Origin of the sequence: Archangium violaceum (genome assembly GCF_016887565.1) — a bacterium.
GTDB lineage: Bacteria > Myxococcota > Myxococcia > Myxococcales > Myxococcaceae > Archangium > Archangium violaceum_B.
On sequence record NZ_CP069396.1, the window covers coordinates 982,549 to 1,094,900 of the forward strand.

Here is a 112,352-nt window from a genome sequence, read left to right on the forward strand (position 1 = left end):
GCGCCAGGCCACGCGCGAGGCGGCCACCATCGCCGGGCTGGACGCCATCCGCCTCATCAACGAGCCCACCGCCGCGGCACTGGCCTACGGGCTGTCGCGCGGGTTCCAGGGCCACGCGCTCGTGTTCGACCTGGGCGGCGGCACGTTCGATGTCACCGTGTTGGAGATCACCGACGGCGTCTATGAGGTGAAGGCCACCGGAGGAGATCCGGCGCTGGGTGGCGAGGACTTCGACCTCAAAATCGTGGAGTGGCTGCTGGCGCAGGTGGAGGACAGCCACCGGGAGCTGGTGCACCGCGACGCGGTGTCCATGCGCAAGCTGAAGGTGGCCGCGGAGCAGGCCAAGCGCGAGCTGACGGAGTACGAGGAGACGCTCATCTCCCTGGCGGGCCTGGGGGACCACACCCAGGGCGGGTGGAAGCTGACGGGCCTGGAGACGGCGCTCACGCGCGACTTCTTCGAGCAGCTCATCGCGCCGCTGTCCAAGCGCTGCCTGGACGTGTGCGCGTCGGTGATGCAGGAGGCGCGGATGGATCCGCGCTCGGTGGACACGGTGCTGCTGGTGGGCGGCATGACGCGCGTGCCGCTGATTCGCCGGCTGGTGGCGGACTTCTTCGGCAAGGCGCCGTCCACGGACGTGAACCCGGACGAGGCGGTGGCGCTGGGGGCGGCCATCCACGCGGACGAGCTGGCGCGTCAGTCGGGCGCGGCGCTGCTGCTGGACGTGGTGGGCAACTCGCTGAGCGTGGGCGTGCTGGGCGGGAGGGTGCGGCGCCTCATCAACAAGAACAGCTCGGTGCCGGTGGTGGCCAAGGAGCTCTTCTACCCGGGCAGCCATGGACAGACGGAGGCGCGCATCTCCATCTACCAGGGCGAGAGTGACCTGCAAGACGAGAACCGCAAGCTGGGCGAGGTGGTGCTGCGCAACCTGCAGGGGACCTCGCGCACGGACACGCCGCTGGAGGTGACGTTCGAGCTGTCCAACGAGGGCATCCTCTCGGTGCGGGCCGCGGACCTGAAGACGGGCCTGTCCGAGGCGGTGCGGTTGGAGGCGCGTCCCCACCTGCCGGGACAGGAGGCGGAGCGGCTGGTGAAGGAGCAGGCCGCCTACGCGCAGAAGCAGGCGAGGGAGGATGCGCAGAAGACCGAGGACAAGTTCCGCAAGCTGCTGGAGCGCGGGGACAAGCTGGCGAAGCTGCTGCAGCAGAGCGCGAAGGAGAACCCCGGCGAGCAGGCGGAGGCCGCGGTGACCAACGTGCAGTCGCTGCTGGACTCGGGCCGCGCGGCCCTGGAGTCCGGGGACGCTGAGCAGTGCGCCCAGGTGGCGCGTCAGCTCAACCAGCTCCTGTCGGGACGCTGAGGCGGGCCGCTGGCGCGGCTCACGGTGTCGTGGTGATGCGCACCATGCGGCCGATGGAGGGCACTCCCGCGTCGTTCACCAGGAAGAGCTGGTAGTAGCCCGGCGGGGCCACGTTGTTGTTCGCCGGAGCGCTGAGGGTGAGGACGCCGCTGCCACGCGTGAAGCCCAGGGTGACGAGCCGCTGGTTCTGGTCGAAGGCATGTGTCACCGAGCCGAGGGCGATCAACGTCACCTTCGTCACCCGGGCCGCGTCCGGAGTGGAGAGGGTGAAGGTCGTCCCGGGTGTCACCACGTCCGGCGCCGAGCTCACCGTGGGGCGAGCGCCCTTGAAGAGATAGGGGGGCGAGAAGACCTCGGCGCTCCTCACGTTGCGGCCGCCCGCGCTCAGCACGCGCCCGTCCGGCAGCAGCAGCGAGGTGGAGTGGTAGCCACGGTAGACGCGGTTGCTGGAGAGCCTCGTCCAGACGTTGGTGGTGGGGTTCCACACCTCGGCCAGGAAGACGGGCGCGTTCTTGTTGTCGAAGCCGCTGCCCTTGCTGCCGCCCATGACGAGCACCGTGCCATCGGGGAGGAGCGTCGCGTTGTGCTGGCGCCGGGGCGTGCTCATGGGCGCCATGTACCGCCAGACGGGAGTGGTCGCGGTGAGATCGATCTGCTCGACGGTGGCGGTGGGAGGATCCCCCCCGCCGATGATGACCACCTTGCCATCGAGGATGACCGCGGGCCCGTAGCTCCGGGAGCCGAAGTTGCTCGAGGGCGCCGAGCTCCAGGCGCCCGTGCCGTTCGGGTCCATGAAGCGGCAGGTCCGTGATGGCCCGGCCAGGAACAGTCTGCCATTGGGCGCCAGGAACAACCGCGGGTAGTACGGCAGCTTGAGCCGCGCGGTCGTCATGTCCCGCCAGGTCCCCGTGGCGGCCAGGTAGCGCTGGGGCAGCTCGTTCATGATGCCGGTGCCCACGGTTTCGCCCGAGGTCACCATCACGTCTCCATTGGAGAGCGTGGTGTTGGTGGGGTACCAGCGCCCGTCGTTCATGTCCGGCAGGCGCGTCCACCCCGAGGTGAAGGGGTCGAAGAGGCTCGCGTCCTCCAGGCCCACGTGGCTCTCGATGTGCCCACCGGTCACGAGCAGCCGGCCATCCGCGAGGTACGAGTGGCCGGCGCAGAAGCTGTTGTAGCCCGGCCAGGGCAGCGAGCTGATGCCGTTGGTCGCCGGGTCCCAGAGCCGCGGGGGTGTATCGCCCTCGCCGAACTCACCGATGAACATCACCTTGCCGGTGGGCAGCAGGTGGGTGTGGGTGGCGGAGATGGGCCAGGACATGATGCCCGACCACTGCCCCACCTCCGCCGGGGTCTGGGCCCTCGCGGGCCATGCCAGTGTCGCGCAGCCGACGAGCCAGAGTGCGCACACGCGCGCCCGGGTGGAGAAGGATCTCATCGACATCTCAGCCTCCGGAGGGGGTTGCTGCCAGTCCAGATGCAGAACCTAAGTGAGCGGGCTCGCGTGCCAATCGGTCCCGGGGTCCGAGGGAGTGATGGTTTTCCGGCTGCCCTGCACCGCCGGGCCTCGATTTTTCGAGACTCCTCGCCGCGTCACGCACCCGCAACTCCTTGGAATCCCGAGTGCCCGGGCACGCGTCCGGCCCCTGGCACAGGGGTGGCAGAGCCCCCCGCGGCCGGAAGACGACTCGAGGAGTGGCGACATGCATGGGAAGAACCGTGGTTGGCTGGGATTCGCGCTGTTGGGTCTCGTGGGGTGCTCAGACAGGGGAGACATCCCCGACAACCAACCCGTACAGATGAAGGCGAAGCTGGAGTCCTTCCAGAGCTGCGAGGCGCTCGAGTCCTATATCGAGGACGCCGCGGTCCTCGACATGCGCGCCTCGCTGGAGCAGTCCAAGCCGTCCTATTGGAAGACGCGGGGCGGTTGGTTCGGCTCGACCGATGATTTGGAGAACTCCGGGGGCGTTCCGGCTCCCTCCACGGGCTCTCCGACGGGCACCCCGTCCGCTCCGACCAACCACACCGGCACCAACAACCAGGTGGCCGGGGTGGACGAGGCGGACTTCGTGAAGAACGACGGCACGCGCATCTTCGTCCTCTCTGGGCAGAAGCTGTATGCGCACCGCTCCTGGCCGGCCGAGTCGCTGCACGCGGCGTCCTCGCTGAAGCTCGAGGGCTGGCCCCGGGAGATGTTCCTGCGCGGAGACAAGGTGGTCGTCTTCTCCGAGGTCCACGAGCCGCGTCCGGACATGAGTGGAGGCAAGGGCGGTGGCTACTCGTGCGCGCCCATGAGCCCCTGCGTTGCTTCCGGGGCGACGAACACCAAGGTGACGACGGTGGACGTGTCCAACCTGGATGCGCCCCAGGTGACGGGGCAGCTGTACCTGCCGGGCGGCTACCACAACGCGCGGATGGCGGGCAGCTCGGTGCGGCTGGTGATGCGCGACGAGTTCCGCTGGCCCACCGGCGTGCGCTGGTGGCCCGACTACTCGCAAGAGCTCTGGGAGGATCAGGACCGGCTGGAGAAGGAGCTCGACAAGCTGAAGGTGCAGAACGAGCAGCTCATCCGCGAGCGCACGCTGTCCGACTGGCTGCCCGAGGGCCGGCGCAAGCGGCCGGACGGCTCGGTGGAGACGGTGGGCTACGACTGCCAGGACTTCCACAAGACGAACGCGCCCACCCGGTTGGGCATCGTCACCGTGGCGTCGATCGACCTGGACGGGGAGGCGGCGCAGGCCCCGGGCCGCACCTCGCTGGTGGCCCAGCCGGGTGAGGTGTACGCCACCGACAGCGCGCTCTACATGGCCACGCCGCACTGGTGGTGGTGGCCGGAGGCGGGACAGAAGGACCACACCTACGTGCACAAGCTCGACCTGAGCCAGCCGCACAGCGCGCGGTACGTGGCCAGCGGCACGGTGGAGGGGCACCTGCTGGACCAGTTCAGCATGGACGAGCACGAGGGCGTGTTGCGCGTGGCCACCACCATCTCCTCGCGGGAGTCGGAGCTCGGCAACTCCTGGGGCCGCATCGAGACGACCAACCGCGTCGCCACCTATACGGAGGAGGGGGGCCAGCTGCGGCTCCTGGGCCGGAGCGAGGAGCTGGCCAAGGGCGAGCGCATCTTCAGCGCGCGCTTCCTGGGCGACAAGGGTTACGTGGTGACGTTCCGGCAGGTGGATCCGCTCTTCACCTTCGACCTGTCCGACCCGGCGCACCCGCGCAAGGTGGGCGAGCTGAAGGTGCCGGGCTTCTCCACGTACATCCATCCGCTGGGCACCACGCACCTGCTGACGGTGGGCATGAACGTGCCGGAGAACGGTGACTGGAGCACGCGCGCCGTGAAGCTGTCCCTCTTCGACGTGTCGGACCCGGCACACCCGCGCGAGGCCTTCACGCAACTGGTGGGCACGGCCTACGGCTGGAGCGAGTCGCTCTACCAGCACAAGGCCTTCAACTACTTCCCGGCCAAGGGGCTGCTGGCCATCCCCTTCACGGATTGGGTGCGGCCCTACTACGGCGGCGACTACTGGGGCGGCTTCGTGAGTGATCTGCGCGTCTTCCGCGTGGACCCGGCCACCGGCTTCACCCCGGTGGGTGCGGTCTCCATGAAGGACGTGTACCAGACGATCAACTCCTACCAGTGGAGCTGGACGTACTCGCCGGCCGTGCGGCGCAGCGTGATGGCGGACGATTACGTGTACGCCATCTCCGACGCTGGCGTGCGCGTGTCCCATGTGAGCAACCTGGCCACGCCGCTGGCCACCGTGCGCTTCGATCCCATCTCCTATACCTCTCCGTGAGGCCAGGCCCTCGCACCATGAGTGTTCTCACCGTGAAGACGCAACCGGCTCCCTCTCACCGCACCGCTCGCCGGGCCACCGTGCTCGCCGCCTCGCTGGGCCTGCTCCTGGCGGGCGGCGGGTGCGGGAAGGCGGAGGACGGGTACCTCAACCTGCTCGCCCTGCCGGAGGACTGCGAGGTCGACAAGACGTGCGCGGGCCTCGTCGGGGTGAACTGCAGGTCCGAGGTGGACGGCCCCTACTACTACGTGGAGGGACTCTCCGGCCGGATCGTCGCCACGTGCGGCGGGGCGTGCATGCTCGGGCCCCAACCCGAGCAGGGACTCTGCGTGGAGTGCCCTCCCAAGGAGTGGACGTGTAAGTAGGGGAGGCAGGTTGCCTGGGGAGCATGCGTCGGGCTCATGGGTCAGGCGAGCGGGGCGGGAGACGTCCAGGAAAGGACACCGCGCATCCGCCGCGGAAACCCGCTATAGGCCAGCCCGCCCATGTCCGCCGCACTCCCCAGTCGCCGTGAAGAGCTCAAGGAGCTCTGGAAGCTCGCCCTGCCCATCGCCATCGCCCAGGCGGGCCAGTCCCTCATGAGTTTCGTGGACACGGCGGTGGTGAGCCGTGCGGGCACGCAGGCGCTGGCCGCGGTGGGCCTGTCCACCGCGGTCTTCTTCGCCGTCAGCAGCTTCGCCATGGGGCTGATGATGGGGGTGGACCCGCTGGTGTCGCAGGCCTTCGGCGCCGGTAACGCACGCCGCGCACGGGGACTCCTCTGGCAGGGCAGCTACCTGGCCGTCATCGTGGGCCTCGCCCTGGCGGTGCCGCTGATGGTGGTGCCTCGGATGCTGCCACTGTTCGGGGTGGACTTCGCGGAGCTGCCCGAGGTGCGGGACTACCTCGACTGGCGGGCGCCCAGCCTGCCGCTGCTGCTGCTCTTCATGACCTCGCGCTCCTACCTCCAGGCGACGGCGTTCACCCGCCCGCTGGTGGTGGCCACCGTGGTGGCCAACCTCTTCAATCTGGGCGCGGACATCGTGTTCGTCTTCGGCGGCGAGGTGCTGCCGGCCTGGTGCGGACCGCTGCGCCTGATTCCCGCCATGGGGGTGAAGGGCTCGGCCATCGCCACGTTGCTGTGCTGCGTGCTGCAGTGGGGCCTCGTCGCGTGGGCGGTGCGCAAGGTGAAGGTGCCCGGGGGCGTGCCCTCGGTGCGGCCGGTGCGCGCCGACATCCTCCAGGGGCTGCGGGTGGGTCTGCCCATCGGCCTGCACATCGCGGCGGAGGTGGGCGTCTTCTCGTTGGCGGGCGTGCTGGCGCGGTGGTTGGGCCCGGAGAGCATGAGCGCGCATCAGATCGCCATCTCCTACGGCAGCCTCTCCTTCACGGTGGCCGTGGGCATCGGCAACGCGGGCGGCGTGAGGGTGGGCTGGGCCGTGGGGGCTCGCAACACGCCCCAGGCGCGGCTGAGCGGGTTGATGGCCTTCGCCTCGGGAGCCGTCTTCATGTCGATGAGCGGGCTGCTGTTCGCGCTCTTCCCCCGGCCGCTGGCGCACCTGATGGGCACGCCGCCCGAGGTGATGTCCCTGGTGGTGCCGATGCTGATGGTGTGCGCCGTGTTCCAGATTTCCGACGGCGTGCAGGGCGTGGGCGCGGGCGTGCTGCGCGGAGCGGGGGAGACCCGCTTCACGTTCGTCGCGAACATGGTGGGGCACTACCTGGTGGGCCTGCCGGTGGCACTGATGCTGGGCTTCGGGCTGAAGCTCGGCGTGGTGGGCATCTGGTGGGGCCTGTGCGCGGGACTCACCTCCGTGGCGCTCGCGCTCTTCTGGCGCTTCAAGCGCCAGAGCTCCGGGACGTTCCAGCCGCTGGAGGCGTGAGGGGCGGGGCGGCTGAGTCTCACCACGGCAGGTAGTGTTGGATCATCTGCCGCCACACCGGCCAGTCGTGCGTGCCTCCGTTCCAGATGGCCAGGTGGTTGGGGATGTCCTTCGACCACAGCAGCTTCGACATGCTCTCGTTCGACGGCCGGCAGAAGTCGTGCTCGCCCACCGCCAGCACCATCTCCACCCGGCGCAGCGCCGCCAGCTGGGCCGCATCTCCCAGCCCCGGCAGCCACTGCATGCTCGAATGGAAGTACACGCTCTCGTCGTGGTGGCCGTCGAGGAAGTCCTCCGTCTCGAACTTGCCCCCCATCGACACCAGCCGCCGGAACACGTTCGGGTTCCTCAGCCCGATGTTGTACGTGTGGAAGCCTCCGAAGCTGCATCCTCCCAGCGTCAGCCGCCCTCCCGTGCTGCGCGACATCAGCAGCGGCACCACCTCGTGCAGCAGGTACTGCTCGTATGCCGCGTGCCTCGCCACCCGGTCATGCGGGTGGATGGACGTGTTGAACCAGCTCTCCTCGTCCACCGAGTCCGCGCACACCACGACGTACCGCCCCGATTGGATGCGGTCCGCGATCGCCCCGATGAGGCCGAAGTCCTCCGCCTGGTAGAAGCGCCCCTTGCTCGTGGGGAGCAGCAGCACCGGCTCCCCGGAGTGTCCGAACAGCAGCACCTCCATGTCACGGCCCAGTCGCTCGCTGAACCAGCGATGGTATTCGCGATTCATAGGGCCTCTCCTTTACCCCTCGTTCACGTGCCTCGGGCGGACTCCCGTCCCGAGGGACGGTGTTGCCGCGCGGCAGTGAACAGTTGGGCACGGGGCTGGAGCCCGGGGGACGGAGACCCTCACCCCGGCCCTCTCCCGGCGGGAGAGGGAGCTCTAGAAGCGCAGCGTGGGGCCCAGCAGGATGGTGTGCAGCGGTTTGGCGCACTCCGTGGGCGAGGTGATGTCCATGGTGCCGTCCACTCGCACGTCGCACCACTGCCACGCCGTGGACGCCGTGATGCCCAGGTGCTCGCCCAGCCACGTGTCCATGCCGACTCGCAGCGCCGTGCTCAGTCCGTCGTGCAGCATCCGCCTCGGCGTCCCCAGGTCGTCCAGCGTCAGGGGCGTCGAGCGGCTCTGCGCCACGCGCAGCCCCACCCACGGGTTCACCCCTCCATCCCGCAGGAAGCGCAGCCGCAGCTCCACCCCCAACGACCGGTAGTCCAGTTGCAATTGTTGCCCCTGGATGCGAGCGCCCCACGTCTCGGCACCCTCTCCCACCACTCCCAGTGACAGCCCGAAGGGCGCCTCCACTCCCACGTAGGCCTGGAGCGCGCCTCCCCTGGCCCGCACTCCGGAGGTGTGGTCGATGACGAAGCCGGTTGTCGCCGCGGCGTAGCCCCTCCACTCCCTCGCTGCCGATGTCCCCGACCACAACAACGCCGCCACCAGGGTTCCGAGACTCGCAACGTGTCGCATGTGGCCGCGGAGCTTAGCGCAGACCCTCCCCGTCAGGTCCACCCACACCGTGCGTACGTTCCCCGGCGGGCATTCGGCGTGGTGCCGGAGCCGGGTAGAGTCCCACCCATGTCTCTCTCCTTCGAAGCGGCTGCTTCCTCCGTGCGCGACGCCCTCACCGATGCGGGGCGGGGCCTGGTGGAGCGCGAGGCCATGGTCGAGCTGGTGGCGCTGTGCGCCGTGGCCGGCGAGCACCTGCTCGTCATCGGCCCTCCCGGCACCGCCAAGAGCGAGGCCGTTCGACGCACCGCGCGAGCGCTCGGCGGCGGCTACTTCGAGTACCTCCTGGGTCGCTTCACCGAGCCCTCCGAAATCTTCGGCCCCGTGGACCTGCGCAAGCTGCGCGAGGGCGTGGTGGAGACGGAGACGGCCGGCATGCTGCCCGAGGCCGAGGTGGCCTTCCTCGACGAGGTGTTCCTCGGCTCCACCGCCATCCTCAACACGCTGCTCGGTCTGCTCAACGAGCGCGTCTTCCGCCGCGGCCACACCCGCATGCACTGCCCCCTGCGCGTGTGCGTGGGCGCCTCCAATGCCCTGCCCGAGGACGAGGCCCTCGCCGCCTTCGCCGACCGCTTCCTCGCGCGCACCTTCGTGGAGCCCGTGCCCGACACGCGCCTGGAGGACCTGCTGGCCGGGGGGGCCTCGCTGGGGCGCCTCGAGGAGGCACGCACCGCGTCATTGGAGGCCGTGGACGTGCTGGCCCGCGCGGCGCGCGAGGCGGACCTCGGACCGGTGAGACCGCACCTGGCCCATGCGCTGCGCACCCTGCGCGCCGCCGGCATCGGCCTGAGCGACCGGCGCATGGTGAAGGCCCAGCGGCTGGTGTCCGCCGCCGCCGCGCTCGCCGGGCGCACCACCCCCAGCGTGGCCGACCTGTGGCCCCTCGTCTACGCGGTGCCTTCCAAGGAGGGACAGGCGCTCGCCCGCGATGTGCTGCGCGAGCTGCTGGCCCGCTCGGAGAACCCCGCCCTCGCCGCCGCCGCCCTCGAGGCCAGCGCCGGGCCCCTCGCGCGGGCGCAGCGCATCGCCCAGGCCGGACGGACCGCGCTCGCCCAGCGGCCCCCGGACGCGGACTTCGAGGCCCTCGCCTCCTGGCGGCTGAAGTTGGAAGGCGTGGCGCGCGAGATGGACGCGGGCTTCGCACCCGAGTCCCTGCCCGAGGACCTCCAGACCGTGCGGGAGGAGCTCCGCGCCGCGCTCTCCCAGGTGGCCCCGGCCCAGGCGGCCTGATACGTGCCCGGCTGGCTGCCTCAGGGCAGCTCGCTCCTTCTCGCGAAGGCCCTCATCCACGCGTGCTCGTCACGGGCCCTGGGATGGCAGGACTCCTCCTGCAACGCGGTCAGGGGCCAGCGGTAGTAGGCAGCCCGCTTCAGCGCCGTCTCCCACTCGCCCAGCTCCACCCACAATTCGATGCTGTCCATCCGCGTCGGGCTGTGCCCCGTCAGCTCGGAGCCGTACATCTGGATCAGCAGGCCCGTCTCCAACTCCAGGCGCGAGCGCTGCTCGCGCAGGCGGGCCCCCACTTCCCACAGCAGCCGCCCCATCCACCGCTGCTCGTCCTCGTTCAGATGCGCCTTGCTGGCCCGGGCGCGTCGCAGCAGCGCCTTGCCGAGAGAGATTCCCTGGGCCGAGCTGGCCAACAGCAAGGCATGGTGGTGGGGGATGAAGAACAGCCCCTCGAGGCGCTCGCGCATCTCCAGGTAGAACCGCTCGCTCAAGGGCTGCTTCCACTCGAGGGTGACGAGTTGCTCGAGTGCCTCCAGGTCGCGGCGCTCGAAGGGCACGTCGGGCGAGCGGCCAGCCAGGAATGCGCGGAGGGCGAGTTGGAGGGTCCGAGGGGCGGGCCCGGTGAGCTGTCCGAGCCGCTCCTCCACCGCGGGCAGCAGGATCCGTCGCTGTGGCACTTGCGTGTCGACCGGGAGGAGATGCTCGCGCAGGGCCATGAGGAGCGGGACGGAGGTGCTGGTGCGCACTTGATCGAGTCCCCAGTCCAGTCGCTCGGTCAGCTCCCCCAGGGCCATCACCGCCAGCGGGAATCGTTGGGGCTCGTCGGCCTGCTCCCAGTCCCTGTGGGTGTAGACCAGCAGGTGATCCACCTCCAGCGGCTCGGGGAGCAGGTCGCTCTTGCTGAAGTCGGGCCGGCCGAGCGCGTTCCAGGCCTCGAAGAAGGCATGCCGCCAATCAGGCGTCTTCGCGCGACGCTCGGACAGTTCCAGCAGCAGATGCGCCTCCGGGGTGTCCTTGACTCCCGGGGCCGAGAGTTCCTTCCTCATCAGGTCCACCCGGAGGTCCACCCGGCGTTCATGCTCCAGCCTCCAGCACGCGTACATCAGATGTGCCGGCGCGTAGGACCTGGCGATCTCGAGCGCCCAGAACAGCTTGGATTTCGCCTCCGGGTGGCCCGCGAAACATAACGGGGTGGCCTCCTGGGTTCGTTGTGCGGCCCAGAGCTCGGGAGCGATCTGGTTCTTCGGTCGCCCTTCCTCCACCAGCCCCGGCCGCCACCCGTCCACCAGTCGCTCGTCTTCTTCCTCGACGCGACGAGGAGGTCCGCCGAGTCGTTGAAAGGCGGCCCACCCACCGCCCGCCGCTAGAGGCGCCAGTCCCAGGGCCCATCGCAACAGACGGCGGCGCGGCCACCGCTGCTTCCTCGCTACAGCCCCTTCCGGTGGCCGCGCGCCACCCGGTTCCGTCACGCCGTCTTTCTCGTCCGCGTTCATGGTGCCGCTCTCTATAGTAGGCCCCATGCGTCGTACCGCAAAGATTGGGCTCGTGCGGTTGTTGCTGCTCCTGGCCCTGTGTCAGGTCGGGTGTCTGGCGGAGTCGGACTCCGCCGAAGTGGCGGGGAGGTGCGGGCCGCGAGACCTGACCCCCGAGTGCTGCCTCAAGCAGTTTCCCGGCCAGTGGGAGCGCTGTACCGGTTCGCCCGAGATGGCGCGGGCCGCGGAGGCGGCGGAGGCTACCGGTGCCGTGGGGAGGACTCCCTCCCTGACGCTCAAGGCCACTGCTGCCGGCCTGATCGCATCCATGGCGGGGCAGACCGTGCGCATTGGTTCCGCCGAGCAGCGGGGCACGGAACTGGCGGCGGACCTGCTCGCGAAAGTCGAGGCGGCCATCGTCCGGTGCGTCCGCCGGGCGGACCAGCAGGTCAACGACTACCATTTCCATGGAGAGAGCCCGGATTGGGACATCTGCCAGCAGGTCAATGTGGGTGAGCGGACGACGTGGGCCGCCTACCTGGGTCTCTTCAAGCACGAGCAGGCCTGGCCGTGCCTGCGCGAGGCGCTGGACAAGCTGTTACCGAGGAAGAACCACCGGCTCCGCCCGCGCTTCTACGTCGACCCGACGACGGGAAGGTGGGAGCACATGCCCGAGGAGATGATGAGCCAGATCCTGTCGCGGGAAGGCTGGTCGGGTTTGAAGGGGACCATCGAGCCGGACATCGTCATCCTGGATGAGAACGGCTTCATCGTCCACGTGTACGATCTCAAGTTCCCGTGCCCGGAGAGCAATGCGGCACTCTGGGAGCGGTACATGGATGGACGTTGGAGGGATCGGTTTCAGGGTGACGTCTATGAAGAAGCCCTCGGTGTGGAGCCCTTGCTCGTATCCCCTCGGTGGGGCGTATCAATACCGAGGGACAAGTAGAACGAGAGGACCATCATGCGCTATCCGAAGTTACGGTACTACGACAAGCGCGGCTGGTTGAGCGCAGTCGATGCTCTGCTCATGAGCTTCTACATGCCGCATCCCAACGAGCGGATCGCCCCCGCCGTCATTCGTGCCGTGGAGCTCTTCCGGGAACGAATAAAGCCCTATCGGCTCCTCTGGAACGACACGCATGATGGGCAAGGCGAGCCGCTCGATGACGCTTCCTGGGAAAGGACCCGCAGGAAAACCCTGGATGCAGGGGCTGGCGGGAGCGGGTCCTTGATGTTGTATGACAACCCCTCTGGGATGAATGAGATCCTCGTAGACTACAGGGGGTTGTCCCCTGTCCCTCTTCCCTGGCCAGAGCGGAAGGACGACGTGTGCGTCCTGTACCTGCGCCTGCCCACGGAGTATCTGGAAGAGCGGGGCCCGGAGCACGTCCGTACGCTCGCCCTCGAGCTGGCGGCGGAGCTCCCTTTCAGCTCGGGGTATGTGGACTTCGTCCTCTGTGCATCCCGGGCGGGTTCCGTCGACGCCCTCGAGCTCATCCGCCCGCGCTACCCGGGGGTGCATCTCGCCGCGAGCTCGGCCATCATGAACGTGAACACCCGGGTGGAGGGCATCCACTGGATGAACTTCCTCGGACAGCCGGTGCTCGGTCAGCTCGGCGGTGTGTCTGGTTTGCGCGAGCGCCTGATGCTTCCAGGCGTCTCCATCCAGGAGATGAGCGGAGACCGGGTGCTCATCACCCTCGGCGGGCGGCCGGAGCCAGGGGACGTAGAGGCGGGCCAGTCGCTTCCCCTGCACCGCGCGCTCGCCCGGATTCTCGAGCCCTACCTCTACCAACGAAAGCCGTTGTTCGGTCACCCGGTCCCCGAGGCGCTGCTCCGCTGGGACCGCCGCTTCCTGGAGTGACGTGCCCTCACCAGGGGGACGTGCCCGTGTCGGGCACCGGGTGATGTAGGCTTCGCCTCGTGGCGAGCCCGTCGAGTCGAGCGCATCATTTCTCCCCCTCCTGGAGCCCTCGGGCCCAGCCGCTGCGGGCGCTCGCGGTGGTGGGGGTGGGGCCGGTGGCGCTCGCGCTCGCCCGGCGGGTGCTGTCCGTGGAGGACGCGGCGCTCGCCCGGTGGAGCGGTGTGGCCGGGCCCGGCGTGCTCGTGCTGCTGGGCGACACCGAGTCCCTCCCCTGGGTGGAGGGTGTCGTCTACCTCGGACGCGACGCGGCGGCGCCCTCGCTGCTGCTGCCGTGCACGCTCGCCCCGGACGTGGCCCCCGCGCTGCTCGACCGCGCGCTCGTCGCCCGAGCCCAGGCGGGGACTCCGCTCGCCGTGCTGCCCCGCTCGGGACAGCTCGTGCCCGTGGGCGCGGCGCGTCCCGTGTCCCGCGAGGCCCTGAGCACATGGCTGGCGAAGCAGGAGGCCGCTCCATGAGCGAGCTGCCCGAGGCGCTGCGTCCCTGGGCGAGGCAGCTCTCCCTCTTTCCCGAGGATCTGGCGCTCAGTCTGGGCGCCCATGTGGCGCGGCTGGCCGCGGCGATCGGCCCCATGCGCCCGCGCACCGAGACGGAGGGCGGCGAGTTCCACGGCTATGACGGCCTCACCCGGCGCGGCTCGCCCGAGCGGTTGTTGATGAGCGAGTGGTTGATGGCCCTGGAGGCCCCGGACGAGTTCGTTCGCCGCGCGGCCTTCGGCGAGCTCGCCTACTTGCGGCCCGCCTTCCGCCAGCCCCAGGGCGGGCGTCGTCTCGTGGTCCTGCTGGACACGGGGCCGGACCAGTTCGGCCCGCCGCGCATCGCGCACCTGGCGCTGCTGGTGGTGCTCGCCCGGCGCGCCGAGACGGCGGGAGCGGGCTTCGCCTGGGGCGTGCTCCAGTCCCCCGCCAGCAACGGACCCTTCACCACCGTCGATGTCGCCAGCATCGGCCAGTGGTTGAAGGCGGGCAGTGCCGCGCCCCCCTCCGACACGCAGCTCGCCGCGTGGCGCGAGGCACTCCAGCTCGGCCGCGCTCCGGATGATGTGTGGCTGGTGGGCGGCGCGCGTCTCTCGCGGCTCCAGGGAACCGAGCGCCTGTCCCGCGTGGCGGTGGAGGAAGTCATCGCGCCCGGGGCCCGGCGGCTCGCGGTGGAGGTGCGGCCCGCGTCGCGCGCGGCGAGCCAGGTGGTGGTGGAGCTGCCGCCCGTGCCCCAGTGCGTGCGGTTGCTGAGGGATCCGTTCGTCACCTCCGTTGCCGCGCCCGTGCTGGACACCCGCGCCGGCATCGTGAGGACCATGCGCTTCTCCGCGGACGGGCTGCGGCTGCTGCTCGCGTACGCGGATGGCGGCGTCGCGGCGCAAGCCATTGGCCAGTCCCCGCGCGCCACCACGCCCAGGCCCAAGCGCTTCCAGCCCCTGCGGGACGAGTCCGTCGTGGCCATGGGCTGGCGCCACAAGGGGGGACTGCTCGCGGTGACGCTGCGCGGGCGCACCCTGCACGTGCACGGCGCGTTGAAGAACGCCGCCACCGGCCGCGCCACGGGTTACCCACTGCCCGAGGGCGACGAGTCGTTCCAACTGCCTCGCAAGGGCGAGCCCCCCCTGCTGGCCCTGACCCAGATGCACCAGGGCCGCAACATCGAGACGGCATACGTGCTGGACGCGGCGGGCGTGCTGTACCGCCTCATGCAGATGGAGCGCGGGCCCAGGGTCATCCCCGTCTCCCGGGGCGTGAGCGCGCTCGCCGAGCGCAAGGGCGCCCTCTACTTCGTGTCTCGTGGCCCGGGGGGCTCTCAGGCGGCGGCCATGTTGCAACTCGAGCGGTGGATGCCCGCGAATGCCTCCGTGCTGGAGCTCGGGCTCGTCGGGGATGGGGTGGCGTATTTCGGTCACGCGACGGAATCCGGCTTCAACGAGGCGGGCCCCCTCGTGGTGCGCCATCAGCCCGGCGGCTGGTGTGTGCTGCGGTACCTGACCTGGTTGGAGAAGCAGCCGGACAAGGTGCTGCGCACGGAGCTCTCTCCTCCCATCGGGATGCGGGTGGTGGGCGTGTGCTCCCACCCCTCGGCGGGGACACCGGCGCTGGTGGTGCTCGGGAAGGATGAGCGCACCTTCTCCCTGGTGACCGGGAACGGCGCCACCGAGACCCTGGTGGTGGCCCCATCCCCGGTCGTCAACGCGTCCGTCAGCCACGCGCTGCCCATGCTGGCCTGGCTGACGAAGAGCGGCGAGGTGGGGGTGTGGAGCTTCCCGTACAAGGCCCTCGTCTTCCGTTCCACCTCGGGAGGAACGCCATGAGCGCCGCGCGACGGTCCGGGCCTCGCGCCCATGTGCACCGGGGCACCGTGCAGGGCGTGGCGCTCTGGTTCGACCCCGCGCTCCTGGGCGAGGCGGAGGCGCGCCGGCGCGTGCTGGCCGAGTGGACTCCGGGCGTGGGCGTGTATGCGCTCGCCGGGGGCTTCCTGCTGCGGCTCCCGTCCCCGCGCTCCATGGCATGCGCCGAGGCGCCGGGCCTGCCCTTCACCCTGGAGGACGGCGTCCTCCTCTCCGCGCCCCTGTCCGCCTCCGAGCGCGAGCGTCTCGCGCCAGCTCCCGGGTCCGCCGTGCTGGTGCGCGCGGGGACGGCACGGGTGCATCCGCTCGAGCCCTCGCGGCGGGTGGACGTGTCGGAGTGGCTCGACGTGTCCGGCTGGAAGGTCGTGCACGTGGAGGGATTGGGCGCGCCACCACCTCCCGTGGCCGAGCCCACGCCTGTCGCCGCGCCCACGCGCGCCAGCTTCGGGCTCGCTCCTCCCGCGCCCGAGGCCGAGGCGATGAGGGCAAGGATGGAGGGCCGCGCCGTGCCGGAGACGAAGGCGGAGCCGGAGAGCGCCGCTCGCCGTCCGGGATTCCTCGCGCGGCTCCTCGCACGGCTCCGGGCCAGGTGGGGCGGGGAGACCCGACGGCCGGGCAAGATGACCGTGGACGGGAGCACGGCGTCCACCCAGGTGGCGAAGGTCGCCGCCAGGCCTTCGTTCCTGAGGCGCATGCTGTCGTCGCTCCTGTCGGCCCTGCGCCCCTCGCGCAGCTCCGGGACCGCGCCCTCGAACGCGTCCGCGCCCTCCGCCCCGGCACAGGCACAGCGGCCACGTCCTCCCTCGGGGCCGGGACTCTTCTCCCGGCTCGCCAAGTGGCTCGCCACCTCCACGCCGCTGGGCGCGCTGCTGGGCCAGCGCAAGGCGGAGTACGTGCGGCGTCTCTTCGACCTCTTCGACGAGGGCAACCTGGACGAGGCGCTGCGCTACGCGATTCCTCTGGGTAAGCATGGGATGTCGGAGCAGGCCCGGCTCTCGCTCGGGCTGCCGGGTCCACGCGAGCGGCTCGCCATCCAGCCGGCCCAGGGTGGAGGGACGAGCATCTTCGGCGGAGGCGAGGCGGTGTACGCGGCGCTGAAGGAGCGCTACCGCCAGGCCTTCCGGAAGCTGGAGCGCGAGGGCCGCATCGAGGAGGCGGCCTTCATCCTCGCCGAGCTGCTGCACGAGGACGAGGAGGCCGTCTCCTTCCTGGAGCGCCACGGGCGGTGGCGGCTGGCGGCGGAGCTGGCCGAGGGGCGCAACCTGGCGCCGGGGCTGGTGGTGCGGCAGTGGATGCTGGCGAAGGACGTGGCCCGGGCGGTGGAGCTCGCCCGGCGCACGGGGGCTTTCGCGGACGCGGTGGTGCGGTTGGAGCGCACGCATCCGGAGCAGGCGCGTGTCCTGCGGCTGCTCTGGGGCGAGGTGCTCGCGCAGGCGGGCGACTACGCGCGCGCGGTGGACGTGGTGTGGCCGGTGGAGGACGCGCGGCGGCTCACGCGCGCATGGCTGGAGCGCGGCGTGGAGGCCGGAGGGGTCAGTGGCGCGCGGCTGCTGGCGCGGCTGCTCCTCGCCTTCCCCGACAGCTTCGAGACGGCTCGCGCCAAGGCGCTCGTGCTGCTGGACGGGGAGGACGCGGAGGGCGCCGCGGCACGCCACACCTTCGCGCAGCTGCTGGCCAACGAGGTGGCCCAGAAGAAGGACCTGGAGGGGCCCCTCGCGCTCCTGCGGCCGGCGGTGCGCGCGGTGTTGCGGGACAGGGCGGCGGGCCACCTGCCCCTGAAGGTCCGGGACGTCGAGAACCTCGTGCGGCAGCTGGGAGATCCGGTGCTGTGGGCGGACCTGCCCCCGTTGCCGCAGCTGCCCGTCCCCGGGGGCTTCCCGTCGGAGGGCCGGCCGGTCTCGCACGCCTTCGACGCGGCGGAGGGGGGGCCCTGGCCCATCCACGACGCGGTGCCCCTGTCCGGAGGGCGGATATTGGTGGCGCTCGGCGAGGCGGGGGCGCGGCTGCTCACGCCGGAGGGCCGGTGCGTGGCGCACTTCGACGTGCCGGCCTTCTCGCTGGTGGTCTCGTCGCACGAGGATCGGGCGTTGGCGCTCGCGCCGCGCGGGTCGCTCCAGCGCCTCTCCCGGTTGGACCTGGTCCAGCGCCGGGCCGAGCCCTGGTGTGACGCGCGCGTCGACGCCTTCGCGCCGGTCTACGACGGAGCCCTGTGGTTCCTCGCCGTGGAGGACACGGTGATGGCGGTGGACGTGCTCGCCTCGGACCTGCGCGCGCTGTGGCGGGTGCCTCGGGTGGGCGGGCGCGTGATGGCGCTGGCGGTGGGGGAGTCGGAGATGAGCTTCGCCCTCGTCGCTCCAGCGGGAATCGAGCGCTGGAGCTACTCCCTGCCGGACCCCACGCTGCGCTCGCGCCAGGTGCTGCCCGGTGGGGAGGTGGAGCGGGTGCTCTCACTCTCGCTGTGGAGGGATGGGGAGCTGGTGGCGCTGACCCCGCTCGGGCCGAGGTGGCTCGGTCCGTACGGGCGGTCGGGCTCGATGCCCACGCTGCCCGAGATGGCGCTGGCGGCGCTGGTCCTGGGTGGGTCCTGGATGGCGGCGCTGGAGCGCACGCCGGTGGGCGTCGGGGTGCGGCTGCTCGAGCGGGCGGGAGGTGGGGTGCGCGCGCTGTTCCTCTTCGAGGGCAAGTCCCCGGTCTCGGTGCGCTTCCACCAGGGAGTGCTGCTGCTCTTCGACACGGCGGGCCGGCTGGCCCGGGTGGACCTGGCGCGGGGCGAGGTGCGGCGGGTGGTGCCGCTCTGAGGGTGCTTGCCCCGCACCTGCCCAGAAGCGGACAGAAGCCCCGGCTCGCGGGGCCCTCCACCCCGGTTCTCGCCTTGCGGGAGTCCGAGAGCATGGACAGCTTGCGAGCATGCTCCTCCAATTCACGCTCTCGCATCAGGTGGCGCGCCTCTTGTCGTGCTGTCCGGCGACCGTGAGGGGACACATCCTCCGGGAGTTGTCCCAGAAGCTCACGAGCGTCGCCTCCCGTATGCGGCCCACGCCCCACAATGGACTGGAGGTGGGCGTGTTGCGGCTGCCCTCCGGCTTCCAGGTGAGCTACCAGCTGGACCGCGCACGGCAACAGGTGGAGATGCTCGACCTGTCCGGCGGAGGCAGCTTCAGCGCCGCGGCCGCGCCGGGCTAACGGCCGCCCAGGGCCCGCTCGATGAGGGCCCGCAGCGCGTTGAGATCCACCGGCTTGGGCACGGCGCCCAGGACGCCCTCGGGGAGCGGCTGGGTGGCGCCCACGCCGGAGACCACCACCACGGGCAGCGAGCGCAACGCCGGGTCCTCCCGCACGTGCCGCATCAGCTCCCAGCCGCTCATCACCGGCATCATCAAATCCAGGAGCACGGCCCTCGGACGAGGCGCGCCCCGCAGCCGCTCGAGTGCCTCCAGGCCATTGGCCGCCACGTCCACCTCGTAGCCGAGCGCCTCGAGGAATTCGGCGAGCAGCTCCCGGCTGTCGGCATGGTCCTCCACGATGAGGACGCGGTGTCGGCCTTCACTCATGTCCTGCGGCCCTTCCTTCTTCTCGGGGCGCGCCATAGCACGGTGGTGCGACCGGGGTGGACGGACTCTCCGGACTCCTCGCGCCAGGGTTGGCTCGTGGACCGATGCGGGCGGTCCGGACGCACCCGTTATGGGGGGTTGGGCCTGGATCGTTCGACGTGGGACATCTGGTGGGCCGCGGGAATGTGAAAACCAGGTCCCATGCCGGTAGCAGGACGTGAATGGTCATAGCGCCACCTGTCTGCTTGGGTGCGGGGGACAACCTCGTACGTTCGGTTCACCTCTAGGGGCGGAGGCCGGGGGACGGAGGGGTGTGAACACTCCACTCTCCCTCTGGGCCGAGCACTCTTAGGGTCCCAGGTTTGACCGACTACCCATCCTGTCCTGTCGCGGGTCTCTGTCCGGCTCTAAGCAGGCGGCCTGAAGGGTCGCCTCAGCGAGGGCCAGAGAACCACCATGGGACAACCGTCGACGGGCAAGCTGGCAGCAAACGTGGGCGAGATCGCGCGTCAGGCGCGGCTGCGTGCGGGGCTGACCCAGGCGGACGTCGCGGAGCGGGTGGGACTGGCGACGGAGGTGTATGGCCGGCTGGAGCGGGGCCGGATGTTGCCCAGTGTGCCTTCGCTGCGCCGTCTGTGCATCGCGCTGCGCATGCCCTCGGATACCTTCCTGGGTCTCAACACCGGGGAGGTGCCCACGTGGGCGGCCGAGTCCGCTCCGCCCGAGGAGTTCGACGAGAGCCCCGAGCTGCGCCGGCTGATGCGCACCCTGCGCAAGCTGGAGGGCTCGCAGCTCAAGCTGATCGGCCTGGTGGCCGCTGCCTTGCAGAAGCGCTAGCGGGCAGGCGGGCCCCCCCGCGGTCGTTCGTGCTTGTCCTGGCATGGGGCGGGCTGGCGTCATGGGCTCCGTCTCCTGTACGGGAGCGGCTACACATGGCGAACGAGCGGCGTCGCATGAAGGCGTGGTGGGGGCCTCGCGGGTCCCTCGGACTGGTCTTGACGGGGCTGCTCGCGTTCACCGCCTCCGCGCAGCCGGTGACGACCGTGCCCCACCTGGACGGAGTGCCCCGGGCCGAGGTCCCCGACGCGGGCCCGGTGCAAACCGAGGTGGACGTCCAGCGCACCGACGGAGGCTTCGCCCTGGAGGGCGCGGGGGACGCTCAGGACGCGGGGTCGCGGCCCCGCTTCGAGCCGCCCGCGCTGATGGCGGACTCCCCGGCGCGCTACCCGGAGGCGCTCGCCGCGCGGCCGGTGGCGGGCACGGTGCAACTGGAACTGCTGGTGGACGAGCAGGGCGAGGTGGCCGAGGCCCGGCTCGTGCGGGGACTGAATCCGCTGCTGGATGATGCCGCGCTGCATGCCGCGCCCGGCCTGCGCTTCACCCCGGCGAAGGTGGATGGCACGCCGGTGCCGGTGCGGCTCAACTTCGAGTACCGCTTCGAGGCGCCCCAGCCGGTGGCGGCCAACGGTGCCGAGCAGCCCCAGCCGCCCGTGACGTTGCGCGGCCTGGTGCGCACCAAGGGCAACCGCCGGCCGGTGGCGGGCGCCACGCTCGTGTCGTTCGCCGCGCGGGACGTGCCCGTGGAGACGGGGCCGGACGGCCGCTTCGAGGCGCGGCTGCCTCCGGGCAAGCAGTGGGTGCGCATCACCGCTCCGGGCCACAAGCCGGACGACTTCTACGAGGACGTGCGCGCGGGCGAGACGCTCGAGGTGGTGTATGGCCTGGAGCCGCTCGTGGTGAATCCCTACGAGACGGTGGTGCGGGGAGACCGGGAGCGCACGGAGGTGTCGCGTGTCACGCTGCGCGACGCGGAGCTGCGCGAGATTCCCGGCACCATGGGCGACCCGTTCCGCGTGGTGATGCTGATGCCCGGCGTGGGCAGCATGCTCTCGGGCGTCTCGTACCCGGTGGTGCGCGGCAGTCAGCCTGCCGCCACCGGCTACTTCCTGGATGGCATCCGCGTCCCCATCCTCTTCCACCTCTTCCTCGGGCCCGCGGTCATCCACCCGGACTTCATCGACACCATCGACTTCTACGCGGGCAATCCCCCCACGCAGTACGGGCGCCTCATGGGCGGCGCGGTGGAGGGCAAGCTCACCAGCCCGCGCGATGACCGGTTCCACGGCAGCGCCTACGCGGACTTCATCAACGCGGGCCTCTTTGTCGAGTACCCCTTCCAGTCCACCGGCACGAACGTCTCGCTCGCGGGCCGCATCTCGTACACGCCGTGGCTCATCGCCCTGGGGGCCAACGCCCTGGGGGCCAGCGGCAGTGACTCGAAGCTGGTGCTGGACTTCTATGACTACCAGGCCCGCGTCGAGCAGAAGTTGGGGCAGGGCCGGTTGCGCTTCTTCGCCTTCGGCTCCTCGGACACCTTCGGCACGAGGGCGACGAGCGATGACGGCACCACCGCGCTGCAGTCCGTCCTCTTCCACCGCGTGGACCTGCGCTACCGCCACCCTCTGGGCGGCGGCGAGCTGGAGGCGGGCGTCAACGTGGGGCTGGATCGGTTCTCCATCGCGAGCGAGAGCGCCGCGAGTGGTGGAGGCACCTTCGACATCGAGCAGCGCAACGCCACCGCGCGGCTGGGCTACCAGAAGAAGCTCGGCGAGGGCCTGTCCCTGCGCTCCGGTCTGGACGTGGACCACAAGCGCGCGCTGGTGAACGTCCAGCAGCGCAGCCGCCCGTCGCCAACGGACCCGTTCGAGGAGCTGAAGATGGACCTGCCGTTGGCGCTCGCCACCTTCAGCGGGGTGTGGGCGGAGGTGCAGTGGGAGAACGGGCCCTGGTCGGTGGTGCCGGGGCTGCGCCTGGACAACTACCACCTGTCCGGAGGCCCCAACGCGTTCGTGGCGGAGCCGCGCATCGCCGTGCGCCGGAAGATGAGCGAGCAGCTCACGCTCAAGGGCGGAGTGGGCCTCTACCACCAGGCGCCCACCACGCTCATCAGCCTGCCCATCATCGACATCGCGGCGCTGGACCAGGGGCTGCAGCAGGCGCTGCAGGTGTCCGCGGGCCTGGAGTACAAGAACCTGCTGGGCTTCGACGTGAGCCTGGAGGGCTACGTCAACCCGATGCTGCGCACGGTGGAGCTCACGCCCTTCGGCCGCGAGGACGATCCCTTTGTCCCGCCGCCCCCGCCCGGCGAGGAGCCGGGAGGGGAGCGGCCGCCTCCATCGCCCGGCACGGGGGGCCGGAGCGTCGTGCGGGGGATGCAGCTGGAGGTGCCCACGGATCCCCTGGAGGGGTTCGAGCTGGGGGACCTGCGCAGCCGGGGCCTGTCGTACGGGTTGGAGCTGCTCATCCGCCGCCCGCTGGGGGGCAACTGGTTCGGCTGGCTGTCCTACTCGCTGCAGCGCAGCACGCGCCGCGTGAGCTTCATCCGCTACGACGAGCACGACCAGCCGGTGGGCCGGGACGAGGCGGACCTGCCCTACGTCTTCGACCAGACGCACGTGGCCAACCTGGTGCTCAACTACAAGTTCGCCAACAACATCACCCTGGGCGGGGTGCTGCACTTCAACTCCGGCCGTCCGGAGTCGGGCAACCTCACCAGCCGCACGCTGGTGGAGGGCACGGACCTCGATGGTCAGCCCCGGTGGGTGCGGGTGGACCAGGACAGGGTGGACCGGCTGCCGCCCTTCTTCCGCTTCGACCTGCGGGTGTCCAAGGCCTGGGTCTACGACACCTTCTCGCTCGAGGCCTACCTGGACATGCTCAACGTGACCATCAGCCAGGAGGTGGTCGCCTTCGACTACATCGGGGGCTACGGCCTGTCGCTGCAGAAGAAGCCCACGGGACTGCCCATCGTGCTGCCCATCCTCGGGCTCAAGGCGAGGTACTGAGCGGAGCGCGCCGGCGCACGTCTGGAATCCGGCACTCGTCTCGTTCCTCCGGGCATTGGCCCGTGGGTCATGGCCGATCTCTGGCGGGCCATGGCATACTCCGCGTCGCACCTGCATCCCCCGGCTTCTCGTGCCGCCCGGGGGTAGAGGTGCCCGGGGGGATGGCATGACTTCATCTTGGGTTCCAGGGCCCGAGCTCGCATGGACGCTCCATGTCGAGTCTCCCATTGCGTGTGTCCTCTTCGAATCCGTGCGGGAAGGCGCGGGAGCGCCGCGCGACTTTCAATGGAGGGCCCTCAACCCGGCGGCCGAAGCGCTCGTGAACGGGCTGGGCCTGGGCCGCGCGCTGTCCTCGTGGAGCGGTGTGGTGGAGGGCCTGCCGGGGTGGGAGGCCCTGAGCCAGGTGGTGGAGGCGGGCACACCCCTCACCTTCGAGGCGCACCTCGGCGCGGGCACGGCGGAGCGCTGGTTCCAGGCGAAGGCGGTGAAGCACGGGGATGGCTTCTCCCTGTGGCTGCTGGACATCACCGAGTCCCGGGTGGAGCGGCGCTCGCTGCGGGAGGAGCTGGAGCGGGAGCGGGCCGTGCGGGCGCGGGAGGAGCACCTGCGGCTGGCGCTGGAGACGGCGCGGATGGTGACGTGGGAGTGGTCGGCGGGGTCGCGCACCCTGACCTGGTCCCCCAACGCCTCCGCCTTCTTCGGGCAGCCGGAGGGAGTGCCGGGTCCCACGACGGAGAGCTTCCTGGGCTGCGTGCACCCGGACGAGCGGACGCGGGTGTCCGAGGCCCTCCAGCAGGGGATGCGCGCGGAGGGGCCCTACACCTTCCAGTTCCAGGGGCAGTGGGCGGACGGCACGGTGCGCTGCTACGAGGCGGTGGGGCAGACGTTCCACGAGAATGGCCGGGCCACGCGGATGCTGGGCGTGGTGCTGGACTGCACCGAGCGCGAGCGGGCGCAGGTGGCGCTGCGCGCGGCCGAGGAGCGCTACCGGCTGGCGGCCTGGGCCACCAACGACGTGCTCTGGGACTGGAACTTCGCCGACGACCACATCCACTGGGGCGAGGCGAGCCACGCCGTCCTGGGCTACCTCCCGGAGGAGATGGGCGGCCTGTCCTGGTGGACGGAGCGGATCCACCCCGATGACCGGAAGATGGTGGTGGAGGGGCTGCACCACGCGGTGGAGTCGGGCGGGGAGTCGTGGACGGGCGAGTACCGCTTCCAGCACAAGGACGGCACGTACGTGCACGTGCTGGACCGCGGGCTGGTGGCCCGTGACGGCAAGGGGCGCTCGGCGCGGATGATCGGCTCGATGATGGACATCACCGAGCGCAAGCGCACGGTGGAGCGGATGCAGGAGGAGGCGCGGTTCCGCGAGCGCTTCATCGGCATTCTCGGACATGACCTGCGCAACCCGCTCAACGCCATCTCGTTGTCGGCGCGGGCGCTGAGGCGGCGCGGTCCGCTGCCCCCGGCCCAGCAGCAACTGGCGCAGCGCATCGAGGCGAGCGCGGAGCGCATGGGGAAGATGATCGCCGACATCCTCGACCTGACGCGGGCGAGGCTGTCGGGGGGGATTCCCCTGAACCTGGCGCCGACGAACCTGCCCACGGTGTGCCAGCAGGTGATGGAGGAGCTGACGATGGCGCACCCGGGGAGGGAGCTCGTCTTCGAGGCCCGGGGAGAGGGCGAGGGGGTGTGGGATCCGGATCGGCTGGCGCAGGTGGTGAGCAACCTGGTGGGCAACGCGCTGGAGCACGGCGCGAGCGAGGGTCCCATCATCGTGCGGTGCGTGGGGGAGACGGAGAGCCAGGTGCTGGAGGTCTCCAATCCGGGGGTACCGATTCCCGGTCACCAACTGACCACGCTGTTCGACCCCTTCCGTCAGGTGGGAACGGGACGGAGGAGCAGCGGGCTGGGGCTGGGGCTGTTCATCGTGAGGGAACTGGTCGAGGCCCACGGTGGAGAGGTGAGGGTGTGCTCCACGCAGGACGAGGGGACGACATTCACGGTCCTCCTGCCGCGGGACGCACGCCAGCCGCGGAGGGACTCGGGGTCGAACCACGCGCACACGGCCTGACGCTCCCTCTCCCTCTGGGAGAGGGTCGGGGTGAGGGTCTTCCCACCCGTTCCCCCAGGAACCTCTCGGGCCCTGGCCCGGTGCGGTGCCATGGCGCATGCCTACCTTCAACGTGGGACTCCAGGCCAACGGCCCGGAGCCCGTCGCCTCCCCGGGTGCCATCATCCGCCCGGGGAAGGGAGGACGTCATGGATGCCCTGGCTCCCATCGGCCGACTGCTCTTCTCGGCCATCTTCATCTTCAGCGGCTTCAACCACCTCACCAACGCGGAGACCATGACTGGCTACGCGCGGAGCGCGGGCCTCCCGCTTCCGGCGCTGGCCATCTACGTCTCGGGCGTGGTGCTGGTCGTGGGCGGGGTGTGCATCCTGCTGGGCGCCTTCGCCCGCATCGCCGCGGCGGCCATCGCCACCTTCCTCGTGCTCGCGGCGCTCACGGTGCACCGCTTCTGGGGGCTGCCGCCCGACCAGGCCGCGATGCAGATGGTCCACTTCTGGAAGAACATCTCCATGGCCGGTGGCGCGCTGCTGCTCGCGTACTTCGGACCGGGGCCCTACAGCGTGAAGGCCCGCTCGAGGGTCCTGGAGGAGCGGCGGGCGAAGCGTCCGCCACCGGTGCTCAGGCCCCACTCCCAGCCGTGAGGGGTCCTGGAGGCGAAGACCCTCACCCCGACCCTCTCCCAGGGGGAGAGGGAGGGCGGGCGCGCGGGACTCAGTGGGTGACGGCCGACTCGACGGGACGCAGGGTGAAGAAGGCCACCTCGGGGTAGGTGCCGCGCCGCAGGTACGGCCCCCCGAAGCCGAAGCCCAGCCCCATGTTCACGTAGAGCTGGTTGCCACGCACGTGGTAGTGGCCCTGGATGTAGGGCTGCCCGGCGCGGCGGAAGATGGCCTCCGTGAGGCCGCGCACCACGAACTGGCCGCCGTGCGTGTGCCCGGAGAACTGCACCAGGTTGGCGTCCGGCGGCAGCTTCTCGACGGTGGGCGGCGCGTGCGTGAGCACCAGGCGCGTGCCCGACTCGGGGGCGCCCCGGAAGGTGGCCTCCACGTCGTCGCGGCCCGTGCGCCCATCGTCGATGCCCAGGATGGTGACCGGCGCCCCGCGCACGTGCACCACCCGGTGCTCGTTCTGCAGCACCGTGTAGCCCAGGCGCTCGAAGCCGGTGCGCAGGTAGCTGGCGTCCACCCAGTGGTCATGGTTGCCCAGCACCACGAAGACCGGGCTGTTGAAGCCGGTCAGCAGCTCGATGACGCGCGGCAGGGGCTTGGGGCTGTGGGTGACGTAGTCGCCCGTGAGGAAGACGAGGTCTGGGTTGCTCGCGTTCACCTCGGCCACCGCGCGCCGGATGCGCACCGCGGACGTGGCCTGGCCCACGTGGATGTCCGACAGGTGGGCGATGCGCAGCCCGTCGTGCTCCGGGTGCATCCCCGGCACGTGCAGCAGGTTCTCCGACAGGGTGAAGTGGTCGCGCCAGCGCAGGCGGGCCTCGGGCCGCAGCGGGTCGGGACTCACGGCCCTCAGCTCGTTGCGCCTCATGAGGTTGCGGTGCTGCCCCTGGGCGTGAACGGAGACCGCCTGGGCGGTCTGGGTGGCGGCGGAGCGGCGGGCAAGTCTCAGGCGCATGCGGTTCCTTCCGTCTGTCGGACGGCTCGAATTGTAGAGGACACCGGCCACATGAGACGAGGGTGGCTCTCACCGCCAGCCTGTCCGCTCACCAGCCGATGTCAGCGGGCGGAAGGTAAAGGCCGGAACATCTGGTAAAATTCCGCGTTTCTTCCGGGGCGCCCGGTGGCCCGGTGGCGGGACGGGCACGGCTCCGGAAAGACGAGGGCCCGCTCCCCGGTGAGGGAAACGGGCCCGCCGCGCCGCGTGTGTCGTGGACTACGGGTTGTCGGTGGGCGTGGGCGCCGGCTGCTGGGTCGTGCCCTTGTCCATCTTGGTGCCCTTCTTGACGCCCTTGGGGCTGGTGGCGTTGAGCTCCAGGGCGACCGCGTCATCGCCGTCGATCTGGAAGCGCGCGCGCACCTGGGCGCCCTCGGGGATGTCACTCACGGCGACCTTCTTGCCGTCCAGCATCACCTGGGTCTGGTCCCTCACGTCCAGGTCCACGTCCGGCAGGTTCAGGTTCTGGCGCGAGAGGGTGATCTCGTCCTTCTCCGAGTTCTTGAGGACGCCGTTGACGTTGAAGGCGTGCGCCTTGTTCATCAACGCCTTCTGTTGATCCTTGGTGAGCTCCTTGTTCTCCTTGTTGGCCTGGGCGCCGCTGGTGCCCGGGAGCACCTCGGTGGCCTCGATGCCGGTGCTGAGCTTGCGGCCCTCGTTGCTCTTCTGCTCCTGCTGGGCCTGGGTGTTCTGCTGGGTGTCCGCCTGCGCGAAGGCGGCGGTGCCCAGGGTGAAGGCCAGTGCGGCCAGTAGCTTCTTCATGACGACCCCTCCTTGTTGTCCATGTCGGATACCGCCGCAAAACGGTGGTACCCGGACGGGCTCACGCCAACTCCGCCGGGCCGGGGCACGGGGCTCCGGCCGCTGGGCAGGCGGGCGGGCGGGACGGGGGCTGGACGGGGACGAGGCGGCGCTCTAGCCGCAGCGGTCACACAGGCCGCGCAGCTGGATGTCCACCGAGCGGGCGGTCACGGCCCTGGGCGCTCCCTTGGCGCTGGTGAGGCGCACGGCCTCCGAGGGCAGGCACGTCACCGTGCCGCAGTCGGTGCAGGTGAAGTGCGGGTGCGTGCCCTGGTGCGACTTCTCCTCGCGCTTGAGCTCGAAGCGCCAGACGTGGTCACCCAGGTCCGCGCGCACCACCAGGCCCGCCTCGGTCAGGTCGGTGAGGTTGCGGTAGATGGTGACGCGGTCATAGCCCTCGTCGCCCAGGGACTCCACGAGGTCCGCGTGGCTCAGCGGCGCGGTGGCGGACTCCAACTCCCGGAGTACCGCCACCCGGGGAGAGGTGCTGCGCAGCCCCGCGGCGCGGAGGCGCTCCTGATAGTCGGCGAGCGTGGGTTGGGGGGCGTTCTTCCTGGCGGCCATCGTCTTCTCGAATAACCCAACTCCGGGAAAGTTGCACCTGACTTGCTCGATTAAAGGTGGACTGTCTGGCATCCTGAGGAGCGTCGTGGTGGCTGTGGCCACCGCGAGGGAAGACCCGGTTGAACGCAGGGTACGAAACTGGCTCAACCCGGAGTCAAATGCAACCACGTTGCAGGCGGTGGAACGGGCGTGACACGAGTCCTGCCAGCGGCAAGGGGGGGAGATGCTACGGGTGCTCGTACTCGAGGACGATGACGACCTGCGGGCCATCCTGTGCGAGCTGCTGTCGCTGTCCGGCGCGGACGCGTGCGTGGGCGTCAGGTCCTTCGAGGAGCTGAGGCACAAGAGCGCCGAGGCGCTCGGATGCGGGCTGGCCCTCCTCGACATCAACCTGGGCGCTGGAGTGCCCAGTGGGCTGGACGCGCACCGGTGGCTGAAGGACGAGGGGTTCGCCGGCAGGACGGTCTTCCTCACCGGGCATGCCCGCTCGCATCCGCTGGTGCGAGAGGCGCTGGAGCTGACACACGTCCAGGTGTTGTCCAAGCCCATCGAATCGAAGGTCCTCCTGGAGCTGGTGGGGAGTGTTTCCCATGGGACCGGAACGGCCTAGGCCGGGCGCGCTCGGGGTGGTGGAGGAGGAGCTGCATGCCCGGGCCTGGCGCGGCACCGTGCTGGGCACGGTGCTGACCGCCCTGACGGAGCTGGCGTACGCCTTCATCGACCACGAGGTGTTCCATGGCGGGCCCCTGCCGGCGCTGCGCGTGCTGCACGTGCTCTGGGCGCTGCTGTTGCTGGGGCTGTTGCTCACGCGCCGGCGGCGGTTGTCCACCGCGGGGGTCGAGGCCTGCTTCGCGGGGGGGGTGCTGCCCTTCCTCCCCCTCTTCGCCCTGGCCGAGCACGCCATGGCCCGCACGGGACTCGTCTGGGTGCCCATGACGGGCCACCGGCTGTTGATGCTGGTGCTCGGCGTGCTGGCGCCCACGAGCCTGTGGCTGGGCGGCGTATTGCTCGGCGCCTTCGCCCTGGAGGCGGTGGTGCTCTGGTACGCGCTGGGGCTCGGCACGCACCCGGGGGTGCGCTCGCCCTGGGAGCCCTGGGTCACCCTCATCTACGGAGGCGTGGCGCTGGCCGTGCTGGCCTACCGGGTGCGCAGCTTCGACATCGAGCTGAAGCTGCGCGAGGCGCGCGCCGAGGCCGAGGCGCTGGAGCGGCTGGCCCGGCTCTTCCTCGCGGTGCGCGACGCCACCAACACCCCCCTGCAGACGCTGGAGCTGAGCATCGCCCTGCTCCAGCGGCGCCACCCCGAGTGCGCGTCCACCACGGACACCATGGAGCGCGCCGTGCAGCGGCTGCGCTCCCTCGCGCAGCGCCTGGGGATCGCCGACCCCCTGGTGGTGTGGCGCGAGGGCGACGAGTCCTTCGACGCCGAGACCGTGCTCCAGCACCTGGAGGAGGATCTGGCGCGCGAGCTCGAGCGGCGGCGGCGGCGCTGAGCCGCACCCGGGCCGCTGATCGGCTTCCTTCTTTCAAGGAAAGTGTGAAATTCCGCTGTCCCTGGACGTGGGGCGGTCTCTAGAAGTTCAAAAGAAATACAGCGAAACTTCTGGAGGTCTGGTTCCGAGAATCATCACGAACTCAGTGCTCTGGGGCACCCACAGAGGGGTGGGGGTCTCCGGAGAGCGAAAGTGCGTCCCGCAAAGGGGCGTCAACCATACACAACGGAGGCAATGCCATGTCGGTCAATGGTCTGGGGGGTGCCGCGAATTTCCCCGCGTTCAAGGCGTTGGACAACCTGGGTCTGTCGAAGCCCATCGAGAAGAACGTTGCGGACATGGTCACCGCCACGGTCTCCGCGGTGGTGGGCCAGGCGGTCCTGAGCGCGTTCGAGCAGGCGTTCAATCAGATTGGCGGCCAGCTCGGCTCCATCCTCGGTGGTCAGACGCCGCACTGCCAGCCGCCCAACCCGGCGGAGTCCGGGCACGCCTCCGGTGGCCTCCAGAAGGGCTCCGACGGCACCATCACCACCCCGGGTGGCTATAAGATCCAGGCCACCAGCCAGTTCGAGTGGAAGATCACCAACCCCGACGGCAAGACGACCCGCATCTGGGGCGACCCGCACGTGGACGAGGGTGACGGTGGCAAGTGGGACTTCAAGCGCGACTCCACCTTCGTGCTGCCGGACGGCACCCGCATCAACTGTGCCACCCAGCCCTACGGCAACGGCATGACCGTGACGAGCGGCCTGGAGATCATCAACGGCAACGACCGCGTGCAGGTCTCCGACATCGCCAAGGGCAAGGGCAAGGTGGGTGACATCACCCAGGACGGCTTCGCGCACGTCAACAGCTTCGGCGGCAAGGACGCCTTCGTGATGGGCGGCGACGGCGACGACTGGACCTTCCAGGGCAAGGAGATCACCGGCAGCAACAACGGTGGCGAGTCCTTCAAGCTGGGCAGCAACATGAAGCCGCTGGTGGACACCACCAAGCCGTTCGGTGGCCCCGAGCAGTGGGCGAGCCAGATCGTCGATCAGCTCTTCAAGCAGATCGAGAACATGTTCAGCCAGCCGACGCCGCGCTCGCCGCCGTTCGTGCCGCCCTTCATGCAGAACCAGTTCCCCCAGGGCCACAACTGCTGGAACCGTCAGGACTACAACACGGGCATCGGCAACACGTTCAAGGACATCGGCAAGATGTTCAACCAGCTCGGGGACCTGTTCAACTTGACCCAGTCCCTCAACCGCCGGATGATGCCGTTCGGGATCTAACCTCCCGGGAGCCTCGATGCAGACGAGCAACAGCATCAACGGGAAGCAGGTCAACGTTCCGCCGCAGATGGCCGAGCGGCTGGTCCGTGGTGAGATGACGGTGGGTGAGTTCGTGGGACTCACCCCCAACACCCTGTACGCCATCGCCAACGTGGGCTACCAGATGTTGCAGTCTGGCAAGCTGGATGCGGCGCTGGTCATCTACAAGGGGCTCGTCGCCGCCTCGCCGTACGACAGCGTCTTCCACTGCCACCTGGCGACGGTGTACGCCGCGCAGGAGCAGTACGAGGAGGCCATCCAGTCCTACACGCAGGCCCTGACGTACAACCGGGGCAACGTGGATGCGCTGGCGGGACGCGGGGAGATGTACCTGCGGCAGAGCAAGATCCTCGAGGCGCTCAACGACCTCAAGGCCGCCGTGGAGGGCGATCCGCAGGCGAAGCGTCCCTCGGCCGTGCGCGCTCGCGCGATGCTGCTGGGGCTGAAGGAGAAGGTGGACGCGCAGCAGAAGGCCGCGCAGAAGTAGTCGCGGTGCTCCACCCTTCGTGATTCACCGGCCGGCGCTCCCTTCCTGGGGGGCGCCGGTTTCGTTTTGGTGCAGTCCTCCCCGCTCTTCATGCGACAGCCCTCCGACGCGAAGCTCTCTCCTGCGCTGGCCCGGGTGCCCGCGTGGGCGCTCGTGCTCGGCGTGGCGCTCGTCGTGCGTCTGGCGTACCTGCTCAGCGCTCATGGCCCCGCCTTCGACGCGCCGCTGATCGACGCGGACTACTACGACTACCTCGGCGAGCGGCTGGCGCGGGGCGAGGGCTTCGACGCGGGGCCCTTCTGGCAGCCACCGCTCTACCCCGTGGTGCTCGGCGGTCTCTACCGGCTGGGAGGACACAGCTTGTGGTGGCCGCGCCTGCTCCAGGCCGTGCTCGGAGCCTTCACGGCGATGCTCGCCCAGGGCGTGGCGCGGCGGGTCTCCGGCAGTCGAGCGGTGGGGGTGATCGCGGGCCTGCTGGTGGCGCTGCACGGGTCGCTCGTCTTCTATGACGGGGAGCTGCTGGCCACCTCGCTCGGCACCTTCCTGGGCACCACGGCGCTCTGGCTGGCCGTGCGCGAGTCCCGAAGCATGGGCACGGCGCTGCTGTGTGGCGTCTGCATCGGCCTGGGCGCGCTCGCGGTGGCGCCGCTGCTGCTGCTCGTCGTCCCGTTGGCGTGGGCGCTCGCGCGGGGGCGCCGTGTCCACGCCGTGCTCTGTGCCTCCGTTTGTGCCGCCGTGGTGTCGTGCGCCACCCTCTCCAATCACTCACGTTCGGGCGAATGGCTGCTCATCTCCGCCAATGGTGGCATCAACCTGTGGCTGGGAAACAACGCGGACGTGGATGGGGCCATGGCCCTCCGTCCTGGCGCGGCCTGGGAGGCGCTCGTGAACGAGCCCGTGCGCCAGGGCTTCCACACTCCGGCTACCCAGGACGCCTACTTCACCCGGAAGGCGCTGGCCTGGTGCGGCTCGCGGCCGCTCGACTGCGTGGGCAATCTGCTGTGGAAGGCCCGGCTGCTGCTGCTGGCGCGCGAGCTGCCCCGCAACGAGGACCTCTACGTCGTCCGCTCGCAGTCCCCCGTGCTGTGGGCCCTCACCGCGCGGCCCGGTGGTTTCGCGCTGCCCTATGCGCTGCTGTGGCCGCTCGCGGCGGCGGGCTGCGTGCGCGTCTGGCGCGAGTGGCGTGCGAGGGAGGACGCACGCGCGGCGCTCACCGTGATGGGGGCCGCCGTCGTGCTCGCCGCTCCGTCCATCCTCTTCTTCGTCACCGGCCGCTACCGCGCGCCGCTCGCACCGGTGCTGTGCGTGCTCGCGGCGCTGGGGCTCCACGCGCTGCTGTCGCGTGCCTCCTCGCGCGCGGTGCCCGCGGGTGTGGCCCTGGCCGTGCTCGTGGTGTCCGTATGGCCCGTGTCCCTGGCGGTGGACGCCGTCGACTTCGAGGCCGAGCTGCACTACGCCGTGGGCGGCCGGCTCGCCCGGCTCGGCGACGACGCGGGCGCCGTGGAAGCGTGGCGGCACGCCGTGCTTCGCAGGCCGGGCTACCTGGAGGCTGGCTTCAACCTCGGGCTCGCGCTGGAGCGGCTGGGCCAGCCCGAGGAGGCCGCCCGCTCCTACGAGTCGTTGTTGCGCTGGTACCCTCGCGAGCCGTTGTTGCACTCCCAGCTCGCGCGGCTCCGTGGCTCCGCGCGAGACGTCGGACCGTGAGGCGCGCCGCGCGGGCGCCTCCGCTCCCGTGCGCGGTGATGGGACCGGGCGAAGCGCGGCCCGGCTGCCCGGCTGCCCGTTGTCTCTCCGCCGTGGTGTCCGGCGGGGTACGTTCCTACCTTCCTCAGGAGGCCCGTGGGAGGGACGGACGATGGTGTGTGAGAACTGCCAGGCTCGGCCCGCGGTGGTGTTCCTCAAGCAGCGGATGGCCGATGGGCCCGAGCGGAGCCTCGGCCTGTGCAATCACTGCGCGAGCGCCATGGGCATGGACTCCAGTAAAGGGGCCTTTGGTTCCCTGGAGAGCCTGTTCGCGCAGATGATGGGCTCCCGCTCTCGGCGGGAGAACATCCTCGCGCAGCTGTCGGAGACGGCCCAGCAGGCGCTGGAGTACGCGGCGCGGCTGACGCTGGAGTGGGGCTATGACCGCATCCGCATCGAGCACCTGCTGCTGGCGCTGAGCCAGAAGGTCCCGGAGATCCGCGCGGCGCTCGAGGAAGAGGGCACGGACGTGGAGGAGTACGAGGTCCGCCTGGCGCAGGTGATGGAGCGCCGTGAGCCCCGCCGCGCCTCGGGCGTGGGACTGTCCTCGGGCATGAAGCGTGTGTTGCAGCTCGCGCGGCTCCAGGCGGCGCAACTGGGGCAGACCTTCATCGGCCCCGAGCACCTGTTGCTCGCCATCATGGCCGAGGGCGAGAGCTTCGCCGCCCAGTTCCTCTCCGACATCGATCCGGACGAGCTGCGGCAGCACCTGCCCGGAGGCGGTGCTCACGGCTCGGCGACCTCCACCCCGGGAGGCCGGGGCGCGGACCGTCTCCCTCCGCTTCTCACCCGCTATACGCGAGACCTCACCGCGCTGGCCCGGGCGGGAGAGTTGGATCCGATCATCGGCCGTGAGAAGGAGATCGACCGCGTCATCCGCATCCTCAGCCGCAAGACGAAGAACAACCCGGAGCTCATCGGCGAGCCGGGCGTGGGCAAGACGGCCATCGCCGAGGGGCTGGCCCAGCGGATCGTCTCGGGCGACGTGCCGGAGACGCTCAAGGACAAGAAGGTGCTCTCGCTGGACCTGGCGAGCGTCATCGGCGGCTCGAAGTTCCGCGGCGAGTTCGAGGAGCGCTTCAAGGGGTTGATGGAGGAGATTCGCGGCCTCGCGGGCAAGGTCATCCTCTTCATCGACGAGGTGCACACCCTCGTGGGCGCTGGCGCGGGCGAGGGCTCGATGGATGCCGCCAACATGCTCAAGCCCGCCCTGTCTCGCGGCGAGCTGCAGTGCCTCGGCGCCACGACGCTCGACGAGCACCGCAAGCACATCGAGAAGGACTCCGCCCTGGAGCGCCGCTTCCAGCCCGTGATGGTGGCCGAGCCCTCCCCCGAGCAGACCATCGAAATCCTGCGCGGGCTGCGCGACTCGTACGAGGCGCACCACCGGGTGAAGATCACCGACGCCACGCTCACCGCCGCCGTGGAGCTGTCCGACAAGTACATCAGCGACCGCTTCCTGCCGGACAAGGCCATCGACCTGCTCGACGAGGCGGCGGCCATGGTGCGGCTGGGGGCTCGCACCGAGCCGGGCCGCATGAAGGACCTGGAGGAGCGGCTGGCGCAGAAGGAGAAGGACAAGGAGGCCGCCGTGGCCGCGGAGCGCTACGAGGAGGCCTCGCGGCTCAAGGGAGAGCTCGAGGCGCTGCGCGCGGAGCTGGACGGGCTGCGCACCCAGTGGCAGCAAGCCAAGGGCGTCTCCGAGCCCATCGTCACCCCCGAGGCCATCGCCACCGTGGTGAGCGAGTGGACGGGGATTCCGGCGAAGAAGCTCCAGCAGGAGGAGTCCCAACGGCTGCTGGAGATGGAACAGTCGTTGCGCCAGCGCGTGGTGGGCCAGGAGGAGGCCCTGCGCGCCATCTCGGAGGCCGTGCGCCGCGCCCGCGCGGGATTGAAGGACCCCCACCGGCCCATCGGCTCGTTCATCTTCCTGGGGCCCACCGGCGTGGGGAAGACGGAGACGGCCCGCGCGCTCGCCGAGTACCTCTTCAACGACGAGCGCGCCATGCTCCGCTTCGACATGTCCGAGTTCATGGAGCGGCACACCGCCAGCCGGCTCATCGGTGCCCCTCCCGGCTATGTGGGCCATGAGGACGCCGGCCGCCTCACCGAGTCCGTCCGGCGCCGGCCCTACTCGGTCCTGCTCTTCGACGAGGTGGAGAAGGCCCACCCGGACGTCTTCAACCTGTTGTTGCAGATACTCGACGACGGGCGGCTCACGGACTCGCGCGGACGCACGGTGGACTTCAAGAACACCGTCATCATCATGACCTCCAACCTGGGCGCCGAGCAGCTCGGCCTCCAGAAGGGCGCTCTGGGTTTCCGGCGGTCCTCTCCGGGCGGTGGGGATGTGGACAGCGAGCGCATGGCCGAGACCGTTCTGGAGGCGCTCCGCGGCCACTTCCGGCCCGAGTTCCTCAACCGCATCGATGAGGTCATCGTCTTCCACGCGCTCGACCGCGAGCAGCTCACCCGGATCGTGGACTCGATGCTGGACTCCACCCGGCGAAAGCTGCACGGGCAGAACGTCACGCTGGAGGTCAGTGACGCGGCGAAGGATGAGCTCGCGCGGCGTGGGGTCGATCCGAAGTTCGGCGCCAGACCACTGCGCCGGGTCATCCAGCGTGAGCTGGAGACGGAGCTCAGCCGGATGCTGCTGCGCGGGACCCTGCGCGAGGGCGAGCGCATCCGGGTGGACTGCGCGGATGGGAAGTTCTCCTTCCACGTGGAGGGACGGGCCACGGGACGGGGGACCTTGATGCACTGAGGGAAGACCCTCACCCTGGCCCTCTCCCAGAGGGAGAGGGGATTCACACGGACTGGAGCACGGAGAGGCGAGACCCTCACCCTGACCCTCTCCCGGAGGGAGAGGGGATTCACACGGTGAGGAACCAGGTTGGACCCTCTCCCCCTGGGAGAGGGACGGGGTGAGGGTATGTCGTGGACTCGGGTTCGGATCCTGAGTGGAAAAGAGGTCTCACGCGTGAACCTCTCCCCCCCGTCCTCCTGGAGACCGCTTGTTCCTCATCATGGCGGCCCTGCGCGACTCCTTCTTGCGTGCGTACAGGCTCGCGCACACCGACAGACCGATGCACAGCACGATGATCCCCACCGAGAGCAATGGCGGGATCTCGAGCCACTCGGCGAGGATCATCTTCAACCCGGCGAACGCGAGCACCGCCGCGAGCCCCCAGTGCAGGTAGCGCAGCTCGTGCACCGTCTTCGCCAGCGCGATGTACAGCGCGCGCAGCCCCAGGATGGCGAACACGTTGGACGTGTAGACCACGAACAGATTGCGGCTCACCGACAGCGCCGCCGGCACCGAGTCGATGGCGAAGGCCACGTCCGACAGCTCGATGGCGATCAGCGCGATGAGCAGAGGCGTCGCCTGCCAGCTGCCGCCCACGTGCTTGAAGAAGCGCGTGCCCTCGAACTCCGTCGTCACCGGCAGGCGCTTCTCCAGCCACAGCACCAGCTTGTTGTCGGACTCCTCGCCGGGATGCTTGCGCGCCACGCGCCAGGCCGCGACGAGCAGAATGCCACCGAAGATGTAGACCACCCAGTGCCAGTGCTCGAGGGCCTCCAGCCCCAGCAGGATGAACAGCGCCCGGAACACCAGGGCTCCGAAGATTCCCCAGAAGAGCACCCCCCGCTGCTTGTCCTCGGGCACCCGCAGGCTCGCGAAGATGACGAGGAAGACGAACAGGTTGTCCAGGCTCAGGCTCTTCTCGATGAGGTAGGCGCCCAGGTACTCGTGCGCGGCGGTGACCCCGTGCCTCAGCCAGACGAACACCCCGAAGGCCAGGCCCACGCAGATCCACGCCACGCTCCAGGCATAGGCCGCCTTCTTCGACTCCCCGTGCTTCGAGTGGTGGGCCAGCTGGTCGATGACGATCATCGCCACCACGAGCACCCCGAAGAGGCCCCACTCCCATGGTGATACCGGGGTTGGATTCATGGGAGGAAGCTGACTATCCAGGGCCCAGGCAACAACCTGGGCACCCGGAGTGTCGTCGGCTCGTCCGCTCCCTCGGTGACGGGGTTGACCCGTCCCGGCCCTCAGCGGCGCGCGGGCTCGGCGGGGGCGGGCTCGAGGGCGAGCGGCTCCACCGGCTCCGCCAGGCTCAGGCCCATCACCTTCGCGTAGAAGGCCAGCTCGCCCTCCAGCGCCTTCTGGATGTCCGCGCTGGTGCGTGCACCCGGTCCCCCTCCCTCGAGGCCGAGCGTCGCCACCGGCACACCGTTGGCGCGCAGCCGCTTCGCCATCTCCTCCATCTGCCGCGCCACCGGCGACGGATCCTGCCGGCCGTGGATGAAGAGCACGGGACTGCGCTTGATGTTGTCGATGTGGAAGTAGGGCGAGCGGTCCTGCAGCAACTGCTTCGACTCCGGCAGGGGCCCGAGCACCTGGTCCAGGTAGTGGGCCTCGAACTTCTCGGCCTGCTCCACCAGCGTCTCCAGTTGGGAGATGCCCGAATCGAAGACGCCGCAGCGCAGGATGTCGCGGAACGTCAGCAGCGAGAGCGGGGTGTAGCCCGCCGCCCCAGCGCCCCGGGCCGCCAGGCGCTTCGCGTCCACCTTGCCCTCCTGCACCAGCCGCAGCGCGGCGTTGGCGCAGTCATCCACGTCCATCACGCCCCAGTTCCCATACAGCGACAGGCGGTACTCGCGGCCGTAGCCGGTGCTGCCCCGGTAGTTGACGTCCACCACCGCGAAGCCGCGGCTGGTGAAGTACTGCACCACCCAGTCCAGCCGCGTCGACGTGGCCGAGGTGGGGCCCGCGTGGTTGAAGATGAGCAGCGGTGGCTTCTCTCCCGCGGGCGCCGTGAAGTCCGGGTGGGTGGGCGGGTAGTACCAGGCGTGTGCCTCGCCCAGCTCCGTGGTGGGGTAGTGCAGCGGCTCGCAGCGCGAGATGTAGCGCGTCAGCTCCTCCGGCACCCGGGTGGACGTCTTCAACACCTGCGGCCGGCCCGACTCCATGTCCAGCCGCACCACCGCCGCCGGGTGCTCCGGCCCTCCTCCCACGAAGTACGCCGTCGCGTAGCCCGCGCGCACCTGCCGCACGTCCGTGTACGGCGTGCTCAGCTCGGCGAACTGGCCGAGCACCACGTCCAACCTTCCCATCTTCCACTGGCCCTGCTCGTTGAAGGCACACACCACGTGCCGCGGCGAGACGAAGGCGTACGTGGACCTACCCAGCCCCCACTGCGCCAGGCCGAACTCCGCCCTGCGCTCCAGCACCGGCACCACGCTGCGGCCCTGCAACCGGTAGAGGTTCCACCAGTTGTTCCGGTCGCTGACGAAGTACAGCTCGCCCTGCGGCGACCACTCGGGCTGGAAGATGGACTCCGTGGTGCCGCCGGCCACCAGCCGCGGGTTGCGCAGCCCGCCGTCCTCGTCCACGTCCGCCACCCACAGCTCGCAGCCCTCCCACGGCATGCAGGGGTAGTCCCACGCGAGCCACGCCAGCCGCCGGCCGTTGGGGCTCAGGCTGGGCGAGGAGTAGAAGTCGCGGCCCTCGGTCAGCACCGTCTGCCGCTGTCCATCCAGGTCCACCGCCACCAGCGAGATGCGTGGCTGGCCCTCCTTCAGGTTGCGCCAGTCCTCGCGCACGCACAGCACGCGGTTGCGCGTGCGGTCGATGACGAGGTCCCCGAAGCGGTGACGGCCTCCCGTGTCCGGCGTGAGGGGCACCGGCGTGCGGCCCGGGTTCACCCGGTACAGCCGCTGGTCGGGGTGGGACCCACCGAGGGCGTGGTTGACGAAGACCACCAGCCCCTCGGACACCGCGAAGGCGCCTCCTCCATGGCCGTACACCAGACTGCGCGCGCTGTAGGCCCCCTTCGTGTCTCCCGCCCCGGGCAGGATGTCCGAGAGCGCCCCGTCCGCGGTGTGCCGCACGATGGTGCGCCGTCCCCGCTCGCCCGGACGGGCTTCCAGCCAGTACACGTCGTCGCCATCGACCGCCACCTCGCTCAGCTCGAGCGACTGGGTGGCGATCAGCTCGGCGCTGATGGGGGACTTCCAGGAACCGTAGGGAGCCTCTCGACTCGCGAGCGTCATGAGCAGGCCTTTCCTTGGGTGGTGCGCGTGAAGGGAGTGGCCCGCGTGTCTAGCACGCCGGGACGACGTATCGGGGCGGGCGCGAGGGCCCCATCCCCACGGGAAGTGTTGGGTTTCACGCACCTCCGCCCGAGGCGCGCACGTTGTCCCGAATCCATTGCAGGTACGGCGCGTGCCCCGCCTCCACGCCCAGCCGCAGCACCTCCGGGCACTGGTAGGGATGCAGCGCCACCACCCGCGCCCGCAGCGCCTCGAAGAGCGGGGCGCGCGACTTGAGGATGAGCAGCGCTTCCGGCTCGTCGTGCACCTTCCCCTCCCACCGGTAGATGGAGCGCAGGCCGGGCACCACGTTGCCACATGCCGCCAGCTCCTCCTCCACCAGCGTGCGGGCGAGCTCCGCGGCCTTGTCGGCCGTGGGCGCCGTCACGAGAACGATGATGGCATCCAGGGTATCGGTCATGGGTCCACACATACCCGCCCGCGCCTGGTGGTGAAAGAGGTGGATGAACCCATACATATGTATGTCTCATGGCGTGAGAGTTTGTGTTGGGGGTAGATCATTCCCGGCGCGCGACATGGAATGTTCTGACTGGTTTAAACACGTTTTTCAAATACTGTAGACAACGGGACAACACTCTCCTGGTAGGTCAAGGTCCGACTGCATGGGGGTGAATCCAGCGTCGGGTCGTGGACGGAGCAAGTCTCTGTTCTTCCAGGGGAAAGAGTGGAGAGGACCCCAAAGTGGGGAGGGAGTGTCCGCTAGCGTCCAAGTACCGGGCTCCTAACCCCTGGGTCAGGAGGCAAGCAAGCGTGGTTTCCCGTATTCCCTTTCATGTGCTTTTCACGTGGTCGTCCTCGATTCCTTGCAGCTGATAGGGAATGGGAGGACCCGTGAGGCGGGGGGGGCCATGTTGAAGACTGTCTCGCGGTGTCATGGGGGGAAATCGAATATGCCACTCGCCTCGCACGCGCTGTCCACGCAGTCGGGAGTGTCCGCGGAGCTTTCCCGCAGGGTGTTGCTCGTGGATGGCGTCAAGGAGTTGCGGTTGTCCCTGACGCCCCTGCTGCGCACGGTGGGCTGCGAGGTGGTGTCGGTGGACAGTTTGATCGCCGCCCGCGTCGAGCTGGGCCGGTTCCGGCCGCTGATGGTGCTGGTGGACTGGCGCGCGCTGCCACAGGACGGAGGGACTGGCTGTGGGGTGCTGCGCAGCCACCCGGTCCACGGGGACGTGCCCATCCTCGTCGTCGTGGGGGAGAACACGCCCGCGGAGCTGCTGGAGGCGTGCGTGCGCAGCGGCGCGGAGGACTGCGTGCTCGGCCCCGTGCGCATCAACGAGCTGCAGGCGCGTCTGGACGTGCTGCGGGACAAGACGCCCTGGTCCGCGCCCCGGCTGGTGGAGCGGCGCACCCCGCGCACCGTGCTGCTGGTGGGCGAGACGCCGGACGCGCACGACGCCCTGGGTCCGCACCTGGAGGCGTGTGGCCACCACCTGCTCCACGCCGCCACCCGCGAGCGCGCCCTGGCCCTGGCGGCCGAGCACGCCGAGCCCATCCACCTGCTGCTCGTGCGCACCGCCGTCACCTCGGCCGAGGAGATGCTGCGCGTGGAGCACCTGCGCACGGACGCGCACCTGGGCCGCGTGCCCACCGTGGTGGTGACGGACGCCGACGTCACGGACGTGCAGTCCTTCGGGCAGGTGTGGATGAGCGCGCGCACCCTGGCGCCCCGCCACCTGCTGGCCCGCATCAACGGCCTGCTGCAGCGCAACCTGGCGGCGCTCCTGGTGGACGAGCGCGTGCCCTTCGTCTGCCCCGTGGAGTTCCGCGAGGTGGGCGGCTACTCGTGGAGCTCCTGCTACTCCAGCGCGCTCAGCCCTGGTGCCCTCTTCGTGCGCACCCTGGTGCCCGCCCGCTCCGGCTCCGCGCTGGAGCTGCGCATCCACCTGCCCACCACCCGCGAGGTGCTCGAGGGCCCCGGGCTCGTCGCCTGGTCCAACGCCTACGCGCCCCGACGCACCGCCTCCTATCCGCTCGGCATGGGCATCCAGTTCCTGGGCATGAGTCCCCGGCGGCTGATGCAGCTGCGCGAGCTCATCCGCTTCAGCAGTGGCGCCTGAGTCCCCCCTTCTCCAACCTCCCACTCCAACGCCGGAGGAATGTCATGCCCAAGAAGAAGATCCTCCTCGTCGATGACTCCCACACCGTCCTGCTGCTGCACAGGATGATGCTGTCCCATTGCGGCTACGAGCTGCTCACCGCACGGGATGGACAGGAGGCACTCGACAAGGCCTTCGTCGAACGTCCGGACCTCATCTTCCTGGATGTCCTCATGCCGCGCCTGGATGGTTTCCAGACGTGCCGGGCCCTGCGCCTGCGCTCGGAGATGAAGGACGTGCCCATCATCCTCGTCACCACCCGGGGCGAGCCGCACTACGTGCGCCAGGGCTTCGAGAGCGGTTGCACCGACTACATCACCAAGCCCTTCGATGGAGAGGAGCTGCTGGCCAAGGTCCGCAGCCACTTGGAGGAGGCACGGCCCTCATGAGGGAGCAGCTTCGCTGGGAGAACGAGGCACTGCGCGCGGAGGTGGCCACCCTGCGCGCGGAGAACGAGCAACTCAAGCGCTCGCTCGAGCGCAGGAGCGAGGACGAGCAGTGGCGCGCCCAGCGCCAGGGGCTGGTGGAGGCGGAGCTCTCCCATCTGGTGCGCCTGCGCGTGGCCTCCCAGCGCCTGCACGAGTCGCTGAATCCCGGAGAGTTGATGGACATCCTCCAGGACCTGCTCGTCAACCTGGTGGGCTCGGAGATGCTGGGCATCTTCGAGCTGGAGCCCACGGGCCAGACGCTGGTGCTGCGGGTGTCCATGGGCATCGACGCCGAGCGCTTCCGCCGGCTGCCTCTGGGGGAGGACCCCATCGGAAGGGCGGCGCGCACCGGCGCGCCCTGGCTGGCGGACCTGATGGAGGGCGTGTCCGAGCAGGCGCGGCATGAGGGGCCTCGCGCGTGCGTGCCCCTGCGCCTGGGCGGCCACGTGCTGGGAATGATGGTGCTCTTTGGTCTCTTGCCTCACAAACAGCGCCTCGTGCAGGAGGACCGCGAGCTGCTGGAGCTGCTCGCGACCGAGGGGGCGCGAGCCCTCTACTGCGCGCGAGGCATCTCCGCCGGGACACGGTCCTGAGCGGGAACCACTTCGTGGAGGGGGACACGGTGGACCTGGATCGCGAGCAACTGCTCGCCACCTTCGCCGAGGAGTCGGGAGAGCTCCTCAACGAGATGGAGCAGAAGCTCCTCGCTCTGGAGACGCATCCGGACGAGGAGGGGTTGATGTGCATCTTCCGGGGCGCGCACACGGTGAAGGGCGCCGCGGGAGCACTGGGTTTCTCCGCCATGGCGGATGTGGCGCACGTGGTGGAGGACGTGCTGGAGGTGGTGCAGGAGCGGCGGCTGCCGGTGTCGGACGAGCAGGTGTCGCTGCTGCTGGAGTCCGTGGACCGGCTGCGGGAGATGATGCAGGGCGCGCTGGTGGGGCGGGAGGGGCCGCTGGAGGGCCATGAGGCCCTGCTGGAGCGGCTGCGCGCCTGTGGCGCCGCGCTGCGCCAGCAGGCCCGGCCGATGGTGGCGCCCGCCGTGCCGGCGGAGGAGCCGGTGGTGGAGGAGGCGCCCGCGGGAGGGCGTCGGGGGCGCACGCTGCGGGTGGACCTGGAGAAGCTGGACCGCATCGCCACGCTTACGGGCGAGCTGGCCATCGCCCGCACGCGCCTGGCCCAGGTGCTGTCCACGGGCACGGCGGAGGAGGCCCTGGGGGTGCACCTCGAGGCGGACCGGCTCCACGAGGAGCTGCGCGAGGAGGTGATGCGGGTGCGGATGGTGCCGGTGGGACCGCTCTTCCGGCAGCACCTGCGCACGGTGAGGGACCTGGCGCGAGCGGAGCGGAAGTGGGCGCGGCTGGTGCTCAAGGGCGAGGACGTGGAGGTGGACACGGCGCTGGTGGACGGCCTGCGCGAGCCGCTGCTGCACCTGGTGCGCAACGCGGTGGACCATGGCCTGGAGACGCCGGACGAGCGGCGGGCCGCGGGCAAGGAGGCATGCGGCACGCTGGTGCTGAGGGCCTTCCACGAGCCGGGCTCGCTGGTGGTGGAGCTGTCCGACGATGGCCGGGGCCTGCGCTACGACAGGCTCCGGGAGAAGGCGCGAGGGCTGGGGCTGGAGCCGGAGCGGATGACGGTGGAGGAGCTGGAGGAGCTCGTCTTCATGCCGGGGCTGTCCACGGCGGACACGGTGACGGAGGTGTCCGGGCGCGGGGTGGGCATGGACGTGGTGCGCCGCAGTGTCGAGGCACTGCGGGGCATGGTGACGCTGCGCTCGGAGGAAGGGCGTGGCACCACGATGACGCTGCGGGTGCCGCTGACGCTGGCCACCATCCAGGGCTTCTCGGTGGGGGTGGGCGAGGAGACGTACGTGCTGCCGCTGGACGCGGTGCGCGAGTGCCTGGAGCTGCCGGCGGAGCGGTGCGGCCAGCCCGGCGGTGGTGTGTTGAATCTGCGGGGCCGGTCGCTGCCCTACCTGCGGCTGCGCGAGGTGTTGGGCGTGGAGGGCCCCGGGCCCGCTCGGGAGAATGTCGTCGTGCTGGGCCACGGTGGGGGCCGCGCGGGCCTGGTGGTGGACGCGCTGCACGGCGAGGGCCAGTGCGTCCTCAAGCCCCTGGGCCGGCTCTTCCGACACGTCCCCGGCGTTTCCGGCTCCACCATCCTCGGCAGCGGGCGCGTGGGACTCGTCCTGGACGTGCCCACCCTCCTGCGCATGGCCATGCGTCAGCGGGCCGCCGCGAGGTGAGTCCCCCGTTCCTCCACGCTTTTTCCAGAGAGAGAATCATGCTCGAGAACCTCACCATCTCCCGGAAGCTGCAGCTCGGATTCGGCGTGCTCGTCGCGCTGCTCGTCGCCGCCATCTGGGGTGCTTTCTCCTTCTTCATGATGCTGGTGGGCTACGACTGGTACTACCGCTCCCACGAGGTGCGGATCGAGCTGCGCTCCATGGGCATCGCCCACATCGACACGGAGCGCCGGGTGCAGGAGTACCTGCTCACGGGCAACGAATCCATCCTCGAGCCACTGGCTCAGCGGAAGAACACGTTCCTCAAGTCCCACGCCCAGGTGAAGAAGCTGGTGGGCGACAACGCCAGCGAGCAGGAGCAGCTCCAGCAGATGCTGGACCAGTACCAGCAGCAGTTCCTCCCGCATATCGAGCACCTGCAGCAGTTGCGCCGGGACGTGGATGCCGGGCGTGTCCCCATGCAGGCGATCGTCGACTACCTGAAGCAGGGCAAGGGGCAGAGGCTCCTGAACGACCTGTATGGCCTGGCGGAGAGCATCAGCCAGAGCGAGATCGCGGAGCGCCAGAGGCTCGAGGAGATATCCGACGCGCAGGTGCAATCGGTCAAGCAGATGTTGGTGACCGGGGGCGTGGTGGGTCCATTGCTGGCGGTGCTGCTGGCGTGGATGTTGTCACGCAGCATCGTGCGGCCGCTGCAAGGGGCGATGGATCTCACCGGGAAGCTGGCGTCGGGGGACCTCACCCACTCCATCGAGGTGCGGGGCAGGGACGAGACGGCGCGGATGATGGTGGGGCTGAGGGAGATGGTGCAGCGCTTCAACAGCGTGCTGGGTGAGGTGAGAGGGGCGGTGGGCTCGCTGTCAGGGGCTTCGGGACAGGTAGCGGCGGCGGCGCAAGCGCTGTCACAGGGGACGAGCACGCAGGCGGCATCGGTGGAGGAGACGACGACGAGCCTCAGCCAGCTGAGCGCCTCCATCAGCCAGAACGCGGAGACGAGCAAGCTGCTGGAGGGGATGGCGGTGCAGGGGGCGACGGACGCGGAGGAGAGCGGGCTGGCGGTGAACGAGACGGTGGAGGCGATGGCGGCCATCGCCGAGCGGATCGGAATCGTGGAGGAGATCGCGTACCAGACGAACCTGCTGGCACTCAACGCGGCGGTGGAGGCGGCGAGGGCGGGGGAGCACGGGAGGGGATTCGCGGTGGTGGCGTCGGAGGTGAGGAAGCTGGCGGAGAGGAGTCAGAAGGCGGCCAAGGAGATTGGAGGACTGGCGAGCAGCAGCGTGAAGGTGGCGGAGCGCTCGGGGATGCTGCTGAAGCAGCTGGTGCCGTCCATCCGCAAGACGGCGCAGCTGGTGCAGCAGGTGGCGGCGGTGTCGAGGGAGCAGGCCAGCGGGGTGATGCAGATGAACCGGGCGATGGTGCAGGTGGACCAGGTGACGCAGCGGAACGCGTCGGCGGCGGAGGAGCTGTCGTCGACGGCGGAGGAGCTGGCGGCGCAGGCGGAGTCGCTGCAGCAGATGATGACGTTCTTCCGGGTGGCGGGGCAGGTGGCGGCGCAGCAGGTGCGCTCGCTGAGGCCGCCACCGGTGCAGCTGCCGATACACCCGCCCGCGCAGGGGTTGAGGGCGATGGCGCAGGCGATGCCCGCGGCGCAGGCGACGCATGCCAGCTTCCCGGTGGTGACGGATCGCGCGGCGGCCGCCTCGGACCAGGACTTCAAACGCTTCTAGACGCAGACCCAACCTGAAGCAGTGCTCCAGCGGACAGCGACGTCATCCAAAGGCATACCCTCCATGTTCGACAACCTCAGCATCACCCGGAAGCTGCAGCTCGGATTCGGCGCGGTCGTCGCGTTGCTCTTCGTCGTCACCTGGGGGTCCTTCATCCTCTTCGTCGACCTGGTGAAGACCGCTGAAGAAGACTACCGCTCCTTCGAGGGCGTGCAGGAGGTCCGCTCCATGGGCATTGCCCTGCTGGACCATGAGGCCCGATTGCAGGCCTTCGCGCTCACCGGCAACGAGAACTACGCCCAGATCCTGCCCCAACGTCAATCCGAGTTCCTCCGGAGCCACGGCAAGGTGAAGGAGCTGATGCTGGACAACGCCTACGAGCAGGAACTGCTCCAGAAGATGCTGGACCAGTACCAGCAGCACTTCCTTCCCTATGCCGAGCGCCTGCTGGCGCTGCGGCGGGGTGTGGATGCCGGACGCGTGCCCATGGAGCAACTCCTGGACTACGCCAAGAACGCCCAGGGACAGACTGTCGTGGAGGCCATGCGGGGCATGGCGATCGCTCTCAGGCAGGAGGAGCAGAACCAGCGCGACCGGCGGAACGAGGCGAGCGGGGCGCATGTTGCCCTGGTGAAGCAGATGTTGGCGGCGGGAGGGGTGGTGGGTCCATTGCTGGCGGTGCTGCTGGCGTGGGCGCTGTCACGCAGCATCGTGCGGCCGCTGCACGAGGGCGCCCGGCTCACCGGGAAGCTGGCATCGGGGGACCTCACCCACTCCATCGAGGCGAATGGGCGGGATGAGACGGCGCTGATGATGAGAGGGCTGAGGGAGATGGTGCAGCGCTTCAACAGCGTGCTGGGAGAGGTGAGGGGTGCGGTGGGGTCGCTGTCAGGGGCCTCGGGACAGGTGGCGGCGGCGGCGCAGGCGCTGTCACAGGGGACGAGCACGCAAGCGGCGTCGGTGGAGGAGTCGACGACGAGTCTCAACCAGCTGAGCGTCTCCATCAGCCAGAACGCGGAGACGAGCAAGCTGCTGGAGGGGATGGCGGTGCAGGGGGCGACGGACGCGGAGGAGAGCGGGCTGGCGGTGAACGAGACGGTGGAGGCGATGGCGGCCATCGCCGAGCGGATCGGAATCGTGGAGGAGATCGCGTACCAGACGAACCTGCTGGCACTCAACGCGGCGGTGGAGGCGGCGAGGGCGGGGGAGCACGGGAGGGGATTCGCGGTGGTGGCGTCGGAGGTGAGGAAGCTGGCGGAGAGGAGTCAGAAGGCGGCCAAGGAGATTGGAGGACTGGCGAGCAGCAGCGTGAAGGTGGCGGAGCGCTCGGGGATGCTGCTGAAGCAGCTGGTGCCGTCCATCCGCAAGACGGCGCAGCTGGTGCAGCAGGTGGCGGCGGTGTCGAGGGAGCAGGCCAGCGGGGTGATGCAGATGAACCGGGCGATGGTGCAGGTGGACCAGGTGACGCAGCGGAACGCGTCGGCGGCGGAGGAGCTGTCGTCGACGGCGGAGGAGCTGGCGGCGCAGGCGGAGTCGCTGCAGCAGATGATGACGTTCTTCCGGGTGGCGGAGCATGTGCAGGGAGCGGTGCAGCAGGTGCGCTCGCTGAGGCCGCCGCCGGTGCAGCTGTCGATGCATCCGCCCGCGCAGGGGTTGAGGGCGGTGGCGCAGGCGACGCCCGCGGCGCATGCCGGCCTTCCGATGATGTCGGAGCGCGCGGCGGCTGCCTCGGAACAGGACTTCAAGCGCTTCTAGGACGGAGAGCCCCACCATGAGCATGAGCACGAATACGAGCACGGCCCCGGAGATCGCCCGTCCGGCGCAGTACCTCGGCTTCTCCCTGGCCGGTGAGACGTACGCCATCGAGCTGCTGCGCATCCGGGAGATCATCGAGCACGTTCCCATCACCCGGGTGCCGGGCATGCCTCCCGCGGTGCTGGGGGTCATCAACCTGCGGGGCCGGGTGGTGCCGGTGGTGGACCTCGCGATGACGATGGGGCTCGGCCCGCGCCCCATCACCCGGTGGACGTGCTTCGTCATCGTCGAGGTGATGCTGGACGGCGAGCGCACGGCGCTGGGGCTGCTGGCCGACTCCGTCAGCGAGGTGATCGACCTGGGCGCGGACGACATCGAGCCGCCGCCCGCCTTCGGTACTCGCGCTCCGGTGGGCTACCTGCGGGGCATGGGCCGCCAGGAGCAGCGCTTCATCCTCCTGCTGGACCTGGAACGGCTGCTGTCCGCCGAGGAGCTGTTGGGCCTCGTGGGGGGCGCGGCCAGTGGGGGCGCATGAGAGCGGTGACCCCGGTCGAAGCGCTGCTGTCCGGCGTGGGCCCGCTCCCGCTGTCCGAGCGGGAGTTCGTCCTCTTCCAGGCCCTGGTGGAGCGCGAGGTGGGCATCCACCTGGGCCCCACGAAGCAGGCGCTGCTGGTGGGGCGGCTGTCCCGGCGGGTGCGCTCGCTGGGGCTGCCGTCCTTCGCCGCCTACTACCGGTTCGTCATCACCCGGGGCAACGAGGCGGAGCGGGTGCGGATGTTGGACTGCCTCTGCACCAACGAGACGCACTTCTTCCGCGAGCCGGAGCACTTCGAGTTCCTGCGCCAGCGCGTCTTCCCGGAGTGGACGCGGCGGGCGGCCCAGGGGCTGATGGCGCGGCGGGTGCGCGTGTGGAGCGCGGCGTGCTCGACGGGCGAGGAGCCGTACTCGCTCGCCATGGAGCTGCTCTCGCACTTCCCCCCGGGCTCGGGATGGGAGGTGGAGGTGCTGGCGACGGACCTGTCCACGTGGGCCCTGGAGCGGGCCAGGCAGGGACTGTGGCCGGTGGAGAAGGCGGCGACCATCCCCGGGCCGCTGCTGAGGACCTTCATGCTGCGAGGTGTACGCAGCCAGGAGGGGTGGATGCAGGCGGGGCCGGAGCTGCGCTCGGTGCTGCGCTTCGCGCGCGTCAACTTGAACGACGAGCGCGGCTGGCCGGCGGGGCCCTTCGAGCTCGTCTTCTGCCGCAACGTCCTCATCTACTTCGGGGCCCAGGCGCGCGCGCAGGCCCTGAGCGCGCTGTTGCGGCGGCTGCCTCCCACGGGCTACCTCTTCCTCGGACACGCGGAGAGCCTCACCGGTGGCTCCGAGCCCGCCCGCTGCGTGGCTCCCAACATCTACTGCGCGAAGCCTCCGCCTCCCGCGGGCGCCAGCCCTACTTGATGCGCTCGAGCGCCAGGTCGAACAGGGAGGACTCCAGCCGCTCCAGGTCCTTGTCGGAGATGCCCAGCATGGAGAAGGAGACGCGGTGGGTGCCGATCTTCCGCTGCACCGACACCAGCTTCGCCCGGCCCGTCACCGGCTCCTGATTGCCCGGCAGGCGCAGCGTGAAGCCGGGCTCCTCCGAGTCGGAGGGCGGCTTGTGCATCATCACCGAGAAGCCCCCGCACGACACATCCAGCGTCATGGAGCGCGCCGGCCCCGTGGACAGGCTCAGGTCCACCTGCAGGCCCTGCGCGATGCGAAACGTGCGGCGGGCGGACTGGCCGGGGGGCAGCATCATTCCCTGGGCCGCCGTCAGCGCCCGCGCGAACTGCTCCCGGGCGGCGTTGTAGCGCCGCTTGTCCTCCTCCGGTAGCTGTCCCTTTCGCGCACGTTCATGGAGCGTCCGGAAGTGCTCCACCCACTGGTTCGGGCTCATCACGGCTCCTTTACGGAGGGGTGATGCCCACGCGGTCCAGCGCGAAGTCGATGAGGAAACCCTCCAGCATCTCCATCTCACGCTCGGTGAGGTCCAGGAAGGCGAACGAGGCCCGGTGCTTGTCGGCCCTCTGGAACTGCGACACCACCCGCACCCGGCCCGCCAGCGACGAGCCATCCGGCAGGTGCAGCAGCGTGCTCGGCCGCTCCGCCGTGTCCACCGCGTGCGGCAGCATCACCGAGAAGCCTCCCGCCGAGATGTCCAACGTGTTCGTCCACACGTTGCCATAGGCCATCTGGAGCTCCACCGGCAGCTGGTGCGCCACGCGGTAGTGGCGTCGCGCCTCCGCCCCGTCCAGCATCAGGCCCTGGGCATTCAACAGCGCCCGCGCGAACTGCTCGCGCGCCGCCAGGTAGGCCTGCCGCTCGGACTCCGGCAGCTGCCCCCGTCGGGCCCGCGTGTGGAGCGAACGGAAATCGTCGATGAACTGGATCACGCCCATGGTGTCACTCCTCTGGCTTCCTACTTTCCGGAAATTTCGCCCTCCCGTCCATCAGGGAGTGGGCGTCAATCCCAGGTTCCTCGCGGCTTCCCGGAACGTCTCCACCGCGGGGGTGGCCTGTCGCGTCAATTCCGCGTTTCCACGATCGACCCGGAACAGGCCGAAGCGCGGTTCATACCCCTCCGCCCACTCGAAGTTGTCGATCAGGCTCCAGTGGAAATAGCCGCGCACGTCCACCCCCTTCGCCACCGCCTGCTCCACCGCGTACAGGTGGCTGCGCAGGTAGTAGGGCCGACGCTCTCCCGTGCGATCATCCATGCCGTTCTCCGTGACGACCAGCGGCACGCCGAAGTTCGCGAAGCGCTCGAGCAACAGGTAGAGGCCCTCCGGATGCAGCTCCCAGCCCAGATCATTGGTGTCGTACCCGGCGGGTACGTACTTGTGGGAGAAGGACGGTGAGGTGTCCTGACGGATGTGATCCCTCGTGTAGTAATTGATGCCGAGATAATCGATGGATCCCTTCAGGCCGGGAATGTCCCGCTGGAGGGACACCGAGCCGGGCACGAAGAGGGAGATGCGGCCGGTGCGCAGGGCCTCGGGGACGCTCTCGTTGAAGAAGGCGTCGGTGAGGCCGGACACGGCCACGTCGGTGACGGAGCCGCTGGCGGGTTGGAAGTAGCGCACATGGTGGGCGATGCTGATGAGCGTGGCCTTGCCGTCCCCATCCGCGTCCACCGTGTCGAGGGCGCGGAGCTGGCGCGCGGCGCGGGCGTGGGCCTCCATGAGGTTGGCCAGCACCTGGGCCGCGGCCACGGTGTCCGTCTTCCCCGGCGGCCAGACGCCGTCCATGTAGCCGAACACCGCGAGCACGTTGGGCTCGTTGATGGTGCACCACCAGTCCACGTCGGCGCCGAGCAGCTCGGCCACCCGGCCGGAGAAGCGCTCGAAGGCGTCCAGCGTGGCGGGGTTCTCCCAGCCACCGGACTCGGCCACCCAGTTGGGCAGCGTGAAGTGGTGCAGCGTCACCATGGGCTCGATTCCCTGGACGCGCAGGGTGTGGGCCCACTGACGGTAGCGCTCGGCGGCCTCGGCGTTCCACGCGCCGGGCGTGGGCTCCAGGCGGCTCCACTCCACGCCGAAGCGGTAGGCGTTGGAGCCCAGCTGCTTCATCGACTTCACGTCCTCGTCGAAGCGGTTCCACGAGTCCGCGGCGGGGCCGGACACACTCCGGTCCTTGATGTGGGGCGCGCCATCCGGGAAGGAGGCGCGCTCCCAGGTGGCCCAGTCGTTCTCGTTGCCACCCTCGATTTGATGGCTGGAGGTGGAGGTGCCGAGCAGGAAGCCTCGGGGCAGGCCCTTGCCGATGGGGGCGGCGTTCACCCGGGCTGGATCGAACGAGGGCCGCTCGCTGCAGCCGGCGAGGAGGGCGAGGCCGAGAAGGAGGGCGCGGGGGCTCATGGCTGGGCGGAAGTGGAGGAGGAGGGGCGGGTGGAGAGGCCCACGGTGAGCATCGCGGACTGGGCGCTGCCGAGACGGAAGGCGAAGCCCTCCACCTGGAGGCCCAGGGAGGAGGAGAGGGGGATGTGGGCCCACGCGCGGGCTCCAAGGGGAAGGACATACGCCAGGCCCAGTCCGTTCCAGGAGGCGCCGAGGTGGGCGGGGACGAGGCCGTGCAGGTCGAGCAGCCCCGCGTGCAGGTCCACGGGGCCCACGCGGTAGAGGGCTTTCACCGAGGGTAGCACCTGGAGGGCGGGCCGCGCGGTGTAGGCGAGGTTGAGCACGGGGCCGCCGACGAGGCTCCAGCGCTCGCCGGTGTAGCCGGCGCGGGCGGTGAGGGTGAGGCTGGCGCCGGAGCCGTGGCGTTGCAGGGGCACGAGGGAGAGGACGCCGGCGTCGAGGGTGAAGCCGCCGAGGAGGAGGTGGCCCGAGGCGGCCTGGGAGGCGAAGGGGCTCATCCATGCGCCACCGCCATACGTGTAGCCGCCGGTGAGGGCGCCGAGGTCCACGCGCAGCTCCGAGTGGGGCAGGGCGCGCGGGGCGGACTGTGCTCGGGCGGCGGGCGCCACGGCGAGCGCGAGGAGGAGGAGGTGGCGGGAACGCATGGCGGCTCGCAGGATAACCGGGCGGCCATGGCCGACGGAACCCCGGGAGGCGGGGTTTTCCCCCGGTGTGTGTCTTTCTTTTTCTCAGAGAGAGCGGAGTCGAGGGCCGTCACAATCGAGGGGTCCCCACCCTGTCTCCTCACGGAGGTTCTGCGCAGGGGAGGCCCATGCGGCGACAAGCGCGAGAAGATGAGGAGGCCGTTGGCTCCACGCCATTGGAGAAACCGTCTCCAGTGCGGTGTCCATCCAGCTTTCACGCGGATGGTACGTACGGGAAGGATCTGCTCGACATCGACCAGGATGTCGCCGCGTTCGCCACGCTGATCGCCGCATGCTCCGTCACGCCCCCCCTCTCCATCGGGCTGTTCGGAGAGTGGGGCTCGGGCAAGACCTTCTTCATGCGACGCATCCGTGACGCGGTCGATGCCCTCTCCCGGGAGGCGCGAGACTCGGGGCGGATGCAGCGGGACCTGCCCTTCTACAAGCGCATCGTGCAGATCGAATTCAATGCCTGGCACTACGCCGAGGGCAACCTCTGGGCCAGCCTCGCCCAGCACATCTTCGAGAACCTGAGTGTGTCCGGAGAGGAAGATCGGACCGTCACCGAGAAGTTGCAGGAGCACCTGCTGCGGGAGCTGAGGGCCCGGGAGGGGACGCAGCGGCAGGCGAGCCAGGAGGAGCAGCGGGCCGAGAAGGCGGTCCAGGACACCGAGCGCGCGGTGAACGAGGCCCGGGAGCAGCTCGACACCCAGGCGCGGGTCGTGGCCGAGAAGTCCAAGCGCAAGGCCCTGCTCGGCTTCGCGCTACCGGAAGCGCAGACGGCGGTGAACAAGCTCCGGCGGGTGTTGGAGCTCCAGCCCGTGGAGGAGAATGCCAGGGAGGTCCAGGCCGGGTTGGCGGAGGTGAAGGGGATCGTCCAGCGTGGCGGCACGCTCCTGTCACCCCTGCTCCACGCTCCGGACAGGCGGAAGCGGTGGCTCGCGCTCGTGGGCAGCTTGTTGGTGGGACCCGTGGCCCTGCTCGTCGTGTGGACGCTCCTCGAGCTCCTGGGACAGACGCGCATCGCCTGGCTGTCCGCGCTGTCCTCCGGGGTCATGGCGTTGCTGACCTCGTTCGCGGCCTGGGCTCGCAAGCAGCTCGGCTGGTTCTCTGGCTTCCTGGACAAGGTCGAAGGGGTCCAACGCCAGTACGAAGAGGACCTGGCGGTGCAACTCGCGGATGAGACGGCCGAGCTCCAGAGGCTGGAGCAGGAGCTGCAACGGCTCCAGTCGGACTACAGCGCCGCGCGGCACCTCCACCAGGAGGCCCAGCGCCGCGTCTCCGAGTCGAAGGCGGAGCTGGAGATGTCCACCGCGAGCAAGCTGCTCGCCCAGTACGTCGAGGATCGTGCGGCGAGCACCGACTACCGCAGACATCTCGGGGTGCTCGCGCTCCTGCGAAACGACTTCGAGGTCCTGTCGGGCCTCGTCGAGGAGGAGAACTGGCGGCTGGATCCGCCCATCCCCGGAGAGCGCCCGCGCTCCGTGAAGAAGTACGAGACCCTGGAGGAGGAGGAAGAGGAGAAGACCCGGCGCATCAACCGCATCGTCCTCTATATCGACGACCTCGATCGTTGCCAGACCAGCAAGGTCGTGGAGGTGTTGGAGGCGGTGCACCTGCTGCTCTCCTTCCCCTTGTTCGTCGTGGTCGTCAGTGTGGATGGCTGGTGGCTCACCCGCTCGCTCAAGGTCCACTTCCAGGAGCTGCTCCAGGTCATCGAGGTGGAGGCGAAGTCCCGTGCGCGCACCCATGTCACCGGCAGGACGACGACCAGCGACTATCTGGAGAAGATCTTCCAGATTCCCTTCTGGCTGAAGCCGATGAGCCCCAAGTCCGGCCAACGCATGCTCGGCCATCTGCTCGCGGGCGAAGTCATGGCCGACAAGAAGGAGTCACCCCCGGTCTCCTCGGGTGCTCCCGATGGCACGAAAGAGCCTCCTCCTCCGGTCCGGATCAACCTGGAGAGCCTGAAGCTCAGCCAGGCGGAACACTCCTTCATCCGCCACGCCGCTCCGTTGCTGGGTCGCTCGCCGCGTGCGCTGAAACGCTTCGTGAACGTCTACCACTTCATCAAGGCGGGCCTGATGCCGTACGCGCAAAAGGACGCCCTCTCCGATGAGGTCCACCAGATGTTGCTCTTCCTGCTCGCGGTGGATACGGGCCTTCCGCGCGTGTCCCCGTTCTTCTTCCGCAGTTTGATGAGGGTCGCGGACGTGGACATACGCGAGACGAAAGACCCGGACCTGCCCAGGGATCTGCGCGACCTGGTGGCCAGGTGCACCCTGGAGGCGGCACCAGAGGCGCAGCCCGGGTGGACGACATTGCGGCGCTGGCTCCGGGATGTCGGGGAGCCGCTGCGCTTCAATCCCAATCTGCCCCTGCTCGCGCACTGGGCCTCGTACGTGGGGCGCTACTCAGTGCGGATGGAGTAGCCCGATGACGATGGGCGGTTCGATGAGCTCCGGAGGCGTGGCGTCCTTGTCATCCGCCACCCACTCCGGCTCGCGCGCCGTCTCCCCGGGCTTCCACGCGCGAGGCACCCGGCGGATGCCGATGGGGTAGAGCCACAGGCGTCCGTCCTTGTCGATCCGCAGCCGCAGGAAGTTCTTCCAGTCCGGGATGGCCAGTGCCGAGAACGCCTCGTTCGGGTGCGCTCCGAAGCCGTTGAGCGAGAGCAGCAGGTAGAGCCCCATCAGCGTCGGTCCGAGCAGGAAGCCCACCGCGAAGACGAGCACCGCCCCGAGCAACTGCTGCGGAACGCTCCCCAGCGGCAGCACGGCGCCCGAGATGGCGAAGGCGGCCCAGAAGGCCAGGAGCGCCCCGGCCAGGTGCGCGCACCCGTGCAGCACTCCCGCCACCCAGCGCCCACGCCCGAAGCGCGCGTCCGCGAAGCCGATCAGCCCCAGGACCAGCAGCGCCGAGAGCAATATCACCCCCGGGTTGACGAGCGCCGCGCCCAGCACGCGCCCCAGGTTCCACGTCACCGTGCCGCCCTCGCGCAGATCCGCCACCTGCATCCAGGACAGCAGCAAGTAGAGCAGTCCCGTGAGCACTCCGAACTTCGGGTTGTGTCCCACGAACCCCAGCGTTCGCCAGCACAGCCTCCGCGACTCCTCCGCCGCCGGGAACGTCTTGCGCTGGGTGAAGCCTTCCGCCAGCTCGCTCTCCTTCCGGGGCACGTGCGTCGGGTGCAGGAAGGCCCCTCCTCCTCCCGCGATGATCTTCTGCCTCCCCTCGGCATTGGCGTGCCGCCGGTAGTGGTGGATGTCCCCCGTCAGGAAGACGCTCACCTTCTTTCCGAACACCTGCTCCTCGAGGAAGTCGAGGTTGTTGTTCAGGTACGAGCGCTCCTTCGGCGCGCGGACCTGCGCCACCAGCCACGCGGGCTCCGCCAGGCACAGGATGATCCGATCCTCCTCCCGCATCCGCTTCGCTATCTCCTGGAAGTAATGCACCTGCGGCTCGTCCAGGTCCGACTCCAGTTGCATGTCCGTGCCGATCAGCCACCACCCGTGCGGTAGCTTCACCGCGAAGTAGCTGCGCCGCTGGTGCGTCTCCCAGCCCGCCGGGTGCCGCCCCTGACAGAACAGCCGCATGAAGGACACCAGCCCGTCGTACCAGTCGTGGTTGCCCGGAATGGCGAACAGGTGCGGCGCCGGCCGCTGCCCTCTCATCGCCGCGGTCCACGGCTTCACCGTGCGCTCCTCGTACTCCCCCACGCTCGCCGTCGGGTACACCTCGTCCCCGCCGAAGACGAGCACCTCGCCTCCTCGCGTCTCGTGGGTCGTCCCCGTCTCGTCCTTCAGTGTCAGCGTCGGCCGGGAGACCGTCTGCGCGATGGTGTACGTGGAGTCCCAGCCATCCCCCATGTCCGCCACGTAGTCGAGCCAGAGCTCCTCTCGCGGACGGCCCGCCGCGTCCACCGAGAAGTCACTCGGCTCCACCTTCGGTGCCGCCAGTGCATCGAGCAGCCGGCGATCCGCCTGGCTCCCGATCGTCGCTGAGATGATGGAGCGCACGCCCGTCTGGGCGAGCACGAGCGGGTCATACCAGCTCACCATCTTCCGGCCCTCCGGCCGCCGTGGGGGCTCGCCCGCGGAGGGCACCGGCGTGGTGAGGACTCGTGGATCTGCGGCCATGACTCTTCCTCCTCGTCCGGTCGGGAAGGGGCGCGCGAATGGGAGCGGGGGGCTCGTTCGAACCTGGGGAAGGGCCGGGTCTCGGTGCAAGGGAATGTCCCCCTCCCGGCCGGAGTGTCGGGTTTCCCGCATGGGGCCAGACGCATCGGGAGAGCGCTCGCGCTCCTCCTCCGGAATACGCGTCGACAACCGGGCTCTTCCGCCTCCCGGGGCTTGTCTCCGCGAGCGGCTCGGACAGATTGATACGCATCTCCGCCTTCCACGTGCAGGGGTGCACCATGGATGAGTCCTCTTTCGAGCCCGGCCTGGAACGGACGCTGCGAGCGCTCGTCTCCGCGGCCCGCTCCCACTCGCCCGAGTCCGAGGAGCATGCCGCCATCTCCCTCGCGGCCCGCTCCCTTCTGTTCCTTCACCACAGCGGGCAACTCGAGGCCTTCCGGGAGTGGCTCGCTTCTCCTTCCACCGTCCGGGCCTCGTCCCTCCCCATCCGCTCCTTTCACTCCATGGGCGATGCCCTGGTGTGGTTGGAGGGGCAGCCCGAGGACTCCACCGGTTCCCTCGTCGAGGTGGAGCGCGAGACGTATGTCATTGCCCTCGGGCCCACCGGGAGCTTCGTGCTCGTTCGCACGGTGACTCAGCACGCCCCCGTCGGCGGTTAGGCACGGGCGGGAGCTCGGGGACGGATACCCTCACCCCGACCCTCTCCCGGCGGGAGAGGGAGGGGGATTGATTACAGGGACGGGTGGGGTTCCGCTTTCAGGCTCACCAGCGGCAGCGTGAACGTGAAGGTGCTTCCCTTGTCCTGCTCGCTCTCCGCCCAGATTCGACCGCCGTGCGCTTCCACGATCCCCTTGGCGATGTACAGCCCCAGGCCCGTTCCCCGGCTCTCCGCTTCCTTCGCCTGCCAGTAGCGCTCGAAGACGTGGGGCAGCGCCTCGGGTCGGATCCCCGTCCCCGTGTCCCTCACCCACAGCCGCACCTCTCCCCGGTGCACCCGCGCCCCCACCGTCAGCTGTCCGCCATCCGGCGTGAACTTCACCGCGTTGCCCAGCAGGTTTCCCAGCACCTGCAACACCCGCGTCCGATCACACTTCACCCGCACGCTCTCGTCCGGCAGCTCCGCGGCCACCCTCAGCCCGCGCGCTTCCGCCAGCGGGCGCACGCTCTCCAGCGCCTCCAGCGCCAGCGAGGCCACCTCCTGCACCGAGGGTTCCAGTGGCAGCCCGCCCGCCTCGATTCGGCCCCAGTCCAGCAGATCCGAGATGAGTCGCCCCATCCGCTCCGCCGCCGCCTGGATCCGTCCCGCCTGCTTCTGCACCTGCTCGCCGCCCGGTTTCCCCTGCCACGTGCGCAGCAGCAGCGCCGACGCCAGCTGCACCACCCCCAGCGGGTTCTTCAGGTCGTGTGACACCACCGCCAGCAGATCCTCTCGCGCCCGCGTGGCACGCCTCGACTCGCCGAAGAGCCGCGCGTTGTCGATGGCCAGGCTCGCCCGCACGCACAGGTCCTCCGCCAGCGCCAGGTCGTTCGGGCCGTAGCGTCTCCCCGACGCACTCGAGACGAATGTCACCGCCCCCAGCGTGTGTCCTCGCGCCTTCAAGGGGATGATCATGTACGAGCGCGCCTGCAACCGGCTGAGCATCGCCGGGTGCTCGGGCTCGCTCGCGGCCGCGCGCAGCAGCGAGTCCGTCACCGCGGGGACCAGCTCCGGCTCGCCCGTGTGCAGCACCCGCAGCACTCCCACCGGCGCCGGACGCCGCTCGAAGCGCCTCGTCAGCGCGCGCGCCTGCTCCGTCTGGGTCGGGTCCAGGTGCGCCACCGCCACGCGCGACACCCACGCCCCCTGCTCCACCGCGTCCACCATGCACCAGTCCGCCAGGTCCGGCACCGCCAGGTGCGCCAGCAGCGTGTACATGCCCTGCGGATCCGGCGGGTGCGCGAAGAGCGTCGTCATCGCCTGGTAGAGGAAGGACTGTCGGCGCTCGGCCGCTTCCACCTCCGCCCGCGCCGCCTGCTCCAGCGCCAGGGCACGCGAGTACGCGGACTCCGCCTCGGTGAGGGGCCGCACCATCACCAGCATCCGTGTCGGGCCCTGTCCGTCCCTCAGCGGGGTGAAGCTGAAGGTATGTGGCCGGGCGCCGGTGTCGCTCGGCCACAGGGCCTGCACCACGTGCGTGGCCTCGCTGGCCAGCGCCACGCTTCGCCCGGAGTCCAGCAGGGCCCCTTCCTCGGCGCCTAGCGACAGCCCCACCCAGCGCTGGCCGATGAGCAGCTCCGGCACCAGTCCCAACACCCGCGCGCCCGCCTCGCTGCACGCCAGCACCTGGCCCGCCTCGTCCAGGAGGTAGGCGGGCTCCGGCAGGGCCTTGAAGGCCATCTCGAATCCGGACAGGGGAAGACTCATGGCAGCGCCGCAACGGGCGACGAGGGGCTCCTCTTCATTTCATGCCACCTGGGCTCCGTCCAGCCCGGCCGTGGGGCGACCCGGCGGGCGACATTCGGAAAGGTAACGTTGGCACCCGTCCCGTGCGCACCTTTCACGCTCCCTCGGTCTCTACTCCGGCGAGCTGCCGGAAGCGGTGGGAGAAGGCGTCCAGGGGGAGCACCTCGTCGGCCAGGCCCGCGGACACCGCCACTCCCGGCATTCCGTAGACGACACTCGTCGCCTCGTCCTGGGCGATGACCCAGCCTCCCGCCTCGTGTACTTCTCGCAAACCGTCCAGTCCGTCCTGCCCCATCCCCGTGAGGACGGCGGCGGCCTGCGCGGCACCAAAGACCCGGGCCGCCGAGCGGAAGAGCCATGTGCCCGACGGTCGGAAGCCTCCCACCGGCGCCGCGTTCGACACCTCGATATGTCTGTCCGCCCGCACCCCGAGGTGCCGGTCGTCCGGAGCGATGTAGACGACCCCCGGACGCAAGGGCTCTCCCTGCTCGGCCACCTTCACCTCCAGCGGGCACACACTGTCCAACCACGTGGCCAGTCCCTGGGCGAAGCCCAGGGCGATGTGTTGCACCACCAGGATGGGCAGTGGGAAGGTCGCGGGCAACGCCGAGAGGATGCGGTGCAGCGCCGCCGGGCCTCCCGTGGAGGCGGCGATGGTGATGACCGCGGGCGTGCCGCGGCTCGTCTGCACAGAAGGAGGCCGCGGCGCGGGCGTCTCACCGCGCGCCGGCCAGTGCCGCACCACCTTCACCTCGGCCATGGCTTTCACCGTGTCGCGCAGCCGGCGGGCCTCGTCATCGAAGTTGGGTGCCTGCGGGCCCACCAGCTTCTGCAGCACCGCCAGCGCTCCGGAGCGCAGTGCCGCCATGGACGTCTGGATGTCCCGCTCCACCAGCGTGGACACCACCACCACCGGGGTGGGCACCTCCGTCATGATGCGCCGCGTGGACTCCAGTCCATCCATGTTCGGCATCTGGATGTCCATGGTGACCAGGTCCGGCCGCAGGCGCCGGGTGAGCTCCAGCGCCTCCACGCCGTCCTTCGCCTCGCCCACCACTTCGAAGGAGGGGTCCGCGCGGAGGATCTCCACCAGCAGGCGCCGGGCGGTGGGTGAGTCTTCGGCGACGACGACGCGGAGCTTGTCGGGCTTCATAGGAGCTGTCTCAGGGTCTCCAGCAGATGGGTTTGATCGAAAGCGCTCTTCACCAGGTAGGCGCTGGCACCCACCTGCAGGCCGCGCGCCTGGTCCTCGGGCTTGGAGCGCGCCGTGACGAGGACCACGGGCAGCCGGCCGAAGCGCGGGGAGCCGCGCACCGCCTCGGTGAGCGCGAAGCCGTCCATGCGCGGCATCTCCACGTCCGAGACGACGGCATCGGCCCCCTCCGCCTGCAGCCGCTCCCAGGCCTCCTGTCCGTCCACGCACGCCAGCACGTCATAGCCGGCCGCCTCCAGGATGCTCTGCTCCAGCGTGCGCGTCGTCATCGAGTCGTCGGCGAGCAGGACGCGCCGGCGGGCCTTCTTCTCGACGGGGGCGGGGAACAGGCCCACCGGGGTGGTGCGGCCCTCGGCGGCGCGCACCAGGGAGGCGGCATTGAGCAGCGGGGCCATGCGCCCGTCGGGCAGCACCGCCACGCCCGAGACGTGACGCGCGCGGCGGATGCGCGGGCCCAGGCCGCGGATGAGCACCTCCTGCTCGGCCACCACCTCGTCCACCACCAGCACGGCGCGCTGCTCTCCCGAGGCCAGCACCATGGCGCTGGGGCGCGGGCGCGGGGCGCTCGCGGGCAGGCCGAGCACCGTGGCCAGCGTGGCCAGCGGCACCAGCGCCTGGGGCGTGGCCCACGTCTGCCGGCCCTCCACCACGCGCACGTCCCCGGCCCCCAGGCGCAGCAGGCGCGCCACGTTCTCGCCCTCCACCGCGAACGACTGGCCGCCCGCCGTCACCAGCAGCACCCGCAGCGTGCTGAGCGTCAGGGGCACGTCCACCGCGAAGCGCGTCCCCCGGCCCGGCTCGAAGGACACCTCCACGCTGCCCCGCAGCGCCTCCACCTGTGAGCGCACCACGTCCAGGCCCACCCCGCGCCCGGACACCGCCGTCACCGACTCCGCCGTGGACAGGCCGGAGAAGAAGATGAGCCGCGCGTCCCCCGCGTCCTCCATCACCGGCAGGCCCCGGGCGCGCGCACGCTCGCGGATGGACTCCAGGTCCAATCCCCGGCCGTCGTCCTCCACCACCACCTGCACCCGGCCGCCGAGCAGCCGCGCCGTCAGCGTCACCAGGCCCTCCTCGGGCTTGCCCGCCTCGCGCCGCGCCGCCGGACTCTCCAGGCCGTGCGCCACCGCGTTGCGCACCAGGTGCAGCAGCGGCTCGCGCAGGCTCTGCAACAGCGAGCGGTCCAGCTCCAGCGCCCTGCCGTGTACCTCCAGCCGCACCCGCTTGCCCGCGGCGAACGCCAGGTCCCTCGCGCTCCGCTCCAGCCCCGCGCATGCCTCGGCGAAGGGCAGGGTTCGCGCGCGCCGCACCTCCTCGTCCAGGCCGCTCGTGGCGGCCAGCAGCGTCCGCCGGTCCGCCGCCAGCGTCCGGCCGAGCTGTGCCAGCCGCGTCTCCATCCGCCGGGCCGTCACCTCGTCCGCGCCCCGGAGCCGCAGGCGGAGCTGGTGCAGCTCCTCGCGCACCGCCTCCAGCAGATCCACCCGCCCCTCCATCCGCAGGCCCGCCACGCGCAGCTCGCCGCTCCGGGCCAGCAGCGCGTCCAGCTTCTGGGCGGACACGCGCACCGGCAGCCCCTCCACGCCGGGCACGGGGGCCTCGACGGCCGGAGGCGGGGGCGGTGGCGCCTCGGGGGCGGGGGCCCGCTTCGGCTCCGCCCGGTGGACGCTCTCGGGCGCGTGCGCCGCCTCTTCCAGCCGGGGCAGCAGCGTCTCCAGCGGCGAGTCCGCGAGTCCCTGCTTCTGCGCCAGCCGCCGCCCCGCGTCGTCCAGCGCGTCCGCGGCGGTGAAGCACAGCTCCATCAGCTCCGGGCTGGCGCGTCCCAGGCGCTGCACCACCGCCAGCACCTCCTCCAGCCGGTGACAGGCCGTCTCGATGATGCCCTCGCTCACCGCCCGCGAGGCGCCCTTCACGCTGTGCACCGTGCGCAGCAGCGACGTCATCAGCTCCCCGAAGCGCGCGGGCGAGGGCGCCTTCTCCAGCGCGAGCAGCTCCCGGTTGAGCGCGGCCACGTGTCCCTCGAGCTCCTCGAGGAAGGTGGCCATCAGCGCCTGGGCGAGCCTGTCGCGGTCCATCGTCATGCGGCGCGCCCGTACTCGCTCAGCAGGCCCTTGAGCTTCTGGCCCATGGCGTTGAGGTCCTGCACCGCGCGCTCCGTCTGGCGGATGCTGTTGAGCGTCTGCTGGGTGGCCTGGCTCACGTCGCGCATGGCCTGGCGTATCTGGCTGATGCCGGTGGCCTGCTGGCTGGCGGAGGCCGAAATCTGCGCCGCGGTGAGCGAGGCCTGGGTGAGGTGCTCGCCCAGCGTCTGGATGGTGGCGCCCGCCTGGGTCACCACCTTGGTGGCCGAGGCCACGCTCTTGGTGCCCTCCTCGGTGGTCATCACCGCGCCCTGGGTGGCCTTCTGGATTTGACCCAGGATCTGCCGCACCTGGGCGGTGGCCTTCTTGGACTGGTCCGCCAGGGCCTTCACCTCGGCGGCCACCACGGCGAAGCCCCGGCCGTGCTCTCCGGCGCGGCTGGCCTCGATGGAGGCGTTGAGGGCCAGCATGTGCGTCTGCTCGGAGATGTCGTTGACGGTGGTGATGATGTCGCCAATGGCCTGGGCCTGCTCGGCCAGGGCGAGGATGCGCGAGGCGATGGACTCCACCTGGTCGCGCACGCTGGCCATGGAGGTGATGGCCTCGTCCACCGCGCGCCGGCCATTCCTGCCCACCTCCTCGGAGTGGCGCGCGGACTCGCTCACCGCGCGGGCGCGGCCGGCGGCCTCCTCGGACGTCTGCGCTATCTCCTCGATGGTGCTCACCGTCTCCGCCACCGCGCTGCCCTGCTCCTGGGCACCGGCCACCTGCTCGGTGGTGCTGGCGAGGATTTCGGCGGTGGTGCCCGCCAGCTGGTTGACGAACTCGGCCACCGTCCGCAGGGTGTGCTGGCGCTGCTCGGACTGCTTCGCGAGCTCCGCTTCCGCCTGCTGGCGGCGCTCGCCCATGGTGTTGAAGGCGCGCGCCAGCTCTCCCAGCTCGTCCTCGTGGTGGATGTCGATGCGGTGGGTGAGGTTGCCGCGGCCGAGCTGGTCGGCGCCCTTGACCAGCTTGTCCAGCGGGCCGGTGATGCCACGGGTGAGGGTGATGCTGCTCAGGGCCACCAGCAGCGTGCCCAGCACTGTCCCGGCGCCGATGATGAGCAGCACGCGCTGGGACGTGTTCTCGGCGTCGCGCTGCCGCTGCTCCCACACCGCGCGCTCGGCGTTCAGCAGCTCGGTGGTGAGCTGGCGCACCTGCCTCATCCTCTCCGTACCCTGGCCCGTCGACACATACTCGAGGGCCGCGTCCTGGCCACGCTGCTGGCGCAGCTCGACACCGGTGGCCAGGGAGGCCAGGCGCGCCTGGACGAGGGGCTCGAGCTGGTTGACGCGGCGGCTCTGCGCCGCGTCGTTCTCCTCGGACTCCTGTAGCCGCTGGAAGGCCGATTGCACCTCCGCGATCGAGGTCCGGTAGCGGGTGAGGAATTCCTCTTTCCCGGTGATGAGGTAGTTGCGCTGGTGGGCCTCGGCGTCCACCAGGTGGGTGATGAGCTCGTCCACCCGGTCCACGGTGCGCTGGCTCTCCACCAGTTGCTGGCTCGTCTCCGCCAGCTCGCGAGCGCCCTGGTAGGCCACCGCGGCCACGACGAGCAGGACGACGAGGTTGAGACCGAATCCCGCGGCGATCTTCTTCCCGATGCTCATGCGGTCCTTTCCTCGGAGAGGTCGAAGAAGAGGCGACCATCCCCCAGCAGGGCCTCTCCCTCCAGCACGATGATGCCGTCGCGGCTGATGCCGGACACGAGCGCCCGCTCCTGGTTGCCGAGCGCGGGCGGAGGGGGCAGGAGCGAGTCGCGCGAGACGAGGCGCACCTCCTCCACGGCGTCGGCGCGCAGGCCCAGCTCGGGGCGGCCCGTGCCCACCACCAGCACGGGCCCGTGGGTGGCGGGGGCGGCGCGTCCGAAGAGGGGGGCGAGCTCCACCACCGCGAGCGCCTCTCCGTGCAGCAGGGTGAGGCCCCGCAGTGCCTCGGGGGCGCCGGGCAGCGGCACGAGCTGCTCCAGGGAGCGCAGCACCTCCAGCACGAAGCGTGTCTCCAGGGCGTAGTCCTGCTCGCCGGAGCGGAAGTGCATCAGCTCCAGCAGGGGGCCGGTCTGGGTCTCCCGGGCGAGGGGACGTGCCAGGGCCCTGGCGCGCTCGTCGAGCAGCGCCGCCTCGCGCTCGGGGTCCAGCGTGTCATCACCTTCCACCATCAGCGCAGCTCCTCATGGGCTTCCAACCGGATGCGTTCCTCGCGGGCCACCGCCGCGAGCCGGCCAGCGCGCTCGCCCTCGGAGAGGGGAACGGGCGCGTCGGGGGGGAGGGTGGCGCACAGCATCTCGGCGGTACCGAAGGAGCGCAGGGCTCCCCGGGTGTCTCCCTGGCGCCGGAGGATGTGGCCCAGCATGAGGTGGGCCACGGCCAGGGAGGGCTCGAGGTAGAGGGCCTGGCGCGCGGCGCGCTCGGCCTCCTCCAGGCGGCCGAGGCCCAGCAGCAGCAGGGCCTCCAGATAGCGCAGCTCCGCGGCGAGCGGGTGGCGCGCGATGGCCTCGGCACAGGCGCGCACGGCGGCCCGCGCGTCGAGGTTGGCCAGGGCCCGCACCGCCACCGCCGCGGCGCCCGGGTCCTCCTGGAGCGCTCCGGCCCGCCGTGCCGCCTCGTGCCAGTCTCCGAGGTCGAGGGCCCGCCGTGCTCCCTCCAGGCCCTCGGGGGTGGCGGGCCCGGGTGGAGGCGGGAGCGGAGGCGGGGCCGCGACCACCACGGGGGGCGGCGGGGGCGTCACGGGCAGGGGAGGAGGGGTCGGGGGCCAGCGCAGGGGACTGCTGGCGACGGGCCGGTGGTAGACGATTCCCCAGTCGGTGAGGAGCGTCTCGAAGGGCGCGAAGGCGCCGAGGGCCGGGTCCGAGGGGCCGGCGATGAGGAAGCCGCCCTCCGCGAGCGCGTCATGGAGCCGCCGGGCCACCGCCGCGATGGTGGCGCGGTTGAAGTAGATGAGGACGTTGCGGCAGAAGATGATGTCCAGTCGCCAGATGCCGCTGGTGGGGGAGGGCCAGGTGTCCTCGGCGAGGTTGAGGTAGCTGAACTGGACGCGGTCGCGCACCTCGGGGGCGAGGGTGTAGCGCCTGCCCTCGGAGTGGAGGAAGGGTCGCATGCGGCCCGCCTCGGGGCCTCGCAGGGACCACTCGCCATAGCTGGCCACGTGGGCGCGGGAGAGGGCCGCGCGCGACACGTCCGTGCCCCGCACCTCCATCCGGTCGCCGTAGCCCTCCTCCAGGAGGAGCACCGCCAGCGAGTAGGGCTCCTCGCCGGAGGCGCAGCCGGCGCTCCACGCGCGCACCACGTGCCCGGGTCTCCGGTGCCGGGCGAGCTCCGGCAGCACCTGGTGGCGCACGAATTGAAAATGCTCCGGGTTGCGGAAGAAGTACGTCTCGCCGATGGTGAGCTCCACCAGCAGGTCATCCAGGGCGGAAGGGTCCGCCGCGAGCCGCTCGAGGTAGGAGGAGAAGTCCTCGGACAGGCCAGCGCGGACCATGGCGCGGTCGATGCCCTCCATGGCGGCCGGCGGGCAGCTGGGGGGCAACAGGCCGGCGCGCGCGGCGACGAGGTCGAGCACCGCGACGTAGCCGGGATGGCGCCAGGTCCGAGGGGCGTCACTCACCGGGGGGCTCCCTCTCTCTCGAGTGCCTCCTCCAACTCGAGCGCCTCCGCCTCGGAGAGGAAGGTCCGCAGGTCGTGCACGAGGACGAGTCCGTCGGTCAGCTTGAGGGCACCGGCCACGTAGCCCACTCCGGGCAGGGCCCGGGGCGTGTCGTCGAAGAGCGCGGGCTCCAGCTCCAGCAGGCCCTCGGCGCGGTCCACGCGCAGGGCGACGCGGCGGGACCCGGCCTGGGCCACCACGAGGTGGTCCGAGCTGGAGAGCGGCCGGGCGGGCAGGCGGAAGCGCCGTCGCATGTCCAGCACGGGGAGCAGCTCTCCGCGCAGGTTGAGCAGCCCTTCCACCACGGCCGGCGCGCGGGGCAGTGGGGTGAGGCGCACGGCGCGGACCAGCTCGCGCACGTCCCCGGTGGGCAGCGCGTAGCGTTGCCCCTCCAAAGTGAAGAGAAGGACCTCGCGGGGCGGCGGAGTCGGCATGGGTCTCCCAATCCTGTGCAGTCTAGGCACGGGCCGCCCGCCCTGGTCGCTCGCGTGAGGGGCGACGGGGAGACCTGACCGGTGTTGGACTTCCCGTGGCTCCGGCGAGGCGCAACCCCGGGAGGCTCCGGGCATCGAAGGGCCCGCCATGGTACGTCACGTCATCGTCGTGGGAGCGGGACCCGGGGGCCTGTCGGCGGCCATCAACCTCGCGGGGTTGGGCCTGAAGGTCACGGTGGTGGAGAAGGACGCGGTGCCCGGGGGACGGATGAAGGGGCTCACCCTGGGGGAGCGGGGCGAGTACGCCGTCGACACGGGGCCCTCCATCCTCCAACTTCCCGGGGTGCTGGAGCGCATCTTCGAGCGCTCGGGCAAGAAGATCTCCGACTATGTGAAGCTGGTGCCGCTGGACACCAACACCCGGGTGCACTTCTGGGATGGCACGTACCTGGACACCACGCGGGACGCGGCGCGCATGGAGCGCGAGGTGGCGAAGTTCGGCCCGGACAAGGCGCCCGCGCTGCGCCGCTGGCTGGAGGAGGGCCGGGAGAAGTACCCGCTCGCCTACGAGAAGTTCATGGCGACGCACGCCGACAGCCTCGCCTATTACGCGCCCTGGCGGCTGCTCTCCACCCTGCGCTTCAAGCCCTGGCAGACGCTCTACAAGCACCTGGACGGGTTCTTCCACGACGACCGCATCACCTACGCGCTGGCCTACCCGTCGAAGTACCTGGGGCTGCACCCCACCACGTGCTCCTCCGTCTTCGGGGTGATTCCCTACCTGGAGCTGGCCTTCGGGGTCTGGCACGTGGAGGGCGGCTTCCGGGCGCTGGCGCGGGGGATGATGAAGTGCGCCGAGGACCTGGGCGCCACCTTCCGCATGGGCACGCCGGTGGAGCGGGTGCTGGTGGAGTACGGCCGGGCGGCGGGCGTGGTGCTGAAGGGCGGCGAGCGCCTGGAGGCGGACGCGGTGGTGGTGAACGCGGACCTGCCCTACGCGGCCCAGAAGCTCGTCCCCTCCGAGGCGCGCGCCGGCACCCGGCTGACGGACGCCGCGCTGGAGCGGGCGAAGTACTCGTGCAGCACCTTCATGGCCTACTACGGGCTGGACCGGGTCTATGAGGACCTCCCCCACCACCTCATCTATCTGTCCGAGAGCGCGCGGCGCACGGACAGGGCCGCCCTGGAGGACCGGGAGGTGGACGTGGAGGACCCGCCCTTCTACGTCTGCAACCCGGGCGTGACGGACCGGAGCGGGGCGCCCGAGGGCCACTCCACCCTGTATGTGCTGGTACCCACGCCCAACACCTCCCGGCAGGTGGACTGGGCGGCGACGGAGCGCACCCTGCGTGAGCGGATTCCGTCCATGCTGGAGAAGGTGGGTATGAAGGGGGTGCGCGAGCACATCCGGGCCGAGCGCTACTTCACCGCGGAGACGTGGCGGGACGACTTCAACGTCTTCCGGGGGGCCGTCTTCAACCTGTCGCACACCTGGCTGCAGCTGGGTCCCCTGCGCCCCCACGTGAAGAGCCCCAGTGTGGAGGGGCTGTACTGGGTGGGAGGTGGGACACACCCGGGCAGCGGGCTGCTCACCATCATGGAGAGCGCCAACATCGCGGCGGACTACCTGTCGAGGGAGGCGGGGAGGGGTCCCCTGGCGGACTGGCCCTATGTGCCTCCGCTCGGAGGGGGGGCGGGCGAGCCCCCCGCACGTGTTGGCTGAGGTTGCGCGGAATACGTGGTAGGACAAGGAGCCTTTCGACTCTCGAACGAATGAACGAAGCGCTCCAAGTCCTCCTGTCCGATGGTGTGATTGACGAAGTGGTGGGCCGCCTCAAGAGTGGCAAGGAGGCGGACGTGTACCTCGTGCGCCACGGCGGGGAGATCGTCGCGGCGAAGATCTACAAGGAGCGCGAGCACCGCAACTTCCGCAACAACTCGGGTTACCGGGAGGGCCGGCAGGTGCGCAACAGCCGCACCGCGCGAGCCATCGCCAAGGGCAGCCGCTTCGGCGTGCAGGCCGCCGAGGACGCCTGGAAGACGGCGGAGTCGGACGCCCTGACGAAGCTGTACGCGGCCGGGGTGTGCGTGCCCAAGCCGGTGATGTTCTACGAGGGCGTGCTGCTGATGGAGCTGGTGCTGGACCTCGAGGGGCACCCGGCGCCGCGCCTGGAGGAGGCCGCGCTCACGTCCGAGGAGGCGTCGGCGCTGTACTTCGACCTGCGCAACCAGGCCATCCGGATGCTGTGCTGCGACCTCATCCACGGGGACCTGTCGGCGTTCAACATCCTGCTGGGCAACCGCGGGGCCACCATCATCGACTTCCCGCAGGTGGTGGACGCGGCGGCCAACAGCCAGGCCGAGTTCTTCTTCAAGCGCGACGTGGAGAACCTGCGCCGCTACTTCGAGGCGGCGGATCCGTCCCTGCGGGCGCGCTCGGGTGACGCGCAGGAAATCTGGCGGGCGTACGTGAAGCGCGAGCTGACGCCGGACTTCGTGCCCACGGGCCGGTTCCAGGGTCCGGACTCGCGCGAGCGCCGCTTCTCCGGTGGCCCGCGAGGCCGCTTCGACGGCAACACGGGCAATGCCCAGGGCGAGCGTTTCTCGCAGGGCGGGCGTCCCCCGCGCGACGGGCGTCCCCAGGGAGACCGTCCCCAGGGAGACCGTCCCCAGGGCGAGCGCTTCCAGCAGGGCGGACGTCCCCCGCGCGATGGGCGTCCCCAGGGAGACCGTCCCCAGGGCGAGCGCTTCCAGCAGGGGGAGCGTCCTCCCCGGAGCAACGGAGAAGGGCCGCGCCAGTGGTCGGAGCAGGGCCCCCGGTCCGCGGAGCAGCAGGGTCCTCGGGACATGCGTCCCCGGGGAGACCGTCCTCCACGCGGTGACCGTCCTCCGGGCGAGCGCTTCCCTCGGGGAGACCGTCCGCCACGGGGCGATCGTCCGCCTCGAGGTAACGGAGAAGGCCAGTCCAGGTGGGGAGAGCAGGGCGCGAGGCCCTCGGGTCAGCAGGGTCCGCGGGAGCCGCGGCCACAGGGGCGTCCTCCGGAGCGGAGGCGCGAGGGGCCCGAGCGTGGGCCACGACAGGCTCGGGACGGTGGCGGTCCGGTGGTGACGTACAAGGCGCCAGCCACTTCCGCCTCCCCGCCCAAGTCGGAAGACGAGTCCTAGCGGTAGCGGTCCGAGGGCTCCGGTTGGCAGGCCACCTCGAGGAAGGTGGTGCTACGTCCGCGGACCAGGGCCCAGAGACAGCGCAGGAGACAGGTGGCTCCGAACTCCCGGTAGATGAGACCGAGGTTCTCGATCACCTCACGTCCAGTGATGACTCCGCGCATGGCGCACCCCCCTGAGGAGCATCGCCTCCCCTCCTGACGTGCCAGCGAGGCGGAGGATGCTCGCAGGGGCCCTCTGCAAAGGCCTTGCCGAGCCGTTCCTGACAGAAATACAGGGTCTGTCTGCCATTGGACTCGCCAAGCGGCCCGTCTTCCGTCTGGCGATGCACGCCCACCTGTGCCCAGGTTGGTCCCCCTGGCCTGAACCCTGGAGTTCCTACAGGCCCCTTGTGGAAAGGTCGACGGGGGAGCGGCTTCTTCTACATTCGTGGTGCCGTCCTGGCGGGACAGCCGCCTCATCGGCCGCCCCGACAGGGGCCGGGCGTGCGTGCGGCAAATGCCCGGCCGCCGCTTCCACTGCCTGGAGCCTCGTCATGTCCCTGCTTCGATGCCCCCTCGATTGTGCCCGGCTGATGGCGGTCACCACGGCCCTCGCACTCACACCGGCGTATGCGTTGAAGGACGAGGTCGTCATCCGCTCTCCGGAGCCCGGGGAGGTCCGCACGGTGGTGACCGGCCAGGGCGAGGCCGCCAGTGTCGCCTTCCCGGACGGCCCGGCCAGCATGACGCCGCTCTGGCTCGTCGGGATGGTGGACCTGCGGTGGACCTGCGCGGACAGCAAGGCCGTGAGCCTGGAGGTCAAGACGGGCAAGGGGCCGGACGCGAAGCCCCAGAGCTTCGAGCTGCTGCGCAAGCACAACCTCCAGGGCGGCTCGACGCGGACGGTGCTGTACCTGTGGGAGGCCTCCGCGGTGAAGGCCGCCTGCGCGAAGGACGGCGAGGCCCGCGTGGACTCCGTTCCGGTGAGCCTGACCCTCCGCTGCAAGAGCGGCCGGGTCCTCGAGCACACGCAGGTCATCCCCCTTCAGGCCGAGTGCCGGCCCTCCACGCCCTCGCAAGAGGCGGTCACGGGCCTCACCGGCTCCGAGATGGAGCGCAACCGGGGGGTCTATCAACTGATGCTGTCCAAGTTCTCCCGCCAGGAGCCGGATCCCTCCCCGGACGAGCTGCGCCTGGGCGGGAAGAGCACGCTGGAGTTCTCCCGTGTGCGGCCAGGGGGCTTTGTTCCAGAGGTCCAGAGCCTGCGCGTGGTCCGGCTCGACGAGAAGGGCCAGGTCGCCGAGCGTTTCCCGCCCGTCCGCCTGTCTGGCAGTGGAGACGACGCGGAGTTCGTGCCGCGGCTCACCTTCACGCCGAAGGCCGCGGGGCCGGTCCGCTTCGCGTTGGAGGCCGGGTACGCGGATGGCTCGTGGCTGCTCTCCCGGCCGGCCGAGGTCCAGGTGCTGACACCCGCTCAGGTCGCCGCCAAGGCGGCGAAGGAGGTGTCCGGCACCCGGCGCATGGCGTTCTTCAAGGAGCTGGAGGCCCAGATGGGCCAGCTGAAGTGTGGCCCGGAGCTGGTGGAGTGGCTCGAGAAGCAGCCTGTCATCGAGGACGCGGGCTTCACGGAGGGGAACGTCTGGTACACCTTCACCGACGAGGTGACCGGGGTGGCGCACTGCCACTGAACGCCGGACGGGCCCGCCGGCTCAGCGCGCGGTGATCATCACGGGGAGCTCGCCGGAGGGCCGCAGGGTGATGAGCGGCTCGGGCGTGGGCGTGTAGCCGGCCACCATCCTCGGACGGTGGCGCTGCGCGAGTGTCGCGAGGATGAGCGTGCCCTCCATCTGCGCGAAGCTGTTGCCGATGCACTGACGCGGACCGCCGAGGAACGGGAAGTAGGCGTACCTCGGCCTCGCGGCGACCTGCTCGGGCGAGAAGCGGTCCGGCTCGAAGCGCTCGGGGTCCGGCCAGAACTCGGGCAGGCGGTGGGTGAGGTAGGGGCTGATGTCGACGGTCGACCCGCCGAGCAGCTGATAGCCGCAGACCGTGTCGTCCTCCACCACCTTGCGGCTCAGGATGTAGACGGGAGGGTAGAGGCGCATCGTCTCGTCCAGCACCCGGCGCGTGTACACGAGCTTCGGGACATCGTCCGCCGTGGGCAGGCGGCCGCCGAGCACGGAGTCCAGCTCCGCGTGGAGCTTGCGCTCCGCGTCCGGGTTGCGCTCGAGCAGCATCCAGGCCCACGAGAGCGCGGTCGCGGTGGTCTCATGGCCGGCGAGCATCATCGTCAGCACCTCACTCTGAAGGTGCGCGTCATCCATCTGCTCGCCCGTCTCCTCGTCCTTGGCGAGCATGAACATGGAGAGCAGGTCTCCGTGGTCCTCCATGCGCTCGCGGCGCTGGGCGATGACGCGGGTCACCACGTCCCTCAGGGAGCGGTTCGCCTGGCGGTAGGCCCGGTCATAGGCGGTGGGCAGGATGGGAGGGATGAAGCGCAGGGCGCGGAAGCGCTCGGCGGTCTGTTCGCTGATGACGTTGAAGGACGCCGCCACGGCCTGGGTCTCCGCGCGCACGTCGGTTCCGAGCAGCGCCTCGCCGACGATGCGCAGGGTGAGCGCCATCATGTCGCGCCCCGCGTGGCGTGGCTCTCCGGCGCGCTGGGACTCGGCCCAATGCTCCGACAGCTCCGCCGTCGCCTTCACCATGTGGTCCGCCATGGCGGAGATGCGCGCCCGGTGGAAGGCCGGCTGCGCGAGCCTGCGCTGCTTGAGCCACGTCTCGCCGCCGCTCGTGAGCAGGCCATCGCCGATGATGCGGCGGAGCATGGAATAGCTGATGTGCTCCTTGGTGTAGTTCTTCACGTTGTCCTGCAGCACGTGCTTGAGCCCATCCGGGTGCGTCACGAGGTAGGCGCGCCAGGGGCAGCGGTACTGGGCCACGTACCCGTGCTCCGCCACTGTCCGCGTGAACCAGCCCAGGACGTCCTTGCGGGCCTCGAGCATGACTCCGAAGATGGGATGCCCTCGAGGGCCGGTGGGGATGCGGGGCGCGGCGGACGGCGCGACTGCGGGCGTGGCGGTCATGAGCGGACTCCGGTTTCGGGTGATGGTGCCGGTGCCATACGCTGGAATGCAAGGGGACCCGATGAAGCAGAAGATCTCTGGATTCCATCTCGATGGTGAAGCGCACTGGGTCGCGGAGCTCGAGTGTGGCCACCAGCAGCACATGCGCCATACGCCGCCGTGGATGGATCGCCCCTGGGTCCTCACGGAAGAGGGGCGGCGCAGCCGGCTGGGGGTGGAGCTCGAGTGCAAACGCTGCGACGAGGTGGGCCACGCGGTGGCCGAGGCCGTGCGCGAGGTGTTGGAGTCAGCGGCCCGGCAGGCCTATGAGGAGGGAGGCTTGAGCGGCCTGTGCGCCGAGGGGCGCTGGGACCTCGCGCTGGACGCGATCCACACGACCGGGCTCACATCGGCGATCCAGCGTGCCCTCTCCCAGGGTCGTTCCTCCCCGGATTGAAACGACTGGAGGCCGTCCATGTCCGAAGCTCCCGTCCAGGCTCTCACCCTCACCCCGCGCCAGTGGCTCTCACGCTTGCGCGATGCCGCCAACCTGCTGGCGTCCCTGGCTCCGGGTGTGTTGTTCGGCACGGCGCTCGTCCTCCTCTCCCGCGACCCGCGCTTCTCCTGGCTCACCGAGCCTGGCCGGTACCCGTGGGAGCTCTGGGTGGTGGCATTGGCCGGGACGACGGCGACCCTGGCGGGCATCTCGGACTGGCGCTACCACCGCACGGCCGGAGTGCGGGTCGGCCCCAACGAACACCGGGCGGAGCTCCTCGCGCTGGCGGGCGGGGGACTGCCGCTGTTCCTGCTGATGGGTGCCGCTTCCGTCTCGTCGCGTCCCCGGGTGTTCCTGTTGCCGGTGCTCGTCGTCCTGATGGGGACGATCGTGCTCATCTGCTACGACGAGTTCGTCTTCCATCGGCGGCGATGCGGGCGGTTCGAGTCCCTGCTGCACCGGACACTCCTGGCGGGACATGCGACGGCGTTCCTGGCCTGGGCGCACTTCTGCTTCGTGCGGGAGGGATTCCATGGCTGAGTCCACCTCCGGCGCCATGCCGCTCGTCATGGAGCGCGGGCGCACGCTGCTGGAGCGCGCGGCGAGGCTCTACGATGCACCCGGCTCTCCACTCGCCCGGTCCGCTCGGGGGGCCTGGCGCGGAGGCTTTCGGGGCGGTGCCGCCTGGATGGCCGAGGCCATGGCCCAGGTGAGGGGCCGTCCCGTTCCCGCCACGCTTTTCCGGGCGCACGGGCTGGGAGTCCTCAAGTACACGGCCGCGCTCCTCGCGGCGCTGGGGGCCTGGGGCCTGACGGCGTACGCCGGGGGACCTCTCCTGGTGGGGCCTGTCCTCGGGCTCCTGGCCTTCTATGCCGTCGAGGCGCAGATGGTGTTCCTCTTCCCCCTGGCACTCGATGGGAGTCCACGACCGTTCCGCGCGTCGCGAGCCCTCGCGCTCGGAGCCGGAGGCACGTTGAGCGTGATGGGGACGGTGCTCCTCCTGGCGGCGGTGATGCTCTTCGGCGGACTGGCGGGGAGGGGCGTGGTGCGCTGCTGGTGTCTGGGATGCCTGGCGGTCGTGCTCTGGTACGAGGAGCTGACGGGGGGAGCGTTTGTCTCTGGCTGAGCGCTGGAACCAGGGACTGGGGCGGATGATCGACCTCGTGCGGGTCAACACCGTGCGCCCGGAGTCCCTGCATGGCCGCGCCGTCTGGGTGAAGCGCCGCCGTCCGGGCATGGGGGCGGTGATCGCTCCCGGGAACCTCTTCCTGCGCCTGTCTCGCAGCCGCATCCGCATGTTCGTGTCGTGTGCGCGGTGGCAGGACTGGGAGCTCGCGTCCTTCCAACTCCTGCACCCGGGCCGGCTCGCCGAGCGTCGGAGGGGTGCCGTCGCGCTGGAGGCGCTCCCGGGAGAGAGCCTGGACCGGCTGCTGGAGCGCGGAGAGCTGACGCCAGCGATGCTGGAGGCCTCGGCCGTGGAGCTCCGCCGCGCTCACGCGCTGAGCCTGCCGGGCTCGCGGGAGCCCTGGTCCCACGGCGATGCCCACCTGAAGAATCTCCTCTACGACCCGGCCGGACGGTGCGCGCGGCTCATCGACTTCGAGACCCCGCACGAGCCCTGGCTCTCCGCCGACGAGCGGCATGCGGATGACCTGTTCGTCTTCCTGCTGGACCTGGCGGGACGTGTGCCGGAGGGGACGGTGGGGGAATGGGCCGGGGTCTTCCTCCGCGCTTATGCCCGGGTGGACGTCCTGCGCGCGCTGCTCACCCGCCCGCGGCCGCCCCGTGGACTGGAGCGTGCGCTCTGGGCGAGCCGCTCGCACCATCTCCCAGAGGCAAGGCTCGCATCCGCGCTCGGCCAGTTGCGCGAGACGGTGATACGCATCCTCGAGGACTCACCGCTTTCCATTGGAGCCAATCATGACCGTCGGTAGGCAGAAGCTGCACCCTGAAGGACTGGAGCTCTCACGTCTCGTCTGTGGTCTCTGGCGAGCCCTCCAGAGCGAGGAGACACGGGAGCCCACCGGGGTGGCCCGGTTGATGGACGTGTGTCTGGAGTTGGGAATCACCAGCTTCGACCATGCCGACATTTATGGTGACTATCAGGTCGAGGCGCTCTTCGGCCGGGCGTTGCGGGAGTGGCGTGGCGATCGTCGCCGCATCGAGCTGATCACCAAATGCGACATCATGCTGCAGAGCGGCCAGCGGCCAGCGAACCGCGTGAAGCACTACGACACCAGCCGCGCGCACATCCTCGCCTCGGTCGAGAACTCCCTGCGGAACTTCGGGACCGACTACCTCGACCTGTTGCTGATCCACCGGCCGGATCCCCTGATGGATGCCGACGAGACGGCGGCGGCCCTCGACGAGGTGTGCCGGTCCGGGAAGGTCCGGTACGTGGGCGTCTCCAACCACACGCCCGAGCAGCTCTCCCTGCTGCAATCCCGCCTGTCACGGCCGCTGGTGACGAACCAGGTGGAGCTGTCGGTGCTGCACCTGGAGCCGCTGCACGATGGGACGTTGGACCAGGCGCAGCGGCTGCGCATGGCGCCGATGGCCTGGTCTCCGCTCGGGGGAGGCAACCTCTTCAAGGGCCAGGGCGAGCGCGAGCAGCGGGTCCGGCAAGCCCTGTCCGACGTGGCGGCGGAGCAGGGCCATGACAACCTGGGAGCGGTCGCCATCGCCTGGCTGCTGCGTCACCCCTCGCATCCGGTGCCAGTCCTGGGCTCGAGCAGGGTGGAGCGGCTACGTGACCTGGCTCGCGGCGAATCGCTCGCGCTGACACGCCAGCAGTGGTTCTCCATCTGGCAGGCCTCGGCGGGACGCCCCGCTCCCTGAACACTCGCACGGTAGTGTCACAGGACTGTCAAACTGTTTTGAGGTCATCACTCCAGGTGATGTCTGTCTTCACGTGCGGTGTGGCTGACTCCCGCGAAAACAGCTAGAACGGCGCCTCCGGCGAATCGGGACAGGCCCGATTCACGGAATCAAAACAGGGGAAGCATCCACCGCCGAGGAGCAGCGTATGAAGACGACGAAGTTCGGTGCGGTTGCGTTGTTGCTGGTGTGCACCACCCCCGCGTTCGCGGGAGAGAAGGACAAGGAGGTGTGGGTCACCATCGGAACGGACGCGCTGGATCCCGCGCTGGCCTCGTTCCAGGGCCAGGGCCTGGTGGCGCCGGCCGTGGCGCACGAGAAGGGTGGAGTTGCGGTGCTGCGCGTGCGTGAGTCCCAGCTAGAGAAGCTAGCGTCGGTGATGCACGACAAGCTCAACCGGTGCGCGGGCTTCATCTCTCACGACACCGAGGAGCAGGCGCTGGCGGCGGTGGAGAGCTCCACCTCGCCCAAGCCGGTGCAGTCGCTCATCAGCTACACCATCGACAACGCGACGACGGTGAACTCGCTGCTGGGCAGCGTCCAGGAGACGAGCATTCGCAGCACCATCAGCTCTCTGTCGACGAAGTGGACGTCGCGCCGCTACAACGTGCAGTCGGGCGCGGACGCGGCCACCTGGCTCAAGACCCAGTGGACGACGCTGGCCGGCTCGCGCAGCGACGTCTCGGTGGCGTTCTTCAACCACTCCTCCTGGCTGCAGCCGTCCGTCATCCTCACCATCAAGGGCACCACGCTGCCCAACGAGGTGGTGGTGCTCGGCGGGCACCTGGACTCCATCAACGGCAGCAGCTCCACCGCCAGCGCGCCGGGCGCGGACGATGACGCCTCGGGCATCGCCTCGCTCACCGAGGTCATCCGCGTCGCCATGCTCAAGGGCTACAAGCCGGCCCGCACGGTGAAGTTCATGGCCTACGCCGCCGAGGAGGTGGGCCTGAAGGGCTCGGCCGCCATCGCGGCCCAGCACAAGAGCAGCGGCACCAACGTGGTGGGCGTGCTCCAGCTGGACATGACCAACTACCGTGGCTCCAGCTACGACATCGTCCTGGTGTCCGACTACACCAACGCGGCGCAGAACTCCTTCCTCACCAGCCTCATCAGCAAGTACCTGCCCGGGGTGACCTCGACCTCGACGCGCTGCGGGTACGCCTGCTCGGACCACGCTTCCTGGTACAACCAGGGCTACGCGGCCTCCATCCCCTTCGAGGCGCTGCTGGGCCAGGACAACCCGTACATCCACACCTCGAGCGACACGCTCACGCAGTCGGCCGGAAGCGCGCAGAACTCGGTGAAGTTCGTGAAGCTGGCCGCGGCCTACATGGCCGAGCTGGCCAAGGGCACGACGAGCACCGCCCTGGTGCCGGACGCCGAAGCCGAGCGTTGATGCGACGCTGACGGCGCCCGGTTCACTCCACGGACTGGAGCGCCGTCCTCATCGGAGCATGAAGTGAGGGCGCGGCCGCCAGGATGCTGGTGGCCCCCCCGTGCGCACTCCAACCCGCTATGACGAGCGCGGGCGGGCGGGATAGGGTCGCGCGCCACGGAGAATCCCCATGAGCATGATCATCATCTTCCGCTTGGCCCGGCGCGAGCGGCTCTCCTCCCTGCTCGCCTCGCCGGAGCAGGTGACCGACTTCCTCCATGACACCGACGGCGAGGACGCTGACGGTCCGGAGAACAGGTTCGACCTCGACAAGGCGTGGCACGGACTCCACTTCCTGCTCACGGGCACGGATTGGGGTGGCAAGCCCCCGCTGAACTTCATCGCCGTGGGTGGCGAGACGATTGGAGACGTGGACGTCGGCTATGGACCGGCCCGCGCCTTCACTCCCGAACAGCTCGCGGAGATCTCCCGGGCCCTCGATGCCGTCAGCTCGGACGCGCTGCGCCAGCGCTTCGACCCGGCGAAGATGATGGAGCTGGACATCTACCCGAGCATCTGGGACCGGGACCCCGCCGATGACGACACGCTGGGGTACGTGCTCGAGTACTTCGAGATGCTCAAGTCGTTCCTGCGCAAGGGCGCGGAGCGGGGGCTCGGGGTCGTCGTGTACATGAGTTGAGGGCCCCGGAGGTTGCCCGGGGAGCATCCGGGCGGGCTCGACCTCCGAGGGGAATGCGCAGCGGGGAACTCCTCCGGTGGGGTCCCTCCAGCGCGGGAGATGCGGCGCACGTCGGAGCGCCGGGTTAGACAGAGGGCGTGTCTCCTCCGTACTCGCGCCAGCCGCGTCCCCCCGAATCCCTCAAGGCCCGACTGAAGAACGCGGGCAGCCTCTTCCGGCAGTTGCCGGGCACCTTCCGTCTCTTCTGGGAGTCGAGTCCCCGGGGCGCGGTGGTATTGGCGGCGCTGACGCTGGTGGCGGCGGTGCTGCCGGCGGCGATCGCCTGGGTGGGCAAGCTCATCGTGGACGGGGTGGTGGCGGCCGCGGGGGGCGGAGGCGAGGCGGCACGGGAGCGGGTGCTGCGCCTGGTGCTGTTGGAGTTCGGGCTGATGGTGGGCTCGGCGACGTTGGACCGGGCGCTGTCGATGGTGCGCGAGCTGCTGCGGGCCAACCTGGGCAACCTGCTCAACGAGCGCATCCTCCAGAAGGCGCTGGAGCTGGAGCTGCGGCACTTCGAGGACTCGGACACCTACGACAAGATGCAGAACGCGCGGCGCGAGGCGAGCAGCCGGCCCCTGGGGCTGGTGATGGATGCGCTCTCCATCGTGCGCAACGCGGTGACGCTGTCGACGTACGCGGTGCTGCTGGTGTCGCTGTCACCGTGGAGCGTGGTGGTGCTGGTGGCGGCGAGCATCCCGGCGTTCATCGCGGAGGCGCGGCTGGCGGCGGAGGGATTCCGGCTGTACTCGTGGCGCGCGCCCGAGGGGCGCAAGCTGAACTACCTGGAGTGGATCCTCACGCGGGACAACCACGTGAAGGAGGTGAAGCTGTTCGGGCTGGGCCCGTTGGTGCTGGGGAGGTACCGGGAGCTCTTCCAGAAGTTCTTCCGGGAGGACCGGGCGCTGGCGATGAAGCGGATGGGGTGGGGGTTGGGGTTGGGGCTGGTATCGCTGGGAGCCTTCTACGGGTGCTACGCCTTCGTGGCGAGCCGGGCGGCACAGGGCTCCATCACGGTGGGCGACATGGTGCTGTACCTGGGCGTGTTCCGGCAGGGGCAGTCGGCGTTCCAGGGGATTCTGTCGAGCGTGGGCAGCATGTACGAGGGGGCGCTCTTCATGAGCAACCTCTTCGCGTACCTGGAGATACCGACGGGGCAGGAGTCGTCGCGGGTGCTGCCGGCGCTGACGGCGCCGAGGGGCCGGGGCAACGCCATCGAGCTGCGCAACGTGTCGTTCCGCTACCCGGGGAAGGACGCCTGGGCGCTGAGGAACCTGTCGTTGCGGCTGGAGCCGGGGGAGAAGCTGGCGCTGGTGGGCGAGAACGGGGCGGGGAAGAGCACGCTGGTGAAGCTGCTGCTGCGCCTGTACGAGCCGACGGAGGGCGACATCCTCTACGGGGGCGTGAACCTGAAGGACATGGATCCGGAGGACCTGCGCTCGCGCTTCGGGGCGGTGTTCCAGGACTTCGTGCGCTACCAGTTCAGCGTGGCGGAGAACATCGGGCTGGGGCACGTGCCGGCGCTGGAGGACCGCAACCGCATCGTCCGCGCGGCGGAGCAGGGCGGGGCGAGCACCGTCATCTCCGCGCTGCCGAGCCAGTACGACACGATGCTCGGTGGCTGGTTCGAGAAGGGGCACGAGCTGAGCGGCGGGCAGTGGCAGAAGCTCGGGGTGGCGCGGGCCTTCATGCGCGAGGACGCGGAGGTGCTCATCCTGGACGAGCCGACGGCGAGCATCGACGCGGAGTCGGAGCACGCCCTCTTCGAGCGCTTCCAGGAGCTGGCGGCGGACCGCATCGCGCTGGTCATCTCGCACCGGTTCTCCACGGTGCGGATGGCGGACCGGATCGCCGTGCTGCACAACGGCACGGTGGAGGAGCTGGGCAGCCACGCGGAGCTGATGGCGCGCAACGGGCGTTACGCGCACCTCTTCAACCTGCAGGCCCGCGGCTACCGGGACTGAGGCCCGCCCCCGGGCCCGCTCAGACGCGCTGGTCGCCCTCGTGCAGCTCCTGCCCGGACAGCAGCCGGGCGGTGCGCTGGAGGCGCTCGGAGCTCAGCTGCGAGAGCGCCTCGCGCACCCCGGCTCGCACGAGGACGTGACGCTCGACGGCCTCCCGGTCCAACCGCAGCAGCGTGCAGGCGGAGTCCGCGGACACGGTGGCGGTGGCGGGCAGGCCGAGCATCACGGAGAGCTCGCCGAACACGTCCCCCTCGCGCAGCACGGGGTACTGGCTCTCGTGCCCGTCCGGATGCTGGTGCGTCACCCGGCACTGGCCCCGGAGGATGATGTACAGGGCCGCCCCCGTCTGTCCCTGCTCGAGCAGCTTCTGGCCGGCCGCCGCGCTGTGGAACTGGAAGGAAGGGGCCAGGGCCTCGCGCTGCTGGGGCGAGAGGACGGAGAGGATCGGATTGCTGCGCAGCACGTTGGCCAGCAGGCGCTCCTCGTGGAAGGAGCGCAGCACCTGCTTCACCGAGGGGTGGAGTTGCACGAGCCGATCCACCTGCTTCCGCGTCAGCTCCAGCGCGACGATGCGCTCGGCGGCCACCACGCTGGCCAATCTCGGGCCCGCGGAGAGCAGGGCCATCTCCCCGAAGAAGTCACCCTCGCCCAGCGAGGCCACCTTCCGCCGCTGGCCTCCCGCCAACTGGCGCACCACGTCCGCGCGGCCTTCCACGATGGCGAACAGGGAGTTGCCCGGCTCTCCCTCCTGGACGATGGACTCCCCCGGCGAGAAGGTCCTCATCGCCAGCTCCTCCAGCACCGCCACGAAGGCCTCCTCGCTCAGTTGCGAGAAGAGGGGGATGCGGGGCAGGGGATTGGACGTCACCTTCTTCGGACCGCGGGTGGCCGTGTTCGTCACCGGAGCCACCGCGGACAGCCGCGGTTGCGGCGTCAGGCGCCGCGCGTAGAGGTCCGCGAGCATCTGTTGCGTCCGGCCGTGACCCGGCTCGAGCTGGAGGATGACCTTGCACAGCGCGATGGCGCGCAGCAGCCAGCCCTGTCGGGCCCAGGCCATGGCCACCTCCTCGTACACCGAGATGGCCTCCTGCTTGCGCCCCAGCCGTTGGAGCAGCTCGGCCACCTTCTGCCGGCTGGCCAGCTCTCCCGAGGAGGACTCCACCACGACCTGGTACTCGGCGAGCGCCTCCTCGAGCTTCCCGCTGGCGAAGAGTTGAGCGGCCTTGTCCTTGTGTTCACGAAGCGTCTCGAGCATGGCGTACCTTTCGCGCGGGCCTTCCGGAGCACTCTGGGGTCTCCCCGTCCGCTTGCATTCCGGTTCTCGCATGGAGGGCCCGGCGAAGATGTGATGCGTTCCACTGGTTGGATGTGGAGCGCATCACAGTGTCCGCTGGGGGGGTGGCTCACGCTGTGCCAACCCATGAAGCGGTCACACGCGTGCTCGCCTGTTGTGTATCCAGGGGTCCGTGCCTCGGGGTGTCTGGGAAACCGTTGCTGTCACAACGGGGGACGGTCTCCTCCCTGGTTCGGGGCCAAGGCTCCGGGCAGAATGAATCCCGGTGGGGGCAGGTCCCACCATGAAAGTCACGAGCCATGTCCTATTCGGAGCTCCTCTCACGGGTCCCCCTCTTCGCGTCCCTCGGGTCCGACGACCTGGAGCGACTCTCCTCCTGTCTGCAACCGCGGAACTACGACCGGGGGGAGATCGTCTTCCACCAGGGTGACGTGGGAACGGACCTCTTCATCATCCGCAAGGGCGAGGTGACCATCCGACTCAGCTCGTCGGACGGCAAGGAGGTCTCCCTGGCGCTCCTGCGGCGGGGAGACTCCTTTGGAGAGCTGGCGCTGCTGGACAGCGAGCCGCGCTCGACGGACGCGGTGGCTCGCGAGGAGACCTCGCTGCTGGCGCTGCGCCGGGACGAGTTCCAGCGCTTCCTGGAGGAGAGACCCCAGGTGGTGCCCTCCCTGCTCGCGGAGCTGAGCCGGATGGTGCGGCGGGTCACCCGGGTGGTGCACGACGCCAACTTCCTGGATGCACGGGCCCGGCTGGCGCGCGTCCTGTTGGATCTCGCCCAGACCCAGGGGCAGTCCGGGTCCGAGGGGGAGGGGGTGGCCATCGCCTCCCGCCTCACCCAGGGCGAGCTCGCCAACCTGTGCGGACTGACCCGCGAGAGCACCAACCGGTGGTTGCGCTTCTACGTGCGTGAGGGGCTGCTGTCCTACGAAGGCGGGGTCATCACGTTGCTGGACCCCCGGAATCTTCGCATGAACGCCGATTGAGCCTGGCGGGGTGCAAGGTCACCCGTGGCGGCCCCGCCGCCGCAATCGGTGGAACGGGGTGGCGGTGTCAATGCACGGACCCGCGCGGGGGCAGCAGTGGCTGTTTTCGAGCTTCCTCGCGCCGGGCCTCGGAAATGAGTCCCGCGGACTGGAGTCGCGCGAGCACGAAGTCCCTTCGTCGGAGCGCGGCCTCTGGCCGGAGGAGCGGGTCATATCGGCTCGGCGATTGTGGCAATCCCGCCAGGAGCGCGACCTCATGGAGCGCGAGCCGCTCGAGCTCCCGGCCGAAGTACCTTCGCGCGGCGGCATCGAGACCGATGCTGTCTCGTCCGAACGAGGCGCCTTCGGCGTAGGCGGTCAACAACTCCTCTGCGGTCCAGTGGCGTGAAATCCAGATGGTGAGGGCGAGTGCCTGGAAGCTCCGGTGCAGGTGCCGCTCGCCCTCGCGCCCGGGTCGGGACGCCAACCACCGGCGTGCCGTCAGCCAGGCGAGGTCCTCTCCGGTGGAGTGCTGTCCTCGTGCCAGGTTGTTCACGAGCGTCCAGGGCCAGAGGGGTTCGACCTGGAGAGGCTGGCCCTCCTCCTCGACGAGCCAGAGCACCTGGTGGGCGAAGTCCGTCCGGGGCCGTGGAGTCCGTGGCAGCTCGCCCACACGCGACAGCCCGTAGTGGTACGCGGCCTCCACGCTCCCTAGCAGCAAGAGGGGAGGGAGGAGCAGGGCGACGAGGCCCCACCTCTGGAGCCGTGAGAGACGACCGTGGCTTCGAGGAGACATGCCACGGAGGCCGTGCAGGTGGAGTGCCAGCAGCCTACCTTCCAACTTCTTGCGAGCCGGGCCCTGAGCGATAAGAGCCTTGCCCATGCCCTACACTCCCATCCTTGGCACCCTCGGCTACGTGATGTCCCCGGACGGGACGAAGGTGCTGCTCATCCACCGCAACGCGCGAGCGAACGACGCGCACCTCGGCAAGTACAACGGACTCGGCGGGAAGATGGAGCCGGGCGAGGACGTGGTCTCCTGCATGCGCCGCGAGATTCGCGAGGAGGCGGGCATCGAGTGCACACAGCTGCGGCTGCGCGGCACCATCAACTGGCCGGGCTTCGGCCCCAAGGGCGAGGACTGGCTCGGCTTCATCTTCCTCATCGACCGCTTCGAGGGCACCCCCTTCGAGCGCAACGTGGAGGGCACCCTGTCCTGGGTCCCGGTGAAGGACATCATGACCCTTCCGCTCTGGGACGGAGATCGCCACTTCCTGCCGCTGGTGTTCGATGATGACCCCCGGGCGTTCCACGGCGTCATGCCCTATTCCAACGGCCACGCGGTGAGCTGGTCCTTCACCCGCATCTGAGACGAACCATGAAATCCATCCTGCGTCTGTGTTCGATGTTCGCGAGCTGTGCGCTGCTCGCGTGCGGTTCCTCCAGCAATTCGAATGACAACGACCCGCCGGACGCGGGCCAGAACTGTGACGCGAAGGTCGTGTACGCGCGTCCGACCGCGGGGACCGATTGCCAGCAGTTCGCCTCGCCCTGCGAGATACCGGCGGGCTACGTCCAATGCTGTGGCGGATTCGCCTACGGGGCCTGCGTGACCCAGAACCTCCGGTGCGTCGATGACACCTCGGACACGTGCAATCCGGATCGCAGCTCGACCTGTCCGGGCATCTGCCAGCCGTAGCCCTGCAAGGCGGTCGTCCGAAAGGAGCCTGGGTTGGCATGCGCCGCGATGGCGCAACCTCCTCGAGAGCGATTCGGGCGGTACGAGCTGGCATCGAAGCTGGGCCGTGGTGGCATGGCCGAGACCTGGCGCGCGCGCCTGCTGGGCGCGGCCGGGGTCACCAAGCCCGTGCTCATCAAGAAGGTGTTGGAGGAAGAGGGTGGACGATTACGACAAGTCCAAACGCCAGTAGAGTGCCCGCTCCATGGCCCAGTCCGTCCCACCGCTCCCGTCGTCTTCCTCCGCCGCGTCATCCGCCAGTGCCACCCCGGAGGGCGGTGCTCCGCGCTTCGGCTGGCTGCCGGAGCCGGGCTCGTGGAAGTTCCACCTGCTGCTGAGCGCGGTGGCCATCTTCATCCTCGGGCCGCTGGGGGGCATCGCCGCCTCGTACATGAACTTCAGCCTGGGCATCTTCGTGGGCGGGCAGGTGCTGGCTGGCATCCTCGGCAGCGCCGTCACCTACGGCTACGGCCCGGACGGCAAGCACGGCGCCAACTACATGCAGACGATGGCCGCCTCGGTGGCCTCGATGTGCGCCATGGCCGTGCTCATCCAGGCCATGGTGTGGCTGGGCATGCCGCAGCCGCCCGCATGGCACCTGATGCTCTTCGTGGGCTGCGTGGGCATGTTCGGCGTGGGCGTGGGCATGCTCTACACGCCGCTGCTCGTGGATCGGCTGCAACTCGACTATCCCTCCGGCTACGCGGTGGCCAACATCCTCCGGGCGCTCACCGACAAGCGCCTGCTGAAGGTCTCCATCGCCAAGCTGGGAGGGGGCACCGGCCTGGGCTCGCTGGCGGCGTGGCTCTCCGAGCATGTGGCCGCCCTGGGCGCCGCCGGCATGAGCGCCTCCACCGTGGGCGCGGGCATGGTGGTGGGCAGCCGCATCACCGTGCCGGCCCTCATCGGCGGGCTCATCGGCGCGGCTTTCGTCCCCCACCTGCGGGAGATCGGCTGGCTGGGGAAGGAGGATCCGTTCCGCAAGGTGGGCTTCCTCATCGCCCTGGCGATGATCTGCGGCGCGGCGGTGGTGGACCTGTCGGTGCTGGCGGTGCAGGCGGTGGAGCGGGTGCGCAACCGGGCCCGGGTCCAGGAGGGCGAGGTGCCGGCCTGGAAGCAGGTGAACCTGCCGAGGCTGCTGGCCTGGGTGGTCTTCTGGGGTGTGGCGGTGGTGCTGGTGGCCACGCGGTTGCTGGAGCAGCCCCTGGGCTTCGTCGTCTTCGGTCTGGCGTTGTCGCTGCTCTTCGTGCTCATCAACGGCATCGCCTACGGCATCAGCGACCAGAATCCCATCTCGAGCGCCTTCGTCATCTCGGTGCTGCTGATGTCGCTCCTGGGGCTGAGGAACCCGATGGTGGGGATGATGGCCGCGAGCATCCTGCTCATCTCCACCTCGGTGGGCAGCGACATGCAGCAGGATCGCTCCACGGGCTGGCGCCTGGGGACCGACCGCGTCATCCAGTTCCGCTATCAGGTGGTGGGAATCGTGATGGGCGCGGTGCTGTGCGTGGGGCTGGCGCGCGTCTTCATGAGCGCCTATCCGGTGCTGGCCATCAACCAGCTGGACAGCCCGAACGCCCAGGTGGGCCAGTGGGGCTCGGCGATGACGTACAAGCTCGTGGGAGCCATCCGCGGCCTGGGCTCGCTGTCGGATTACACGGTGAAGGCGCTGCTGCTGGGGTTGGGGCTTGGCTTCACCATCGAGGTGACGCGAAAGCTGCTCAAGCGCCATGAGGGCTATCAGCGCTTCGTGAAGGGCTCGCGGGCGGGCTTCGCGGTGGGGTGGACGATGGACTCGGTGCTGTTGTCGAGCCCCTATGCCGCGTCCCTCGGCGGCTTCGTGAACCTGCCGGTGGTGGTGTGGTTCGCCGTCGGAGGCATCATCTCCTCGCTGTGGAACACGCTCGGGCGCAAGCCGGCACCGCACGCGGCGGGCTCACCCGGCGAGGGCGAGGTGCTGCCCGAGGACATGAGCACCACGTCGCTGGTGGGCGGAGGGCTCATCGCGGGCGAGTCGCTCTACTTCCTCTTCATGGGAATCGCGGGGCTGCTCGCGCTGCTGTGGTGACACATGACCATCGAGACGGTTTCTTCGATGGAGGTCTACCGGAACCGGTGGATGACGGTGCGCGAGGACGCCATTCGCAGGCAGGATGGTTCGAGCGGCATCTATGGCGTCGTCCACAAGCCGGACTTCTCGCCAGCGCCCCTGGCTACTCCACGAGGGGCCGCGTTTGAAGAAGCCGAGCTCTCCCGGAGATGTAGGCCCTGAAGGCGTACGTTTTACCGTCCTCCAGGCCGATGCTGCCCTCAGTGGCTCGATAAACCCTTGAAATGACGAGCCCCGCCGGAGGGCCTCCGCTGGCACACGAGATGCTCTATCCCCTGCTCGTGAAGGTGACGGGGTAGGACGGGCGTGAGGGGTGGGGGCGGCGGGTCGGTCGGGGTTGAGCGGTACAGGGGGCAGTAGGGGTAGGGCGGTCTTCGGGGGTGGTACGGGGGAAGCACGTCGGGAAGGGGCCGCTGGGGGGCGGCTCCTTCCCGATTCTTTTTAGAAGTTGGTGTTGCTGATCACCAGCCCCTGCTGCGGCAGCTCCTCGGCGCGGGCGCCCTTGTAGCGCAGGATGTAGAGCCCGCTGTTCTCATCGGCGATGTAGACGAGGCCGTTGTAGAGGAAGGGGTGGGGCCATACCCATACGTCCGGGCTGTTGCGGAACGGCTCCACGACGTCCGTGGCGGGTCTGGGCACGAAGACGCCCACCTCCATGGGAAGCACCGGGTTGGAGATGTCCCAGGCGCGCAGGCCCGCCGAGTACCAGGAGATGAAGAACAAGTTGGGAAAGACGAGCTGCTGGTGCGGGGAGAACTCGCGCTGGAGCGCCGGGTCTCCCGGGCCGCCGGGGAAGCAGTTGGCCTCCAGATTCTCGGGAACCAGGTAGCGCGAGACCACCTGCGGGAAGCGCTCGACCGAGATGTCCAGGATGGTGCCCCAGCTCCAGGGGCAGGTGTCCACGCCGTTGCGCTCGCCGGAGATGAGCAGGTAGGGCCGACCCGGAACGGGGTACACGGAGTGCTCGGTCCACCCATAGGGGGGCGTGACGTCCACCCGGTTGCCAGGATCCGGGTTGAGCTTGCGCAGACAGAGGTTGGGGTCCGTGTTGCTCGTCGCGTCGACGGTGACGGTGTTGGGCGTGCACGGCAGGCCCTGTGTCAGGCGCGAGCTGTCCAGGATGTAGTAGCCCGCGTGGATGCTGGCCACGTACGTCCGCGTCCCGTCCTTGGTCACGGACATGGAATGGACGTTGTTGCGCTGCGTGGCGGGCCGCTCCGAATTGAAGACGAAGTGGTCCTCCCGGTAGGCGCCCGGGTCGATGGGTTCCGTGCGAGGCACCGCCGGGCTGAGCGTGAAGGTCGCCACCGGGTTGGGGCTGATGGGGCCGTTGGGCGGGTCGCGGAGCTCGAACACCCGGAGCGAGGGCTCCCTCACATCACCCAGGTGGATGGAGGAGAAGAGCAGGAAGCGCCCCGGGTCGCGCGGGTCCCGCCACAGGAAGAACTCATGCGGCCGATCGACACCCAGGGAGATCGTCTGCTTGAGGACCGGGTTGCGGCAGTCGGTGGTGTCATAGATCTGGTAGTTGTTCACCGCGCCGCTGTCGGGCCCCGTGTCCCGGAAGTTCATGACGATGAGGGTGTTCAGGTCGGGGATGGTCCGGAGCTCGCGGGAGGTGGAGTTGAGGATGGTGGGCAGGGCCCCCACCACCTCGGGCTTGCTCGGGTCCTGGATGTCCACGATGAGGATTTCCGGAGGCAGCGCGGGGGTGCCGAAGTCCGGGCCCGTTCCCGGCCGGCGCCCGATGCGGCTGCCGACATAAAGACAGTTGCCGGAAACGCCGGTGGGGCCGTTGCGGCCTCGGGGCCGGGTATCTCCGGGATTGGGCAGGGGGTTGTGGCCGACGAGCTCGAAGTTCTCGATCTGCGGCAGCTTGTCGAGCGGCTCGCGGAGCGCTCCGATGATGGGGCGTGGCGCCTTCTTGAAAGGGGTGTCGACGATCTGCCGCACGGGCAGGGGCGAGGGCTCCGGGGTCGCGGCACTCGCGGGAGGCGGGTTGTCCTTGCACCCGGCGAGCAGGGAGAGCAGCGCGAGCAGTGCGAAGCTCCAGTGGGGGGACGCACCTCGGGACGAGATGGCGGCGGTGGCTTTCGGCATACGGGGTCCTTGCTCTCAGCGACGACACGGGGAGGGCGCAAGGTACCGGGGCACCCGCTCCCCGGCGATGCGACCCGGGGCGGGGTTGATTGCCGTGTGGGCGATGCTTCCCAGGGCAGGCGTGTCCCAAGCGGGCTGTCGTTTCAGGGCACCCCCTCGGCGGCCATCCACTAGTACGCGGAGAGGTGTCCTGGCGTCGCATTTCCCTGGCCCGGCGAATCCTCTACTCGTGGCTCGAGGAGACCGAGATGAGACCACCCGCCAGCGACTACGTCACCCTCGCCGAAGTGCTGGAGCTGACCCGCCCGTTCGAGGAATTCGAGGCGGCCGCTCAGGCGATGGCGCGACGCCTGGAAGCCGAGGGAATCCAGGAGCTGGTGATGTTGCAACTCCATGCCAGGCCGGGCTCCACCGAGGTGGGCGTCGTCCTGATCTTCTCCGACCGCCGAAGGGTCATGCAGCACATCCAGATGATCTCGGGGTGGGACGAGTTCCAACAGTTCGCCCGCACCATCAAGCTCGCTCACATGCGGGTGTACGGCAAGCTGAGCCCGGAAGCGGAAGCCTGGGTGCGGCAGTTCAATAGCTCCAACGCCATCACCCAGTTCGACACCCACGTCGCCGGGTTCGTGCGCTGAGCACCAGGAGCCTCGGCCCGGAAACTCTTCTTCGCCAAGGTGACCGCTCGATTAGTGTCGCGGCCCATGAACCGCCGAACCCTTCCCGTCTGGGCCGCGGGCATCACCGTGGCCTATTTCGCTCTCAGCCTCGGGGCGGTGTGGTCCTTTTCCCTGGGTCTGCCACCCTGGCTGGAGCAGGGACTGAGCGTGCTGGCGGCGCCCGCGCTGCTGCTCCTGCTGGTGTGGAATCCCCTGCTGCGCCCGCTCGGTCTGACCTCCGGCGAATGGGTCGTCGCGCCCAGCGGCCCGGTCTGCGTGCTCATCATCCTCCTGTACGCGAGCGGGGTCTACGCTCTGGCCCGGCTCCTGTTCGGTGGACCACGTGGCTCTAGGAATCTCCGTCACCCGTGAACCCAGGGAGGATGTGGGGGGTTGCCTGGATGCTCGGGCCGGATGGAAGATGCGGGCTTACCATTCGGTAAGTCGCTGTCCACCATGCGGTAAACCCCCACCGAGGTCCATCATGGCCGACGCACTGGTTTCCACGTCCTTGCGCCCCAGCTTCTATTCCCCCATCCCCGAGTCCGCGCGAGAGGATCTGCTGCAGGCCTACCGGAAGTTCCTCGAGCGCCGCAACGGCGACATGGACTTCACCCGGGGCTTCTCGCTGAGGGAGGAGTGGCTGCGCGAGGCCGCCAGTTGGAAGAGTGAGTTCAAGGGGAAGGTGGATGGCGAGGCCTTCAACCGGGCCTACGCGAGCTTCGACGAGGTGAGGAACCTGTCCCTGCCGGAGGTGGCGCTGCTGACGTTCGTGAAGGCGAACGCGGGCGAGGCCTACGGCGTGGAGGTGGTCAACCGCGTGCGCCAGAAGCGCCAGGATGGGACGAAGCTCTTCCACCAGGTGGAGCGGCTGCTGGGCTTCGAGGAGACGTACCACACGCGCATCCTCATCGGCGCCACGCAGCACTTCGGCGTGAAGGTGGAGGGGGCGTGGCGGCCGAACCTTCAGTTGCGGCTGCTCATCGGCTCGCTGGCCTACGCGCCGGGCCTCTTCTTCCATCCCATCCTGCTGGCCTCGGAGATCTCCGGTGTCTTCATCTTCCAGTGGATGCTGCACCGGGTGGGGGAGATCTTCAGGGAGCAGCCGGCGGTGCGGGAGTCCATGGAGCAGCGGCTGATCGAAATCCTCGTGGACGAGGTGGGTCACGTGGCCTTCAACCGCATGGCGGTGGGGCCGCTGGGTCTGTCGGCCGCGCGGAGCATGGCGTCGGGAGTGCTGCGGGGCGTGTCCGGCACCACGCCGGAGTACAAGGCGCTCGGGTTGAACGAGCATGAGATGAGCAAGCTGAACGGCTTCGACCTGCACCACCTGCCCGAGGAAGTGCTGCGCCGCGCCTACTTCGTCTGACGCCGGGGACTGGCCGGCCGCGACGCCGCGCTGACGTGTCAACGCCCCGGGCTGACATGTCAGCCGGCACGCCAGCACGGGCGCTTCCCTCCGGTCCAGAGCCCCGAGACGCCTCCTCTCGCGGGGTTGCACGAGGCTCCACCCTGGCCTGGCCCGTGCAACCCCTCCCTCCGCTCAGCTCCCTTGGCTGAAGAACGGAATGCGGAGGCAGATATGACCGAGGCAAGAGACCTTTCGTCCCAGTTCCCTTCCATCCAGTACGATTCGCTGACGTGCATCTTTCATCCGCAGAGCGAGGCGGAGATCGTTCAACTCGTCCAGTATGCCTCCGCGCACGACCTGCAGTTCCGGGTGATCGGTTCAGGCCACTCCGTGGTGAAGTCCATCCTGTCCACGGCGCAGGGGGCCATCAACATCTCCCTGGATCAGTACAGGGCGGTCACCTTCAACGATGACGGGACGGTCACGGTCCAGGCCGGATGCTTCCTGGGTCGCAATGCCCCCGCGCCATGGGAGAACACGCTCTTCTACCAGCTGGAGCAGAAGGGGCTGGCCGCGCCGGACATGGGAGGTATCACCCACCAGGCCGTGGGGGGATTCACCACCATGGGGTGTTCGGGTGGTTCGGTGCAGTACGCCTATACGGATAGCATCGTCGCCATCAGCCTCGTGGATGGGCAGGGGACGGTGCACGCGTACAGACAGGGGAAGGACCCGGAGTTCGAGGCCGTGCTCGTCTCCATGGGGCTCATGGGCATCTTCTCCACCCTCACCTTCAAGCCCAGCGAGCGCTTCAACATCATCGGGGACGAGACGTGCTACGCCCTGGATGACGTCGACTGCCCCATCGACTTCTTCGGGCCGGGCACGACCGACAAGCCCTCGCTGGAGCAGTTCCTGCGCCAGACGGAGTACACCCGTCTGCTGTGGTGGCCGCAGAAGGGCGCCGAGCGCATGGTGGTCTGGAAGGCCCAGCGCATGAAGTCCGAGGATTACGACGGCCTTACGGGGACCCCCGAGAGCTTCAAACCCAAGCCGTACACGGAGTTCCCGGTCATCCTCGGGAGCCAGATTCCGGCACAGGTGGCCGCGTCCTTGTTCTACCAGTTGTCCGCTGGCTGGCGCACGCTGTTCGAGGAGTGGATCCCGGCGGAAACTCCTCTGCGCGACCTGCTCGAGGCCCTCATCGAGGCGACCTACGAGACGCAAATCCTCCCCTTCGTGATCAATCTCTTCGCTCCCGTCTTCAAGAGGGACGTGGTGACCTCGGAGCCCGTGCCTCCTCCCCCTTGCCCCTTCGGGAGCCTGTTCTCGGACGAGGTTCGCGTCATCGAGCTCGGGAGGAATACGGGGAGCAATCCCATGCAGGGGGCGGCCGCGCAGGGCTCCGCGGGACGGCGCGCGGCTGGAGGTCCGGTCCTCCGGCTGCTCGACCTGGAGGCCGCGTCCCAGACGGGCTCGACCCGCGTCACGTCGACCCCGATCGATCTCTGGAATGATGTGCTGGCCAGGATGCCGGGCATGAACGAGCAGCTTTCCAAGCTGGAGTCCGCTCTGAGCGAGCGGGGCCTGAAGCTGCCTCGCTACTACCACCTCCATGCCCCGAGCGAAGCCCTGCAGGGCCTCCAGGCTGGGAGCGAGGCGGCGTCCCAGGAGCCGGTGGGCACGCAGCGGTTCTGGGACAACTGGTACGGCAGTCTGCCGATGGACAATGATGTCTCCGACTTCCTGATGCCCACCGAGTTCACCGAGCTGTGGATCCCCCTCGAGAAGACGCAGGAGCTGATGAACGATCTGCGTGACTTCTATGAAAAGGGCGGGTTCAAGGCCACGGGCTCCTATTCCTGCGAGATCTACGCGGCCAAGGCCAATGACCTCTGGCTGAGCCCCGCCTACAAGCAGGACGTGATCCGCGTGGATGTGTTCTGGTTCCACGACATCTACCGAAGCGAGGATGAGCTCGAGGCCTTCTACCAGCAGTACTGGGAACTGCTGCGGAAGTACGACTTCCGCCCGCACTGGGCCAAGTACATGCCGGAGGGGGACATGGGAGCCGGGTACCTGGCGCAGCGCTACCCCATGTGGAAGCAATTCCTGGAGCTGCGCGCCCAGATGGATCCCAAGCAGCTCTTCGTCACCGACTACTGGCGCAACGCCCTGGGCATCCCCCAGGTGAATCCGTAACGAGAAGCGGCCCGAAAACACCAAGGCCGGAAGCCCCTGAGCGCTCAGCGGCTTCCGGCCTCGGTTTTTGTATCCCCGACGGGAGTCGAACCCGTGTGGAGGAGGGGGGCCCGAGCAGACGTGTGCCTCCTGGGAGTTGCACCGCCTCCGCACCGGCCCGGCGCAGCCTCGGTCACATCCGCCACCGCTCGACTCCTTCTTCCGGGCAGCGGAAATCCGCGCACCCTCGTCCGTAGCCACATACCCAGGAGAGGGTCATGTCTCACAATCCTCATCGCCTCCGCGTCCTCACATGTCTCGCATTGCTGCTGACGGCCTGCGCGGCACGGCAACCCACGCTCCGGCAGGAGCCTCCCCTGGGTGCCCCACCGCCGGAGGAGCAGAGCCAGGAGCAGGCAGCGGACTACGATGATGAGTTCATCATCGAGAACCGCCGGGCGCAGTTCACGAAGTTCGGGCGGGCCGAGGCCGGTTTCACCCAGGAGCAGGAGCGGCGGCTCGAGTCCAACTGCCCCTTCGGACTCCCTCGGGCCCTGAAGGCCTGGGAGCACGGGCCCACGAGGTACGTCCTTCGTGAGGGCTATGTCCTCCAGCACAGCGGAAGCGACAAGATTCCCCTCTGGGTCTGCGAGGGGGTGGAGCGGGCCCAACTGGACGGGAACCTGCCGCGACCCGGGCAGTCGGCTTTCAAGCCGGAGCCGGAGCTCCCCAAGGGCGAGCGTGCGGAGCTCCCTGATTACAAAGGCTCCGGCTACAGCCGTGGGCACATGGCTCCCGCCGGCAACCAGACCGTGGACCACCAGCGCAAGCTGGAGACCTTCTACCTCTCGAACATGGTCCCCCAGCTACAGGTGCACAACGGGGAGATCTGGGCCGCGCTCGAGGACCAGGCCCGTGACTGGGCACATGTCCGGGGCAAGGCCTTCATCATCACCGGGCCGATGTTCTACGACCCCGCGGAGGAGGCTCCCGAAACGGCGGATGGCTTCATCGAGGTGTTCCGGATCGGCGCGAACGCGCTGCCCGTCCCCACCCACCTCTTCAAGATCGTCGTCGCCCAGAATGCCAGCGGGCAGTGGGAGGCCATTGCCTTCGTCCAGGAGCACAGGCGCTACGACAAGCCGTGGGACTTGTCCCAGACCATCCAATCCATCGACTGGATCGAGGAGCGCGTGGGGTTCGATTTCATGCCCGAACTGGAGCAGGAGCAGGAGCAGGCGCTCGAGGCCTCCCCGTCACCCATGTGGCAGTGAACGATGCCGACCATCCACAATCATCGAGGTGCCTTCCGCCCCCTGCGGGGCGGGACGGCGGTGGTGAATCCCCAGGTCAAGCACCCGGGTACGCTGGGCTTCGTGGCGGTGGACGAGAGCGACCCGTCCCAGCAGTTCATCGTGAGCAGCTATCACGTGCTCGTGCGGCTGATGGGGGAGCCAGGAGTCCAGGACGAGCCCATCTTCCAGCCCTCCCATCAGGGTCCGAGCTCCGAGGTCGCCTTCGTGGAGCTGTCACGGGCGGACGCGAGACTGGATTGTGCGGCGGCCAGGGTCGCGGTCAACATCCAGACGAGCCCGCGCATCCTGGGGCTTGGACGGCCCGGGCCGCCGCTGGTGGCGCAGGTGGGAATGCGGGTGGTCAAGTCCGGGCTCGCCACGGGAGTCACCGAGGGGGTGGTGACGGAGGTCAACGGCGACCGCGTGCGGCTGGAGTGCCCCCAGGGCTTTCCCGAGGACTATGAGCTCTCGGACGCGGCGGACTCGGGAGCCCTCTGGCTGGAGCTCGAGACGAGGGCGCCCGTGGCGCTCCATGCCCGCGGCAACCCAGATGGGGCGGAGTGGGCCGAGGGCATAGCCATCCATCAGGTCCTCCGTGCACTGAGACTCCGCATGTGAAGAAGCTCGACCTATCGGTGAGTCTCCGGCGTGGAGACATTCTGGAGACGCGCCGGGGCCCGAAAACACCAAGGCCGGAAACCCCTGACGAATCAGCGGCTTCCGGCCTCGGTCTGTGTGTCCCTTCTCAAGGGACTAATCGCCCTCCGATCTCTGGGAAGCGCTCGTAGGCCCGTTTAAGCGCGTCCAGGTGGGCAGGGTTGTCCAGGTCGAGCGGTGCATCGGTGAGCCGGACAACCCACCCGCCGGTCGCAGTGCGCCGCGCCCGCGAGAGCAGGTCCGCGTCGCGGGCCGGGTCCGGAAAGCCGATGGCCCGTGCGGCAGCATCCGACCAGTAGTTCAGCCATCCGAGGCGAGCCGGAATCTCAGGCGAACGAATGTGCTCAAAGAGCTTGAGGGCGGGCAGCCCCCGGGGAGGAACCCCCGGCTTATGCACCGGATCGATTGTTTGCCGTGCGATCTCCACCCCCGCGCTGAACGGTGTCGCATGCCCCCACAGCGCACGCGCGCCCTCTGCCATGGCTTCAAGCACATCCGCCGCCGCTGCGAGGCCAACGGCATCCAGCGGCAGCTTTGCGTGGACATCGAGCAGCGGCTGACCGCCCGGGGCGTGGCGGGCGGATGTTTGTAACCCATAAACCGTCACGGGGAAGGTCTCATCGCCGTTGCACACAAGAGGGAATGCCCCGTCCTTGATCCCCTCGATGAGCCATGTGTCGCGCTGCGGCAATGCGATGAGGCGCCCATCTTCGGAAACCTCCCACTCCATGCGCAGACCGGGGAGCGCCCGTTCCATCCCCTGGACAATCGCGAGCGTGCGCTGGTCGTTGCCTAGCAGTGCAGGAGCATAAACGATAATGCCGAGTTTCTTTCGCGCAGTCATCGTTTGCACCCCGTTGCGACGATCTTGAGTTCAGGCGCCTGGAACTCCAGCGCTTCTTTGTGTTCTTCGGTGCTAACCCCAACGACGAAGCCATATCCGCAGTCTCGCGCAGCGTCGCGCTGCTTGCGCAATTGCTTCATTTCCTTTGCAATCTCGCGTTCTTGGATGAAATCAGGGTACGTGTCAAATTGATGGGTCTTGATTTCCCACGGCACACGCACGCCGACTTGCAGTGCATCGAAGCTCACACCGCCCACGAGCACATCCATTCCGGGATAACGGTTAGGCGGAAACTGATCGGCGCACTTGTTGTGCGCGTCATCCTTGCCCGCGTGCGGTTCCGGGATGGGCTCGCACCTGGGGCGATCTCGCTCCGTGATTTCGGGTGGTTCCAGAGGAGGGAAATCCGGCCCTTTTGGCTCCGGCTTGGGCCTTTTTTCCGGCGAGGGCTCCCGCGGCGCGGGCTTTGCTTCGGGCACGGGCTTCACGTCTGGCACGGGGCGCGTTTCAGGAGCGGGCCTCACTTTCTCGGGATCGCCCCATCTCAGCTCATACGCATCCAGGGCCTTTTTGATGGCGAAGCCCACCACGACAACGCCCGCCACAACTACCGCGCCCACGACGAGCTCCGGGGCCGCCAGGACGCAGACGCCGAGCCCCATGGCAGCGGCACCCGCAGAGGCAATCGAGCATCGTCCCGTGGGGTCGTGAAACTCGATCCGGTCATGGTCGAGGGCATGAAAGCACCGCTCCACCAGCACGGGCCAGGGCTCGGAAGCTTCGCGGACGGCGCACCGCCCCCCGTCCGTCCAGGGCCGCGTCGCCGCTCGCTGGAGGTTGGCGAGCCTCGGGTCTCGGGCCGCTGGCTCTCGGGGGCTCGGTGCTGACGTCGCGCAGGAGGAGAGAAAGAGCAGAAGTGCGAAGCAAGCGCGCAGACGCATGGGCACGTCCTTTCAAGCAAGTGGTGCGCCGTGGGTCAATGCGGGTCCGTTCAACACCGCCTGGAGCGGGCACTGAGCCGAGCGGGCATCACGCGCGAGCAGGGGTGCATCACCTGGCACGACCCGCGGCACACCTACGGCAGCCACCTCGCCATGAGGGGCGTTCCGCTCAAGGTCATCCAGGAGCTCATGGGCCACGCGACCACCGAGATGACCATGCGGTACATGAGGAACCGGGGGCAAAGGAAAAGCCCAGCAACCCCGTGAGATTGCTGGGCTTCCCAGGTTGTCCCCGACGGGATTCGAACCCGTTGGATTCGGGCGCGGATTACGGCGTGGTGTTGCGCTTGTTGATGACCTCGCACTCGGTGGACAGCTCGTAGACGAGCGGCACGCCGGTGGCCAGCTCCAGGCCCACCACCTGCTCGCCGGTGAGCTTGTCGAGCTTCATCACCAGGGAGCGGTTGGAGTTGCCGTGGGCCACCACGAGCACGTTCTTGCCCTGGCGCAGGTCGCCGCTGATGGCGCGGTCGTAGAAGGGCAGCACGCGCTTGGCGGTCATCTCGAGCGACTCGCCATTGGGGGGCGGCACGTCGAAGGAGCGGCGCCACAGCTTCACCTGGTGGTCGCCCCAGCGCTTGGCCGCGTCCTCCTTGTTGAGGCCCTGGAGGTCACCGTAGTGGCGCTCGTTGAGGGCGGCGTCGCGGATGACGGGGATGCGCTGGCCGAGCGACTCGAGGATGATGGCCAGCGTCTCCTGGGCGCGCGTGAGGGCGGAGGTATAGGCGACGTCGAACTTGAGGCCACCGAGGGACTTGGCGGCCTGCCGGGCCTCGGCGCGGCCCTGTTCCGTCAGGGGCACGTCCACGAAGCCGGTGAAGCGGTTCTCATGATTCCAGAGGGACTGACCGTGTCGGACGAGAGCGAGGATGGGCATGTCCGCCCCCTACTTCAACCCGGGCCGGGCTGTAAACCGCGACGAGCGCTCCCGGCCCGGGAACGGGGGTCCATCCATCACGCCGCGCACAGGACGGGCTTCTGGAGGGTGGGATGGTGGAACACCCCCTGCGTCAAGGGGTGCTCAGGATCGTGGAGGTTGGTAACGGAAGGCAGCGTAGATTTCCGCGAGCGTCGTCTCCTGTTCGAGCTCGATGCTACCGCTCATGCCTTCGTCACAGAGGGTCAGTGGCTCATGCGCGGGGAGGGTGGAGCGGCACCAGAGGGCCAGCTCGGCGCAGTCGCGGAGATCGCCGATGAAGACCAGTGCGCTCCCGGCGCGGTTGATCGAACCATCCACGCGGGAGTGGGTCATGGGGATGCGGAACTCCAGTGCGTGACTGCTCGCCGGGTTGCTGATTTCCTCGAGATGGGTCTGGGGCCATCTCGACGTGAGCCGCTGAGCGAAGCTCGTGATCTGGATGACTCCGTCCGTCTGCGTGACGATGAAGTAGTTCAAGGGAATCCTCGCCCTCTGACGACGACTCGGCCTGGAATGCCGAACAGGTCGAGCAGTGATTGGAACAAAGGGACTGCCCTGGCGTCGTTCGTGATGACTTCGAGAGCAACGGCGGGCGTGTTTGGATCCTTGATGACCGCGGCGTAGCGGCGGAACTCGTCCGTGAGCTCTTCCTTGACCAGGAGTCGGATCCGCTCATTGCACTTCGAGCCGGGAATGAAGGGGCTTCGCTCGGGAGTTTCGACGTGCTTGGCTTCCATCAGGGTTGCGTCGCTCTTGCGCACGCCATCTGTCCAGACATGCTCGCCACCCCCCTCGAGCAGAAACTCCTCGGGGCCTGCTTGCTCTTTCTGGTAGCGGTAGGCCTCGGGCGAGGAGCGAGTGGGCCTTCGTTCGGCCTGGTTCGTCCACTCTTCGAATGCCTTGGGATCGGCTCTCTTGGAAGCCTCATTCCCATGAGGCGCATGGTCCGCGTTCGAGAGCATGCCCACTGCCGCCACGGCGGGCGCTGGCACCGCCCGCGAAGCAGCTCGCGCGACCGAGGTGGTTACCTGTATACCCTCGGCGGTCTGGAGTTGAACGGATGCGGTTGAGCCTGGACCTGCCTTTCCCACGGCCTTCTTCGTCAGGATGAAGACGACCACATTGATACCGACCATCGCGATGGCCTTCGCGAGATGGGCCGCGGCCATATCGAGGTCGGCTTCACTTCGTGCTGTCGATACACGATTCACATAGGACCAGAGTGAATCGGAGAGCGTTGCTGCTTGAAGAGCCAGTAGGGTGACTCCCAGTGCGATCAGAGTGGCATCGACTGCCTGGCCTACAATCGGGATGCCTTGGGTGCCGAGCCACGCCGCGGTCATGCTCGCCATGACCGTGAGGTTTTCGGGGGTGAGCATCGCGCCGACTTCGTGAGCCGCTTCTTCCGGGAGTTGAGCCAATGCTCTGGCGAATGAGCGGCAGAACTTCTCGGAACCGACCATCCGCGCAACTGGCTGGGGGCTGGTCTGGCACAACACTTTCTCGAGTGAATTCGCCCAGGCTGGTGCTCCAACCAGAAGCAGGATGCAGACGATGAAGTAGGGAGATGTGACTCGACGTGTGCTCATCGCATGGGCGGGTTACTCCAAAATCCCGTTCTCGCCCAGATGCTTCTGGCACTCGCGAGTCACGTCGCCCGGGTCGCTGCTATCTTCTGGCACCGCAACCCATTCCAGTTGGAGCCTCCACCGTCAGGACGAGCCGTGGTGCCAACTCCTGTCGTGCGTGCTCCTTCGAGGCGAAGTCCACGCCGTTGCGCGACTCGGTGACGAGGGCGAATCCCTGGGGCCCGGAGCCCGCCACGGCGGCCGTCACGTCGTACTCCACCCAGCTCCCGTTCGGCACGAGGCCCACGTCTCCCAGCGGGCCTCCCGTCAGCTCGGGCGCCTTGGTCCACGAGAGACTGTCCTCGGTCCAGTCCGTGGTGGCCGGGTACAGCTTCGGCCCATCCGTGCTCCCATCCAGCGCGTACAGGCGCAACGTGGCCCGCAGGACTGGCCCCGGTGGCTCGGGCACCTCGAAGCGGAGCCAGGCAGAGCGTCGCGAGAGATTGTCCGCCACCAGCTTCCGCTCGGTACCGTGGACCGTGGGGCCCTGGTCCTCCTCCACATACGAGTCCGCCACGGGCGCGAGGGCCAGCTCCCTCACCTCCAGGCCCGAGGACTCCCGACACCTCGGGTCATCCTCCATCCCGTTCACCGCCTCGCCACACCGGGTGAGCAGCATGCACGCCGCCCATCCGGCTACAACCCTGCCACCCCAACGCACACCTTGTTTCATGTCTCGCTCGTGCCTCCGAGCGCCGGGTGTGCAGCGGTGATGCCAGGGCGGTTCGTGCCCAGACAGACCCGACTCGTCCGGGAAACCCCTCGCGGATGGGGAGGGGCCGTGCTCACCGCGAGAAGGTGCGTTGCCCTTGGAGTCCGCGCGGAGGACATCTCGAGGGCGGGGAGTCGTCCGCGCGGGGTGGGTTCCCAGGCAGGCGTGCATTCGTCGTCGCCGTGTGCCCTCCTGCCCCGGCAGGCTAGGCTGGTGCCCACCGTGCAACGTTCCCGCTCCCACTCGTCTTCGGCACAGCCCATCGAGTCCTCTCCTCTGGAAGAGGTGCCCTCCCTGGAAGAGGTGCCCTCACCGCGCGAGCTGCTGGAACTGGCGCGGGCGCCGGACGCGGCCCGTCCCGAGGTGGATGCGCTGCTGCGGGGACTCGCGCTGCCCCTGAGGCCAGGAGAGGACGCTCGCGCGCGGGCGGACCTGTTGCATGAGATCCTGGAGGACAAGCGGGTCCGGGCCTTCACGGGCGGCAATGGGCACCGGGTGGCCCATGCGGCGGTGGAGGCCCTCCTGGCGCTCGGTTATCCCTACGCGCTGGAGGTCTCTCCGGAACTGCTCGCCGAGTCCCGTGCGCTCTCTCCGCTTCCGGCCGTCTCCGGGGAGGCCTCGGCATGGGGGCGCGGGTTGGCGGCCCTGGCGGGCCTTCTGGTGGGAGGGGCGGGCCTGCTGGTGGTGGGGTTCGTCTTCCGTCTCCTGGCCACCGAGCGTTCGGAGGGCTTTCTCTTCCTCTTGTCCGCAATGGGACTGGTCTCGGGGGCGATCTTCATCGGGGTGGCCAAGGTCCTGCTCGGATTGACGTGGCGGTCCGGAGCGCCCAAGGGCGAGCAGGAGGACTGACACGAGGGGCGAAGGAGCAGGCGGGCCATTGCCCCTCGGAATGCAAAGGGTGGGAAGCGTTCCTAGGTTGGGAAGGTATGCGCCGCCGCACGAGCCTCACGCTCCTCAACGCGCTGTCGCTTTCCCGCCTGCCCCTCGCCGCCGTCTTCGTCGTGATGGAGGAGCCGCTGGTCCGGGTGGGGCTGGTGGTGGCCGCGGCGCTGACGGACTTCCTGGACGGGTGGATCGCCCGTCACAAGCACCTGGAGTCGTACTGGGGAGCGCTCATCGACCCGCTCGCCGATCGGGGCTTCGTGATGGTGGCGCTGCTGGCCTTCGTGCTGGAGGGAAGGCTGACGCCGGTGGAGTTCGGCATCCTGGTGGTGCGCGACGTGGCGACGGGCCTGGGGTTCGTGGTGGCGCGCATCGTGCCGCGGTTCCGCCCGGTGAAGTTCCAGGCGCGGATGCTGGGCAAGGTGGTGACGACGTTGCAACTCGGAGCGTTGCTGGCGGTGCTGGTGGTGCCGGTGCTGGTGCGCCCGCTGGTCATCGCGGTGGGGCTGACGGCGCTCGCGGCGGTGGTGGACTACACGGCGGCGGTGTGGCGGGCGAGGGCGCGTCCCGGCCCGGGTGGACCCCACATCCCCACGCCCACCGGGGGCGGTGCGGTTTGAGGGGCCTACAGGTCCAGGGCCGGCTGACACCCCCATAGCGTGAAGTCCTCGGAGGCCGTGGCACACATCCAGCCCTTGCCGCAGGAGTCGACGTCCGTGTGGTCGCACGCGCGGAAGCAGGTGCTGGTGCCACCCCCTCCGTGCCCACAGACATATCCCTGGGGGCAACTGTCCGCGCGGAGCGGATCGCAGAGGCGGGCGCACCAGAATGCCCCGCGACCTCGCCACACCGCCTGGTTGCAGCGCTCGCCCTCGGAACACGGTGTTTCAGGACAGGTGCCGGAGATGCTCGTCAGGCACTGATACGTGCCGGTGTTGAGGCGCTTGCACTGCTGTCCCTGGGGACATCCGAGCTTCTGGCAATCTGGAACACAGCCCGGCCCGTCGAGGCTATCCGTGCACTCGTGGCCAGCAGGACAACTCCTGGGCTCGTCGAGCCGGCTCGGAGGTGCCGGTCGAGATGGCTCGACAGGCGGAGCCTGGAAAGCAGTGCGCGTCTTCCTCGCATTCGGAGGCCATGCACTCGAAGTGGCGCCTCTCCCGGTTGGGCACGCATCCCTGGCCCCGCGGGCAATCATTGTCGGTCCAGCAGCTTCCGCACTTCAGGGTTCCTCCATCCCGGGAGCAGCGCAAGGCATTGGCGGGAAGTCCATCCCGCGCGATCTCCTCGTGGCCCAGTGGAAGCAGGTTCATGGTGGCTTCGGTGGATGTCGATGTGGCGGCCACCTCGAAGCTGGCGGGAATCGTCTCTCCTCGTGCACCGGCTGGTGGCGTGACCGAAACCAGGCTTCGTGACGAGGCCGCATCAGCGGCCTTGCCAGAGGGATGATCGACGGGTGAGACGTTCGGGCTCCTGGTGGACGCCGTCGCTTCGCTGGCGGGATGCTCGTGGGTTGTGCTGACTGATGGCATGACCCTGGAGACCAGCCAGAGCGCCAACCCGAGACCTCCCAATGCGATGAGCACGACCCCGCTGGGATGTGGCTTACCAGGACGCATTCATCAGGCGCGCACCTGGGCGACGAACCGCGCCAGCTTCTCCTCGTCCAGATTGCCCCCGGTCCGCACGCTGCTGCACAGGTCGAGCCCGAACGGTCCCACCTGGCGGATGGCTTCTCCCACGTTCTCCGGACGCAATCCTCCCGCGAGGAACACGGGCACGCGCACCTGCTCGCGGATGCGCCGGCTGATGCTCCAGTCGTGGACTCGCCCGGTCCCGCCCAGCTCCTTCACCGCCAGCGACTGGTTGCCCGAATCGAGCAACAGCGCATCCACGTGCGGTGCCACGGAGCACGCCTCCTCCAGGGACTCCTCGCCGGTGACGTGGATGACCTGCACGAGCGACACGCCCGGCATCGCACCCCGTAGATCCGCGTAGCTCCCGGACGTGAGCCGGTCGCAGATCTGCACGGTGTTGGTCCGGCAGCGGCGCTGCTGCGCGATGATGTGCTCCACGTCCTGCCCGCACGTGAGCAGGAAGGTGGCGATGGGCGGCGGCACGGCCGCGGCGATCTCCGCGATGAGTGATTCGGAAATGACGCCGGGTCCGCTCGGCATCGAGGACACCAGCCCCAGCGCGGACGCCCCGGCTCGGATGGCCGCCCACGCCTCCTCGACGCTGGCGATACAGCAAATCTTGATTCTAGGGGTGTGGGTGGCTTGCATGCGACTCCTCGATGCACATCGGGGGGACCCGGGGGACGGGTACCCTCACCCCGACCCTCTCCCAGAGGGAGAGGGAGGGTTTGGGTTTGGTTTGGTTGGGGTTGGGTTGGGTTGGGTTGGGCTGGACTAGTTCTTGTCGAGGTACGTGCGGTAGGCCTCGAAACCGTAGGGCCGGCCCAGGAAGTCCTTCACCAGATCGGCCGCGGGCTTGGAGCCTCCCGGCTCGAGCACCGTCTTGCGGTACTTCATCGTCGTCGCCGGGTCCAGATAGCCGTGCTTCTGGAACTCCGTCTCCAGATCCTTGGCGATGACGAGCGACCACACGTAGGTGTAGTACGCCGCCGAGTAGCCCTCCAGGTGTCCGAAGGACAGTTGGAAGTACGTGCCGTCCCGGTACTCGTGCCGGAATGGGCTGTACTTCTCTTGCAGCTTCGCGAGCTCCGCCGTGGTGTCGAAGCCCGGCGCTCGTGAGAAGTAGTCCAGCGCCACCGCCGACAGGAACATCTGCCGCCGCGTCCACAGCCCCTTGCCGAACTCGTTCGAGGCTCGCAGCTTCTCCACCAGCGCCGCCGGAATCGCCTCTCCCGTCTCGTGGTGGCGGGCGAACTCCTGCAGCACCGCGGGGTTGGACGCCCACTGCTGCAGCAGCATGGAGGGCGTCTCCACGAAGTCCCACTCGGTGGAGATGCCGGTGATTCCCTTCCACTTCTGCCGGCCCGCGAAGACGTGGTGCAGCAGGTGGCCGAACTCGTGGAAGAACGTCTCCACCTCGTCCTGCGTCATCAGCTCGCCGTCGCGCGGGAAGTTGCACACCAGCGTGCCCTCCGGGTAGCGCTTTCCGGCCTGGCCCGCCACCACGTCGAACTGCGCCGCGTGCTTGTACTTGTCGTCGCGCGGGTGCATGTCCAGGTAGATGCGGCCCAGCAGCGCGCCGTTCTCGGTCACGTCGTAGGTCTCCACCTCCGGGTGCCACACCGTCGTGTCCTTCACCGGCACGAAGGTGATGCCCCACATGCGCGAGGTGATGTCCATCACCCCCTTCTTCACCCGGCCGTACTCGAAGTAGGGGCGCAGGGCCTGCGAGTCGAAGCCGAGCTGCTCCGCCTTGAGCCGGTCCTCGTAGTAGTCCTGGTCCCACGGCTCCAGCACGGTGGCCTTGGGCTCGTCCTTCTTCTTGCGGGCGAGCAGGTCCGCGTACTCCTGTTTCGCGCGCTGCTCGGCGGTGGCCGCCACCTTGTCGATGAACTCCGCCGCCACCTGCTGGGTGCGCGTCATCTTCGTCTCCGTGACGAACGCGGCCCAGGTGGGGTAGCCCAGGAGCGTGGCCAGCTCGTGCCGCTTCGCGATGAGCTGGGAGAGCACGTCCAGGTTCTTCGGGTGCGCGCGCTGGTGGTAGGCACGCCACACCTTCTCGCGCGCCTTCCCGTCTCGCGCGTACGTCATGAACGGGAAGTAGTCGGGGTAGTTGGAGGTGATGACCACCTTGCCATTGGCCCCCGGCGCGTGGGCCTTGATGAAGTCCTCGGGCAGGCCCGCAAGCTCCTTCGAGTCCAGCTCCACCTTGCGCACGTCCTCGGCGATGTTCTGGTTGAAGGTCTGGCCCAGCTTGAGGATTTGCTCGTTGAGCGCCTTCACCCGGGCGCGCGTGGCATCGTCCCGGTCCACGCCCGCGCGGCGGAAGTCGAGCAGGGTGCGCTGCATCCAGTACCGGGTGGCGTCGTCACTCTTGGAGAGATCCACGGCGGACAGCGCGTCATAGACGCCGCGGTCCTGCGAAATCTCCACGTTGAGGGCATCGGCCTTCTGCTCGCATTCACGGGCGGCGTCGCGGAAGGCGGCCTGGGGGTGCACCTCGCGCGTCAGGCTGGAGCGGCTGAGGGCGTTGCCAATGGCGGCCGTGGCCTCGTCGTAGGCCTCGAGGATGGCGCGGCCATCCGTGGCGGGCTTCAACGTCTTCAGGACGGCCACCTGGGCGCGGGCCTTCTCCAGGTCGGCGGTGCAGGCGGCGTTGAAGGTCTCGAGCGTCCCGGAGAAGGCCCTGGCGCCCTCGGGAGGCGCCAGGGACCCGCGGGCTTCGGCCTGGGGAAGGGAGGAGGGCTCGGGATTCTGCATGGTGGAGTGGGTGCAACCGGCCGCGGTGAGCGCGGCCGCGAGGGAGAGTGCTGCGATTCTCAAGACGACTCCTTCTGCGAGGTACAGAACGGCGGACTGTATCGCCGGGACGAGGCGGTCGCAGCCATACCGTGCTCCCGAGCCGGGCAGTCAACCAATCGTCTCCGGTCTCCCCTCTCCCCCTGGGAGCGGGGCGGGGCGCGGGTATCCTGAGCGCCCCCTCTTTCGAAGGTGTGGTGACCGTGTATTCGCGACGTGGATCGTGGCTGTCGATGTTCTGCCTCCTGGGATTGTCCCTCGGCTGTGGCTCGGCCGGGGAGGAGGTCGTGCCCGACATCGAACCCAGGGTGAGCGCCTCGGGTGCGTGCAAGGCGAACGGGCTCGTGCTCTGCGACGACTTCGAGGATGCGTCCGCGGGCGGGGCTCCCAATCCGCAGACGTGGTCGGTCCAGGTCTTCCAGCAGCAGGGCCGCATCTCCATCGATGGCACCCAGGCGCACTCCGGCTCGAAGTCGGTGTACGTCAACGGCACCGGCCAGGGCAGCTACCGCTCCGTGCTGTTCACCACCACCTATCCCTTCCCGTCCCCCAACAACAGCTTCTACACGCGCGTCTTCCTGCGCTCGAAGAACGGAATGGGCGAGGGACACAGCACCTATTTCGGCGCGGGCTCGGGGGACAACCAGCGCATGCTGCGCATCGGCTTCCACCAGTACGTGCTGGAGGCGAACCTCATCCACCCGGGCACCGAGTATGAAGTCCTCTCGGGCCCCTGGGGTCAGCCCTCCCAGGGCGTCCAGCTGCAGGCGGGGAAGTGGCACTGCGTGGAGTCCTTCTTCGATGGTGCCCGGCACGAGCTGCGCGCGTGGTTCGATGGCAACGAGGTGGGCGGCCTCCACACGACGAACTGGGACAAGAACCTGACGAGCTGGTCTCCCCGGTATGCCCGCGCGTGGTTCGGTTTCGAGACCTACCACGGCGAGCAGGATGAGCTCTGGTACGACGACGTGGCCATTGGCACGCAGCGGATCGGCTGCGACGGGTAGTCACCCATGCGAATCGGCGTCATCGGAACGAAGTGGGGTCTGATGCACGTGGCGCTGGATTGCGCATGTCGCTTCGCGTCATCCCGGTGGGAGGGGGCATCCGTCGGGTAGACAACGGCTCGGGCGCTACCCGGGCTGCTTGGGTTCTCGTGACTCTCTCCGAATTCAAGTAGTCTTGTGTTCTCAGGTATTCAAACGATGAGAGGGGTGATGACTCCCTGTCATTTCACTCCTGGTATCCCTGGCGGAAGTGGGTCCTCGAAGCACCTTCCGGGTTCGGGGGCGGAGCGGCTTCCTTCTTTCAAAAGGATGGTTCGTTTCCGCTTCCGTCGGAGTATTAGAGTGTTGAGCGTCTGACGGTGGCTCCGGCTCCCACGGGGTAGACCGTTATCGAGGGAGGTACTTATGTCCGTCGCCCGTTCGTCCGTTTCCGCTGCCGTACCGCGGGAGCGGGGTGAGGCCCCTCTTCTTCGTGGCCCCAGTCTGTCGGCGCTGCGGATTCCCTCGCACTGGCCCTCGCAGCACAGCCTGTTCGCCGCCGCCATCCAGCAGGCCAGCCGGGCGCGGCTGCTCGGGGTGAAGCTGCTGCCGGACGACCCGGAGAGCCTCCGGCGCTTCGATACGAGCAACTTCGGTCTGCTCGCGGCGTACACCTACCCACAGGCCACGCGCGAGCGGTTGGAGGTCTGCAACGACTGGCACGCCTGGCTGTTCTTCTTCGATGACATCGCCGACGAGGTCTCCGAGGTGGGCCAGCGGCCGGCGCACCTGGAGCAGCTCATGGTGGCGTGCGTCGAGGTGCTGCGGGGCGCCCCCCTGCGCGCGGGTGCCACCGCGCTCGAGCACTACACGCTCGACATCCGGGAGCGGCTGCGGCGCTTCGCGAGCGACGCGTGGCTGGCGCGCTTCGCGGATGACGTGGACCTCTACCTCTTCCGAGGCACGCTCCCGGCCGCGCAGCACTGGGCGTCGGGCACCGTGCCGGACTTCGACGCGTACTACTCCCAGCGCGCCCTGGACTCGGCGGTGTTCACGGCCCTGGACCTCATCGAAATCACCGAGGAGGGGCGCGAGCTGCCCGAGGGCGTGCTCATCCAGGACGACCTGCTGCGGATGCGCGAGCTGTCCACGCGGGTGGTGGCGCTGAGCAACGACCTCTTCTCCTATGAGAAGGAGGTGCTCTGGCACCACAACCCCAACAACCTGGTGCACATGCTGCAGGTGCACCTGTCGATGAGCCTGGAGGACGCGGTGGCCGAGGCCATCCAGGTCATCAACACGGATGTGGAGCGCTTCCTCGCGTGCGAGGGGCGGCTGACGCAGTCGGGGTGGCTCGACGACGCGCGGGTGGCCTACTACGTCGAGGGGATGAAGTCGTGGATGCGGGGGAACGTGACGTGGTCGCTCGTGTCGGGGCGCTACTGCTCGCGCACCTCGCCGTTCCCCGAGATGCGCCACCCGTAGTCCCCGCCGGGCCGCTCAGGCCGTGGGCAGGTGGTCGCGGATGACGCCGAGCCAGTACTCGCGCCCGTAGTACTGGCTCATCTTCCCGAGCAGCTTGCCGTCGCGGAAGAGGAGGAAGGTGGGGATGCCGTACAGCCCGAAGCGCCGCGCCAGCTCCTCGTGCTCGTACGCGTTCACCTTCACCACGCGCATGCGGGCCCCCTCCAGCTCGGAGAGCAGCGCGGGCTCCGCGGCCGCGTAGATGTCGCAGTTGGGGCAGCCGGGGCCCCAGAAGTCCACCACCACCAGCTCGCCCTGGGGTGCCAGCACCAGCGCGTCGAAGTTCTCCGTCGTCGCGTCGTAGCTCACGGGATGTGCCATGGCCCCTGACTAACGGCACGCGGCGCCCGCTTCAACCGGGGAAGCGGACGCTGGAGGGAGGCCAGGTGCCTCTCACCGGCCAGCGGGTGGTGGGCGTCCCTGCCGCTGCTGCGGCGGGGGCTGCGGCTGTTGCGCCTGCTGCTGCTGCGCCGGTGGCTGCTGGCTCGCCTGGGCCTGCGGCTTGACCTGGCCGAGGAGCTGGTACGCGTGGTCCCGGTGCTGGCGGAGCGTGGGCATCAGCCCGTCCAGCATCGGCGCCAACTCGGGGTATTGCTGCCGGGCGAGTGTCACCAGTTGGAGGGTCTGGTCGTGGGAGGCCACCTGCGAGGCCAGGTATTCCTGGTCGTAGAGGCTGCCCTGGAGCACCGACAGCTTGGACTTGGTGGCCTCGGTGGCGCTCATGATGCGGCGCTGCACGTCATTGGTCGGCTGAGGCATCGCGCCGAGCTGGATGCCGCGCTGCTTCGCGAGCGCCATGAGCTGCTGGTCGGCCTGGGTGTGGTCCCGCACCATGTGCTCGCCGTACTGTTGCACGGCCGGCGAGGACGCCTTCTGCTCGGTGAGCTCCCCGAGGGCGATTTCCGTCTGGTTCATGCCGTGGAGCTGCGCGAGGAAGGCCGGGATGCCATCGGCGACCATCATCCGGCCCAGCTCGACGGTCTGCTCCGCCATCGGGTCCCGCTTCTTGTCCACGGAGCTCTTCTGCTCCGGCTGCTGCTGTGAGGTTCCCGGCCTCCCCTGCGCCAGGGCCGAGCCCCCCAGCGTCACGGTCATCGCTCCGAGCAGTGCCCAACGTCCCCACCAGCGATTCATGTGCTCCACTCCTTGCAGGCTTCCAAAGGAGGAAGCTGGTCCGGGAGGGAGCGGGAGGACAGGGGAGGGGAGGCCGCCGGGCGAGGCCCCCCAGGTCGGGCCGGGGAGCCCCTCGGGACGGGGTGCCTAGCGGGCGGTGACGTCCAGGGTGAGGGTGACGGTGGCCTCGAAGTCGCCGTTGGCCGTCCGCGTCGTGCCCCCGCGCAGCCCGAGCCGGAAGTCGCCCCGGGCCAGGCTCGAATCCAGCGTCTCGAGCGAGCTGTCGGTCGGATCCATGGACACCTGGGCGCTGCCCTTGGGGTCCCGGGTCTCGGCGACCTCCACCTGGAGGCCGGTCTCGCTGACGCGCATGAAGGCCACCACGTCACCGGAGAACACGTCCTGCAGCATGCCCACGTTCTTCGACTTCGTGGCGTCCAGCTGGATGCGCGCGCCCGTCACCTCGAAGCGCGTGGGGGCCTCGCCCAGGGTGGAGCGGGCCTGGGACAGCAAGGTCTTCCACTGAGCATCGTCGGGGTCCACGCGCAGATCCCTGGCGATGGTGCTGCCCGTCACATCGCCGGGCTTGAGGTTCACCTGATAGGTGACAGTGCCCTCGTGGCCGCCACCACAGGCGGTCAGGATCAGGAAGAGGGGGAGGAGGAGACGGTACATGGCTGGGCTCCAGGAGGGGATGTGGATGGGTGTTCCCGTGGGTTTATCCGATACGGGATCAGCGGCTCGCGGGTGCGGAAAGAGGCTGCCCGCACGGGCCGTGCCGTGCACAATATCCGACGAGGCGCACTGCGCAGCAGGCCCCGCGCGCCATAAGTTGGGGCCCTTCGATGTGGAGGGGACATGTTCGAGTGGCTGGAGGGACTTCAGAAGTCGGCGAAGCGGGTGGCGGCCGGAGTGGGACACGAGGATGTCCGGCGGGCGGAGACCGAGTGTGGGGTGCCTTTCCCCGAGGAACTCGGCGTGCTGTACCGGGCGTTCAATGGCGGTGAGTTCCAGGGGGAGGTCCACCTCTTCCCGCTGCACGCTCCCGAGGGCGCGCCCAGCGTGCTGGAGAAGTCGCGGCTGAAGCTCGAGAGCCTGCCCGCCGCTGGCCTCTGGCGCATCGGGGTGAAGGGGCCGCACCGTCAGCTGTTCGCCGCGCGCAAGTCCGCCATGGTGGAGCAGGCCGACAGCCCGCTGCCGAGCTGGGCGGAGACGCTCTCGGACGATGCCTGGATCTACGGCACCTGGGAGACGGAGAAGCGCGAGCTGCGGCTGTACCGCTCTCTGCAGGGCATGCTCGAGGTGCTCGTGCCTCCCGCCGAGGTGGAGGAGTTCGGTGACAGGACCTTCGCCAAGGCCCTGTCCGCGGTGCAGGGCGCGCTGAGCGACCTCCGCGTGGAATACGAGGAGGGTGGGCAGGAGGAGCCTCGGGCCGAGGAGGAAGAGGAGACCGAGGAGGAAGAGGCCGAGGCTGACGAGGAGGAAGAGGCCAAGGAGGAAGAGCCCGGGGCCGCGGCGGAAGAGGCTCGGGCCGGGGAAGAGGCCAAGGCTGACGAGGAGGAAGCAGCCGAGGAAGAGGCCGAGGAGGAGGCCGAGGCTGGCGAGGAGGAAGAGGCCGAGGAGGAAGCCGAGGCTGGCGAGGAGGCCGAGGCCGAGGAAGAGGCCGAGGCTGGCGGGGAGGAAGAGGCCGAGGAAGATGAAGAGGCCGAGGAGGAACTCGAGACCGGGGCTGAAGAGGAGGAGTTGCGGCAGCCCGTGGTCTCCGCCGCCACGCGTCGCTTGGAACAGCTCCGGCAATCAGCCACCAAGGCTCAGGTCGCGCCCCTCTCCCCTGCTCGGAAGGCCGCGAAGAAGGCTGCCGCCGTGGTGAAGACCGCCGCGAAGAACACGGCTGAGCTCGTCACGACCCCCGCTGTCGGGACGGACGCGGCGACGAAGGCGGCTGGTGCGAAGACCGCCGCGAAGGCCCCGGCGAAGAAGGCGGCGGCAAAGGCTCCGGCGAAGAAGGCGGCGGCCAAGGCTCCGGCGAAGAAGGCAGCGGCAAAGGCTCCGGCGAAGAAGGCAGCGGCAAAGGCTCCGGCGAAGAAGGCTCCGGCGAAGAAGGCGGCGGCCAAGGCTCCGGCGAAGAAGGCGGCGGCGAAGAAGGCCCCCGCGAAGAAGGCGGCGGCCAAGGCTCCGGCGAAGAAGGCTCCGGCGAAGAAGGCGGCGGCGAAGAAGGCAGCGGCCAAGGCTCCGGCGAAGAAGGCGGCGGCGAAGAAGGCCCCCGCGAAGAAGGCAGCGAGCACCCGGACGGCCGCCAGGCGCGGGGCCGTGCGCGGCCGGCGCTGAGCCTCGCTCCCCGGGTCCTCCCCTTCGGGCGGAGGACCGGGGCTCCGGGGCTCTCAGTGGTGGATCGCGGGCGGCTCGGTGGGAGGCTCGTCGGGGAGTTTCCGGGTCTCGGGGGCGAGGATGATGCGCGTCGCCCCGTTGCTGCTCGCGCTCCACTGCTTGCGCATTTGCGACAGCCGGTCCTGTAGCAGCACCTGGACCGCGCCCGCGATGGGGAGCGCCAGCAGCGCGCCGACGAGCCCCGTCAGGCTCGTGCCCACCAGCATCACCAGGGCAATGAGCAGCGGGTTCATCTTCAAGGTCCGGCGTTGGACGAGCGGCTGCAGCAGGTTGCCCTCCACCTGCTGGTAGATGAGGAACACCGCCAGCGCGATGAGGCCCTCCTTCGTCCCCACCGAGGCGAACGTCGTCCCCGACACCAGGATGGCGCCCAGGGCGGAGCCCACGAAGGGGATGAGCCCCAGCACCGCCATGGCCAGCCCCAGTGGCAGGAAGTAGGGCACGCCCAGCAGCAGGGTGAACACCGCCGTCACCACCCCGCCGATGAACGAGATCAAGAACGCTCCCGCCACGTAGCCGCCCACCGTGCGGTGCATCTCGTGGCCCAGGGACCGCCAGTGCTCACGGCGCGACGGCTCCACCCACTGCAGCGCCTTGTCGAACAGGTCCCCTCCGAACAGCAGGTAGAAGATCGTCAGCACGGCGATGGTCACCGCCGCCGCCACGTCCCGCAGGATGTCCGTCACCATCCCGAGCACCGGCCCCGGGGCCATTCCAATCCGCCGGCGCAGCTCCTGGGAGATCCGGTCGATGATGTCGTAGCGGTCGTCGAGCGTCCTCACCCACCGGTGCTGCTGCAACCGCTCGATGTAGTCCGGTGCCGCGCGCACGAGCGCGCGGCCCTGCTCGATGAACATCGGCACCAGCGTCATCACCAGCGCCGTCACCAGGCCCACTCCCAGCAGGGACACCGCCAACACCGCCAGGCTCCGCCGCAGCCCCCGCTGCTCCAGCCAGCGCACCAGCGGGTTGGCCGCCAGCGCCAGGAAGAGGGCCACCAGCATCCACGACAGCACCGTCCACGCCGTGGCCACCATCCACAGCACGGCCACCAGCGCCAGCACGTTCAACGCCACCATCCACACCACTCGAGGGGTCAGCGGCGCGTGCCGTCGGGTCCGGGTCTCCAAGGATTCGTCCCTCGCCTACCCTTCGGGTAGATCGTTCGGAGGCAGGGGCCGCAGCGGCTCCCTCGGCCGGGCGGTGATCTCCTCCTGCTCCTCCTCGTCCTCGCCCTCGCCGCGGCGGAACTCGTGGATCTGATCCGGGAGGATGTCCCGGTAGTCCGGCGAGTCCTCCAACGGTGGGGTCGCGGTGAGCTCCTGGTCCGTGAAGTTGATGTGTTCCTGGCCGGTGACGGGGTCCCGATTCCGCAAGGATTCCGACTCACCCACGTCCTCGGCTCCGAGGTCCTTGAATCGCATGGCTCTTCCTCCGAGCACGCCGGGTTGGCTGCCCGAGTCAACGGTGCGAACCGGTTGGATTCCACGCAACAGGACGCGGTTGCTCGCCTGTCAGGTGGCTCAGCGCGACCCGGTCAGCGTCCGGCCGGAGGGGTAGCGGGGCTCCGCCTCGGCCAGCACCATGCCCAGGGCCAGCACCCGGGAGAGCGCCTCGCGCAGGGCGTAGCGGCGGGTGCGCGGCCGCCCCTCGTCCGCGGCCACGCCCCAGGCGTCGATGCCCACCGAGTTGGCGATGTAGAGGGCTCGCGTCAGGTGGAAGCGCTGGGTGACGAGCACCGCCTCGCGCACCCCGAAGACGGTGTGCGCCCGCACGGAGCTGTCATAGGTGGACAGGCCCGCGTCGTCCTCCTGCACCGCGGAGGCCGGGATGCCCCGCTCCAGCACGTAGTGCAGCATGGCCCGCGTCTCGTCGTGGAAGCGGTCCGAGTTGTCCCCGCTGAGCAGCAGCGTGTCCACCTTGCCCTCGCGGTAGAGGGCGATGGCCGCGTCCAGCCG

100 protein-coding genes and 1 pseudogene (2 of these 101 only partly in view) are annotated in these 112,352 nt (G+C 69.4%); 59 read left to right on the plus strand and 42 right to left on the minus strand.

Annotated elements, in window-relative coordinates:
* A protein-coding gene (locus JRI60_RS04180) for an Hsp70 family protein (protein WP_204224579.1) crosses the window boundary here: on the plus strand, positions 1–1,360 show its 3' portion. 455 nt of this gene lie to the left of the window's left edge; 1,360 of the gene's 1,815 nt are visible here — the last part of the coding sequence; the start codon falls outside the window, past its left edge; its stop codon occupies positions 1,358–1,360.
* 19 nt (positions 1,361–1,379) lie between these two features.
* On the opposite strand, the gene JRI60_RS04185 is transcribed toward JRI60_RS04180, so the two are convergent.
* Positions 1,380–2,801 carry a galactose oxidase-like domain-containing protein gene (locus tag JRI60_RS04185; protein WP_239470338.1) on the minus strand — a complete coding sequence of 474 codons (1,422 nt, stop codon included), beginning with the start codon at positions 2,799–2,801 and terminating at the stop codon, positions 1,380–1,382.
* A gap of 259 nt (positions 2,802–3,060) precedes the next feature.
* Here JRI60_RS04185 and JRI60_RS04190 point away from each other — a divergent pair, with 259 nt between their 5' ends.
* From JRI60_RS04190 to JRI60_RS04200, 3 genes are all read left to right on the plus strand, one after another.
* Positions 3,061–5,160 carry a beta-propeller domain-containing protein gene (locus JRI60_RS04190; protein WP_204224580.1) on the plus strand — a complete coding sequence of 700 codons (2,100 nt, stop codon included), beginning with the start codon at positions 3,061–3,063 and terminating at the stop codon, positions 5,158–5,160.
* Positions 5,161–5,177: 17 nt separating this feature from the next.
* Entirely contained in the window at positions 5,178–5,525 is a 348-nt protein-coding gene (locus JRI60_RS04195; RefSeq protein ID WP_204224581.1) for a hypothetical protein, read from the plus strand.
* Between the two features lie 120 nt (positions 5,526–5,645).
* On the plus strand, positions 5,646–7,022 hold the full coding sequence (locus JRI60_RS04200; protein ID WP_204224582.1) for an MATE family efflux transporter: 1,377 nt from the start codon (positions 5,646–5,648) through the stop codon (positions 7,020–7,022).
* A gap of 19 nt (positions 7,023–7,041) precedes the next feature.
* Here the strand turns inward: JRI60_RS04200 and JRI60_RS04205 are convergent, their stop codons facing one another.
* On the minus strand, positions 7,042–7,755 hold the full coding sequence (locus tag JRI60_RS04205) for an esterase family protein (RefSeq protein WP_204224583.1): 714 nt from the start codon (positions 7,753–7,755) through the stop codon (positions 7,042–7,044).
* A gap of 153 nt (positions 7,756–7,908) precedes the next feature.
* Complete coding sequence (locus JRI60_RS04210) at positions 7,909–8,493, minus strand: hypothetical protein (protein WP_204224584.1); 585 nt, start codon at positions 8,491–8,493, stop codon at positions 7,909–7,911.
* Positions 8,494–8,601: 108 nt separating this feature from the next.
* Between JRI60_RS04210 and JRI60_RS54340 the strand changes: the two genes are divergently transcribed.
* The gene (locus JRI60_RS54340; protein WP_204224585.1) at positions 8,602–9,762 is read left to right on the plus strand and encodes an AAA family ATPase; all 1,161 of its coding nucleotides are present in this window, start codon (positions 8,602–8,604) and stop codon (positions 9,760–9,762) included.
* A gap of 20 nt (positions 9,763–9,782) precedes the next feature.
* Here JRI60_RS54340 and JRI60_RS04220 read toward each other — a convergent pair whose 3' ends face one another.
* Complete coding sequence (locus JRI60_RS04220; protein WP_204224586.1) at positions 9,783–10,805, minus strand: hypothetical protein; 1,023 nt, start codon at positions 10,803–10,805, stop codon at positions 9,783–9,785.
* A gap of 472 nt (positions 10,806–11,277) precedes the next feature.
* Here JRI60_RS04220 and JRI60_RS04225 point away from each other — a divergent pair, with 472 nt between their 5' ends.
* The 6 genes from JRI60_RS04225 to JRI60_RS04250 all read left to right on the plus strand — a co-directional run bounded on the left by JRI60_RS04225 (position 11,278) and on the right by JRI60_RS04250 (position 18,670).
* Positions 11,278–12,180 carry a hypothetical protein gene (locus JRI60_RS04225; protein WP_204224587.1) on the plus strand — a complete coding sequence of 301 codons (903 nt, stop codon included), beginning with the start codon at positions 11,278–11,280 and terminating at the stop codon, positions 12,178–12,180.
* Positions 12,181–12,195: 15 nt separating this feature from the next.
* Positions 12,196–13,098: a type VI immunity family protein gene (locus JRI60_RS04230; protein ID WP_204224588.1), complete on the plus strand. Its 903-nt coding sequence runs from the start codon at positions 12,196–12,198 to the stop codon at positions 13,096–13,098.
* 59 nt (positions 13,099–13,157) lie between these two features.
* Positions 13,158–13,613, plus strand: coding sequence for a hypothetical protein (locus JRI60_RS04235; RefSeq protein ID WP_204224589.1), 456 nt, complete (start codon positions 13,158–13,160; stop codon positions 13,611–13,613).
* Complete coding sequence (locus tag JRI60_RS04240) at positions 13,610–15,451, plus strand: hypothetical protein (protein ID WP_204224590.1); 1,842 nt, start codon at positions 13,610–13,612, stop codon at positions 15,449–15,451. Before JRI60_RS04235 ends, JRI60_RS04240 begins: the two co-directional genes overlap by 4 nt.
* Positions 15,448–18,285, plus strand: a complete 2,838-nt coding sequence (locus tag JRI60_RS04245) for a bpX6 domain-containing protein (RefSeq protein ID WP_204224591.1) — start codon at positions 15,448–15,450, stop codon at positions 18,283–18,285. Before JRI60_RS04240 ends, JRI60_RS04245 begins: the two co-directional genes overlap by 4 nt.
* A 109-nt stretch (positions 18,286–18,394) precedes the next feature.
* On the plus strand, positions 18,395–18,670 hold the full coding sequence (locus tag JRI60_RS04250) for a hypothetical protein (protein WP_204224592.1): 276 nt from the start codon (positions 18,395–18,397) through the stop codon (positions 18,668–18,670).
* Here JRI60_RS04250 and JRI60_RS04255 read toward each other — a convergent pair.
* Complete coding sequence (locus tag JRI60_RS04255) at positions 18,667–19,038, minus strand: response regulator (RefSeq protein WP_204224593.1); 372 nt, start codon at positions 19,036–19,038, stop codon at positions 18,667–18,669. The two genes, JRI60_RS04250 and JRI60_RS04255, sit on opposite strands and share 4 nt — an antisense overlap.
* Positions 19,039–19,494: 456 nt before the next feature.
* Here JRI60_RS04255 and JRI60_RS04260 point away from each other — a divergent pair, with 456 nt between their 5' ends.
* The 4 genes from JRI60_RS04260 to JRI60_RS04275 all read left to right on the plus strand — a co-directional run bounded on the left by JRI60_RS04260 (position 19,495) and on the right by JRI60_RS04275 (position 25,601).
* Positions 19,495–19,875 (plus strand): helix-turn-helix domain-containing protein, encoded by a 381-nt coding sequence (locus JRI60_RS04260; RefSeq protein WP_204224594.1) that lies wholly within the window; start codon positions 19,495–19,497, stop codon positions 19,873–19,875.
* A gap of 95 nt (positions 19,876–19,970) precedes the next feature.
* Complete coding sequence (locus JRI60_RS04265) at positions 19,971–22,883, plus strand: TonB family protein (RefSeq protein WP_239470339.1); 2,913 nt, start codon at positions 19,971–19,973, stop codon at positions 22,881–22,883.
* A gap of 166 nt (positions 22,884–23,049) precedes the next feature.
* A complete protein-coding gene (locus tag JRI60_RS04270; RefSeq protein WP_204224595.1) occupies positions 23,050–24,960 on the plus strand; it encodes a sensor histidine kinase in 1,911 nt (636 codons plus the stop codon).
* A gap of 188 nt (positions 24,961–25,148) precedes the next feature.
* Complete coding sequence (locus JRI60_RS04275) at positions 25,149–25,601, plus strand: DoxX family protein (RefSeq protein WP_204224596.1); 453 nt, start codon at positions 25,149–25,151, stop codon at positions 25,599–25,601.
* Positions 25,602–25,671: 70 nt separating this feature from the next.
* Here the strand turns inward: JRI60_RS04275 and JRI60_RS04280 are convergent, their stop codons facing one another.
* From JRI60_RS04280 to JRI60_RS04290, 3 genes are all read right to left on the minus strand, one after another.
* Complete coding sequence (locus JRI60_RS04280; protein WP_204224597.1) at positions 25,672–26,583, minus strand: metallophosphoesterase; 912 nt, start codon at positions 26,581–26,583, stop codon at positions 25,672–25,674.
* A 258-nt stretch (positions 26,584–26,841) separates the two neighbouring features.
* Positions 26,842–27,384: a hypothetical protein gene (locus JRI60_RS04285; RefSeq protein WP_204224598.1), complete on the minus strand. Its 543-nt coding sequence runs from the start codon at positions 27,382–27,384 to the stop codon at positions 26,842–26,844.
* Positions 27,385–27,537: 153 nt separating this feature from the next.
* Positions 27,538–27,987: a Fur family transcriptional regulator gene (locus JRI60_RS04290; protein WP_204224599.1), complete on the minus strand. Its 450-nt coding sequence runs from the start codon at positions 27,985–27,987 to the stop codon at positions 27,538–27,540.
* Between the two features lie 223 nt (positions 27,988–28,210).
* Here JRI60_RS04290 and JRI60_RS04295 point away from each other — a divergent pair, with 223 nt between their 5' ends.
* The 6 genes from JRI60_RS04295 (at position 28,211) to JRI60_RS04320 (ending at position 35,790) form a co-directional block, all read left to right on the plus strand.
* Positions 28,211–28,597, plus strand: coding sequence for a response regulator (locus JRI60_RS04295; protein WP_204224600.1), 387 nt, complete (start codon positions 28,211–28,213; stop codon positions 28,595–28,597).
* Positions 28,578–29,480, plus strand: a complete 903-nt coding sequence (locus JRI60_RS04300) for a hypothetical protein (RefSeq protein WP_239470340.1) — start codon at positions 28,578–28,580, stop codon at positions 29,478–29,480. Before JRI60_RS04295 ends, JRI60_RS04300 begins: the two co-directional genes overlap by 20 nt.
* Positions 29,481–29,719: 239 nt before the next feature.
* Entirely contained in the window at positions 29,720–30,754 is a 1,035-nt protein-coding gene (locus tag JRI60_RS04305) for a DUF1521 domain-containing protein (RefSeq protein ID WP_204224601.1), read from the plus strand.
* A gap of 16 nt (positions 30,755–30,770) precedes the next feature.
* On the plus strand, positions 30,771–31,280 hold the full coding sequence (locus JRI60_RS04310) for a tetratricopeptide repeat protein (protein WP_204224602.1): 510 nt from the start codon (positions 30,771–30,773) through the stop codon (positions 31,278–31,280).
* 90 nt (positions 31,281–31,370) lie between these two features.
* A complete protein-coding gene (locus JRI60_RS04315) occupies positions 31,371–32,984 on the plus strand; it encodes a tetratricopeptide repeat protein (RefSeq protein ID WP_204224603.1) in 1,614 nt (537 codons plus the stop codon).
* A gap of 151 nt (positions 32,985–33,135) precedes the next feature.
* Entirely contained in the window at positions 33,136–35,790 is a 2,655-nt protein-coding gene (locus tag JRI60_RS04320; RefSeq protein WP_204224604.1) for an ATP-dependent Clp protease ATP-binding subunit, read from the plus strand.
* A gap of 210 nt (positions 35,791–36,000) precedes the next feature.
* Here JRI60_RS04320 and JRI60_RS04325 read toward each other — a convergent pair whose 3' ends face one another.
* From JRI60_RS04325 to cutA, 3 genes are all read right to left on the minus strand, one after another.
* Positions 36,001–36,981 (minus strand): TerC/Alx family metal homeostasis membrane protein, encoded by a 981-nt coding sequence (locus JRI60_RS04325; RefSeq protein ID WP_204224605.1) that lies wholly within the window; start codon positions 36,979–36,981, stop codon positions 36,001–36,003.
* A gap of 101 nt (positions 36,982–37,082) precedes the next feature.
* Positions 37,083–39,086: a S9 family peptidase gene (locus JRI60_RS04330; protein ID WP_204224606.1), complete on the minus strand. Its 2,004-nt coding sequence runs from the start codon at positions 39,084–39,086 to the stop codon at positions 37,083–37,085.
* Positions 39,087–39,201: 115 nt separating this feature from the next.
* Positions 39,202–39,546 (minus strand): divalent-cation tolerance protein CutA, encoded by a 345-nt coding sequence (gene cutA / locus JRI60_RS04335; protein WP_204224607.1) that lies wholly within the window; start codon positions 39,544–39,546, stop codon positions 39,202–39,204.
* Between the two features lie 490 nt (positions 39,547–40,036).
* Here cutA and JRI60_RS04340 point away from each other — a divergent pair, with 490 nt between their 5' ends.
* The 8 genes from JRI60_RS04340 (at position 40,037) to JRI60_RS04375 (ending at position 48,843) form a co-directional block, all read left to right on the plus strand.
* Positions 40,037–41,203, plus strand: coding sequence for a PilZ domain-containing protein (locus JRI60_RS04340; protein WP_204224608.1), 1,167 nt, complete (start codon positions 40,037–40,039; stop codon positions 41,201–41,203).
* 44 nt (positions 41,204–41,247) lie between these two features.
* On the plus strand, positions 41,248–41,631 hold the full coding sequence (locus JRI60_RS04345) for a response regulator (protein ID WP_204224609.1): 384 nt from the start codon (positions 41,248–41,250) through the stop codon (positions 41,629–41,631).
* A complete protein-coding gene (locus JRI60_RS04350; protein ID WP_204224610.1) occupies positions 41,628–42,263 on the plus strand; it encodes a GAF domain-containing protein in 636 nt (211 codons plus the stop codon). Before JRI60_RS04345 ends, JRI60_RS04350 begins: the two co-directional genes overlap by 4 nt.
* A gap of 29 nt (positions 42,264–42,292) precedes the next feature.
* Positions 42,293–43,918, plus strand: coding sequence for a chemotaxis protein CheA (locus JRI60_RS04355; RefSeq protein WP_204224611.1), 1,626 nt, complete (start codon positions 42,293–42,295; stop codon positions 43,916–43,918).
* 38 nt (positions 43,919–43,956) lie between these two features.
* Positions 43,957–45,648 (plus strand): methyl-accepting chemotaxis protein, encoded by a 1,692-nt coding sequence (locus JRI60_RS04360; RefSeq protein WP_204224612.1) that lies wholly within the window; start codon positions 43,957–43,959, stop codon positions 45,646–45,648.
* A 63-nt stretch (positions 45,649–45,711) separates the two neighbouring features.
* Entirely contained in the window at positions 45,712–47,403 is a 1,692-nt protein-coding gene (locus JRI60_RS04365; RefSeq protein WP_275439098.1) for a methyl-accepting chemotaxis protein, read from the plus strand.
* A gap of 22 nt (positions 47,404–47,425) precedes the next feature.
* Complete coding sequence (locus JRI60_RS04370; protein ID WP_204224613.1) at positions 47,426–47,938, plus strand: chemotaxis protein CheW; 513 nt, start codon at positions 47,426–47,428, stop codon at positions 47,936–47,938.
* The gene (locus JRI60_RS04375; protein WP_204224614.1) at positions 47,935–48,843 is read left to right on the plus strand and encodes a CheR family methyltransferase; all 909 of its coding nucleotides are present in this window, start codon (positions 47,935–47,937) and stop codon (positions 48,841–48,843) included. The genes JRI60_RS04370 and JRI60_RS04375 overlap by 4 nt, the downstream gene beginning before the upstream one ends.
* On the opposite strand, the gene JRI60_RS04380 is transcribed toward JRI60_RS04375, so the two are convergent.
* The 4 genes from JRI60_RS04380 to JRI60_RS04395 are packed head-to-tail and all read right to left on the minus strand — an operon-like array spanning position 48,836 to position 51,925.
* A complete protein-coding gene (locus JRI60_RS04380; RefSeq protein ID WP_204224615.1) occupies positions 48,836–49,321 on the minus strand; it encodes a PilZ domain-containing protein in 486 nt (161 codons plus the stop codon). The two genes, JRI60_RS04375 and JRI60_RS04380, sit on opposite strands and share 8 nt — an antisense overlap.
* A 10-nt stretch (positions 49,322–49,331) precedes the next feature.
* Positions 49,332–49,823 (minus strand): PilZ domain-containing protein, encoded by a 492-nt coding sequence (locus JRI60_RS04385; protein ID WP_204224616.1) that lies wholly within the window; start codon positions 49,821–49,823, stop codon positions 49,332–49,334.
* Between the two features lie 51 nt (positions 49,824–49,874).
* Positions 49,875–51,281: a glycoside hydrolase family 1 protein gene (locus tag JRI60_RS04390; RefSeq protein WP_204224617.1), complete on the minus strand. Its 1,407-nt coding sequence runs from the start codon at positions 51,279–51,281 to the stop codon at positions 49,875–49,877.
* The gene (locus tag JRI60_RS04395; RefSeq protein WP_204224618.1) at positions 51,278–51,925 is read right to left on the minus strand and encodes a hypothetical protein; all 648 of its coding nucleotides are present in this window, start codon (positions 51,923–51,925) and stop codon (positions 51,278–51,280) included. Before JRI60_RS04395 ends, JRI60_RS04390 begins: the two co-directional genes overlap by 4 nt.
* A 233-nt stretch (positions 51,926–52,158) precedes the next feature.
* On the opposite strand from JRI60_RS04395, the gene JRI60_RS04400 reads away from it, so the two are divergent.
* On the plus strand, positions 52,159–54,396 hold the full coding sequence (locus tag JRI60_RS04400) for a P-loop NTPase fold protein (protein WP_204224619.1): 2,238 nt from the start codon (positions 52,159–52,161) through the stop codon (positions 54,394–54,396).
* Here the strand turns inward: JRI60_RS04400 and JRI60_RS04405 are convergent.
* Complete coding sequence (locus tag JRI60_RS04405) at positions 54,379–56,103, minus strand: metallophosphoesterase (protein WP_239470341.1); 1,725 nt, start codon at positions 56,101–56,103, stop codon at positions 54,379–54,381. The genes JRI60_RS04400 and JRI60_RS04405 overlap by 18 nt on opposite strands.
* 278 nt (positions 56,104–56,381) lie before the next feature.
* Between JRI60_RS04405 and JRI60_RS04410 the strand changes: the two genes are divergently transcribed.
* Positions 56,382–56,762: a hypothetical protein gene (locus tag JRI60_RS04410; protein WP_204224620.1), complete on the plus strand. Its 381-nt coding sequence runs from the start codon at positions 56,382–56,384 to the stop codon at positions 56,760–56,762.
* Positions 56,763–56,833: 71 nt separating this feature from the next.
* On the opposite strand, the gene JRI60_RS04415 is transcribed toward JRI60_RS04410, so the two are convergent.
* The 7 genes from JRI60_RS04415 to JRI60_RS04445 all read right to left on the minus strand — a co-directional run bounded on the left by JRI60_RS04415 (position 56,834) and on the right by JRI60_RS04445 (position 65,949).
* Positions 56,834–58,507 carry an ATP-binding protein gene (locus JRI60_RS04415; RefSeq protein WP_204224621.1) on the minus strand — a complete coding sequence of 558 codons (1,674 nt, stop codon included), beginning with the start codon at positions 58,505–58,507 and terminating at the stop codon, positions 56,834–56,836.
* 133 nt (positions 58,508–58,640) lie between these two features.
* A complete protein-coding gene (cheB, locus tag JRI60_RS04420) occupies positions 58,641–59,699 on the minus strand; it encodes a chemotaxis-specific protein-glutamate methyltransferase CheB (protein WP_204224622.1) in 1,059 nt (352 codons plus the stop codon).
* Complete coding sequence (locus JRI60_RS04425) at positions 59,696–61,831, minus strand: hybrid sensor histidine kinase/response regulator (protein WP_204228727.1); 2,136 nt, start codon at positions 61,829–61,831, stop codon at positions 59,696–59,698. The genes cheB and JRI60_RS04425 overlap by 4 nt, the downstream gene beginning before the upstream one ends.
* 2 nt (positions 61,832–61,833) lie before the next feature.
* Complete coding sequence (locus JRI60_RS04430; protein WP_204224623.1) at positions 61,834–63,483, minus strand: methyl-accepting chemotaxis protein; 1,650 nt, start codon at positions 63,481–63,483, stop codon at positions 61,834–61,836.
* Complete coding sequence (locus JRI60_RS04435; RefSeq protein ID WP_204224624.1) at positions 63,480–64,031, minus strand: chemotaxis protein CheW; 552 nt, start codon at positions 64,029–64,031, stop codon at positions 63,480–63,482. The genes JRI60_RS04430 and JRI60_RS04435 overlap by 4 nt, the downstream gene beginning before the upstream one ends.
* Positions 64,031–65,476, minus strand: coding sequence for a CheR family methyltransferase (locus tag JRI60_RS04440; RefSeq protein ID WP_239470342.1), 1,446 nt, complete (start codon positions 65,474–65,476; stop codon positions 64,031–64,033). Before JRI60_RS04440 ends, JRI60_RS04435 begins: the two co-directional genes overlap by 1 nt.
* The gene (locus JRI60_RS04445) at positions 65,473–65,949 is read right to left on the minus strand and encodes a chemotaxis protein CheW (RefSeq protein ID WP_204224625.1); all 477 of its coding nucleotides are present in this window, start codon (positions 65,947–65,949) and stop codon (positions 65,473–65,475) included. Before JRI60_RS04445 ends, JRI60_RS04440 begins: the two co-directional genes overlap by 4 nt.
* A gap of 148 nt (positions 65,950–66,097) precedes the next feature.
* On the opposite strand from JRI60_RS04445, the gene JRI60_RS04450 reads away from it, so the two are divergent.
* On the plus strand, positions 66,098–67,672 hold the full coding sequence (locus JRI60_RS04450) for a phytoene desaturase family protein (protein WP_204224626.1): 1,575 nt from the start codon (positions 66,098–66,100) through the stop codon (positions 67,670–67,672).
* 50 nt (positions 67,673–67,722) lie between these two features.
* A complete protein-coding gene (locus tag JRI60_RS04455) occupies positions 67,723–69,114 on the plus strand; it encodes an RIO1 family regulatory kinase/ATPase (RefSeq protein WP_204224627.1) in 1,392 nt (463 codons plus the stop codon).
* Here the strand turns inward: JRI60_RS04455 and JRI60_RS04460 are convergent.
* The gene (locus JRI60_RS04460; RefSeq protein WP_204224628.1) at positions 69,111–69,278 is read right to left on the minus strand and encodes a hypothetical protein; all 168 of its coding nucleotides are present in this window, start codon (positions 69,276–69,278) and stop codon (positions 69,111–69,113) included. The two genes, JRI60_RS04455 and JRI60_RS04460, sit on opposite strands and share 4 nt — an antisense overlap.
* Positions 69,279–69,649: 371 nt before the next feature.
* Between JRI60_RS04460 and JRI60_RS04465 the strand changes: the two genes are divergently transcribed.
* On the plus strand, positions 69,650–70,783 hold the full coding sequence (locus tag JRI60_RS04465) for a hypothetical protein (protein WP_204224629.1): 1,134 nt from the start codon (positions 69,650–69,652) through the stop codon (positions 70,781–70,783).
* 21 nt (positions 70,784–70,804) lie between these two features.
* Here JRI60_RS04465 and JRI60_RS04470 read toward each other — a convergent pair whose 3' ends face one another.
* Positions 70,805–72,181 carry a cytochrome P450 gene (locus tag JRI60_RS04470; protein ID WP_204224630.1) on the minus strand — a complete coding sequence of 459 codons (1,377 nt, stop codon included), beginning with the start codon at positions 72,179–72,181 and terminating at the stop codon, positions 70,805–70,807.
* 61 nt (positions 72,182–72,242) lie between these two features.
* Between JRI60_RS04470 and JRI60_RS04475 the strand changes: the two genes are divergently transcribed.
* The 8 genes from JRI60_RS04475 (at position 72,243) to JRI60_RS04510 (ending at position 79,611) form a co-directional block, all read left to right on the plus strand.
* Entirely contained in the window at positions 72,243–72,617 is a 375-nt protein-coding gene (locus JRI60_RS04475) for a DUF3565 domain-containing protein (protein ID WP_204224631.1), read from the plus strand.
* A gap of 18 nt (positions 72,618–72,635) precedes the next feature.
* On the plus strand, positions 72,636–73,196 hold the full coding sequence (locus tag JRI60_RS04480) for a hypothetical protein (protein WP_239470343.1): 561 nt from the start codon (positions 72,636–72,638) through the stop codon (positions 73,194–73,196).
* Positions 73,189–73,782 (plus strand): hypothetical protein, encoded by a 594-nt coding sequence (locus JRI60_RS53015; protein WP_239470344.1) that lies wholly within the window; start codon positions 73,189–73,191, stop codon positions 73,780–73,782. The genes JRI60_RS04480 and JRI60_RS53015 overlap by 8 nt, the downstream gene beginning before the upstream one ends.
* The gene (locus JRI60_RS04490; RefSeq protein ID WP_239470345.1) at positions 73,769–74,590 is read left to right on the plus strand and encodes a phosphotransferase; all 822 of its coding nucleotides are present in this window, start codon (positions 73,769–73,771) and stop codon (positions 74,588–74,590) included. Before JRI60_RS53015 ends, JRI60_RS04490 begins: the two co-directional genes overlap by 14 nt.
* Complete coding sequence (locus JRI60_RS04495; protein ID WP_204224632.1) at positions 74,577–75,494, plus strand: aldo/keto reductase; 918 nt, start codon at positions 74,577–74,579, stop codon at positions 75,492–75,494. Before JRI60_RS04490 ends, JRI60_RS04495 begins: the two co-directional genes overlap by 14 nt.
* A gap of 187 nt (positions 75,495–75,681) precedes the next feature.
* A complete protein-coding gene (locus tag JRI60_RS04500; RefSeq protein ID WP_204224633.1) occupies positions 75,682–76,932 on the plus strand; it encodes a M20/M25/M40 family metallo-hydrolase in 1,251 nt (416 codons plus the stop codon).
* A 169-nt stretch (positions 76,933–77,101) separates the two neighbouring features.
* Positions 77,102–77,611 carry a YfbM family protein gene (locus JRI60_RS04505; RefSeq protein WP_204224634.1) on the plus strand — a complete coding sequence of 170 codons (510 nt, stop codon included), beginning with the start codon at positions 77,102–77,104 and terminating at the stop codon, positions 77,609–77,611.
* Positions 77,612–77,748: 137 nt separating this feature from the next.
* Complete coding sequence (locus JRI60_RS04510) at positions 77,749–79,611, plus strand: ABC transporter ATP-binding protein (protein ID WP_204224635.1); 1,863 nt, start codon at positions 77,749–77,751, stop codon at positions 79,609–79,611.
* A 19-nt stretch (positions 79,612–79,630) separates the two neighbouring features.
* On the opposite strand, the gene JRI60_RS04515 is transcribed toward JRI60_RS04510, so the two are convergent.
* On the minus strand, positions 79,631–80,866 hold the full coding sequence (locus tag JRI60_RS04515; RefSeq protein ID WP_204224636.1) for a cyclic nucleotide-binding domain-containing protein: 1,236 nt from the start codon (positions 80,864–80,866) through the stop codon (positions 79,631–79,633).
* A 338-nt stretch (positions 80,867–81,204) separates the two neighbouring features.
* Between JRI60_RS04515 and JRI60_RS04520 the strand changes: the two genes are divergently transcribed.
* Positions 81,205–81,891: a Crp/Fnr family transcriptional regulator gene (locus JRI60_RS04520; protein ID WP_204224637.1), complete on the plus strand. Its 687-nt coding sequence runs from the start codon at positions 81,205–81,207 to the stop codon at positions 81,889–81,891.
* Between the two features lie 67 nt (positions 81,892–81,958).
* On the opposite strand, the gene JRI60_RS04525 is transcribed toward JRI60_RS04520, so the two are convergent.
* The gene (locus JRI60_RS04525; protein ID WP_204224638.1) at positions 81,959–82,591 is read right to left on the minus strand and encodes a transglycosylase domain-containing protein; all 633 of its coding nucleotides are present in this window, start codon (positions 82,589–82,591) and stop codon (positions 81,959–81,961) included.
* 160 nt (positions 82,592–82,751) lie between these two features.
* Here JRI60_RS04525 and JRI60_RS04530 point away from each other — a divergent pair, with 160 nt between their 5' ends.
* The 4 genes from JRI60_RS04530 (at position 82,752) to JRI60_RS53020 (ending at position 85,880) form a co-directional block, all read left to right on the plus strand.
* Positions 82,752–83,240, plus strand: a complete 489-nt coding sequence (locus tag JRI60_RS04530) for an NUDIX hydrolase (protein WP_204224639.1) — start codon at positions 82,752–82,754, stop codon at positions 83,238–83,240.
* 8 nt (positions 83,241–83,248) lie between these two features.
* Positions 83,249–83,569, plus strand: a complete 321-nt coding sequence (locus tag JRI60_RS04535) for a hypothetical protein (protein WP_239470346.1) — start codon at positions 83,249–83,251, stop codon at positions 83,567–83,569.
* A gap of 244 nt (positions 83,570–83,813) precedes the next feature.
* Positions 83,814–85,676 carry an OPT/YSL family transporter gene (locus tag JRI60_RS04540; RefSeq protein ID WP_204224640.1) on the plus strand — a complete coding sequence of 621 codons (1,863 nt, stop codon included), beginning with the start codon at positions 83,814–83,816 and terminating at the stop codon, positions 85,674–85,676.
* 3 nt (positions 85,677–85,679) lie between these two features.
* A complete protein-coding gene (locus JRI60_RS53020) occupies positions 85,680–85,880 on the plus strand; it encodes a hypothetical protein (protein WP_239470347.1) in 201 nt (66 codons plus the stop codon).
* 279 nt (positions 85,881–86,159) lie between these two features.
* Here JRI60_RS53020 and JRI60_RS04550 read toward each other — a convergent pair whose 3' ends face one another.
* On the minus strand, positions 86,160–87,818 hold the full coding sequence (locus tag JRI60_RS04550) for an LVIVD repeat-containing protein (protein WP_204224641.1): 1,659 nt from the start codon (positions 87,816–87,818) through the stop codon (positions 86,160–86,162).
* Between the two features lie 248 nt (positions 87,819–88,066).
* Here JRI60_RS04550 and JRI60_RS04555 point away from each other — a divergent pair, with 248 nt between their 5' ends.
* From JRI60_RS04555 to JRI60_RS04580, 6 genes are all read left to right on the plus strand, one after another.
* Positions 88,067–88,456: a hypothetical protein gene (locus JRI60_RS04555; protein WP_204224642.1), complete on the plus strand. Its 390-nt coding sequence runs from the start codon at positions 88,067–88,069 to the stop codon at positions 88,454–88,456.
* A 66-nt stretch (positions 88,457–88,522) separates the two neighbouring features.
* Entirely contained in the window at positions 88,523–88,849 is a 327-nt protein-coding gene (locus tag JRI60_RS04560) for a hypothetical protein (protein ID WP_204224643.1), read from the plus strand.
* 112 nt (positions 88,850–88,961) lie between these two features.
* Positions 88,962–89,846 (plus strand): hypothetical protein, encoded by an 885-nt coding sequence (locus JRI60_RS04565; RefSeq protein ID WP_204224644.1) that lies wholly within the window; start codon positions 88,962–88,964, stop codon positions 89,844–89,846.
* A gap of 213 nt (positions 89,847–90,059) precedes the next feature.
* Positions 90,060–92,030 (plus strand): D-arabinono-1,4-lactone oxidase, encoded by a 1,971-nt coding sequence (locus JRI60_RS04570; protein WP_204224645.1) that lies wholly within the window; start codon positions 90,060–90,062, stop codon positions 92,028–92,030.
* 257 nt (positions 92,031–92,287) lie between these two features.
* Complete coding sequence (locus JRI60_RS04575; RefSeq protein WP_204224646.1) at positions 92,288–93,283, plus strand: DNA/RNA non-specific endonuclease; 996 nt, start codon at positions 92,288–92,290, stop codon at positions 93,281–93,283.
* A gap of 3 nt (positions 93,284–93,286) precedes the next feature.
* Entirely contained in the window at positions 93,287–93,922 is a 636-nt protein-coding gene (locus tag JRI60_RS04580; RefSeq protein WP_204224647.1) for a hypothetical protein, read from the plus strand.
* Positions 93,923–94,049: 127 nt separating this feature from the next.
* Here the strand turns inward: JRI60_RS04580 and JRI60_RS04585 are convergent, their stop codons facing one another.
* Both JRI60_RS04585 and JRI60_RS04590 read right to left on the minus strand, forming a co-directional pair.
* Positions 94,050–94,805, minus strand: coding sequence for a DUF5953 family protein (locus JRI60_RS04585; protein WP_204224648.1), 756 nt, complete (start codon positions 94,803–94,805; stop codon positions 94,050–94,052).
* Positions 94,802–95,746, minus strand: coding sequence for a DUF6310 domain-containing protein (locus JRI60_RS04590; protein ID WP_204224649.1), 945 nt, complete (start codon positions 95,744–95,746; stop codon positions 94,802–94,804). Before JRI60_RS04590 ends, JRI60_RS04585 begins: the two co-directional genes overlap by 4 nt.
* 60 nt (positions 95,747–95,806) lie before the next feature.
* Between JRI60_RS04590 and JRI60_RS04595 the strand changes: the two are divergent.
* A pseudogene (locus tag JRI60_RS04595) lies at positions 95,807–96,013 on the plus strand (tyrosine-type recombinase/integrase); the annotation flags it as partial.
* 61 nt (positions 96,014–96,074) lie between these two features.
* Here the strand turns inward: JRI60_RS04595 and JRI60_RS04600 are convergent.
* From JRI60_RS04600 to JRI60_RS04615, 4 genes are all read right to left on the minus strand, one after another.
* Positions 96,075–96,683 carry a 2,3-bisphosphoglycerate-dependent phosphoglycerate mutase gene (locus tag JRI60_RS04600; RefSeq protein WP_204224650.1) on the minus strand — a complete coding sequence of 203 codons (609 nt, stop codon included), beginning with the start codon at positions 96,681–96,683 and terminating at the stop codon, positions 96,075–96,077.
* A gap of 144 nt (positions 96,684–96,827) precedes the next feature.
* On the minus strand, positions 96,828–97,202 hold the full coding sequence (locus JRI60_RS04605) for a hypothetical protein (protein WP_204224651.1): 375 nt from the start codon (positions 97,200–97,202) through the stop codon (positions 96,828–96,830).
* Positions 97,199–98,314 carry a restriction endonuclease fold toxin-2 domain-containing protein gene (locus tag JRI60_RS04610; protein ID WP_204224652.1) on the minus strand — a complete coding sequence of 372 codons (1,116 nt, stop codon included), beginning with the start codon at positions 98,312–98,314 and terminating at the stop codon, positions 97,199–97,201. The genes JRI60_RS04605 and JRI60_RS04610 overlap by 4 nt, the downstream gene beginning before the upstream one ends.
* A gap of 79 nt (positions 98,315–98,393) precedes the next feature.
* The gene (locus tag JRI60_RS04615) at positions 98,394–99,026 is read right to left on the minus strand and encodes a DUF7594 domain-containing protein (protein WP_204224653.1); all 633 of its coding nucleotides are present in this window, start codon (positions 99,024–99,026) and stop codon (positions 98,394–98,396) included.
* A 261-nt stretch (positions 99,027–99,287) separates the two neighbouring features.
* On the opposite strand from JRI60_RS04615, the gene JRI60_RS04620 reads away from it, so the two are divergent.
* Positions 99,288–99,914 (plus strand): hypothetical protein, encoded by a 627-nt coding sequence (locus tag JRI60_RS04620; RefSeq protein ID WP_204224654.1) that lies wholly within the window; start codon positions 99,288–99,290, stop codon positions 99,912–99,914.
* A gap of 77 nt (positions 99,915–99,991) precedes the next feature.
* Positions 99,992–100,567 carry a CDP-alcohol phosphatidyltransferase family protein gene (locus tag JRI60_RS04625; protein ID WP_204224655.1) on the plus strand — a complete coding sequence of 192 codons (576 nt, stop codon included), beginning with the start codon at positions 99,992–99,994 and terminating at the stop codon, positions 100,565–100,567.
* 1,002 nt (positions 100,568–101,569) lie between these two features.
* Here JRI60_RS04625 and JRI60_RS04630 read toward each other — a convergent pair.
* Together JRI60_RS04630 and JRI60_RS04635 are read right to left on the minus strand one after the other, a co-directional pair.
* Positions 101,570–102,232 (minus strand): phosphoribosylanthranilate isomerase, encoded by a 663-nt coding sequence (locus JRI60_RS04630; protein WP_204224656.1) that lies wholly within the window; start codon positions 102,230–102,232, stop codon positions 101,570–101,572.
* Positions 102,233–102,358: 126 nt separating this feature from the next.
* Positions 102,359–104,344: a M3 family metallopeptidase gene (locus JRI60_RS04635; RefSeq protein ID WP_204228733.1), complete on the minus strand. Its 1,986-nt coding sequence runs from the start codon at positions 104,342–104,344 to the stop codon at positions 102,359–102,361.
* A gap of 326 nt (positions 104,345–104,670) precedes the next feature.
* On the opposite strand from JRI60_RS04635, the gene JRI60_RS04640 reads away from it, so the two are divergent.
* Together JRI60_RS04640 and JRI60_RS04645 are read left to right on the plus strand one after the other, a co-directional pair.
* A complete protein-coding gene (locus JRI60_RS04640; protein ID WP_204224657.1) occupies positions 104,671–105,390 on the plus strand; it encodes a hypothetical protein in 720 nt (239 codons plus the stop codon).
* 405 nt (positions 105,391–105,795) lie between these two features.
* Positions 105,796–106,854 carry a terpene synthase family protein gene (locus JRI60_RS04645; RefSeq protein WP_204224658.1) on the plus strand — a complete coding sequence of 353 codons (1,059 nt, stop codon included), beginning with the start codon at positions 105,796–105,798 and terminating at the stop codon, positions 106,852–106,854.
* A 15-nt stretch (positions 106,855–106,869) separates the two neighbouring features.
* Here JRI60_RS04645 and JRI60_RS04650 read toward each other — a convergent pair whose 3' ends face one another.
* The 3 genes from JRI60_RS04650 to JRI60_RS04660 form a co-directional block, all read right to left on the minus strand.
* On the minus strand, positions 106,870–107,214 hold the full coding sequence (locus JRI60_RS04650) for a thioredoxin family protein (RefSeq protein WP_204224659.1): 345 nt from the start codon (positions 107,212–107,214) through the stop codon (positions 106,870–106,872).
* 72 nt (positions 107,215–107,286) lie between these two features.
* Complete coding sequence (locus tag JRI60_RS04655; protein WP_204224660.1) at positions 107,287–108,027, minus strand: DUF4142 domain-containing protein; 741 nt, start codon at positions 108,025–108,027, stop codon at positions 107,287–107,289.
* A 126-nt stretch (positions 108,028–108,153) separates the two neighbouring features.
* Positions 108,154–108,681 carry a hypothetical protein gene (locus JRI60_RS04660; RefSeq protein WP_204224661.1) on the minus strand — a complete coding sequence of 176 codons (528 nt, stop codon included), beginning with the start codon at positions 108,679–108,681 and terminating at the stop codon, positions 108,154–108,156.
* Between the two features lie 183 nt (positions 108,682–108,864).
* Here JRI60_RS04660 and JRI60_RS04665 point away from each other — a divergent pair, with 183 nt between their 5' ends.
* Positions 108,865–110,334, plus strand: a complete 1,470-nt coding sequence (locus JRI60_RS04665; RefSeq protein WP_204224662.1) for an SMI1/KNR4 family protein — start codon at positions 108,865–108,867, stop codon at positions 110,332–110,334.
* Between the two features lie 53 nt (positions 110,335–110,387).
* Here the strand turns inward: JRI60_RS04665 and JRI60_RS04670 are convergent, their stop codons facing one another.
* The 3 genes from JRI60_RS04670 to JRI60_RS04680 form a co-directional block, all read right to left on the minus strand.
* Positions 110,388–111,473 (minus strand): AI-2E family transporter, encoded by a 1,086-nt coding sequence (locus JRI60_RS04670; protein WP_204224663.1) that lies wholly within the window; start codon positions 111,471–111,473, stop codon positions 110,388–110,390.
* Between the two features lie 66 nt (positions 111,474–111,539).
* Positions 111,540–111,818, minus strand: coding sequence for a hypothetical protein (locus tag JRI60_RS04675; RefSeq protein ID WP_204224664.1), 279 nt, complete (start codon positions 111,816–111,818; stop codon positions 111,540–111,542).
* A gap of 99 nt (positions 111,819–111,917) precedes the next feature.
* Positions 111,918–112,352, minus strand: partial view of a SanA/YdcF family protein gene (locus JRI60_RS04680; protein ID WP_343213392.1) — the 3' portion only. Its footprint extends 183 nt past the window's final position; only the last 435 of its 618 coding nucleotides appear in the window; its start codon lies beyond the right edge, outside the window; its stop codon occupies positions 111,918–111,920.

Coding starts and splice junctions, on each gene's coding strand:
- JRI60_RS04185 (WP_239470338.1), bottom strand. CDS start 2,801: ATGTCGATGAGATCCTTCTCCACCCGGGCGCGCGTGTGCGCACTCTGG.
- JRI60_RS04190 (WP_204224580.1), top strand. CDS start 3,061: ATGCATGGGAAGAACCGTGGTTGGCTGGGATTCGCGCTGTTGGGTCTC.
- JRI60_RS04195 (WP_204224581.1), top strand. CDS start 5,178: ATGAGTGTTCTCACCGTGAAGACGCAACCGGCTCCCTCTCACCGCACC.
- JRI60_RS04200 (WP_204224582.1), top strand. CDS start 5,646: ATGTCCGCCGCACTCCCCAGTCGCCGTGAAGAGCTCAAGGAGCTCTGG.
- JRI60_RS04205 (WP_204224583.1), bottom strand. CDS start 7,755: ATGAATCGCGAATACCATCGCTGGTTCAGCGAGCGACTGGGCCGTGAC.
- JRI60_RS04210 (WP_204224584.1), bottom strand. CDS start 8,493: ATGCGACACGTTGCGAGTCTCGGAACCCTGGTGGCGGCGTTGTTGTGG.
- JRI60_RS54340 (WP_204224585.1), top strand. CDS start 8,602: ATGTCTCTCTCCTTCGAAGCGGCTGCTTCCTCCGTGCGCGACGCCCTC.
- JRI60_RS04220 (WP_204224586.1), bottom strand. CDS start 10,805: ATGAGGAAGGAACTCTCGGCCCCGGGAGTCAAGGACACCCCGGAGGCG.
- JRI60_RS04225 (WP_204224587.1), top strand. CDS start 11,278: ATGCGTCGTACCGCAAAGATTGGGCTCGTGCGGTTGTTGCTGCTCCTG.
- JRI60_RS04230 (WP_204224588.1), top strand. CDS start 12,196: ATGCGCTATCCGAAGTTACGGTACTACGACAAGCGCGGCTGGTTGAGC.
- JRI60_RS04240 (WP_204224590.1), top strand. CDS start 13,610: ATGAGCGAGCTGCCCGAGGCGCTGCGTCCCTGGGCGAGGCAGCTCTCC.
- JRI60_RS04245 (WP_204224591.1), top strand. CDS start 15,448: ATGAGCGCCGCGCGACGGTCCGGGCCTCGCGCCCATGTGCACCGGGGC.
- JRI60_RS04250 (WP_204224592.1), top strand. CDS start 18,395: ATGCTCCTCCAATTCACGCTCTCGCATCAGGTGGCGCGCCTCTTGTCG.
- JRI60_RS04255 (WP_204224593.1), bottom strand. CDS start 19,038: ATGAGTGAAGGCCGACACCGCGTCCTCATCGTGGAGGACCATGCCGAC.
- JRI60_RS04260 (WP_204224594.1), top strand. CDS start 19,495: ATGGGACAACCGTCGACGGGCAAGCTGGCAGCAAACGTGGGCGAGATC.
- JRI60_RS04265 (WP_239470339.1), top strand. CDS start 19,971: ATGGCGAACGAGCGGCGTCGCATGAAGGCGTGGTGGGGGCCTCGCGGG.
- JRI60_RS04270 (WP_204224595.1), top strand. CDS start 23,050: ATGACTTCATCTTGGGTTCCAGGGCCCGAGCTCGCATGGACGCTCCAT.
- JRI60_RS04275 (WP_204224596.1), top strand. CDS start 25,149: ATGGATGCCCTGGCTCCCATCGGCCGACTGCTCTTCTCGGCCATCTTC.
- JRI60_RS04280 (WP_204224597.1), bottom strand. CDS start 26,583: ATGCGCCTGAGACTTGCCCGCCGCTCCGCCGCCACCCAGACCGCCCAG.
- JRI60_RS04285 (WP_204224598.1), bottom strand. CDS start 27,384: ATGAAGAAGCTACTGGCCGCACTGGCCTTCACCCTGGGCACCGCCGCC.
- JRI60_RS04290 (WP_204224599.1), bottom strand. CDS start 27,987: ATGGCCGCCAGGAAGAACGCCCCCCAACCCACGCTCGCCGACTATCAG.
- JRI60_RS04295 (WP_204224600.1), top strand. CDS start 28,211: ATGCTACGGGTGCTCGTACTCGAGGACGATGACGACCTGCGGGCCATC.
- JRI60_RS04300 (WP_239470340.1), top strand. CDS start 28,578: ATGGGACCGGAACGGCCTAGGCCGGGCGCGCTCGGGGTGGTGGAGGAG.
- JRI60_RS04305 (WP_204224601.1), top strand. CDS start 29,720: ATGTCGGTCAATGGTCTGGGGGGTGCCGCGAATTTCCCCGCGTTCAAG.
- JRI60_RS04310 (WP_204224602.1), top strand. CDS start 30,771: ATGCAGACGAGCAACAGCATCAACGGGAAGCAGGTCAACGTTCCGCCG.
- JRI60_RS04315 (WP_204224603.1), top strand. CDS start 31,371: ATGCGACAGCCCTCCGACGCGAAGCTCTCTCCTGCGCTGGCCCGGGTG.
- JRI60_RS04320 (WP_204224604.1), top strand. CDS start 33,136: ATGGTGTGTGAGAACTGCCAGGCTCGGCCCGCGGTGGTGTTCCTCAAG.
- JRI60_RS04325 (WP_204224605.1), bottom strand. CDS start 36,981: ATGAATCCAACCCCGGTATCACCATGGGAGTGGGGCCTCTTCGGGGTG.
- JRI60_RS04330 (WP_204224606.1), bottom strand. CDS start 39,086: ATGACGCTCGCGAGTCGAGAGGCTCCCTACGGTTCCTGGAAGTCCCCC.
- cutA (WP_204224607.1), bottom strand. CDS start 39,546: ATGACCGATACCCTGGATGCCATCATCGTTCTCGTGACGGCGCCCACG.
- JRI60_RS04340 (WP_204224608.1), top strand. CDS start 40,037: ATGCCACTCGCCTCGCACGCGCTGTCCACGCAGTCGGGAGTGTCCGCG.
- JRI60_RS04345 (WP_204224609.1), top strand. CDS start 41,248: ATGCCCAAGAAGAAGATCCTCCTCGTCGATGACTCCCACACCGTCCTG.
- JRI60_RS04350 (WP_204224610.1), top strand. CDS start 41,628: ATGAGGGAGCAGCTTCGCTGGGAGAACGAGGCACTGCGCGCGGAGGTG.
- JRI60_RS04360 (WP_204224612.1), top strand. CDS start 43,957: ATGCTCGAGAACCTCACCATCTCCCGGAAGCTGCAGCTCGGATTCGGC.
- JRI60_RS04365 (WP_275439098.1), top strand. CDS start 45,712: ATGTTCGACAACCTCAGCATCACCCGGAAGCTGCAGCTCGGATTCGGC.
- JRI60_RS04370 (WP_204224613.1), top strand. CDS start 47,426: ATGAGCACGAATACGAGCACGGCCCCGGAGATCGCCCGTCCGGCGCAG.
- JRI60_RS04375 (WP_204224614.1), top strand. CDS start 47,935: ATGAGAGCGGTGACCCCGGTCGAAGCGCTGCTGTCCGGCGTGGGCCCG.
- JRI60_RS04380 (WP_204224615.1), bottom strand. CDS start 49,321: ATGAGCCCGAACCAGTGGGTGGAGCACTTCCGGACGCTCCATGAACGT.
- JRI60_RS04385 (WP_204224616.1), bottom strand. CDS start 49,823: ATGGGCGTGATCCAGTTCATCGACGATTTCCGTTCGCTCCACACGCGG.
- JRI60_RS04390 (WP_204224617.1), bottom strand. CDS start 51,281: ATGAGCCCCCGCGCCCTCCTTCTCGGCCTCGCCCTCCTCGCCGGCTGC.
- JRI60_RS04395 (WP_204224618.1), bottom strand. CDS start 51,925: ATGCGTTCCCGCCACCTCCTCCTCCTCGCGCTCGCCGTGGCGCCCGCC.
- JRI60_RS04405 (WP_239470341.1), bottom strand. CDS start 56,103: ATGGCCGCAGATCCACGAGTCCTCACCACGCCGGTGCCCTCCGCGGGC.
- JRI60_RS04410 (WP_204224620.1), top strand. CDS start 56,382: ATGGATGAGTCCTCTTTCGAGCCCGGCCTGGAACGGACGCTGCGAGCG.
- JRI60_RS04415 (WP_204224621.1), bottom strand. CDS start 58,507: ATGAGTCTTCCCCTGTCCGGATTCGAGATGGCCTTCAAGGCCCTGCCG.
- cheB (WP_204224622.1), bottom strand. CDS start 59,699: ATGAAGCCCGACAAGCTCCGCGTCGTCGTCGCCGAAGACTCACCCACC.
- JRI60_RS04425 (WP_204228727.1), bottom strand. CDS start 61,831: ATGGACCGCGACAGGCTCGCCCAGGCGCTGATGGCCACCTTCCTCGAG.
- JRI60_RS04430 (WP_204224623.1), bottom strand. CDS start 63,483: ATGAGCATCGGGAAGAAGATCGCCGCGGGATTCGGTCTCAACCTCGTC.
- JRI60_RS04435 (WP_204224624.1), bottom strand. CDS start 64,031: ATGGTGGAAGGTGATGACACGCTGGACCCCGAGCGCGAGGCGGCGCTG.
- JRI60_RS04445 (WP_204224625.1), bottom strand. CDS start 65,949: ATGCCGACTCCGCCGCCCCGCGAGGTCCTTCTCTTCACTTTGGAGGGG.
- JRI60_RS04450 (WP_204224626.1), top strand. CDS start 66,098: ATGGTACGTCACGTCATCGTCGTGGGAGCGGGACCCGGGGGCCTGTCG.
- JRI60_RS04455 (WP_204224627.1), top strand. CDS start 67,723: ATGAACGAAGCGCTCCAAGTCCTCCTGTCCGATGGTGTGATTGACGAA.
- JRI60_RS04460 (WP_204224628.1), bottom strand. CDS start 69,278: ATGCGCGGAGTCATCACTGGACGTGAGGTGATCGAGAACCTCGGTCTC.
- JRI60_RS04465 (WP_204224629.1), top strand. CDS start 69,650: ATGTCCCTGCTTCGATGCCCCCTCGATTGTGCCCGGCTGATGGCGGTC.
- JRI60_RS04470 (WP_204224630.1), bottom strand. CDS start 72,181: ATGACCGCCACGCCCGCAGTCGCGCCGTCCGCCGCGCCCCGCATCCCC.
- JRI60_RS04475 (WP_204224631.1), top strand. CDS start 72,243: ATGAAGCAGAAGATCTCTGGATTCCATCTCGATGGTGAAGCGCACTGG.
- JRI60_RS04480 (WP_239470343.1), top strand. CDS start 72,636: ATGTCCGAAGCTCCCGTCCAGGCTCTCACCCTCACCCCGCGCCAGTGG.
- JRI60_RS53015 (WP_239470344.1), top strand. CDS start 73,189: ATGGCTGAGTCCACCTCCGGCGCCATGCCGCTCGTCATGGAGCGCGGG.
- JRI60_RS04495 (WP_204224632.1), top strand. CDS start 74,577: ATGACCGTCGGTAGGCAGAAGCTGCACCCTGAAGGACTGGAGCTCTCA.
- JRI60_RS04500 (WP_204224633.1), top strand. CDS start 75,682: ATGAAGACGACGAAGTTCGGTGCGGTTGCGTTGTTGCTGGTGTGCACC.
- JRI60_RS04505 (WP_204224634.1), top strand. CDS start 77,102: ATGAGCATGATCATCATCTTCCGCTTGGCCCGGCGCGAGCGGCTCTCC.
- JRI60_RS04515 (WP_204224636.1), bottom strand. CDS start 80,866: ATGCTCGAGACGCTTCGTGAACACAAGGACAAGGCCGCTCAACTCTTC.
- JRI60_RS04520 (WP_204224637.1), top strand. CDS start 81,205: ATGTCCTATTCGGAGCTCCTCTCACGGGTCCCCCTCTTCGCGTCCCTC.
- JRI60_RS04530 (WP_204224639.1), top strand. CDS start 82,752: ATGCCCTACACTCCCATCCTTGGCACCCTCGGCTACGTGATGTCCCCG.
- JRI60_RS04535 (WP_239470346.1), top strand. CDS start 83,249: ATGAAATCCATCCTGCGTCTGTGTTCGATGTTCGCGAGCTGTGCGCTG.
- JRI60_RS04540 (WP_204224640.1), top strand. CDS start 83,814: ATGGCCCAGTCCGTCCCACCGCTCCCGTCGTCTTCCTCCGCCGCGTCA.
- JRI60_RS53020 (WP_239470347.1), top strand. CDS start 85,680: ATGACCATCGAGACGGTTTCTTCGATGGAGGTCTACCGGAACCGGTGG.
- JRI60_RS04550 (WP_204224641.1), bottom strand. CDS start 87,818: ATGCCGAAAGCCACCGCCGCCATCTCGTCCCGAGGTGCGTCCCCCCAC.
- JRI60_RS04555 (WP_204224642.1), top strand. CDS start 88,067: ATGAGACCACCCGCCAGCGACTACGTCACCCTCGCCGAAGTGCTGGAG.
- JRI60_RS04560 (WP_204224643.1), top strand. CDS start 88,523: ATGAACCGCCGAACCCTTCCCGTCTGGGCCGCGGGCATCACCGTGGCC.
- JRI60_RS04565 (WP_204224644.1), top strand. CDS start 88,962: ATGGCCGACGCACTGGTTTCCACGTCCTTGCGCCCCAGCTTCTATTCC.
- JRI60_RS04570 (WP_204224645.1), top strand. CDS start 90,060: ATGACCGAGGCAAGAGACCTTTCGTCCCAGTTCCCTTCCATCCAGTAC.
- JRI60_RS04575 (WP_204224646.1), top strand. CDS start 92,288: ATGTCTCACAATCCTCATCGCCTCCGCGTCCTCACATGTCTCGCATTG.
- JRI60_RS04580 (WP_204224647.1), top strand. CDS start 93,287: ATGCCGACCATCCACAATCATCGAGGTGCCTTCCGCCCCCTGCGGGGC.
- JRI60_RS04585 (WP_204224648.1), bottom strand. CDS start 94,805: ATGACTGCGCGAAAGAAACTCGGCATTATCGTTTATGCTCCTGCACTG.
- JRI60_RS04590 (WP_204224649.1), bottom strand. CDS start 95,746: ATGCGTCTGCGCGCTTGCTTCGCACTTCTGCTCTTTCTCTCCTCCTGC.
- JRI60_RS04600 (WP_204224650.1), bottom strand. CDS start 96,683: ATGCCCATCCTCGCTCTCGTCCGACACGGTCAGTCCCTCTGGAATCAT.
- JRI60_RS04610 (WP_204224652.1), bottom strand. CDS start 98,314: ATGAGCACACGTCGAGTCACATCTCCCTACTTCATCGTCTGCATCCTG.
- JRI60_RS04615 (WP_204224653.1), bottom strand. CDS start 99,026: ATGAAACAAGGTGTGCGTTGGGGTGGCAGGGTTGTAGCCGGATGGGCG.
- JRI60_RS04625 (WP_204224655.1), top strand. CDS start 99,992: ATGCGCCGCCGCACGAGCCTCACGCTCCTCAACGCGCTGTCGCTTTCC.
- JRI60_RS04630 (WP_204224656.1), bottom strand. CDS start 102,232: ATGCAAGCCACCCACACCCCTAGAATCAAGATTTGCTGTATCGCCAGC.
- JRI60_RS04635 (WP_204228733.1), bottom strand. CDS start 104,344: ATGCAGAATCCCGAGCCCTCCTCCCTTCCCCAGGCCGAAGCCCGCGGG.
- JRI60_RS04645 (WP_204224658.1), top strand. CDS start 105,796: ATGTCCGTCGCCCGTTCGTCCGTTTCCGCTGCCGTACCGCGGGAGCGG.
- JRI60_RS04650 (WP_204224659.1), bottom strand. CDS start 107,214: ATGGCACATCCCGTGAGCTACGACGCGACGACGGAGAACTTCGACGCG.
- JRI60_RS04655 (WP_204224660.1), bottom strand. CDS start 108,027: ATGAATCGCTGGTGGGGACGTTGGGCACTGCTCGGAGCGATGACCGTG.
- JRI60_RS04660 (WP_204224661.1), bottom strand. CDS start 108,681: ATGTACCGTCTCCTCCTCCCCCTCTTCCTGATCCTGACCGCCTGTGGT.
- JRI60_RS04665 (WP_204224662.1), top strand. CDS start 108,865: ATGTTCGAGTGGCTGGAGGGACTTCAGAAGTCGGCGAAGCGGGTGGCG.
- JRI60_RS04670 (WP_204224663.1), bottom strand. CDS start 111,473: ATGGTGGCGTTGAACGTGCTGGCGCTGGTGGCCGTGCTGTGGATGGTG.
- JRI60_RS04675 (WP_204224664.1), bottom strand. CDS start 111,818: ATGCGATTCAAGGACCTCGGAGCCGAGGACGTGGGTGAGTCGGAATCC.